This window comes from Azospirillum sp. Marseille-Q6669, from assembly GCF_965111635.1.
Genome location: NZ_CBCOOP010000001.1, coordinates 2187419 through 2297897, shown reverse-complemented (window position 1 = coordinate 2297897; position 110479 = coordinate 2187419). Strand labels below are relative to the sequence as shown.

The window sequence follows — 110479 nt, the reverse complement described above, 5'->3', positions numbered from 1 at the left end:
AGGCGCAATCATGGCCGGTCGGGTCGGTTCGTGCCCCTTCTGCCGGTGTGGCCGCCGGAGTGTGCCGATGGTGGAGCGCCTGGGACCGCCCAGCATGACCATCCCTCCCCGGGTCGAATCCGCTGAGCCGTCCGGCATCCCCAGCAGTCTGGAGTGCACGGCGCCAATTACGATGACCGCCTAACGACGATTGGAATGGCCGGGAGACGGCGCTGCCATCAGCCTCTCCCCCGTGATCACGGGGGAGAGGCTGATGGCGGGAGCGCGGCTCACCGACCGGCAGGTCAGGCGGTACATGGACGAGCGCAGGCAAGGACACGGTCAAGCGACGGCGGCGGTGAAAGCCGGGTTCAGCGAGCGGACGGCGCGGCGGATCGACGCCAATCCGATCCTGCCGAGCCAACGGCCGGGGGAACGGACCTGGCGCACCCGCGAGGACCCGTTCGCCGGGGTCTGGGATGAGGAGCTGGTACCGGTCCTGCGCTCGGCTCCGCACATTCGGGCGACCACCCTGTTGGAAGAGCTCCAGCGCCGCCATCCCGGCGACTATCCCGACCGCCTGCTGCGCTCGCTCCAGCGCCGGGTCGCGCTGTGGCGAGCCACGGAAGGCCCCGAGCAGGATCTGATCTTCCGCCAGGACCATCCCCCTGGCCATTAGGCGCTGTCCGACTTCACCGAGACCGCCAGCCTCGGCATCACCATCGACGGCGCTCCCTTCGGCCATCTCCTCTACCATTTCTGGCTGGCCTACAGCGGCTGGGAGTCGATCAAGCTCGTCCAAGGCGGCGAGAGCTTCACCGCGCTGACCGAGGGCCTTCAGGAAGCGCTGTGGCAACTCGGCGGTGTTCCTCACACCCATCGCACCGACCGCCTGTCCGCCGCCTACCGCAACCTGACGGCCGAGGACGACGAAGCCGCCGGATACGCCGCCTTCTGCCGCCACTACGGTATGACCCCGACCCGCAACAACGCCGGCGTCGCCCATGAGAACGGCAGCGTGGAAGCTTCCCACGGCCATCTGAAAGCAGCCCTGCGCGATGCGCTCGACCTGCGGGGATCGCGCGATTTCCCGAACATCCCCGCTTACCAAGCTTTCCTGCAGGACACCGTCGCCCGCAAGAACGCCCGTCGCCGAAAGGCGCTGGAGGTGGAATTGCCCGAGCTCAAGCCGCTGCCCCGGCACCGCACCACCGATTTCTCGACCACCACCGTCACCGTGACCCGCAGCGGCACCATCTCCGTGCGCAAGGTGCTCTACACCGTGCCCTCCCGCCTCGTGGGCTGCCGGCTCAAGGTGCATCTCTACGATGACCGGCTGCTCTGCTGGCTGGGCACGACCCAGGTGTTGACGCTCACCCGCAAGCATCCCAAGGGCAAGCAGCGCGACCGGGTCATCGATTACCGTCACCTCGCCACGTCCCTGGTGCGCAAACCGCAGGCGTTCCGCCGCTCCGTCTTCCGCGACGAACTCTTTCCCCGCCCGGCCTTCCGCCGGGCCTGGGAGGTGCTGGACGAACGTCTCGACGATCGCAGGGCCTGTCGCGTCTACGTCGGCCTGCTGCATCTGGCCGCCACCGGCGCCTGCGAGGCGGCCCTGGCCGAGCATCTCGACGCCGTGCTCGACCGCGGCGACCTGCCCGATCTCGAGGTTGCCCGGACGGCCGTGGCGCCTCCGCAGCCTGCCGCCGTGCCGCTGATCACCGTGGCGCCACCCGATCTCGCCGGATACGACAGCCTTCTGCGGCCGGCCCCTTCCATCCCCGATCCGGATCCAGCATGAGCGATATCGACGCCGCCAAACTGCCCGTGATGCTGTCCGCCCTGCGCCTGCCGACCATCGGCCGGCTGTGGCCGGGCTTTGCCGAACGGGCCGACCGCGAAGGTTGGGGAGCCGCACGCTTCCTGGCCACCCTGTGCGAGCACGAACTGGCCGAACGCAGCGAACGCCGCATCGCCCGCCACATGGCCGAGTCGGAGCTGCCCGCCGGCAAGACGCTGGCCACCTTCGACTTCGCCGCCGTGCCGACCATCCGCAAGCCCCACATCGAGGCGCTGGGCCGGGGCGACGGCTGGATCGAGCGCGGCGCCAACCTGCTGATCTTCGGCCCCAGCGGCGTCGGCAAGACCCATGTCGCCTCCGCCATCGGCACGGCGCTCATCGAAGGCGGCCGGCGCGTCCTGTTCACCCGGACCACCGACCTCATGCAGAAGCTTCAGGCGGCACGGCGCGATCTGGCCCTGCCAAGCCTGCTGGCCCGGCTCGACCGCTTCGATGGCCTGATCCTCGACGACCTCGGTTATGTCCGCAAGGACCAAGCCGAAACCGCCGTTCTGTTCGAGCTGATCGCCGAGCGCTACGAGCGTCGAAGCTTGATCTTGACCTGCAATCAACCCTTCAGTGAATGGAACGCGATCTTTCCCGATCCCGCGATGACCGTCGCCGCCATCGACCGGCTGGTTCACCATGCCACCATCCTGGAGTTGAACACGCAAAGCTATCGCCGCCGCTCCGCCCTGGCCGCGGCCCGGGACCCGAGGGCCATCGAAGGGTAATCGACGCCACAACGGCGTAATTGTCGCCGGGCGTGCGCGGCGGCATCATGGCGGGCATGTACGAGCTTCCGACCATCGCCCAGCTGAAGATCACGATCCTGGACATCAACCCGCCGATCTGGCGGCGCCTGCTGGTGCCACGCAAGACGACGCTGGCCGAGTTGCACCACATCATCCAGGCCGCCTTCGGCTGGCTCGACTATCACCTGCATCAGTTCGAGATCGGCGGCTTGCGCTTGGGCGACCCCGACACGCTCAACGCCGATGCCTTCGACGACGACGGCTTGGCCCTGCCGGAGGACGACGTCCGCCTGTTCGACTTCCTGCCCAACCCGCCACCGTTCCTCTATCTCTACGATTTCGGCGACGATTGGCATCATCGCATCGAGGCCGAAACGTTGCTGTTGCCCGAGGCCGATCGCAAGTACCCCGCCTGCATCGATGGCGCACGCTCCCGGCCGCCGGAGGACGTCGGCGGCGTTCATGGCTACGCCAACTTTCTTGATGCCTTCCATGACCCAAGCCACCCCGAACATGCCGACATGAAGCGATGGGCTGGACGCGCCTTCCACCCGGAAAAGTTCGACCTCATCAAAACCGATCGGGCCGTCCGATCCGCCGTCCGATCCGCAAAACGTCGAGCCGCACTCTTACGCTACGACTGACCGCTACACCTGCGGCAGGACGAGGTAATTGACGTCCGACGGACAACGAAATTGTCGTTGCACAGAAGGAGCACGACAAATCTCCCGACCTGCGCGCCCTGTGCGGGCCGATCGAGATCGGCGCCGGCTGGCGGAAGGCCGCCAAGGACACCGGCCGGCCCTACCACTCGGTCAAGCTCGACGATCCCAGCTTTCCGGCCCCGATCCACGCCAGCCTGGTCGAAGTCGATGGCGGTTACGCGCTGATCTGGTCCCGCTGAGGTGAGACGCCGGTTGCAGCGCTCCGTCCGGGGGCTGCAACCGGCAGGTCTGTCCGTCCGGTCCATCACGGCGGCGGCGGTCCGGCTTGCCGCGTCCCCGTTTTCCCGAACGTTCTATCTGCCTTTTCAGACCTCCCAGCCTACCATGCCGGATCGCCCCGCATCGAGGACGAGCGGTCCCCCCAAAATGCTGCGCATTTCGGCTCCCCCGCTCGCCGACCGGCCGGTCGCCTGCGGCGATCCTCGACCCGGACCGCTCCGGCACCATGCGAGCCCTCCTGTCTTCAAACACAGGAGGGACCGATGCTCACCATCGACCGGCAAATCCAGGAACTCCGCGTGGAACTGGCTGCTTGCTTCCTGACCCGTCGCGAGCGTGTCCAGGCCCGGCGGGAGCTGGACACCCTCCTCGCCCGGCAAGCGGACAGTGAAGGCGCTTTCGAGACCCTGGTCGCCGACGACCCGGCGCTCGACTGAGGCGCTGTTTCTCTGGATAACCGAATGTGTGCGATGGTTTCGGGGTGTCCCCATCGACGGCCCGCCACCGCGTTGAACGTGCACGGTGCCGGCCAATCCCTCCCTGTCCTCAGGAGGACGATCAACCGGCCCCTTCGGCAGCCGGGGCAGCATCCGGCTCCAGCAACGTGCTTGGCGGCACACCCAGCGCGTCCGCCAGTTCCTTCAGCACCGTGATGGTCGGGTTGCGGGCGCCGCGTTCGATGCCGCTGATGTAGGTGCGGTGCAGCCCCGACTCGAAGGCAAGCTCCTCCTGCGACCAGCCGCGTGTGCGCCTGATCCGCTGAACGTTGAGCCCGACCTGCCTGCGGATATCCATCCGGGCAGCTAGCCCGCGTGTAGCCTATTGGTCTACAGACTATGAGTAACATTTTCTTGAGGGCATGCGCACGACGGTCCATGCTGCACAGCCGGCACGCGAGAAAGGGCATGGTCGCATCCCGCAGCCGAAGGCGTGATGCAGGAGGGGGGCTTCGTGGACGTCGTACCAGAGGTGAAGAGCAAGAGGCGTGGTCGCGCACAGAAGGCCGGGACCGGTCTGGACACGGTGGACACCCACGTGGGTGGCCGGCTGCGGCTGCGCCGCACGCTGCTCGGCCTGTCGCAGACCGAGCTGGGCCGGCGAGTCGGCCTGACCTTCCAGCAAATCCAGAAGTACGAGCACGGCGCCAACGGCATCGCCGCGTCACGGCTCTGGCAGTTGGCGGACATACTCGACATTCCGGTCAGCTTCTTCTTCGACGACATGCCGGACGCGGCGCCCCGCGCCTCCGAGCCCCCCGATCCCGAAACGCCGCCGATGGGGCGGCGGGAGACGCTGGAACTGGTGAAATGCTACTACCGGATCAAGGACCCGCGCGTGCGCCGGGGGATCTTCGATTTGGTCAAGGCGACCGTGGGCGCGGTCGAGAGCGTGATCAAATGACGTCCGTCTCCTGCGGCCGGTCCTTTTTGAACCGAACCCCTTCGCCACCGCCGTTCTCTGGGATGAATTCCACACCGGCAGCCTCCAGCGCTGCGCGGAGGGCGCGAAGGGTGCGGATATGGAGCCGTCGTTCAGACTCGCGCTCAAAATCCGCGACGGTCTTCTCGCCGACCTCTGCGGCTTCCGCAAGCTGCTCCTGGCTCATTCGAACCAAGCCGCGCCCCGCCCTGCATTGCGCGGGTGTTATGACGTCTTTTCTGTCGTTAAGCATCTTTTCTGTTGACCTGATTGCAGTCAAACGGCAGAATATCAGTTACTCTGCTTCACGCAAAGGAGGTGGGCGTGTCTCCAAAGGCGCGAGCACCAAAGGCACGCCCTGTGCCTCGCCGGACGAGCTTAGCTGCGGCCGCTCGCCTTTTGACGGTTGCCGTATCCGAGCAACAGGACGCCGACCCGCTCATCCTGATCTGGCAGGATTGGCGCGAGATCTTCGCCTCCTCGCAGCGGCTGTGCCGCGAGGCTCAGCGCCTGGAACGGGAACTGGCCGAGACGATCGGCTTTCCCCGTGTCGAAATCCCTCTCGGCGATCCAGGACGTCCTTCGGTTGTCGCCACGGACGCTCGTCAGATCGACCGGGTGCTGGGGACGACGCCGGCCACACGGTCGTTGCGCCGACGCCTGAAGCGCGATCTTGCCACCGCACAGGCGCGCTGGGACGCCGAGGCGGCGGCGGTCGGCCTCACCAGCGCCGTGGAGCGGGAGGCCGCAGCGGACCGGCGGGTGGACGAGTTGCTCAAGGCCGCGTCCCGCACGCCGGCACAGTCGCTCCCCGGCGTCATCGCCAAGCTCGCCATCGCGACCGAATGGAGCGAGTTGGAGCCGGACGCCGACGGCTATCCCTGGGACTTCATCCGCGGTGTTCTCGCCGACCTGACCGCGCTGACCGTAAAGGAAGCCTAGCGTGGCTCGTGCCTCTTTCCATGCTTTGGGTGGGTGACTGCAAAGAGAGCACCGCCAAGCTCCGCAAACACAGGAATCATGTCCGAGCGCACAAGTTGGGATCATTTGACGGTGAACAGAGGAAGCCTCGTCGCCGCGCTGGTCGGATCGGCGGTTGCCGTCACCATGATCGCGCAAAGGCGCAGCCCGAACTGGGCAATCAAGATAACGCACGGAACGCAAAGAACATTTTTCGTGTGCGATGCCACTGCGTCAAAATGACCACCCGCTGCCGATTGGCAGTAAAATGTATATTAAGGGTTGTTGATGCTCAATGTTTGCAAATGGATCTGGCAACTCGCGACGAGGGAGGGCGGAAGGATCTTTATAGAGAAAATTAAATTCCCAATGAAATCGTCAGCGCCCTTGATGGTTTTTGTTCGGATAGAAAGTGAACATCATTTTTCTTTCTGTCAAAGGCGGGCGATGTCCGCTTTGACGGAAATAAGCGGATGAGTAACTTGCCCATCCCGAGCGAAAGCCTGTGCCCTCTGGCGAGTGCGAAAGAGGAGCCTTGTGCGTATGCGACGTCACTTTGAAGCAATCTCACCGATCCTGGAACAAATCTTATACGGAGGTTCCAGCGTATCGCTGAACCTGCTGTCCATTACCCAAAGCCTGCCGGAAGAGGCCCATCTCTTCCGGACGCATGCTCTGAACCATGTCATCCTGTTCAAGTACCCGAATTTCGACGAAAGCCAGGGCGACGGGCACGATTTCCTGAATTGCGACGCTGGGAACGCGCTCAGCAAGCGTCCGGTCGAAACCGGCATTTACATCCCCCATGACGGCTGTCAATGGGAGACCGGTGGAGTTGCCATCTATCTAAGGTCCCGCAACAGCACCGTTCTGTTGGAAGAGCACTTCGGTCCTGAAGCGGTGGAGCAGGAAAGTGTCCATAACGACCTTAGCCTTCTGTCCCTGATCGACAACATTCCATCTCTGGATGCCTTTCTGCTGAAGACTTACTTCGAAGCGAAGAAAATTCGGCTCGATCAACGTTATTGGCAAATCGCCGCAGAGGAGGAGGCTCAGTTGCGTCGGCTGATCAGCCGGCGAGTGGAGCCAATCGTGCGCAAGGCCGTCAACGATGGTATCGGCAGCGAGGCGATCGTTGGTCGGTTTCTCGACGCCATCTGGAATCCCGACATGGAAGAGGCCGGGCATTTCGTATCGGCCTTCGGCATCGATCACTCCGAAGCCGACGCAATCTTCAGCGCCTGGAAGGGGATCACCTTCTATGAATACCAACTCCGCCGTATCGCCCCGCGGGTCCGCACCATCATCACGTGGTTGAGATCCCGGGAATGCGTGCCGGCCGACTTGAAAATGCACCGTCCCTACGATGAGCATTTGCTGATGCACATCGACCGGGTGGGTCATATGCTCAACGCCACTCTGCTGGATATCCGCCACATTCTGGGCGAGTACGAGAAGAGCTTCAGGGCGCTGATGGATGGTTCCCCGTCACTGTTCCGCGAGTTCCTGCGCACGATCCATGCACACTACTGGCTTCTGGGCTATTGCGTGTCGGCGCTGATCAGCGTGGTGCATCTGGACAACCGGTGCATGAAGAATTTGCCGTCCCGCCACGTCGATTTCGAGACGTTGAGCCGCTTGCTGCGCCAGTTCGATGTCGCTCTGGACCGGCGTCGGGAACAGAAATCAGCATTTTGAGTGTTCAGCGCCATGACGACGTCGAGCGATCACCGACAACTCTTCCTGGGGCAAGGAGATGCCCGATGGGGCTGTGCTGATCAGAGCGGCATCCGAGACGGAGGTCTGACAAGCGGGCGCAGCCCTTTATGGTGCGTTCCGTAATCTCCGTTCGGTTCGACCGAGTCCCCGCGCCTTGGCGAGCGCGGAGCAGGACGCCACGTGGTTTGGAGCGGTCATCGGGTAATTGTCCGGCAGGTTCCAGCGCGCCCGGTACTCCTCCGGCGTCATGCCGTAGGCGGTCCGCAGATGGCGCTTCAGCATCTTCAGCTTCTGGCCGTCCTCCAGACAGACGATGTGGTCGGGCGTCACCGAGCGGCGGATCGGCACGGCTGGCTTGCGTTCGGTGTGCCGCAGTTCCGCGGGCATGCCCAGGGCTTCCAAAGCCCGGCGCACGGTGGCGATCAGAGATGGTCTGTCCTCGACACCGACACGGTGGTTGCGGACGTAGGCAGCCACGATCCTGCTGGCCTGTTCGAGAACGTCGGTCATGGTCCGGAGCACTTCGCGTTGGCGTTGCATACTATCGTATGAAGCTGTCCTTGGTCCGTCAAAGCCCATATTTCCAGGATGGCTTCTCGCCCTTCAGGCGGCCTCGCCGGGATGCCGAGTCCATCCCCATCCAAGCGCTTGACGCGGTCATGAAGACCCGAGCACGGTTTGGATGGCCGCGATGACCGGCCAGGAACTCACCGTTTTGGTCATGATGGTGGTGCCGGCCGCCGTTGCGCTCCGCAGTTCGTCAAGAGCGCTGGCATCCGGGGCGCCGGTCATCACGACCACCGGCAACGTGGGACACGCCGCCCGCAACTGCCGGATCCGGGCCAAGCCGTCGAGGTGGGGCATCTGGAGATCGGTCAGCAGCACGTCGGCGGGAGTCTGGGCCTGGAGGGCGAGCGCCTGCACCCCATCGTGGGCGAGCGTGACCTGATAGCCCGCCTCCTCCAGGATGGCGCGCAGCGCCCAGGCGACCAGCACCTCGTCCTCGGCGACGAGGACATGAACCGGCGTGTCTTCGGCCATGACTGTCATCCTCAATCCCCTCAGGATGCGCCGTCCCGCAGCGGCCGCGCCCCGACGATCACCGCCCCTCAATCCAGGCCGACCGTGGGGTGCAGTGCGGCTATGGTCGAACGCAGCCGGTGCACCTCGGCCACGTACGGCCGCAGGTGTCAGGCGACACGTCAAACTGCCCCCCTGGCGACAGGAGGACCTGCCCCCCTTGAGAGAAGGGGATTTGAGGGATGGGGAGCTTGAACGAGGCTATTCCGCGGGGCATTGAACCGCGGAGGGACGTGATGAAGGCGCCGGATGACGTGTCGGCGATGCTGAAGTTGAAGGCGCTGGGCTGGGGAGCGAAGCGGATCGCGGCGGAGCTTGGCTGCTCGAAGCACACGGTGAAGCGGTGGCTCGGTCTGGGCGGCTGGCGGCCGTGCGCTGCGCCCTCGCGTTCGAAGCGGTTGGATGAACACAGCGCTTGGCTGGCCGAGCGTTTCCACCGGCATGCCGGGAACGCCGACGTGATCCGTCAGGAGTTGGCGCGGGAGAAGGGGATCGCGGTCAGCCTGCGCACGGTGGAGCGGGCGTTGGCGCCGCTGCGCCGGGAACTGGTTGCCCAGGCGCGGGCGACGGTGCGCTTCGAGACGCGGCCGGGCGAGCAGATGCAGATCGACTTCGGCGTCCGGCGCATCGAGATCGGCGGGGTGGCGACGGTGGTGTTCCTGTTCGTGGCGACGCTGGGCTTTTCCCGCCGGCTGCATGTGCGGGCCTACGGACATGAGAAGCAGGACAGCTGGTTCGACGGCCTGGAAAGCGCCTTCCGGGCCTTCGGCGGGGTTCCCGAGGAGGTTCTGCTCGACAACGCGCGGGCGCTGGTCCTGCATCACGACCCGGCCAGCCGGGAGGTGGTGCTGCACCCGCGCCTGCACGCCTTTGCCCGGCACTGGGGCTTCCGGGTGCGGGCCTGCGCGCCGTACCGGGCGCGCACCAAGGGTAAGGACGAGCGCGGCGTCGGCTACGTCAAACGCAACGCCATCGCCGGCCGCTCCTTCGCGACCTGGGCGGAACTGGAAGCGCACCTGGAGGCCTGGACGCGGGACATCGCCGATCAGCGGTGTCACGGCACGACCGGCGAAGCGCCGATCGAGCGGTTCCGGCGGGAGGAAGCCCAGGCGCTGAAGCCGCTGGCCGGCATCCCGCCCTTCACCACGGCGCGCGACCTGGTTCGCCGGGTCGGTACGGACTGCGCGGTGGAGGTGGACGGCAACGCCTACTCGGTGCCCTGGCGGCTGATCGGCGAGCGGGTCCGGGTGATGGTGGAGGCCGGCACGCTGCGGGTTCTCCATGCCGGCCGCGAGGTGGCGGTGCATGCCGAATTGAAGGGGCGGCATGGGCGCTCGATGCAGGATGCCCATCTGGCCGGCGTCGCCGGAGCGGATGGCCGGCCGGTCCGCGTCGCCCGCCCCGAGGACGGCGGCGCGGTGGCGGCGGTGCCGGCGCTGTTGCGTCCGCTGGCCGAATACGAGGCCGTGGCCGGAGGAGGCTTCTGATGAGCGAGCACGACCATCTGATCGCCATGCTGAACCGGCTGAAGCTGACGGCCTTGCGCGACCAGCTCGACAGCCTGATCGACGAGGCCGGGCGGCGGGAGCTGACGATCCGCGAGTCCCTGGCGCTGTTCTGCGAACGGGAGATCGCCCGGCGCGATCAGCGCCGCATCGACATGGGCTTCGGGCTGGCCCGCTTCCCCTTCGTGCGCGAGTTGGCCGGCTTCGATTTCGCCGCCCAGCCGTCGCTCGACAAGACGCAGATCCGGGAAATCGCGACTGGGCGCTTCATCGCCAACGGCGAGGCGGTGCTGTTCCTCGGTCCGCCGGGCGTGGGCAAGACGCATCTGGCGGTGGCCATCGGCCGGGAGGCGATCGTGGCCGGCTATTCGGTGCTGTTCAGCCCGGCGACGACCCTGGTGGCCCAACTCGCCAAGGCCCATGCCGACGGCCGGCTGGAGGAACGGCTGCTGCACTACACCAAGCCCAAGCTGCTGATCGTCGATGAGCTGGGCTACCTGCCCTTCGAGCCGGACGCCGCCCACCTGTTCTTCCAGCTCGTCAGCCGGCGCTACGAGAAGGGGGCGATGCTGGTGACCTCCAACCGTGCCGTGGGGGAATGGGGCAGCGTCTTCGGCGATCCCGTCGTGGCCACCGCGATCCTCGACCGGCTGCTCCACCACAGCCACGTCGTCACCATCCGAGGCGACAGCTACCGGCTTCGCGAAAAGCGCCGCAGCGGGCTTCTGCAGAAGCCCGCTGCGGCGCTTCAACCGACCACCGCTTGAGCGGTGCAACCGGGGGGCAGATCCTCGTGTCGCCAGGGGGGCAGTTCGGGATGTCGGTTGACAGCAGGACCTCCGTGAGGTGGCTCGACGGGTGTCTGCCGGTGGACAGCACGGTGCGGGACAGGGCGGCCAGAGTGGCGAAGCCGAAGCCGGCGGCCAGCGACAGCATTGCCTGGGTGTCGTTACGGATGCCCGGCCAGTCCCACGGCTCTTGCTGAAGCGAACGCAGCCGCCGCTCCATTTCCTCGTCGAGCGCGGCCAGGACGTCGCGGAACGCCGCCTCGCCGAGATCGCGCCGGAGGACGGTGAACAGCGCACCATCGTTTCGAGTGGACGCACCCGGCAGCGTGGCCGAATCAACCGGCCCGTTGTCGGCCCGCTGCGAGTCGCCGGGAAACCGAGTCGCGGAACAGGTCTTGATCATCTATTGCCAGCCGCCCCCGGCAATGAACGCCTGCACGCTTCGTAGATCGTCCTGCCAGCAGCCGGTGCACGGCATGGGGACGCGGAAGCGTAGGGCTTCGTGGTAGATCAGCTCCTTGATGTCCACCGCCTGCCAATAGCTTTCCACCGCTGCGGGCAGGTCGACGGGCGTCAAGACATCGCCGTCGGTCATGCACTGCTCGTAGCGTGTTACCAAGGCGGCCAGTTCCCAGACGCGCGGCATCACCCTTGTCCTCCATACCGTTGCCGGTCCTTTCCCAGGTGTTCGTCGCTGCTCGTGTGGCTGGACAACACCGGTGGCGAGGCAGGACGGGAACGCGGCTCCTCCCTCACCCCACGACCGGGAAAAGACAGCGGATATTTGCAGCCTGAGAGTGTAGCGCCTTCAGGCCTTAAAAGCGACTAAAATAGTCGTTTCTGTGGCGCTGGGCATGCGCATCGGGAATGTGGTCGTCGATGATCACACCCAGGCAAATACGGGCAGCGCGGGCGCTTCTCGGCTGGACCCAGGAGACGCTGGCGGACACGGCCCTGGTCGCCTTGACCGCCCTGAAGCGGCTGGAGTCGGACCGCCTCGATGTGCGGGACACGACGCGCGACGCCGTGCGCAAGGCGCTGGAGGATCACGGCGTCATCTTCCTGTCGTCGGCCCGCGGCCTCGGCGTCATGCTGGTCGATCAGCCGGACGACGCGCCGGTAGTGCTGCAAGACGCCGGCGGGCCGCAGCAGCAGAGGCGCGGTTAGGGCGCGTCCTCCGCCGGGGTGGAGAAATGCGCTTGGGCGAACCACCTCAGGAGACGGCCGATGGGGATATCGGGCCGGACTCCGGCCTCACAGCGAAAGGACACGCCATGGCAAAGAACACGATTTGCCTCTGGTACGACAAGGACGCCGAGGCGGCTGCCCGTTTCTACGCCGAGACCTTTCCTGACAGCGCGGTGAGCTCCGTCCACCGTGCGCCCAGCGACTACCCGTCCGGCAAGGCGGGCGACGTGCTGACGGTCGAGTTCACCGTGGCCGGCGTCCCGTGTCTCGGCCTCAACGGTGGTCCCACCTTCAAGCACAACGAAGCCTTCTCGTTCCAGATCGCCACCGACGATCAGGAGGAGACTGACCGTTACTGGAACGCCATCGTCGGCAACGGCGGCCAGGAGAGCGCGTGCGGCTGGTGCAAGGACCGGTGGGGTGTTTCCTGGCAGATCACGCCGCGCGTGCTGACCGAGGCGCTGGCGGTCGGCGGCGCTGAAGCGAAGCGCGCGTTCGAGGCGATGATGGGCATGACGAAGATCGACATCGCCGCGATCGAGGCGGCGCGGCGCGGCTGACACTCCCACGCACGACCGCACCGACCCCACCCCCCCATCACCAATCGCATTCTTGCCGACCGGGAACGGGGCCTGCGCCCCCCGGTGTAGGCTACGAAACGCTGACCACGCCGCCGGTCGAGCGCCAGCGGGTGCGGATGGCACGCCGGTCCCCGGTCCGGGACCGGTCCTGTCCATCACGCATCTCTAAAGAATAGACTGAAAGTTTAGCTAAACCCCGCCAGATGCGCCGTTGGCAACCACCCATTATAAGGCATCTAAAGACACGGCGGCGCTGTGATATCCGATGCGCAGCGCCGCCGTTCCGGACCTACGGATGTCCGGCAAGCCGCGCGAGGTAGGGGTGGTTGGGGGGAAGTTCCAGGAGATTACGGGGAAGCACCGAGAGGGCCGCCGCCAGACGGCCGACGGTGACGACCGTCGCCTTGTGCTCGGCCCGCTCGATGGTGCCGAGGTAGCTGCGGTCCATGCCGGCGCGGTGCGCCAGCTCCTCCTGCGTGATGCCCTTGGCGAGGCGCAGGCGGCGGATGTTCAGGGCCAGGATGTCGGGCATGTCCTCCATCGGCAGGATGGAGCAGGATTGCGGGACAGGTCTCCACGGGATACATCTCCCATTCGGAGCGGGCCGGGCAAACCGACGGTGTTTCGGTGCCGATCCGCGACCCCGCTCCGGATCGTCCCTACATACGATGATATGAAAACACCCATCGCTTCGGTGCGGGGCCACACACAAAGGGGAGAGATCAGCCGATGACGACGCCGCAACTCGAACCGCCGATTGCCGACGCGCCGCCCTGTTCGGACGCCCTGACCGATTACGACCGCCTGCACCTCGTCACCTACCTGCGCCTGCTCGACGCCGAGGCGGATGGCGCCGACCCGGACGAAGTCGCCCGCATCGTGCTGCGCATCGACCCCGCCCGCGAGCCCGACCGCGCCCGGCACGCCCACGCCACCCATCTGGCGCGGGCGCAATGGATGACGCGGGTCGGATACCGCGACCTGCTCCGCCAGGGCATGCACTGACTTCCGCATCGCCGGATTTCCGGAAATCCGTCGTTCCGGATGGCCGGATCGGCGGAGTCCGCCGAAGTACGCCGTTCCCGCCGGGCTCTACGCCGTCGGCGCTGTCGCAATTTCAGGGTAGCGGCTCACTTTTTCGATTCGGGCGCAACCTGACGCTGCGCGCGAGCGAAGACATCATGACCGCTATGAATGATTGGCGAGCATCGGCCGCCTACCAGTATGCCCTGACCGTCCCTGCTTCCTGTTGGGCGTGGGAATTCCTGCGCCGCAACGGGGATTATCAAGCGGATGCGGCTGGACAGCGCGGCGAGTCGGCATCCTCCGACGGCACCGGCCATTGGGGGTTGCACTGTCCTGGAGGACCCGGGCAAAAGCGGCGCTGAGACGCTGGTGTTCTGGAGGCCCGAGGTGCTGCCGGCCCTGGTCCGGCTGTCGCCGGCTCCCAGGCCCTACACCGGGCTGGGCGCCTGCCTCGATCCCTGGTGGGGAGCGTCGCGCCGAGCCGTCCTCGACACCGGAGACGGCTTCCACGTCGCGCTGGCCGACGGGCCGCGCGAGCGGCGCTTCTGGATCGAGGGCAAGCGTCTTCCCAGACGCGGCACGCCGCTGCGGGCGCTGATCGCGCTGGACGATGACCTGGACGCCCAGGTCGCGGCGCTCCGCCGGTTCCACGATGCGGTGACCAACCCGGCCGCTCCCCCGGACTTGACGCCATACCAGACCCGCATGCTGATGCGCATCCTCCAGGCGCTCGACGCCAACCTTGATGGCGCCAGCGCGCGGAAGACAGCCGAGGCGCTGTTCGGCACCGAGCGCGTCAAGGCCGACTGGTACCGGGACACCCCCTTGCGCGACCAAGTGCGCTACCTGATCCGCCGCGGTCGCCAACTGATGGACGGCGGGTATCGCGATCTGCTGCGACGGATGCCGCTGTAGACCTGTTTCCAAGTTTAGACGAATAAAAATATAGCCGCTGGTTGTTGGCGTACCCGTTTAGCGCCAAGGGCCGACATTGGCGAAGTGCCCGGAAGTGGAGCTTCGGTTCCGCGTCCATCTCCGCCACCCAGGACTTTCCGACCGCATTGTGAGGTAGACCGATCAGCCGGCAGACGTGGCAAAGTCGGTTGCTAAGTTCTTCAGCGGATTTAGCTTCTGTGGAAAGGAGCGAGAGAGCACGCTCAAGCACCCCAATTAGCCCCAATTAACCCATATTACCCTTTCCTCGATCTGCCAAACCATCTTCCTCAAGCGGCGCGATTATCGTAACGATTAGATTTCGATTTCAGCACCGGCACTCTTCGGCTAAGAACAAGATATGAACATGCGCGACGCAGGAATGGATGCTCCGATATATCTCGATGGCTTCGCGACGCTGCCGCTCGCGCCGGAGGCGCGCGCCGCGATGCTCGCGGCATGGGAACTTCCCGGTAACGCCGGTTCACCGAACGGGTCGGGCGAGCGCGCTGCACGGATTATTGCGCACGGCCGTGCTGCGGTTGCGGACCTCATCGGCGCGGCGCCGGCTGAGATCGTTTTCACTTCAGGGGCCACCGAAGCAAACAATCTCGCTCTCCTTGGCGTAGCGGCCGCGTATGGCAAGAACCAACGCGACCGGCGCCGGATCGTCATCTCCGCGATCGAGCACAAGGCGGTCATTGAGCCTGCGCGCCGGTTGGAAGCCGAGGGCTTCACCGTCACCGTCGCGCCTGTCCATGACAATGGGCGCCTCGACCTCAATGCTCTGTCGCGGCTTATCGGCGACGATATACTGCTCGCGTCGGTGATGCTCGTGAACAACGAGATTGGCGTGGTTCAGCCCGTCCGCGAGGTCGCACAGATCGTCCATGCCGCCGGCGCCCTTTTCCACTGCGACGCCGCACAAGCTGCCGGCAAAATCCCGATCGATGTCCTTGAACTCGACGTCGATTACCTCAGTGTGTCCGGCCATAAATGCTATGGTCCAATGGGCATCGGAGCGTTGTATGTGTCAGCCGGCGCGCCGCGACCCGCACCGCAAATCTTTGGCGGCGGCCAGCAAGGTGGCGCTCGGCCAGGCACCGAGCCCGTCGCTCTGATCGCTGGCTTTGCGGCCGCCGCGAGGGTCGCGCGGTCACGTCTGCCCAAGGATCAGACGCACGGGTTTAGACTAATTGCCCTCCTGCTCGACGAGCTTGCTCGCCACCAGTTGCGTTTCACATGGATGGGCGAAAACGCCGAAACCGTACCGGGAAGTGCCGCGATCTTGATGCCGGGGGTCGATGCGGACATGCTGTGCGCGACAGCCGCGCGGGAGGTCTCGCTCTCCACAGGATCGGCCTGCACGTCTGGCCAGATCAGAGTGTCTCATGTTCTTGAAGCAATTGGTTTTTCTGATCGCGATGCACGCTCCGTGGTCCGAATTTTCTGCAATCGGTACACGACCGAGGCGGAAGTTGTCACCGCAGCTCAGCTTATAGCAGATGCCGCCAAGCGTTGTTGGCTTGCAACTGGAGAGGTTCACCAGTAGCATGCCCGCATGATGCAAGGCAGCTTCACATTCGAATCGAGGGGGCAGTTTGCGGGGCACGAGACGTTCCCTCTTCGCCTGCTTTGGCTGAAGAAGGCGTTTGACGCCATCGGCGACGGCGTGCATACTGGGATATTCCAGGAACAAAAAGCCATCGCGCGTTTCGGAGTCGGCCGCAACATGGCTGTTTCGATGCGCTATTGGGCGCTCGCGTCGGGCTTCTTTGAGGAGCAGGGCCGTATCATTCGCCCAACCGTCCTCGGCCATGCAGTGTTGGCTGATGGCGCGCTCGACCCTTATCTCGAGCAGGCAGCGACTATCTGGCTCGTGCATTGGCACATCGCCAGCACACCTTCCAAGGCGACAACCGCCTTCTACGCGTTCAATCTCCTGAGCACGATTGAGTTTGACCCGGCAACGCTGCTCGACGAGCTGTTCAGCCTTGTCAACGCGCAAGGTTGGCGCGCCACCCGCGGCACCTTGAAGCGCGACATCGAGGTCTTCCTGCGCAGCTATGTCAGGAAGGGCAATACATTCAGCGAAGACGCGGCCGAACCCCTTCTTGCCGAGCTCGCGTTGGTTCGCGAAGCGCGGCTTGGCGGCTGGCACGAGTTCATCCGCGGCCCCAAGCCGACGCTGCACGATGCCGTCTTTGCCTATGCGCTCGGTGCCTTCTGGGAGCGGAGCGGCGGAGCCACGACCCTCACTGCTGAGCAGATCTGCTACTCGCCAGGCTCGCCGGGACGGGTCTTCAAGTTGGACGAGGACAGCGTCGTGACGCGGTTGATGCGAATCGATGACGTGACAGATGGGGCTTGGCAGTGGGTCGACACCGCCGGGCTTCGGCAGGTGCAACGGAAGAGCGACATCGATTTGGCAGCCCTGATCCAAGCTGCATACCCCAAGCGCGTCTCGTGGAATGCGGCAGCATGACAACGCTCGCATCTAAGGTGGCAATCGACCGCCGCTTTGCACGCTCCGCACGGCTGGATGCCGATCTCAATGGGACCCCTCCGCTTGTCGGCTATGTGCTGCAAGCGACCATTGCCAAGGCACTCATAGTCCTAGCGGAGAGCCAGATCGACAGCCACCAGGGAGCGTTCACCTGGACCGGTCCGTATGGCGGCGGAAAGTCGAGCGCCGCCCTACTGTTAGCCAACCTAGTGGCCGGAACACGCTCCAACCGCGCGATCGCCAGAAACATTGTGGGCCCAGCGCTCACGGACCTCTATGCCAAGGCATTTCCCAGAACCAACGGTGACTGGAAGGTTGTCGCGGTAACCGGGAGCCGTGTGCGGCTGCGCGACGCGATTGCCGCCGCCGCCGCCACCACGTTCGGCTGGGACTCTGATGCGCGCGAGCAGTTCGCGGCGAGCGACGAGCAATTGATCGCGGCTCTGCTACGGTCTGGAACAACGGACGGCAGCGGCACCCTCGTCATTCTCGACGAGCTCGGAAAAATGCTAGAGCATGAGGCCCTAGAAGGCGGCGACGTCCATCTTCTACAGGATATCGCAGAGTATGCGTCCCGCAGCAAGGGACGGCTGGTTGTCATAGGCATCCTGCACCAGTCCTTCGAGCAATATGCCGCGCGTGCGGCACGCAACGCCCGACAGGAATGGGCCAAGGTACAGGGCCGCTATCAGGACATCGCCTTCCTTAGCGGCGCTGACGAGACTGTCGCGCTGCTCGGCCGCGCTATCGCAAGCGAGCCGCCCGCCAAAGCACACACCCAAGCCGCTGTCGTAGCGGCAGCAATCGCGAAGCGACGCCCGACGGAGACCGCGGCGCTCACGAAGGCGCTGGCTGAAACCTGGCCGCTCAATCCGGTGACCGCGCTGTTGCTTGGTCCGGTCTCCCGTGCGCGATTTGCCCAGAACGAGCGCAGCGTTTTCGGCTTCTTGAGTTCAGCGGAGCCGGCAGGTTTCCAACAGTTCCTCGCCGGCACCGAAAGCGGCGCGAGCACCTATGATCCCTCGATGCTGTGGGACTATCTCGCGGCCAACTTCGGGATGGCGCTGGCGAGTAATGCGGACGGTAGTCGATTCAGCTTGGCGTTCGAAGCCATCGAGCGAGCGGGAGCCAAGGGCAAGCCTTTGCACGTTGCCCTGACCAAGTCGGCGGCGATGATCGAGTTCTTTCGCAACGGCTCGGGGTTAGCCCTCGCGGACGACATTCTGGCTGCCTCCCTACCCGGCGTCGACGATGAGGAGCGATCCGCAGCGATCAAGGATCTTCTCGATTGGGCGGTGCTGATCCGTCAGCCTCGGCTTGGCGGCTACGCGCTGTTCGCCGGCAGCGACTTCGACCTTGAGGACGCGATCGGCCGCGCGATCGCGCCCGTCGACAACCGACAACTTGAGGAGATCCCGCAGAGGGTCGGATTTGGGTTCGCGACTGCAAAGCGCCACTATTTCACGACCGGCGCGCTGCGGACATTCGAGATTGCGCTGCACATTGTCAGCGCCGAGGACACCGCTGAGACCCTCGCGGCGGCGCTGCTCGGTCGCGTTCAGCGTGGAAACGGTTTGCTGGTTCTCACGCTTGGTGACGGATCGATGCAGCCCGCAGACCTCGATGCGCTTACGAAGGCAACGGCCAAGCAGCTGAAGCGCGAGGGACGGATTATCGCGATCGGCGCCGCGGCCGGCAGCTTCGCGCTTCGCTCAACGGCCGCCGAGCTGTTGGCCGTTGAGCGGGTGATCCGCGGCCATCCACAGTTGGAGGGCGACCGGATCGCGCGCCGGGAGATCGCCGCTCGACAATCGCTGTGCATCGATCAACTTCACCGCACGCTCGAATCCGCGTTAGAATCCGCTCGGTGGTATTTGGCTCCGTCTCCGACGCACGGGCTGCGCGAGCCGCTTGCGATCATCGCAAGCGCGCTTGCCGATGCCGGCTATCCTTGCGCGCCGATCCTCAAGAGCGAGCTGCTCCAGCGCGATAGGCCGTCCTCGAACGCGATGGCAGCGCTCCGCGATCTGGCGCACGCGATGGTCAACCGCTTCGCGGAGCCCGATCTCGGAATTACCGGGTATCCCGCCGAGCTTGGTCTCTACCTGACGGTTCTCAAGCCGTTCGGCCTTCACCGTGAGACGACGTCTGGATCCTTCGCGTTCAGCGACCCCGATGGAAGCCCCGAAGGCAGGTCGCTGCAACCCGCCTGGGATCTGATCGACCGCGCCGGCGCTGAGGGGCTGGACGCGATCTTCAAGCAATGGGCGGCGGCGCCATTCGGGCTCAAGGCCGGCGTGATGCCGGTCCTGGCCCTGGCCTATATGCTCGCTAGGAGGGAGAGCGTCGCGGTCTATATCGGTGGCGTCTACCAGACTGCCATCAACGATGTGGTCGTGGACAAGCTGCTCCAGAAACCGGCAGACTTCCGGCTTCGTCGCATCGACCGTTCGGTGCGTGAGACAGCGTTCTTGAGTGGGCTGGCCGAACGGCTCGGCATCGAGGCTGGGAATGGCTCGCTTCCCGTGGCGGCCGCGCTCTTCCGACGTTTCGAAGCCCTTCCGGACTACGCCAAGCGAACCCACCGGGTCGAGCAGGATGCCCTCACCGTCAGGACGGTCGTGATGAAGGCGGATGATCCTGAGGCACTGCTTTTCGACTCTTTGCCCAAGGCATTCGGGGAGCGCCTATCTCCTGACTTGGTATATCAGGGTCTACTTGCATGCGAGGAGAGCTATCCGGCACTTCTCGACGAGCTACGGTGGGCGCTGGCCCGTACGCTCGGCGTTGATGCGGAGACCTTCGGTGGAATCAGTGAGCGGGTCGTCTCGATCAAAGGCCTCACCAACGATTATGCGTTCGACGCCCTTGCGGACCGTGCCGCCGCGATCGAGCAAGGTCGCGGTGACCTTGAAAGCCTCGTCAGCGTGCTTCTCCATCGTCCAGCTCGGAGCTGGTCGGACCGCGATCGTGAGGAGGCGCTGACCGAGACCGCGCGGTTCGGCCGGCGTTTTCGCGAGCTCGAGGCGCTCGCGGTCGTGCGCGATCGCAAATCGCACACGGAGGCTCTCGCGCTCGTGGTCGGGCTCGATCCCAAGACACCGCCGCTGATGCGGAGCTTCGTGCTAAACGAGAAGGAGAAGAAGGCCGCGGCGATCCTAGCCGACCGAGTGGTTGCTGGGTTGCGAGCGGACGATACAGGGGGCCGTTTGCGGCTTGCTGCGCTAGCCCGCGCAGTCGCGATGTTGGCCGCTGAAGCTGATGAAGAAGGCGAATTGGCATGACACGGGAGCGGCATATCCTAGGTCTGTCGGGTGGCCGCGACAGTGCGGCCTTGGCGGTTTATATGCGGCAGCATCACCCCGAGCTGCCCATCGAGTATTTTTTTACTGACACCGGGAAAGAACTCCCCGAGGTCTACAAGTTCTTGGACAAATTGGAAGGTTTTCTCGGCCGCCATATCCAGAAATTGAACCCAGATCGTGATTTTGACTTCTGGCTTGAGGAATATGGGAACTTCCTCCCCTCTCCGCGCACCCGGTGGTGCACGCGCCAGCTAAAACTTCGGCCACTCGAGCACTGGCTCAGGCAGGATCTTGAAAGCGGGACGATCATTCACTCTTATGTCGCCATTCGCGCCGACGAGCCTGGTCGCGAGGGCTACCAAGCCACCCATCGGAATATGCGGGTTCATCTGCCGCTCCGAGACGCTGGCATTGATCGGCCCGGTGTGCTCGAGATCCTCGGCCAGTCGGACGTTGGCGAACCCGAATATTATCAATGGCGCTCGCGCTCAGGCTGCACGTTCTGCTTTTTTCAGCAGAAGATCGAGTGGGTTCGCCTTGCCGAGGAGCATCCGGACCGATTTGCTGAAGCGATCAATTACGAGAAGACGGCGCTCCGTGACGGTTCTCCTTTCACTTGGAGCCAAGGTGAGAGCCTAACCGAGTTGATCGCACCGAAGCGCGTTGAGCAGATCAAGGCGGACTATGAGAAGCGGCGCGAGCGGCTGCGCCGCAACCGGCGGGTCAATCCGCTCTCGGCGAACACCGTCGAGACGATCGACGATGTCTATGGCATCGACGAAGGATCGAGCAGCTGCGTCATCTGCCACAAGTGAAATAGATCACATTGACGCCTTCCCATGGTTGTGTGCAGCAGCGCATGCTACCTAATCGTCGCGATAGCCGACTGCGGCATCAATTTGTTCAGCGAATGCTCGCCCATCGGTTGGCCGGACCGCCGCGCTATGGTGTAGTGCGCGAAAAATCGGGTCGAACAGTGCCTCTGGACCGCGCCAATCATCGCGGGAAAGCACGCCTGTCGGATGACTGCGGTTGATCACAAACCAAAACACCGAAGCGAGTTGGAACACGTCGGAGGCAGCATTGATTGCGTCGTCGCGACCAATGCTACGGTTGTTCGCCTCGGGTGACATCCAAAAACGTGGCCCAACCACCTCCCAATCGGGTGTCATACGTTCTTCCAGCGGCAGCGCATGCATATCGCACAGCCCATAGTCGCTCAGCACCCATCGATCACCGATAACGAGAATGTTCTCCGGCTTGATGTCGCGATGGACAGCGCGAGTGTGGAGCTCAGCGAGACCTTGGGTGAGCCCCCGAAACTGCGCAAAAAAGATCTCTGGCGGAACCTCTGATCGTTTGACGAGTTCGAACAGCGTTTCGGTCGCCAGCATCATGACGATAAATGGAACTGTCTTCGGCATCCGGCTGTGACGTGAGCGCCGCAGTTCTCCGATGACTTCGCCCGAGTCATGATAGCTTATGAGGTGATCATGGCGCAGATCGCGAAGCAGAGCCTTCTCCCGCTCGAAGCGCGTGCGACGAACCGCGCGCAGGTCGAGCTGAAACTTTACTGCATAGTCGCGACCGTCGCTCTGATCGATGCATCGATGGACGACGCCATTGCCGCCCGCCGCGATGCGATCGCCCACCTCATATCGGCGGCCGGACGTACCGAGTATCTTGTCCGGTATGGCGATGATCTCTCGTGGCGGCGCGTCTCCCCGCCCGGAAAATAAATCCGCCATGGATCACCCGCCTGCGCCGCAGCTGGTGGCACGCCAACAGGCATTGGACAGCTGGAAGACGCTCGCGTCCGCGGGCCACGTCAGCACGCGCTCGCTTGTCTCATGATCGTGGAATGGCCGACCACATTCAGCGCAGTCGTCAAACAGCTTGCCGCGAGGGCTAAGGTCCAATTGCAGCGCCATGGCTTCAAATTTGGAGCGCACCGCCTCTTCGGGGCGTCTTGCGCGATATGTACCTGATAGAATATCCATAAGAAAATTCTTGCGCCATGATCGGCTTGCGATAGTGTTGGCCTGAGAGACACACTTGATTGCGTACTCGCTCAGGATATCCACTTCGGACTCTGGAGCGATATACTCATCGAGCAGGCGCAAGTCGTTTCTTATAAACTCAAGATCGCGGCCTTTAAGATTGCAGCCAAATTTGTGAAACTCAAATATGGAAAAGAAAAGAGAATAAAAATCTGACTTTTGCCTGAATCGCGTTTTGGCAAGCGGAAACCGATCAGTAGCGAAGATCTGCTGAAAGTCTGCGAGCACCGACAAAAACTGCGCTCTAATGGCCTCCTCCTCCTCCCGCTTCCAATCGGCATACCGCGCATAGAAATAGTCAAGATCGCCCTTCTTGTCCTGGAGCCCCTCGAGCATACCTGCTAGTATTTCTGAGATAAACTCGACGTCACCCATCCGACGTCTCTGGGCAACAGAAAATATTCGAGCTTCCTCAAGGTAATCATCAGCGGACAAATCCGTCGATAGCTCCAGAAACCTCCCAGGAAAGTCCGCCCTCCGCAGCTCTTGCTTGTTTAATGGCAATGAATACTTGTTAACTCGCGAGTACACCTCACGCACTTCTTCTTCGCTAAAGCCCAGCGCCTCATTATAATCGATCTTATACTGCAGAACGCGGTCCCGAATACCTTTGGGGAGTTCACTGAACTTCTTGCCAGCAAACTCTCCCCGGTACGGTTCGTCGAGGGCGAACTCGTCACGAAGAAAGGACAGGATGGCGGTTATCCGTTGCTGACCATCAATAACTTGTCGATGCGTGTGATCGTCTCGAATCTCGGTCCAGAGGAACATCTTAGGCATAGGAACCTGACGCAAGATCGTATCGATCAGCATAATTTTGGCGGCAGGGCTCCATACCTCCTTGCGCTGAAAGGATGGGCGCACTTCGAGCCTTCCCGCAGCATTCCAGTCACGAAGATCGGATATCGGATGGGGACTCGAGTTCCAGCTTCCCACGCTCAGCTCCTATATGTTCTGCGGCAGTGCTAGGACATTAACTTGGCCAGAAGGCATCACCCACTACTCGCGCGAATTGCATCGACCGCCACATCAATGTCCTCGTCCGAGAGGAACGGTGCCTGTGCGTAGATGATCGCTGGCTCGCCGCTTAGACGTGCTGCCAAATGGCCGAGGCCAAGCAGCTGTTCGGCACCCTTCACCCCAAGCGCGATCTCAGATGTGCCGACGCTCGCCACCTTGAGAATGAGTCGGTTTCCGAGATTGTCGCGCAACTGCATCGGCATGACATTCGCGTCGGGCCGCTGCGCGGCAAAGAGGAGATGCATGCCGGCGGCGCGCGCCTTCACGCCAAGCCGCGACACGTTCGCCGTCACCGCCGCCTTATAGTCCTCCGTGAGCATCCATTCAGCGAACTCGTCATGGACCAGGAAGACGTATGGAAGCCGTTCGGTCGGTTGCACCTTGGTGTTGTAGGCGCGGATGTCGCGAGCGCCAGTTGTGCGGAAAAGCTCGTACCGGCGCTCCATCTCGGCAACGAGGGTTTCCATGACCTCGACAGCACGCGTCTGGTCGATGATCACACCTCCTTGGAGATGCGGTAGCCTTTCGATCGCGGCGTAGTCGACGCCCATTTTCGGATCGATCAAGTAGATGTGTGCAAGCTCGCTCGGGTTGGTAGCAGCGATGTCGAGCAGCAATGCCTGGATCAGCACCGACTTGCCCGAGCCGGTCGCACCAGCCACCAGCGTGTGGGGTTCGTGCTGCTGACCGCCGGCAAACGGTCCCCCCAGATTGAGATAGAGTATGTCCCCGTCAAGCTCCTTCAGGCCGAGGACGAAAGACGTGTTCACGCCGGCAGCGTTGCGATTTAGAGTTCGACGGCCCCAGACGTCCCAGAGCGACACGACTTGGCGCTGCGGCCGGGCGACGCCGACCGCGATCTCGCCCGGGAGGGGCGATACGGAGATCAGTCTGAGCCCATGGGTCGTGAGAAGTGCTGATTGCCGCGCCTCGATGTCCTCGACCCGCAAGCGGTCGCTGCCCATGAAGCGGATGAGCGCGGCATTGGGGGTTAGCCGCGTACCGAGGATTTTGGCCTGCAGGTTGTACCCCATCAGCGCAGACCGCAGCTTTTGCGCCGTGGTTTCCAGCCACACCTGTTCGTCGGACGAGTCCTCGTGCGCCTTTTGGGCGCGCGTTTCGATCAGCGCGTCGATGGTCGTTGCGCCAGCAGGCACCGTCGAACCTGCTTCGGCTGGAGCGAGCGCTAGGGGCTCGTGCGTCGCCGACGGGCTTCCGAGCGGCTGACCAGACTCGGCCGGCGGAACAGGAACAGCCTTGCTTGGAACAGGTTCAGAAGGAACGGGCTCGAATGGAACCCTAGCGTTGGCTGCAGGCGCGACCGAGGCCGCTGGTGGCAGGGTAGCGAGGGCGGCGGTTGCGCCCTCGTCACTCTCATCGTCGTCGTCATCGTAATCGTGTTCGATCAGCTTGGCCGGCATTGCCGCCTTGGGCTCGATCCCGACCTCTTTGGTCCAATCGACGCGTGGTGCCGGGTCCCGATACGCGGGATGGTTCCAGCTGTCCGTCTCGCCTAGGCTGGCCCGAACAGCCTTCAACGACTGACCGGCGTCATATGCCTTGATCAGCTGACGAAGCCCATCACGCGTGAATGTCTCCTGGAGGCCGCCACAGACGTCCGAGATCGGCTCCTGCTCGCCAAGTACGCTGCCGTCGGAGGTTGGCCCCGAGATGAAGATGTGCGAGTAACCCCGCAGATCGATCGGCACAGCACCCCGGCGAATGCCGTCGCGAACCTGCTCCAGCAAGGAGGTCTGACCGAGAGCGGCGGTGCCATCGAGCAGCAGGTCGGCGATCCTCGACAGCCACAGGTCGCGATCGAGCCGTCCGGGGTCGCCGAACAGTGCATCGTCGATCCGTGCGACGGTCTGCCGAAGCTGTTGGCGCGATTTTCGGCTGGCTTCCGCCGAGCCACTTTGATCGACGTACTTTGCCTCGGTGACGATTGCGCGCAAACGGGGGGCTCCATCCTCGCCGGTCGCGATGCACAGCGCGAGAATGTCGGCGATCCCCTCCTCACGCTGACCGAGCCATTCGGCATAGTCGTCGAGCAGGAACCACGCGAGGGTCGCCTGTCCGCCCAGTTCTTCGGCGACGAGCGCGCGGCTCAGCACCAATCCGATCAGCTCTCCCGCCGAGACGCCGCGCTTGGCCGCTCGAAGCACGATGTCGCCCGAGATCGAGTTCGCATCCTCGATCATGCGACGGGCAAGCTGTGAAAGGCGATCGTCGTCGAGGCCGAGCGAAAGCTCGGTCAATCGGCGGCGGACGAGAACGTGGAGAATGCGCAGCTCCGAGGTGGAGGACACGACCATGTTCCGGCCATGCGTGCGCTGCCGGCGGTAGCGGATGACGTTGATGCCCTGCGCGGCAAGCTGCCGTTTGTCGAGCAGATCGTCATAAGTCGCGACCCACTCGGCGAGGTCATGGACCTCATCGAACATCGTCTTGAGGCCGGAATCCTGGAAGGAGATTTGTCGTGCGGGCAGATAGTGCTCGCTGGCGCCGTGTGACTGGCGCCGAATGACATTCGCGACGGCATCGACATATGCCCAGCCTGCATCCGGCTGACGCGGGCAGGTCAGGTAAACGGTCGCCTTGAGTTCGTCTTCGGCAGTAACGCGCCGATAGGACCAGCGCGCTGGGACATGCTCCAGCAGCTCGGGATTTTGCCCGGTGTCAGCAACCGGAAACCATTGCTCGCGGGCTTGGCGGGAGACGACATCGTGCAGGAAGGCGACGTCGATTTCTCGAGCCGCATTGCTTGGTCGTATCGTGCCGCTGTCGAGCATGACGCCGATGCGGAGCTTCGACATGAAGTTGCGAGACGTCTCACTGACGACGACAGCATCGGGATCGCCCTCGGAACGCTCGAGAAGTTCGCCGTAGACGCGCGAAAGACGAGAGCGATCACGATGACGCACTAAGACATTGCAGTGCACTTCCTCCTGATCCTGCACCGAGCTCAAGGCGTTCACTGTCGCAAGTGGCAGGCCAGCGGCATCGCAGTTGAAGAGCATAATGCTGAGGTTTGACCGTTCGTGCGGCTGCAACTCGAGATAGCGTTCCAGCAGGCCTCGAATCTGCCGAGCAGCCTCAGCCGGATCGACATCGGTCGTCGCTTCCGAGGGATCGCGTACCGGCCGCTCAAGCAGGCTATAATCGTTGACGGTCCCGGTCTCAGCCAGCAGAATCGCTTCACTGCCGTCGTAGCCGACCGCGATCTCGGGGTAGAGCGGGTGGGCTAGTTCATCGCGCAGGTCAGAGAAGAACAGTCGCGAATCGCCGAAATTCACCTCGATATTGGACAGGAGGTAGTCGGCGAGCCCGGCAACCGAGCGCATCTTGATCGCTCCGGCAGCAAGGCGCAGCGGGTGCCAAGGGGCGACGATCGCCGACGGCGCGCTACCGGTCACAGGGATCACGCCAAGGCTCAGTACCGGCTCCCAGAGGTCTCGCCGATTGAGGTCACCGGGGGCGTGAGCAGCAAGCTCCCGCAGAAGAGCGCCATACGCCTCGGCCTGTGCGAGGAGCGCCGGAGAGGCACAGCCCGACGACTGCAGCGCACCGATCGCCTTGACATACAGAGCTTCGAACCCCGACCACGCCGCGCTAATCGCCTCGACACCGCCCGCATTGACGCGGCCGCCTTGGGCGGCTTGTTTGAGCGCTTTTGGGAACGCCTTCCCGATATCCTCGCCTACGGTCGTCCGAGGCACGAGCGTGCCAGCGTCTTGTCCGAACGCGGGGTGCAGCGTGCCCACGTCTGCAAGCGAAACCGACTGGAGCGCACCCTTGCGGCTCACCGGCAGACGCGCGACGCTGCTGCGCGTGAACGGGCGCTTGAGCAGGCGACCGAGATCCTTCGGCAATTCGAGCCCGATCGCGTTCGGCTGCGCTGTCCAGATCAGTTGGGCAGTCGCACGCTCGGACCCGGAGACGAGCACGATATCGAACTTGATCTGCAGCGCGGCGCGCGAGGTGGATTCGTTGCGCCGATACTTTTTCTGCCGCTTCTTGGCGCGATCAAGCAGTTCTTCGTACTCGAAAAGATGGGGCACATCCCACTCGACCGACGCACCCATCAAAGCCGGCAGCCCGCGATAGCGCAGACCAAAGGCCAGCCCGACATCGGCGTTGATGTCGAGCCATTGTTTGCGGTTGCGGCGCGCCGATCGGATGATCAGCTTGCGCTGGCCGCCCGCGAGATTGACCTGCCCGAACAGGCGCTCGATCGCCCGGAGGAATCCTTCGAGGAAGTCGCTGCACTCGATCGCCCGACCGAAGATGAAGCGCTCCCATTTGACCCGCAGAGATTTGTCCTGGCCGAGGTCATCGCGGTGCCCCTCGAAGAAGTCGCGATCATCGTCACGCGTCTCTTTGAGCGACCGTCCTTTCAGCGCCTCAAGATACTCGACATCCGACGCGCTCAGCCGATCGGGAAGCGAGAACTCAAAGAAGTTGATCGTCTCCTGGGGGAGAGTCGTCTTCTTGAGCTTGATCCCGGAGAATAGCTGAAGGACGCTCTGCGCCTCCCACTCGAATTTCGAGAGGGCCTCCGCAGCCTGGCCCCAGCCCGGCGTGCCCGCGATGAAGCCTTCGATCGCCGGATGCACCTCAGGAGGGATATCCTCCTGGACCGTCTCGAATTGGGCCCGAAGCTCGTCGTTCTCGATGATCTGCCGGTTCGGGCGCTGTTTGGCGAGCAGGGGCTTCCGATCCGCGACGAGCTTCTCATACAGTCGCTTCCAACGCCGAGACTGTTCAAGCTCCTTGTCCCGAATGCTGAGGAAGAAACCGCTATCGCGGGGCAGGTGAAGCGCTGGCAGCGCCCAGCCGAGAGCATCTGGGACCGTCGTCGATTCCGCTTCGATTCGCTCGCGGGTGAGCGCGACATAGTTCGAGATCTGATGCAGCGTGCAATCATCCGCCGCATTGAGGCCTTTAAGTGCCGCCTTCCAAGCGGCGATCTGGTTATCCGGCAGGCCGAGGCCGAATGACGCTGCGTCTACCCAAGGTTCTGGATCCTCGGTGAGCTGCTTGGCGCCGATCAGCGTCACATCGCCGAGGGACGCGCCTTGGTCGTCGTCGGTGTTGGCGATCAGCAGCGCCGGGCGGTCGCAGTCGGCGTGCCGGATTGCGACCGTCCGCTCGTCGGTAACGACATGCTCGGGAAGCCCGAACTCGCCGATCAGCGAGCGCGGAAGGGCGATCTTCAGCTGGGTCTCAGTCTGCTGATCCTTGAGCAGGGCACTGGTAATGGCCGCAACCTGCTCTCCGGTCAACCGGTCAAGCAGATAGCGCGCCACCCCTTCGGCATCGGTGAGAGCGGTAAGCCGTTGGCGAATCGAGGCAGCGCCGGCAGCGCCAATCAGGTTGGATGGAGTCACGCGGCTTGAGCTCGCTGGAAGGGGTTTTCGACATAGGCGCAAGAGTCCGAGAGCCGCTTCAGCAGCCCCAGGCTCGCGAGGCGCTCCTCGAGACGCCGGGCATTATCTGAGAAGTCCTCTTGATCCGCGTCACCGGTCACGATGAAGTTGCGGGCCTGAGCGTCCCCGATAACAATACCGTATCGATCATAGAGCAGCGCAAGGAAGTCCCTGAATTCCAGCCGTTTGTCGACGCAGCAGACCACCAAAGTCTTCAGCAGCCGGTCGGTCGGCGCGTAGCGCACGCGACGGCTTGATCGTCGCGACGATAGTCCGATGGCGCGGGCCCACGCCATGTGGATCTTGCCGAAATGCTGCTTGTGGCGGCTGATCGCACGATCCGTGAGCCGGTCGATCAAGGCACACGCCTCGGGCGCAAGCTCATCATCCTCGTTGTCGGGCCAGCCAAACGTCTTTCTGAGGATGTCCCCGGCGTTAAGGACGGGATCTTCCGAACCGATCGCGGCCTGCCATTCCGGCGTTTCCTCGATCCGCCGAACGAAGCGCTCCACTGCTTGCTGAGGCAACACGTTGTTGCGCTGATAGGAATCGGCCGAAAGGTCGCGCACCACCGACTTCTTCGGCGATACGATTTCGCAGACGAGCCGAACCGGTTCGTGGTCGAGAACCTCGCGTGCGCGCTCGAGCTGGTAGAGGATGAGGTTCAAGCCGGTCATCGTGACCAAGTGCGGAATGGCGTCGTAGGCCGGGATTGGCAGGCTCAAAATCGCCAGCCAGTCTTCCGCGAGCCGGTCGAACAACGGATGGGAGGAGCATGGCAAATAGGCGCCTGCGCGCTCCGCCTTGGCGGATTGCGGCTCGCCCTGGAGCGCCCGCGCCATGCTGTCGTATGGCGCGGGGTTCTCAAGGAAGCGACTGATGAGAAGACCGCGTAGCGCATCCGCGTCGCGGCTGCGGCATAGCATAAGATACAGTAACTCGCCGGTGCGGGCGAAGAAACGGCGGTCATTAGACACGCTACCCTGCGGTTTAACGTTGGCATCCTCGTAAAGAGCGTTAGGTCCAAACGGAAAAACGAATTTCGAACTCCAGCGCTTATTGCTCGATCCCTCGATTGCTGAGCCTTGCAGGAAGCTGATGACCGCTGCGAAATCTTGGAAGCTCTCGAAGTGATTGCGAAGATAGGTGAAATCTGGCTTCTCGAGACCGCCCGCGGTCTCGGCCATCTTCTCCAGCCAGATGCTCCATGCGGCATCGTCCGCGCGATCTTCCGCCAGTACTGTCATGATATGCGGATTGTTGAAGACCAGATTCCGGAGACGGAGCTGTAGTTGTGGCCGATAGGACAGGCTGTTCAAGCCCGCCTCGCGGAACGCCCTGCCGGCCCGGTGCTCAGCAAGGAGTACGGTCAAGAATTCGAGAAAGGTCAGCCAGGGCGTTTGCTCGTCGTAAAGACGATGCCCCCAGATCGCCTCATCGATCCAGAAATCAGGGCCGGTTCGGTCGTCGAAACTTGTGGGGCGTGCCAGGATCTCCATAGTCACACTCGAACAATCACGCGGCGAGCAAGCGCTCGGCCATCGCTGCTTAGATCGATGAAGCGGAGCATCAGCTCTCCGTCGTTGATCTCGTCGTCACCATCCAGCTTGCGCCGGTTCTCGGTTTCCCGGAGCAGCCTCGCCTTGAAGGCGAGTAGATCCTCATGACACTCCAGCGAAAAGCTGCTCGGCAGCGCCCCCTCCGCCACCCGACCGAGAAATTCGAATCGAGTCGGTGAGAGCGATAAGGTGACCGGGGCGATCTCGGCGCCCCGCACAAGCTTTACCGATACGCAGAAGCCGCCCGCCCCATCGGAAATGACGGCCACCTCCTCCCCGCCCTGGCGCGGCACCGAGATGAGCTCGTCGAGCAGTGGGCTTCGTTTCGATTGGGAGTAGCTGCCGGAGGTCGCTAGAACCAACTCGTCTTGGTTCTGGACCAGCATACCGGTGAAAATGCGGTTCAGTCCGCGGACAATCATCGTGACCGCTTGGCGCGGCACGGCGTGCCTTGCCGCGATCTTGGCCGCGACGTCGAGATAGAGACCGGCGTACCGGAAAACCGTTAGATCCCAGAGGTCGTAGGTTGAGGCGAGCTCTTCGGGCATGGTGAAGAAGAGACGCTGCCTTTGGGAGCGCAGGACGGTCAGGAATGCAGTTCGATCAGTGCTCTCGGCGCCCTCGAGATAGGCGCGTTGGGCGGTCACGTAGGATGGCGTGGCACCGTAGACGGGATCGGAAAGGATCAGTCGCGCGTAATCGTCGCCATAGGCCGGGTCGTCAGCGCCATAGACGAGGAGGTTGTCGACGCGGTTGCTGGTTCCGGCACCGATGCCGAAAGCGTTTAGCTTGCGGAAAAGTTCGGTCTTCTCCGCCTTGCTCGGCCGGAGGTTCTCTCCGAAGATGTTTCGGTAGATGCTCGCCAGTTCCGCCCGTCCGCTCTGAACAATCGTCGGCACCTCTGCACAGCTCATCAGCCCGTCTCGCGCGTCGGGATGGCCCAGGATGCTATTCGCCACCAGTGCGAGCAGCTGCCTGACTGGAAAATGGCTGCCGTTCCGCTCGCTCAGCTCGATTAATGCAGTGATCCGCCGTTTGAACGGATCGTTGGGGCCTTCGCCGATGAGGCGCCGCCGGTTCTCGAGGATGGGACAACCGCTGTCGCTGGCGCTCGCGGCGCAACTGCCGCAACCTTCCCACCCCTCGTGCTTGGAGACCTCCTCGATGATCCGCATCGCCATTTCGGCGGCAGGGGAGCGACTGAGGTCGCTCAGCGCAAGGGCGATTCCGCTGTCGGGGTTAGTGCCCGTGACGAGCAGTTCCTCGACGACCGCGGTCACCCGTTTCACCTCGGAGCTTGGCGGCGGTGATTTCAGCTTCTCCAGCAGCTGCCCATGATTGGCGGCGAGTAGGTAGCTGGTGGACGCCTGCGGGTTGGCTACGTCTTGCGCGAAATCGGAGATGAGAGTCGCGGCCTCGTCGTCGCGCAGTTCACTGAGGTCCTTAACGATGACGAGCGATTGCGAACCGATCGAAAGGCTCTGCACCTTGGCGCCCTCAATCCAAGTCGCAGGATCACCTCCAAGCGCGGTCCAGACCTCACGGCAATGATAAGTCTTTCCATCGCCAGCGGTACCGGTGATGATGTGCGATGTTGGGCTGGGTCCGCTGAAATTCTCGACTAAGCGATCGACGAGCGGCGCCGGCAGCGTGATGGGGACGATTTTGCGACGCTTCAGCGCGCGCTGAATCAGCTCATCATACATGTTGTCGTTGGTTGGGATCGGGCCATAGTTGCGGAGAAAGCGCACCCAAGCCGCTGCTGTCGAATGTGCTGACAAGCCTTCCCCCTTATTCCCTTGCCTTTATTTCTAACCGATGGATAGCACTGATCAACCAAAATCAACCACAGTGGCGCATTGCCGTTTTCCATTCGCCAATCCAGCCATGCGGCATGAGGTTTTTACGGAACGGTGGCGATCCACTCCTGGCGCGAAGCCGTCGATCTCAGAGTTCGATAAGGGTCCGATCCGGAAATCCGGATTGCCGCTGATCCGTCGGCACCACGCTGTTCGTCAGGCAAGATTATTATCCATTGCGCCTTGCGCCAGCGCTTGAGGGGCGCCGACACCAAGCGTTTTCAATGTGTTCGTCGAGCCCCGCCGGGGGACTCGCCCCCGTAAGGTCTTTCCCCTCCCTGACCACGCATCCCCTCCGCCACCGTGCTCTACGACGCGCCCCTCTGTCCCAGAGGCGCCCGCAGCACACGGAGACGGATGAATGGACGACAAGACTGGCGGCCTTCCGCCGCGCTTCCTGCGCACGCCCGAGGCGGCTCGTTTCCTCGGCCTGTCCGGCCGGACGATGGAGAAGCACCGCCTCTACGGCACCGGCCCGCGCTACCACAAAATCGGCGGCCGGGTGGTCTACGCCGTCGAAGACCTGAAGACCTGGGCCGACCAGGGCCTGCGCACCTCCACCTCCGATCCCGGCATCGGCACCGTGCGGCCCGCCCGCCCGTCGAGCCGCTGAGCCGCGCCATGGACGGGGTCTTCCGCACCGGTGACCGACAGATGCAGCTCGACCTGTTCTTGGCGCTGCCCGGCGACATGGCGGTGCGCGACCAGCAGGACCTGATGGCGCACCCGTTCTTCTCGCTCGCCAAGTCGAAGCGCATCGAGCCCATCGAGTACGCCGCGGGCGACACGCGCATCCGCGTCGAGGGCACAGCCGAGCACGGCATCGCCACCATCTGGGACGCCGACGTGCTGATCTGGGCCGCCAGCCAGCTCGTCGAGGCGCGCGACGCCGGCCTGCGCACCGCGCGCCTGCTCAGCGCGACGCCGCACCAGATCCTCACCTTCACCGGCCGCGGCACCTCGCTGCGCGACTACCAGCGCCTGCGCGCCGCCCTCGACCGGCTCCAGGCGACCACGGTGGTCACCAACCTCCGCCAGCCCGACCTGCGGCGCCGGCACCGCTTTTCCTGGATCAACGAGTGGAAGGAGCGCACCGACGCCGCCGGCCGCCCGCTGGGGCTGGAGCTGATCCTGCCGGACTGGTTCTACCAGGGCGTCCTCGCCGACGCCTTCGTGCTGACCATCGGGCGGGAGTACTTCGGCCTCACCGGCGGCATCGAGCGCTGGCTGTACCGGCTGGTCCGCAAGCACGCCGGCCGTCAGGCCGAGGGCTGGGCCTTCGATTTCCGCCACCTCCACGCCAAGTCGGGCAGCCTCGCCCGTTTCGCCAACTTCGCCATCGACCTGCGCACCGTCGTCCGGCGCCAGCGGCTGCCGGGCTACCGGCTGGCCGTCGAGCGCCGCGCTGACGGGGCTGAGACGCTGCGCTTCGCGCCGCGCGGCCCGGCCGAGGCGCCGCTGACCGCCGCCAAACTTATCCACAGACACGGGGGATAAACCGGTGACACCGCTCGTGCTATCGGGTGTGCAAACGCTCGTGCCATCGGGTGCACGGCACTCGTGCTATCGGGTGCACGGACACCCTCCAAGCTCCTGGTTCATAAGGCCGATTCGCGCCCTTAACGTTTCTAACGGAGAGTCTAACGACTCTTTGTTGATGGGCTGCGGGCAGGACGGAGAGAACCAGCCCGTCACCCTGGTCCGGGGAGCGGTGTCATGATCGTGGCGCTGCTCAACCAGAAGGGCGGCGTCGGCAAGACGACGCTTGCCACCCACCTCGCCGCCGAGCTGGCGCGTCCGGGCCATCGGGTTCTGCTGATCGACGCCGATCCCCAGGGCTCCGCCCTCGACTGGTCGGTGCAGCGCGACCGTGAGGGGCTGCCCCGGCTGTTCGCCATGACCGGGCTGGCGCGCGAGACGCTGCACCGCGAGGTGCCGGAGCTGGCGCGCGGCTACCAGCACGTCGTCATCGACGGACCACCGCGCGTCACCGCTCTCGTCCGGTCGGCGCTGCTGGCCGCCGACCTCGTCCTCATCCCGGTGCAGCCGAGCCCCTACGACGCCTGGGCCTCGGCCGAGCTGCTGCGTCTGCTCGACGATGCCCGCGGCTGGAAACCCGGCCTGGAGGCGCGCTTCATCCTCAACCGCTGCATTCCCCGCACCCTGCTGCTGCGCGACGCCCGCCGGGAACTCGCCGGCACGCTGCCGCCGGCCCTGGCGACGACGGTGGGGCAGCGCGTCGTCTTCGCCCGCTGTGCCCGCACTGGCCGGCTGGCGGGCGAGGAGGCGCCCCGGTCACAGGCCGCCCGCGAGATGGCGGCTCTGGCTGCCGAAGTGCTGGGGACGGCCCGGTGAGCGGCGGGCGGATCGGCTTCGGGGCGCGTCCCGGCACCCCCGACACCTGGGTGCGGGGCGGCGACGGAGCGGCCACCCCCAAGGCGGACCTCTACACCGCCCGGCTGACGGTGGACGTCACACCGGAGCTGCGCGGGCGGATCCGGATCGCCGCCTTCCGCCAAGGCGTGACCATGGCCGAGCTGCTGCGCGGGCTGCTGGACGGTGCTTTTCCCGAGGAGGGCGGTTCCTCATGATCGTCGCGCTTGTGAATCAGACCCGTGGGGCCGGGCGGACGACGCTGGCCGTCCATCTCGCCGGCGAGCTGGCGCTCCAGGGCAAACGGGTGGCGCTGCTCGACGCCGACGGCTGCTCTGGGGCCTTGGAGTGGGCCGAGTGCCGGCGGCGCAACGCCCTGCCGGCGCTGTTCGACACCATCGGCATCGCCAACCCGGACCTGCGCTGCGGTGTCTGGGGCCTGCACGCCCGTTTCGACCACGTGATCGTCGACACCCCGGCGGCGTCCACGGCGGCTCTGCGCGCGGCGTTGCTGGCGGCGGACAGCGTGCTGGTGCCGACCCACCCCGAACGGGCCGCCGTGGGACGCTGCGCCGCCACCATGCAACTGGTGGTCGAGGCGCTGGCGGTCGAACCCGCCTTGGCGGCGTCGATGGTCCTGACGCATGTCCCGGCCGGTCTGACGGTCGATCCGGGCGATGCGATGACCGTCTGCGGCCTGTGCTTGCCGGTGGCCACCGCGGTGGTGGGCGAGCGGATGAGCTTCGCCATGAGCCGGAGCACCGGGTTGCTGGTGCAGGAGATCGACTTCGTCGGAGCGGCCGAGGTCGATGTCCGGCGGCTGGTCGATGAGGTGTTCGGCCGCGCCCCGACGGGGAAAACGGCCTGAGCGGGGCTGTGCCGAGGGCTGGGCGTGGTAGAGCGCAGGAGCGGCGGTAAAGACAGGTGATCGGCGGTCACCGGGAAGAATAGGCGGTGTCTGTTTGGGGCGTAAGAAGGGTCATTCAGCAAGATAAAAGAGCGTCTACGCCATCGTTTCGTCTCGTTTAAAATCAGCACCTTGTCTGTATTCCAGAGTCTCCGGGGAATGCCGATGCATTCAAGGAGCCAGACCTCTTAACTCTTCCGGGATGTTGAGAAGGTTGGCGCAAAGGCCAACGATCACCGGGCCGGCACTGTGTCCGGCCGGCGTGAAGGGGAGAGGCATGGGACAGGGTCTCGGTCCGTTCAGTGGCATCCTTGATGACGACGGCTTCAAGGCCCGGATGACGGCGCTGGCCGACCGTGGCCGCCGCCTCGCCCGCGCCTACACCCGCCGCCCGATGCAGAAGGTCCGCGTCAAGGGCGCGCCGCCGCAGGCCGGCCCCCACGCCCGCCCGGTGATGGTCAAGGTGCTCTACCACGACCGTGCCCGCGGCGCCTACCCGAACACCGTCTCGGCGCTGGCCAACTACCTCGCCAAGGAGGGGCCGCTGTTCGACCGCGAGCGGCTGGGCATTGACACCACTGGGATCGTGGACGCCTGGTCGGCCGACCGCCGGGTGTTCCACCTGATCGTCAGCCCGAACGACGGCCACCGCATCGACGACATGGTGTCCTACGGCCGCGACGTCGCCGCCGCCTGGGAGCGCCGGGTCGGTCCGCTGGAGTGGGTGGCCTCGGTCGAGCGCAAACCCGACATGGCCCACCCGGAGGGCAACCAGCACCTGCACATCATGGTGCGCGGCGTCCAGAACGACCGTGACCTCCACCTTGACCCGGACGTTGTCTCGCGCTGGCTGCGCCATGACGCCGTCGAGGTGACCACCGACCGCCTCGGCTGCATGACCGAGCGCGAGCGCCGCGACTTCGAGCGTCAGCTTGTCGAGATGCAGCGGCTGCGCGAGCAGCAGCGCGGCCGCGAGACCGGGCGCGACGACCTCCACGACCTGGGAGGGCACGCGCTATGACCGCTCTCATCCGACGCATCGCCCCCCTGCTGCTGGTCTGGCTCGCCGCCGTCTTCGCCATCACCGAGTTGACCGGCTGGCTGTTCGTCTGGCCGGCTGTCTTCGGCGGGTGGCGCGTCGGTTCCATCGCCCTGTACGGACCCGGTCAATTCCTCGGCTGGCGCGGGCTGCTGGCCCCCGGCCACCGCTGGATCGTTGATGGCGCCGCCGCGGTGTCGGGCCTTTGCGCGCTGGCGCTGGCCGCCCGGGTCGTTCTCGACGTTCGAGGGGTCAGCCGTCCGACGTTTGGCGCCGGCCGCTGGGCCGACCGCGCCGCCGTGCGCCGCAGCGGCCTGCTGGGAGGGGGACGGCGATGACCGACCGCGCTTCCGTCATCCTCGGCGCCTACGGCCGCGACCTGCTGTGCGAGCGCACCATGCAGCCGGTGCTGGTGATCGGCCCGACCGGCTCGGGCAAGACCACCACCGCCGTGCACCCGACGCTGCTGGCGGCCTGGGACGAGAGCGCGGTGGTCTGGGACTTCAAGGGCTCGGTCACCGAGGACACCAGCCGCGCCCGCACCCGCTTCGGCGACGTCATCGTCCTCGATCTCGCCCGGTCCGGCGGCCCCCGCTACAACCCGCTGATGGCGGTGCGACCGGAACCGTACCTCGTCCCTGACTGCCAGCACGCCGCTCGCGTCCTCACCGAGGGCGAGCAGGAGGGGCATTGGCGCAACGCCGCCTTCTCCTACCTCACCGGCGTCTTCGTCTTCCTGTTGACCGCCGCGGCCGATTCCGAGAAGTCGCTGGCCGGCGCCCGCCGGCACATCCTGCTCGGCGACGGCGGGCTCACGCTGATGCTGGCCGAGGGCATCCACCCGACCGCCCAACGCGCCGCCCAGGAGCTGTGGGACAAGAGTCTGGCGCTGGCCGAGGAACGCGGCGAGGGCGAGGGGAAGGGACGCCCAGGCGGCGGCTCCGCCCCGCCCGACAAGAGCCTGCACTACCGCAAGTCGGTCTACGTCACCGCCTCGGTGCTGCTGGCCGAGTTCGAGGACTCCGTCCTGGAGGCACAGACCGCCGTCAGCGACTTCTCGATATCTGATCTTGTGGCCGGCGAGCGGCTGGTCACCCTTTACATCGTCGCCCGCCCGCTCGACGCCCGCCGCCTGCGCCGGGTCTTCAAGCTGATCCTGACGCAGATGGTCGATTTCCTCACCATCGACCGCGACTTGGCCGACGACGGCCGGGCGCGGCGCTGGCGGCTGCTGGTGGTGCTCGACGAGTTCCTCCAGTTCCACCTCCACGAGGCGGCGGAGTGGATCAAGTACGTCCGCGAGTATGGCATCCGCCTGCTCCTCCTGGCCCAGAGCCTGTGGGAGGTCGAGGAGGAGTACGGCCGCGGCCTCACCGCCAACTGCCGGCTGGTGGTCTTCCGCCCCAACTCGTCCGACGAGGCCGAACGGATCAGCCGCATGGTCGGCGAGGCCATCGAGGAGGTGCCGACCCGCTCGACCTCCAAGGGGCTGCTCGACCTCTTCCCCACCGTCAGCCGGGGCGTGCGGGTCGACCGCCGGCCGGTGCTGCCGATGCACGAGGCGCTGGAGATGGGCGGGGACGACCTGATCGTCTTCGGCTACGGCAAGCCGATCCGCGCCACCCGCCTGCACCCCTACGCCGATCCGCGCTGGCGCCCGCTCTACGGCCGCGCCACGGCGGCCTGGACTCCCAACCCCGACGCCAACCGCTGGTTCGGCGCCACCGGCCCGGCTGCCGAGGCCGGCGTGCCCGACACGCCGGCAGCTCCCCGGCGGCCCGGCAAACCCCCGAAGGTCTGGACATGACGGTCACCCCCGATCCCACCACCACCCGCCCGGTGTCCGCCCGCGTGCCGGTGCCGCTGGCCGACCAGATCGCCCTGGTCCAGGCCCGTCAGGGATTGCGCACGCTGAGCGACGCGGTGATCCACGTGCTCGACAAGGGGCTCGACGCCATCGCCAACGAGCGGGCGAAGACCGAGCGGCTGGAAGCCACCGTCGCCCGCATCGACGATTTGCTGATCACCGTGGTCGCCGTGCTCAACCTCGTGCACGACCTCGACCCGGCGGCGGTGGCCGAGACCAAGGCGGCCGTTCAGCAGCAGCTCGGCCACCCCCGGCGCACCGTGCCCAGCGTGCGTGACGGCTTCCACCCGAAGGAGGCCGGCGCATGACCGAGCCGGTGGTGATCGACGAGCCGGGGCGGCGGGAGATGCTGCTGCTGGCACTGCGCCGGCTGATGGACGGGCTGTTCGGCGACCTGCTGTCCCGTGAGGACGTCGCCAACGTCCTGGTGCTGCCGCCGCTGCGCGGGCAGGGCACCTGCCGGGTGCTGGTCAAGAACGGCCCCTCGCCGGAGTTCGTCCGCGAGGCCGACCCCGATCAGGTCCGCCGCTTCCTCGCCTACGTCGCCGGCTTCCAGCGCAAGGAGCTGCGCCGCGACCGCCCGACCCTCGACGTCACCCTGCCGGAGACCGGCGAGCGCATCCACGCCGACATCGAGCCGGTCACCACCGGCCCGGCCTGCTCGATCCGCAAGCCCTATCGTGGCCGCATCACCCTCGACGACTGGGTGGCTTCGGGGGCCGCGACAACACTCCAGGTGCGGCTGATCCGCCGCCTGATCGCGGAGCGCCGCACCGTGGTGATCGCCGGCGACGTCGACACCGGCAAGACCACGCTGCTGCGCGCCTGCCTGGAGGAACCGGCCTTTCGGGAGGGCCTGCCGGCGGTGCTCCAGGATCCCTACGAGTTCGAGCCACCATGCCCCTTTGCCTACGCCATGGTCGCCGACCCGTGGGCCGAGCCGCCGGTCACCCTGGAGACGCTGGTCGCCAACGCCCTGCGCGTGCCGATGACGCATCTGGTGCTCGGCGAGGTGCGCCGGGCCGAGGCGCGGCAGATGGTGGTCGGCTGGACCACCGGGCATCCGGGGCTGTGCACCGTGCACGCCGGCTCGGCCTGGGACGCGCTCGACCGCATCGCCCAGATGGTCGGCCTCGGTGGCGTCGCCATGGACGCCTTGCAGATGCGCTGGATCGCCAAGGCGGTCGATGCGGTGGTGCACCTTGCCCGCCGCCCCGACGGGCGCCGCTTCGTGAACGAGATCGTTCGGGTCGAGCGCTTCGACTCGGACCACGGCTTCGTCCTCCGTCCGCTGGGGGCGGGGGAGCTTGACGGTGGAGGTGACGATGCGACGCAACGTTAACGCGCACCGGGGATTGGCCCTGGCGCTGGTGCTGGCGTGGACGGCGATGCCGGCGCACGCCCAGGTGATCGCCAACCTGGGCGCCGAACTGCTGTCCTGGCAGGCGGTGTTCGACACCAACTTCGTGCCGATCGCCGTCACCGCCGGGCTGCTGCTGGCGCTGGTCGCGGCGATGTTCTCCCGCATCGCCGGGGTGGTGGTCTTCGTCTTCACCGTGGCCGGCGCCGCCGCCTATGGCGCGCGCGACGCCATCATCGCGCTGGCGGGGGGCTGAGCGATGGACGCCCCGCTGCCGCCGCCGTCCGTTCCCGACGGCTGGGAGAAGCCGGTGCGCCGCACCTCGGTGCGGCCGACCAAGATGCCGCTCGGCGTGCCGATGGAGCTGCTGGCCATTGCCGTCTGGCTGGCCGCCGAGTTGTGGCTGGCGCTCGGCGCCATTCCTCAGGCGGTGGCGGGGTTCCTGCTCGTCTTCCTGACGGCGCGCTATCTCACCCGCCGCGATCCCTGGTGGCTGGAGATCGTCCGCCAGGGCAGCTCGGCTTGGCTGCTGCGGGGGCTGCGCACCGGCGGCCGGTCTCTGTCCCTGTCCTCCTACCGCGCCCCGAGGTGAGGCATGCTCGACCTGACCGCCTTCGACGACGGTTTCGATTCCCTGTCCCGGCATCTGCCCTGGGACTGCTTCGTCTGGCCCGGCGTGGTGCTGCTGGAGGAGGACGGCGCCCTGATGGCCGTCGTCGAGTACGGCGGCCGCGACCAGGACGGCCAGGATCCGGCCGAGCGGATGCAGACGGCGCTGGCCGCCGGCAACGTCCTGTTCCCCTTCACCGGCGGCTGGACCTTCCATTTCGAGATGCAGCGGCGCGAGGCCGGCGGCTACCCGCGCTCCACCGGGGCGAACCCGGTGTCCGAATTGATCGACCAGGAGCGGCGTGACCGTCTCGACGACGCCGGCCGGCAGCTCCGCACCCGCACCTTCGTGGCGATCACGTACACGCCGTCGCGACTGACCACCCGCACGGTGGCCTCCTGGTTCACCCGCAACCCGCCTGAACGCGCCAAGCCGGACGTGATGCGCGACCACGTCGAGCCCTTCCGCCAACTGGTGCTCCAGTTCGCCAGCCTGCTCGGCCGCGCGGTCGGCTGGGCCAGGATGCTGGACGACGACGGGGTGCAGACCCTGCTGCACAACTGCGTCTCGCCGCTCTACCAGCGTCACGTCATCGCCCCCGACCTTCCCGGTTTCCCGATCAAGGCCAACCTCGTGGACGTCGGCTTCAAGCCCGGCTCGTTCCCGGCCTGGAGCAACGGTGGGACCGAATGGCCGGTCCGCCTGATCGGCATCGGCGGCTATCCCAAGGTCAGCCACCCCGGCCTGCTCAACCTTCTCGACAAGCTGCCGTTCGCGTTCCGCTGGTCGGTGCGCTTCGAGGCGATGGACCACGTCCAGGCGCGTGGCGTCTTCGCCGCCCTCTGGCGCAAGCACGACGACACCTCCTACGACTGGCGCTCGGTGCTGCTGCGCGCCGTCGGCGGCTACGCCGCGCTGCGCCACGACCCGGTCGGCGTCATGGAGGCGCTGGAGGCCGAGGCCGCCCGGCTGGAGGCCGAGCAGGCCGGCACCAGCTCGGGCTGGATGACGCCCACCGCCGTGCTGTGGGGCCGTTCGGTCGAGGAGGTGGAGGAGCGCCGCGACGAGCTGGTCAAGGCGCTGCGCACGCTGGGCTTCACCGTCATCGAGGAAACCTGGGGCGCCGAGCGGGCGTGGTACGGCACGCTGCCCGGCCATGTCCGCCCGAATCCCCGCAAGGTGCCGCTGACCCAGGTCCAGCTCGCCGACTTCCTCATCCTCTCCTCGGCCTGGGGCGGGCCGGAGCGCAACCCGCATCTTAAATGCGATCCCCTCATGCAGTTGGAGGCCGAGGGTGGCACGCCCCTGATGCTCGACATCCACCAGGGGCAGGACGGGGCGGCGCTGGTGATCGGCCCGCCGCGCACCGGCAAGTCCACCGTGCTCGCCTTCATGGGCCACCAGTTCCTCGCTCGGGTGCCGAATGGGCGCGTGGTGTGGATCGACGTCGATGCCACCGAGAGCACGTCGCTGGTGGCGACCTGGACGGCCGGCGGCGAATTCCTGTCCATGGGCTCCGGTGACGGGGCGCTGGGCGATCTCGCCTTGCAGCCGCTGGCCGACGTCGACACCCCCAACGGTTTCGCCTGGGGGCATGGCTTCGTCATGGACCTGCTGCGCCTCCAGGGGGTGCTGGCGCCGGGCAACCTCTCGGCGGCCGAGGCCGGCGACGCGGTGGACGCCGCCCTCCACCTGCTGGCCGTCTCGCCGCCGGCCGAACGCACGCTGTCGCACCTCGCCCATCTGGTGCAGGACAACACCGTCCGCATCGCGCTGGAGCCCTATTGCCGCGGCGGTCCCTACGGCGACCTCGTCGACGCCGCCGAGGACCGCTTCCTCGGCTCGGCCTGGACCACGGTGGACATCGGCGCGCTGATCGACCGCGGCCCCGGCGCCGCCCCGGTGATCAGGGCGCTGTTCCGCCGCTTCTACCGGCTGTTCGAGGACGGCCGGCCCACCCTGTTCCTGGTGGACGAGGCGTTCAAGGCGCTCAAGCACCAGCCGGCCGAACTGGACGAACTGCGCCGGCGCGGCCCGAAGAAGAACGTCGCCCTGGTGCTGGCTACCCACCAGCTCGACGACATCGAGGGCTCGGCCATCGCGGCGATGCTGAAGACCATCCAGGTCCTGGTGCTGCTCGCCGACCCCAACGCCGCCAAGCGTGCCATCCTGCGCGACTGGGGGCTGAACGCCACCCAGGCCGCTCAGGTCGCCCGCGCCATGCCGCGCCGCGACCTCTTCTTCAAGACCCCCGAGGGCAGCCGGCTCGGCCAGCTCACCCTCGATCCGGCGGCGCTCGCCGTCTGCGGCTGCGGCGGGGCGGCCCACAAGCGCCGGGCCTTCGAGCTGATGGTTGACGCCGGGCCGCAGCGCTTCGCCGCGGAATGGCTGCGCCGCAACGGCTTGGCCGAGGCCGCCGACTCTCTTGATGCCGTTTCCAGCCCATCCAATCCAGGAGCTTCCCCATGACTCGACGCATTCCAGCCTTGGTGGTCGCTGCTCTGTTGGCGTCAACCGCGATCTCCATTCCTCCATTGCCGGCCACGGCCCAGATGTTCGGCGGCGGTGGCGGGCTCGGTGGCCTGTTCGGCGGCAGCGGTGGCTGCGGCGGGGACAGCGAGGGGCTGTTCGGCCTCATCGTCTCGGCGGCGGTCGGCTATTTCACCGGCGGTGTCGGGGGTGCGGCGATGGGGGCCGGTTCCAGCCTCGCCGGCGGTGGCCAGGGGCAAAGTCAGGGCTGCCCGATCGTCGAGAGCGAGCCGCTGATGGTCGAGGGCATGGTCCAGCGCCAGGAGGTGGAGATCATCGCCCAGACCGCGCACATGCTGACCCAGATCGACAACATGATCCGCATGCGCCGGCTGGCCGACCTCGACACCCGCGTCGACGTCGCCGCCCGTCTCGGCGCCGCCCGCCGCACCGCCGGCTTGGTGGACCGGGTGCTGTGGAGTCTGGACGGGGTCGGGCGGCAATTCTCCGACCTCTACCCCGACGCCCTGCCGGAGGGGATGACCGCCGCGACGCTCGCCGGGCACCAAGCCGAACAGGCCCGGCTCGCCCGCGACGCCAGCCGGGCCAGCAAACTGGTTTCGGCCGACGTGATGACCGGCATCGAGGGCTACCCGGCGCGCGCCCAGGCGCTGATGACGGCGCTGAAGGATTGCGACGGTCAGACCTGCGCCATCGACGCCGGCACCCAGGCGACGCTGCTCAACGCCGAGGTCGCCGGCCAGCTCCTGATGATGCAAGCCGCCCACCACCGGGCGGCGGAGGCCCAGCTCGACTACGAGCAGGCCGCCGTCGAGCGCGCCCGCCAGCACACCCGCATCAACTGGCAGGGCCTCGACACTTACGGCGCACCGGGGAGCTGAATCATGACGACCCGTTCGATTCTGATCGCGCTGGCCGTGATGCTGCTGCTCAGCATCGCCGGCGCCGTGGCCCTGACCCTCTACGCCCGCTCCGACGACGGAGCGTCCGCCCTGGAGCGACTGGAGCGCAGCAACCCGGCCTGGGAGGGCATCGGCCGCTACCAGACGCCGGTGCCGGCCGATCCTGTGCGGGAGTGAGCGGCCATGGACGTCAGCGGCCTGTCGACCGCCCTGCACCAGCTCACCGCCGCCGTCATCACCGGCCTCGGCCTGCTCGGGCCGGACGTGCAGACGGCGCTGCGCCTGCTGATGATGCTGTCCTACACCCTGGCGCTGCTGCTCTGGCTGTTCGAGGGCAAGGCGGCGGTGCACGGCCCCTTCCTGCGCATGCTGCTGAAGTTCGCCGCCATTGGCGCCCTGGTCGAGTGGTTCCCCGCCGGTTCGGCCGCGCTGATGCAGGCCGCCGCCCAGCAGGGGCTCAACCTCGTGCCGGGTGGCGGCTTCGCCCTCGACGACCCCGGTTACATCGCCCACCTCGGCATCCAGGCGGTGATCCCGCTGATGCTGCGGGTCAAGGAGATGCTGGGGCCGGTCGATTTCTTCCTCAACTTCGTCGAGATCGTCATCTTCCTGCTCGCCGCGCTGGTGGTGATCGTCAGCTTCTGCATCCTGGCCATCCAGGTGTTCCTCGCCTTCCTGGAATACCGGCTGTTGTCGCTGGCCGCCTATCTCGCCATCCCCTTCGCCGTGCTCGGGCCGACCAGCTTCGTGGCCGAGCGCGCCATCGGCTACATCGCGGCCTCCGCGCTCAAGCTGCTGGTGCTCGGCTGCGTCATCGCCATGTGCAGCGCCACGCTGCTGGCGCTGACCTTTCAGGGAACGCCGACGCTGGCCCAGGCCTTCGGGGTGGCGGTGCTGGCCGCCGCCATCTTCGTGCTCGCCATCAAGGCGCCGCGCGCCGCCGCCGGCCTGGTCAACGGCGGTCCGGTGATGGACGGCGTGACGGCGCTGGCCGCGCTGTGGACCGCCGGCTGGCTCGGCATGCGCAGCATGGCCGGGGCGGCGGCTGCCACCTCCGGATCGCCCGGCAGCCTCGCCGGCGGCGCCTTGGCGGCGTGGGGCGGTCTGCGCCACATCGCGGGCGGCGCGACCGCGTCGGTCGGCAGCACCGGTGGAGCCGGTGGTGGCGCGGGCGCCGGCCGGGGGGGGGGGGGCGGGCCCGGCGGGGGGGCCGCCGGCGCCGGGGCGGGGCGCCGCTCCCCGGCGGGCCGCTTCGGGGGCTCCCAGGCATGGGCCCCGGGGGGCAGTGGTTGGGACAAGCCGATGACCGACGCCCAGCGCGGCGAACTCGACCGCCTCGCCGCCGGCCGCCCCGTCGATCCGACCCTCACCCGCGGGCAGGCCAGCCGGCTCATCGAGCGCTGGGGCGGCGAGGACTCGTGGTTGCGCCGCACCGCCTCCACCGCCACCGAACGGCCGCAGGAGCCGCCGGGCCAGACGCCCGGAACGGATCGCCGCGCCGACGACAAGGAGACCGACCCGTCATGAAGGAGCGTGTCGTCAACGTCTACGATCCGCCGCCGGCGGCCGTGCCCGACAGCGCCAAGTACCTCGCCGCCATGACCTACCGCGCCAGCCGCGAGGCCAAGGCGCTGCGGCTGAAGCGCTGGACCTTCGCCCTGGCGGCACTTGGCCTGTCCTGGGGCTCGCTGATGACCTGGGACAACCTGCGCATCGCCGGCCAGCTGGTGGAGATCGCCAAGTACAAGCCGGTCTACCGGGTGGAGCAGGCGATGGACGGCCACCAGCGCCTCGTGCTGCTGGACAACACCATCACCGTGACCAAGGGCGCCCGGCTCAACGCCGTCCAGTGGTTCATCCGCTGGCAGCGCCAGATCGGCACCGACCCGGTGATGCTGGCCAGGGACCGCGCCGCCGCCCGCGCCCGGTTGACCGGCGGGGCCGAGCGCAAATGGGACGCCCTGCTGGCGGCCGACCTCGCCCCGGCCGAGGGCTGGACCCGCGACGTCGCCGACGTTCGCGTCCAGGAGCGCGAGGCCGACCCCAGGACCGGCACCTCCGCCTTCTACGTCGTGTGGACCGAGACGGTGTACCGGGACTTCAAGCCGCGCTCGAAGGCGCTGATGAGCGCCGCCGTGGTCACCGTCGATGGTCCCTCGCGCGACGGCGCGCTCGACGGTGTCTCGATCTCCGGCTTCTCCGAGCCCAGCGGCACGCCGCTGAAGGCCGAGACCAAGGAGCCGGCCAAAGCCCACCCCGTTCCCCCATCCGAAACGATGGAGCCCCAGCCATGAGACTTCCGGTTTCCCTGCTGGCGCTGCCGCTGCTGGCCGCTTGCGCCACCGAGTCGCCTTCGGCGCCAGCCGCCGGTCCCGTCCCCCCGCAGCGCCCCTACACCCTGGCCGACCTGCACATCCCGCTGACCGCGATGGAGCGGGAGCCGAAGGAGAAGGCCGGAGCGCGGCCATCGCGGGCACAGACCCGCAGTTGGGTCGGGCAGGCCAACGAGGCCGCCCTCGACCTGCCGAACCTCACCTGCTTCAAGGGCAAGAGCTGCGAATACTGGTACCAGCCCGACCTGCAATACCTCGTCTATATGGCCGAGGGGAACCAGACGCTGGTCTGCCTGAAGCCTGGAGAGGTGGTGCGCGACATCGTGGCGCCCGGCGCCCAGGTGTGGATCCCGCACCAGCCCTACAGCTTCGGCAAGGGCGCCCGGCGCACCGAATGCATCGCCTTCATGCCGCGCCGGGCCGGCCTCAACCAGCAGATCTCCGTCTTCACCAGCGAGCGGAAATACGACCTCAACGTCGAGACCCACCGCCGTGTCCACCACGTCGAGGTGCGCTGGCGCTACCCCGAGGACTACCTCGCCACCCTGAACGGGCAAACCGGGGCTGTTTCAGGCACGGCCGGCGACCGGCGCGACCGCACCACCGAGCTGGCCACCCGGGACCGGCGCTGCACCTACACGCTGGACGGCGACACGCCGGAGTGGCGGCCGGTGCCGACCCCCGATGGCCAGCCGCCGGTGTGCGACGACGGCGAGGTGACGATCATCAACTTCACCCCCGGCGCGCTCGGCGCCTACGGGGCGCCGATCCTCTGGCGCATCGGCGCCGACGGCACCCGCATCCCCATCCAGTACGGCCGGATGAACGCCACCTACCGCGTCGCCGGCATCCACGACCACCTGCTGCTGGCGATCGGCGCGCAGGAGGTGCACATCCGGAGGATCCGCCCGTGACCGCGACCAACGACACGCCGCCGCCGCTGCCGCCCGACCCGCTCGCCCGCCACCGGGTGATTACTTCCGGTCCGCACGTCGTCCGCATCCTGCTGGTGGCGGCCGTCGTGATCGGCCTGGGGCTGATCGCCTACATGCTGGGCCGCAGCCAGGGGGCCGGGGGCCTGCCGAAACTGTCCACCGCCCTCGGCCCCACCCAACCGGAGCCACGGCTGCCCAGCTACGAGGACATGGCGCCCAAACCGGCCCCACCACCGGCGCCCCGCATCGAAAAGAAGGAACCGTCGCCTCCGCCGGCACGGTCGCAGGCCAAGGCGCCCCCAAAGGAGGACGAGCTGCGCAAGAAGGCGATGGAGGCCGGCGTTGGCGGCTGGAGCAGCAAGGAAGAGGACAAGGGTACTGTGCTCGCGGCCCAGGCCGGAACGTCGGACTTCGCCGCCGCCGGGTCCGACTGCCTCGTGCCACCGGGCACGCCGATCCCCCTGCTGACGGTGAACCGGGTGGTGACCGAGCGCGGCGGCATCGTCACCGCGCGGGTAACGCAGGACGTCTGGGACGCCGGCTTCTCCTGCCTGGCGGTGCCCGCCGGCTCGGTGGTGACGCTGGACGTGGGCAGCGGCGTCAGCAAGGGGCAGAAGCGCATCGAGGTGGCCAACCCGGTGATCACCCGGCCCTGGCCGCGCAACGACACGGTGCGTGTCGCCGCCATCGGAGCGGACATCACCGGTGCGGCGGGGCTGGCCGGGTCGGTGCAGGTGCCGTGGCTCCAGACCGGGCTGCTGATCGCCGCCAGCACCGCGGTGGACGTCGCGGCCGCAGCGCTGACCGGGGGCGGCAGCCTGATCGGTGGCATCCTCGGGCACAGCATCGATCGCCCCCTCGACAAGGCGGCCAAGGACCTGCTCGACCGGGTGCCCGTCATCACGCTCGACGCCGGGGAGCCCGTGCTGCTGCTGTTGCGCGGTGGGCTGCGGGCCGACGATTTCGGCCGTGACGACTGACCTTGGCGCAATCCGCACGACCGGGTGTCGGCCCAGCCCGGTCGTTGTTGTCGCCCTGCTTCCGTGAATTCAAGGCCAGCGTCAAGGTGGTGAAGGGATCGTTCAGCGGGCCTCGTACCAGCCACGGGTCGCGGTGACGATCCTGACCACGGACAGCATCACCGGCACCTCCACCAGCACGCCGACGACGGTGGCCAGGGCCGCGCCCGAGTGCAGGCCGAACAGGCTGATCGCGGCCGCCACCGCCAGCTCGAAGAAGTTCGAGGCACCGATCAGCGCCGCCGGCGCCGCCACGCACCACGCAACCCCGAAGCGGCGCGCCAGCCAGTAAGCCAGCCCGGCGTTCAGGTAGACCTGGATCAGGATCGGCACGGCCAGGAGCAGGATGACCAGGGGCTGGGCCAGCACCTGTTCGCCCTGGAAGCCGAACAGCAGCACCAGCGTGGCGAGCAGCGCCACCAGGGACACCGGATGAAGGCGGTCGAGCACCCGCTTCAGCGCCGTCTCGCCGCCGCCGGCCAGCAGGCTGCGCCGCCACGTCTGGGCCGCGATGACCGGGACGACGATGTAGAGCACCACCGACAGCAGGAGGGTGTTCCAGGGCACGGTGATCGACGCCACGCCCAGCAGCAGCCCGACGATCGGTGCGAAGGCGACCACCATGATCAGGTCGTTCAGGGCAACCTGGCTCAGCGTGTAGTGCGGCTCGCCGCCGCACAGGTTCGACCAGACGAACACCATTGCCGTGCAGGGGGCGGCGGCCAGCAGGATCAGCCCGGCGATGTAGCTGTCGATCTGGTCGGCGGGCAGCAGGCCGCGGAACAGGGTGGCGACGAACAGCCACCCCAGCAGCGCCATGGAGAACGGCTTGACCGCCCAGTTGATGAACAGCGTGACGCCGATGCCCCGCCAGTGTTCACGGACCTGCCCGAGGGCGCCGAAATCGATCTTCAGCAGCATCGGCACGATCATCAGCCAGATCAGCACCGCCACCGGCAGGTTGACCTGGGCGATCTCGGTGGCGGCGACGATGGAAAAGGCACCGGGCAGCGCGTGCCCCAGCGCGATCCCGGCGACGATGCACAGCGCCACCCAGACGCTCAGGTAACGTTCGAAGGTCCCCATCGTGGGGCGGGCCGCCGGAGCGGCGTGGACGTCGGCTGTCATGTCGGTGTGTCCCGGTTCAAAGGATGCGGCGTCCGGCCTCGTCCACGACGCGCTCCCCATCCTCCTTGGTGAAGGCGCCGCGCTGCGGGTCGGGGAGGATGTCGAGCACGGCCTCGGACGGGCGGCACAGGCGGACGCCGAGCGGCGTCTCGACGATGGGCCGGTTGATCAGGATCGGGTGGGCCATCATCGCGTCGAGCAGTTGATCGTCGCTCAGCGACGGATCATCCAGGCCAAGCTCGGCATAGGGCGTGCCCTTCTGGCGCAGCACGTCGCGCACCGGCACGCCCATGCGGCGGATGAGGTCGGCCAGCCGCCCACGGTCGGGCGGCGTCTTCAGATACTCGACCACAGCCGGTTCGACGCCGGAGTTGCGGATCAGCGCCAGCGTGTTGCGCGACGTTCCGCACGCCGGGTTGTGGTGGATGGTGATGTCCGTCATCGGGGCCTGGCCGCCGTTTCGGTGGGTTGATCGGGAGGGGCGAGGTCACGGCGCATGCACACGGCGCTGGCCGGGCACAGGCGTGCAAACTGGGCGCTGGCGGCGATGCCCGGCGGCGCGGACGCGCGATCCGCGCGCTCGAAGCCCAAGGCGTTCGAAGAAGCCGGCGGCGCCGGTGGTCAGCAGCCACAGCCGCTCGACGCCCAGCCGGCGCGCCTCGTCGCTCAACGCCGCGACCACGGCCTTGCCGGCTACGCTCCGGCGTCGGGCGGGCGGGACGACGACGGAGCGCAGCAGCCCGTCGGGGCCGTCGGCCTCCAGCCCGCCGTAGCCGAGCAGATCGTCTCCGTCCGCGACTCGCCAGAAACGCCGTCCCGGCGCAGCCAGATCGTCGATGGGAAGACCGTTCGCGGCCAGCAGTTCGGCCAGCGTCGGCACATCGCCGTCGGTCAGGGGGATGGTCGTCGGCGTCATGCCGGGGTGCCGCCCGTGTTCACGGCCGTGGCATCGTCGCCGGTGTCCCGCGCCATGTCGTCCAGCGTCCGCTTGAGGGAGAGCCGGTCGAGCGAGGCGATGGGCAGGCTGGCGAACGCCTGGATGCGGCGCTGAATCTGGCGGAACACCTCGGCGGTGAAGGCCGCCTTCTCGGCGTCCGTTCCCTGGGCGCCGGACGGGTCGGGGAACCCCCAGTGCGCCGTGACCGGCTGGCCGGGCCACACCGGGCAGACCTCGCCCGCGGCCTGGTCACAGACCGTGAACACGAAATCCATGTACGGGGCGGCGGCAGCGGCGAATTCGTCCCAGGACTTGGACCGCAGAGGCGTGGTCGGGAATCCCAACCGTTGCAGCAGATCGCGAACGTGAGGGTTGATGCCTCCCGAAGGATGGCTTCCTGCACTGAAGGCGCGGAAGCGGCCCTTGCCCTCGCGGTTCAGGATGCATTCCGCCATCACGCTGCGCGCGCTGTTGTGGGTGCATAGGAACAGCACGTTGTACACGCGGCTCTCGACCATGGGCCTCTCCGTGGGCTTGGCGACGGTGTGGCACGGTGAAGGGCCGGCGCCGTTCACCCCGCCGGGATCAGGATCGGGTCAGCAATCGCGGCATGGCGCCACCGCCCCATCACAGGCATCGTCCTGGCATCCGGCGTTGGCCGCAGCCGGGAGCGGCGCGCAGATCGGTGTGCAGGAGGCCGCGTTGACCGGGCGGCCACAGCAGTTTTCCGACAGGAAGCCGAGAAGGCCGTTCATGCGCTCAAAGTCGGCCGAATAGATCAGCGACCGGCTCTCGCGCCGCTGCACGATCAGCCCGGCGTGGCTGAGGTTGGACAGGTGGAAGGACAGGGTGGCCGGAGCGACGCCGAGCGCTTCGGCGATGGCGCCGGCCGACCGGCCGGCGGGGCCGGCCTCGACCAGCAGGCGGAAGATGTCCAGCCGCGTTTCCTGCGACAGGGCCGTCAACGCGGCCAGAGCGCTCTTCTTCTCCATGAAGGCCACCCGTCCTCAGAGCCGTTGTGCCCCGGCCTCGTCAGGTGTGGCCGCGGTTGGATTTGATGCTTCGATAATCGTCAAAATGACCGCCGCCTGATGGCTCGTCAATGATATTTTTGGAATCGTCGAAATATGAAGGCGCCGCTTGTCTTCCCGGCGACCCGTGCGGGCTGCATGAACTTTTCCCCTTGATGCATCGATCATCAAGGTATAGAGGGGAGGCATGAGCCCACCCACCGCCCGCCCTCGCCCCGTTTCCAAGCCGGCCCCCGACCTGACCAGCCGGGCCTATTGGAACGGCACGATCAAGATGAGCCTGTCGAAGTTCTTCATCCTCAGCGTCCTGCACCAGCGGCCGATGCACGGCTACGACATCGCCCGCGCCGTCGAGCGGACCACCAACGGCTGCTGCTCGCCGACGGAAGGCACCATCTACCCGGCCCTGCGGGACTTCGAGGAGGGCGGCTACGTCACCTCGGAGGCCGAGGTGGTGTCCGGGCGCGAACGCAAGGTCTACACCCTCACCGAGCGGGGACGGGAGGCGTTCCGGGTGGCGGTCGCGTCCTGGATGGAGATCACCCAGGTTCTGCTCGACAGCGGCCGCGACGTTGCGGGCAAGCCGGGGGCCTGCTGCCCCTGATTTTTTTTGGCCTTATACATCGCCCTTCGAGGCATCGACAACCAAGGCATAGGGAGAAACCAGCGATGTCATGTGCGTCCAATCTTTCCCATCCCGTCGCCGTCATCGGCGCCGGACCCGTCGGTCTCGCGGCCGCCGCGCACGCCGTGCTGCGGGGGCTGACCCCCATCCTGTTCGAGCGGGGAACGGCGGTTGGCGCTTCGCTGCGGGATTGGGCGCACGTCCGCGTCTTCACCCCCTGGAGCCTGAACATCGACCATGCCGCCCGGACCCTGCTGGAGGACACCGGCTGGGCCGCCCCCGACGACGCGGCGGTGCCGACCGGCGGGGAGATCGTGCGCGACTACCTGGAGCCGCTGGCGGCCCATCCGCGTCTCGCGCCGCACCTCCGGCTCGGCGCCGAGGTGCTGGCCGTCACCCGCAGGGGCACCGACAAGCTGACGACCTCCGGCCGGGCCGACGCGCCGTTCGTCGTGAGCTGGCGTGACGGCGACGGCACCGAGCGCCGGACCCCGGCGCAGGCGGTGCTCGACGCGTCCGGCACATGGTTCACGCCGAACCCGATGGGCGCGGATGGTCTGGCGGTCCCCGGCGAACGCGCCGCGGCCGACCGGATTGCCTATGGCATTCCGGACGCACTGGGGGCTGCCCGCGCCTCCTACGCCGGCGTCACGACGATGGTGGTCGGGTCCGGGCATTCGGCGATGAACGTCGTCCTCGATCTGCTCACGCTCCGGGAACAGGCGCCGGGCACCCGCATTCTGTGGGCGCTGCGCCGGAACCGTCTGGCAAGGCTTCTCGGCGGGGGACTCAACGACCAACTGCCGGCGCGCGGGGCGCTGGGCATCGCCGCCACCCGCGCCATCGAGGACGGGCGGCTGGAGTTGCTGAGCCCCTACGCGGCGGAACGGGTGGAGCGTGCCGCGGACGGCCTGCGCATCACCGGCCTCCTCGGCGATCAGCCGCACGAGGCACGGGTGCAGCGCGTGGTCGTCGCCACCGGCCTGCGCCCGGACCTGTCGATCCTGCGCGAGCTGCGCGTGGACCTGGACCCGCTGATGGAAGCGCCGCCGAAGCTGGCGCCGCTGATCGACCCGAACCTGCATTCCTGCGGCACCGTGCCGCCGCACGGCGTGGAGGAGCTGACGCATCCCGAACCCGGCTTCTACGTCGTCGGCGGCAAGAGCTATGGCCGTGCGCCGACCTTCCTGATGGTCACCGGCTATGAGCAGGTCCGTTCGGTGGTGGCGGAGATCGCCGGAGACCATGCGGCGGCGCGCGACGTCCATCTGGTGCTGCCGGAAACCGGCGTGTGCAGCAGCGACCCCGTGTTCGGAGACGAGCGGGAGACCGCGGACCGTTGCTGCGGTGTTCCGGCGCCGGCCGAGACGTCGGCACCCGCCGGCTGCTGCGCGGGGAGCGCGTGACCGACACCGTTGCCGACGCGGCGCCGCCCCCCGGGCGGCACCGCGGCCGGCGGGCGTTCATCGCCGCGCTTGGCATCGGCCAGATCGTTTCCTGGGGGTCGCTCTATTATAGCTTCCCGCTGCTGGCCGGGCCGATGGCGCAGGAGTTCGGCCTGACCAAGCCCGAGGTCTATGGAGCGGCGACGGTGGGGCTGGCCGCGGCCAGCCTCGCCGCCTATCCGGTCGGGGCGGCCATCGACCGCGGCCACGGACGCCTGGTGATGACGCTCGGCTCCGCCCTGGCCGCCCTTCTCCTGTTCGCATGGTCGCTGCTGCCCGCGGGGTGGGTGCTCTATCCCGTGTTCGTTGGAATCGGGCTGGCCCAGGCAATGACGCTGTACGAACCGGCTTTCGCGGTCGTCGCCCGGCGCTACGGGCCGGAGGCCCGGTCGGGCATCACGGCGCTGACGCTGTGGGGCGGGTTCGCCAGCACCGTCTTCGTGCCGTTCATCCAACTGTTGCTGGACGGCGTCGGCTGGCGTCAGACGCTGCTGGTGCTGGCGGCCGTCAACGTGGTGTTGGGGGTGGCGGATCACATCGTCGCCATGGAGAGCGGGCGGGTGCTGGCCGCCGGCCCCTTGGCCGAGACGCTCACCCGGCTCGACCTGCCCATCCGACTCGGCGAAGATGCCGGTGCTGTGCTCGACGCCGTGGTGGGGGCCATCGACGAAACGTGACACCTGATGCGCGTGGACTTCTCCGGCGGAAGCGCGTGGACCCGGAATCACGGAATTCCGGTCGGCCGCCCGGTGAGGGTGCGGGTGCTGGCCCGGGACGTGAGCCTGGCGCGAGATCACCAGGGGCAAAGCAGCATCCAGAACGTGCTCAGGGGACGTGTCGATGCTGTCGCGGAGGACGATCACCCTGGTCTGGTGCTGGTGCGCGTCCTGGTCGGCGAATCAGCGCTGATCGCCCGCCTGACGAAGCGTGCGGCGGCGGCCATTGGCGTGACTGCGGGCGAAGAGCTGTGGGTTCAGGTCAAGTCAGTCGCGCTTTTGGAATAGCTGTGTCCGGTTTGGAAATAAGAACGGCGCGATTTGGTCGGATATGGAATTTACGGGAACGGGTTTCTCGCAAGGCGGACTGGTCAAGGGCGCTAGCAATGGCTGCGGAAATTTGGTTGGCGGCGGTTAAGACGGGGTCATTGGCCAGATGGGCATAGCGCTGAGTGGTCGTTGGCTGAGTATGTCCAAGAATTTTTCCAATAACTAACAAACTGCTCCCATTAGCTGCCCCCACGCTGGCGAAGCTATGCCGAAGATCATGTAAACGAAGATCTGGAAGCTTGGCCATGGTACGGATTTTTTCCCAGGTTCGATCAATATTGACGAGATTCCCGTTCTTTCCTTTCCCGGAAATGACGTATGTATTGTTAGGCACGTGTTGGAGCTTAATCAGGATATCCAGGGCAGCACGCCCCAATGGTACGACCTTCGCACCTGTTTTGCTGTCCGGTAAGCGCAAGCAGGAGTGGGTGGTATCCACACAGTTCCAAGTCAATCCTAAGATTTCGGATTTCCGGCATCCTGTCAGCAGCAGGAGGCGGATGGCGGCGATGAGATATGGATTAGCACCCTTCTCTTCAAACTCGCTTAGTGTTTTGCCGAGACGAGCCATCTCCTCCCCAGTGAGAAATCGTTCGAGCTTTCTGACCCGGAATGTTTTGACACCAGCCGCAGGGTTGTCGGACCGGAGCTTCCGGGTCAGGGCGAAGGTGAATATTGTACGCAGCAGGATCACGGTCTGCGACGCAACGCCTTCTCCGCCGGTCGCCTTACTGCCTCCCTTGCTGGAGCGTCGAGGACTGGCTGTCTTCCCGGCCGCTACGTCCCGCAACAGGCGCTCGACATCGGCGCGGGTAATGTCGCCCACTTTCTTTTTCCCAAGGAGCGGCTTGATATGCCACGTGATCCGCCCCAGGTCGGCGCGGATGGTCGAGTGCTTCTTTGTGGTGCATCCTTCGGCGATATATAGATCGCACAGGTCGGAGACGTTTAGATCCCGGCGCTTGTCCGCCTTCCGGGCGGCGGGGTCATCACCGAGTTCCACCGTGGCCAGCACGCGGCGGGCTTCCTGACGGGCCTGCTCTGGAGTCCAAGGCGACCCGTGCCGCCCAATCGTGACGCGTCGGGTCGGTGTTTCTCGCCCGCCGGTGCGGTACTGGACGAGGTAGGTCTTCGTGCCTGAAGGCGTGACCTTCAGCCCGAAGCCAATGAGTTCGCTGTCCCAAAAATAGCAGTCCCGCGCTCCCACCACGGCATCGTCGACGACTCTTTTGGTGATCCGTGTCGATGGCATGCCCACTTCTCCTTGACGTAAATCCTAGATCAAGGCCTCTCCAGCAATCACCCAGTAAGCACTTCCGGAGTAAAAGATGGGCTATTCTAGCGTGTAATAGGGCGCGTTTGCAATTGAGAAATTGAGTTATATCATGGTCTTATCGTATGTTATCGTAGATTGGCGTAGCATGGCGTAAGATGTTCTTGCGGACTCTGACTCCGCCAGCCTAGGTTCGAATCCTAGTCCCCCAACCAACTCCCTGATAAATCAGCATTTTTGGCGACGGACACCGGTCGGTGGCCCGTTTACTCCACCGGCCTACTCCACAGGTCCGGAATGTTGACACGACAGGGCGCCACCTTCCATTTCCGCCGACGCGTTCCCGGTTCGATCCGTCCGCTCTTGCAGAAGGGCGAGATTTGGACTTCCCTGCGCACGACCGACCGCCGCACCGCCCGGGCGACAGCGGCCGGGCTTTACGCGCTGACGGAGGACGCGTTCGCGACCATGGCCGAGAAACCCGCACAAGACCCGCTCGCCGCTGCGGAAGAGTTGAAGGCGATGCTGGACGAATACGTTCAGTTGCGCCGCGAGAATGTCGCGGCGACGATCATGCTGATCGGCCAGCACAGCGAGGCTCGAGCGAACGCCGAGACGATGAGGGAACTTGCCTTGGCCGCTATTTCCGGCGGCGCTCGGGTCGATCCCCCACCCCAGCCACCTCCGCCGCCCGCCGCGCCACCGTCGCCGCTCTTCTCGTCGCTCGAAGAAGAGTTCCTCGCCGACCGGTCACGCCCCTCCGGCGATCATCCCGGCTACACGGCGCAGACGGTTTCTCAGGCCCGCGCAACGTTTCGGTTGTGGCTGGAGTTGGTCGGGGACCTTCCCGTACGTGAATACACGCGCGAGCAAGCGGGCGAGTTCCGCAAGCTGCTGCTGCGCCTCCCGGCGACGTTTGGGAAGACCGGCGGGGGAGCGCGCAAGCCCGCCATGGATGAGATCAAGCGCATCGAAGGCACCGGTGCCGAGTGTCTCAGCATGAAGACCGTCAAGCGTCACTTTTCGGCGCTGAATCAGTATTTTGGCTGGCTCAAGGAACGTGGTCACGTCTCCGAGATCGTCACGACGGGGTTCAAATTCCCTCTTGGGAAGCGCGGCCGGTCTGCGCGTGATGACTGGTCGGCGGAGGACCTGCGCATCCTGTTTCACTCTTCGCGCTACGCCCCCAACGCCGACCGGACGACGGCGGAGTGGTGGCTCCCGCTCATCGCCCTGCACTCCGGCCTGCGCCTGGAAGAGATCTGTCGTCTCCGCCCCGGCCCCGAGCAGGACCTCCAAGTTCTTCACGGCGTGCCGTGTTTCGTGATTCAGCCCCATCCGGACGGGTGGGACCCGAAGACCGAAGCGGGTGAACGCCTCGTGCCCGTTCATTCGACCCTCGTCGAACTTGGGCTCCTTGATCTCGTGGAACGCCGTCGCCGTGAGGGTGCAGCCCGTCTGTTTCCCGAGCTTCGCCCCTACGGCGAGGACGGCAAGCTCGGGCATGAGTACAGCCGTCAGTTCAGCCGCTTCAAAATCGGCCTGGGCGTCCGCGAGAAGACCGTCTTCCACAGCTTCCGGCACACGGTGCGGACGCTGATCGACGGCGCCGACCTTCAGGAGCGATGGCTCGACGCGCTCATGGGCCACGAAGGAGCGGGCGCAGGCGTGGGCCGCCGGGTCTACAACAAGCGGACCGACGTCGAGCGACTCCGGCAACTCGTCGAGGCGATCCGTCCCGAAGTAGACCTGTCGCACCTACGCCGGGCCTGATCCCGCTGGCCTGCCCTGGCGCTCGCATTCTCCTCGTCCGACGTGGCCGCCGGCCGCGTCGGACCTTGACGCAAGCAACGCACTAAGCATAGATAAATGAAAACCCGGCCATCATCGCGGTTGGCGCCGCTCCGGTCGGGTCATCATGTGCTCGTAGGAAGAAAATGATCTCTCCCGAACGCATTGTCAACAAGAGCGGCGCCCTGTCCCGGGGCGCTTGAGCGGATGGCTACATAGCCAACTTGCCAACACCCTCCTCACAGACACCGCTTCCAACAAGTTTACATTTGATCACGGTCGCGAAGCCTACGACGCTTCACCCCGTCTCCAACGCGCCGACGACCAGCGCCTCGCCGCGCTGTTGCTCGAAGCCGGTCTCACCGAAGTCGAGGTCTTCGCCGCCCCCCGGGACAGCGAAGACCAGATCCTCAGCCGGGACGGCGAGTGGACGGAGTCCCTGGGCCGTGCCCTCCGGCGGAGCCAGATGTTCGCGTCGCAGGCATTTGCCGCCAAGATCCGGCATGGCCTGCGCTACACGGCCTACACGGCCAAGCACGGCATCGACGAAGTTCGGCAGATCCGCGTCGCCGCCCCGGCGTGCAGTGTCCCGTTGGACGCCTTGCGCCACGCGCACGCGGACACGAGCCGCCGCGTGGCCGACCGCCTGCGCTACGGCATCAAGCGGCACGCACCGGGCATCGCCGTCGATATGATCGCTGCTCACATCAAACGGGACGGCGACGGCAGGGTGTACGTGCATTTCCACATCGTTGCCCGGGGCGGCACGTCCGCAGAGTGGGCAGCCCTGGAGCGGTATTGGGTCGGCGCCTGGGACCGGCCCACGGGTTGGCTGTGGTGGCACACCGACGACGAGGACGAGCGCCTCGTCCGCCACCCGGCCGCACTCGTGCAGTACGCCGCCGCCGGGCTGGCCGAGGAGCTCGATGAGGAGTGGAATCCCGAAGAGCTCGCCGAACTGTGGCGTCAGACGCGCGGCCTCGCCTTGGTCCGTGCTGTCGGCGAGTACCGCCGCTGGCTTGGCGACCTCGACCGCGACGGCCTGACCGTCCGGCGGGGCGAATACGGCGTCGCAGAGGTCGTCCCCCGACGGGCGGCCGTCCGCGTTCAGCGGCTCAAGGAAAGTTTGTTCACCAACACGGGTTTCACGGTGCTACGGGTGGTCATGCACGACTACGGCGACGGCATCCTGCGCGAGTCGTGGCACGTTCGCGGCCGTCCCGGCGTGTCCGCCGCCGACGTGCGCGCCGTCTACGCCGATGCATATACGGATACAACGGCTAACCTGGAATCCTCTTCCTCCCCCGCCCCAGCACCCTTGGAATCCAACAACGCAGCGCCGGTTTCCCGCCCCGGGACACTCGTCTGGCCTCCTCCCGGCGCCAGAACTTGGGGTCCGCCACCCCGACCGGACCCCACCACCCTCGACCAAGCACCGTTCTGATCGGACATCAAGAGCCGGGGCGCCCCCGCTGGCCCCCGGCTGCCCTGAGGCATCAGCCTTCACCGGCGAGAAAGTAACCAAGCGAGGTCTAGTCGCTGGATTGCAGAGTCTTAGGAAGCGCGCCTTCGATGAGGACCCTACGAAAGCAGACACGTCCGAACTGGAAGGACTGAATCACGTCGTTGACGTCCAGCTTCCCGCCAGCGTGTACCACCCTACCGCGCTTGGCATAGAGGTCTCGGACCACTTGGTAGGCACGATCACGATCGCTCCGATCCGTCCCAACATAGCCCGATACCGCCCGGGACAGTGCCTTCGTCTTCTCTCGCTCTCCACCGAGGTCAAACAAGGTTTCCAGGGCGGACCACATGAGCACAACGCCCATCTCCAGGGTGGGGCTCCATTGTGCTTGGTTGTAGACAGACATTGCCCTGAAGAAACGTTCATCGTGGTAGAGGAGGGCGGCAATGGGGAGCATGTCGACGAGCCATGCAAGGTCATCTGCCGTCGCCACTTCGCGCCACGCGGTGAACGGGCCGATCTGCTGGGGCGCCCCCTCGAACGGGTATGGTGAAGCGTCCCGCCATTCGGAACCCATCCTGTCGAAGGGCATGTTCCCGATGACTGCCAATCGTACTGGCGTCCTCATCTGAAGCCGGAGCACCGCAGCCACCAGCCAAGCAACGACGGCAGGCGATAAGCCCTCAAAAGTGGAGATCTCCGTGATGGCAAGCTCGGCCCGGCTCTCAAACGAGAATCCTCCCTTAACAGCAACCCAGGGGCCTGGATGCGCCGCCCCCTTGCTCAAGGGTGGAGAGAAGGCGAGCTTCGACATGCCGAACATGTCGACGAACACTTTCCGGAGCACGATGCCTGGCGCCACCTCCAGTCGCTCCACAGGCAGGTCAATGCCCGTCAGGCAGCCATACAGGGGAAGTGAGCTTTCGTCCCAGGCTATCACGTGTCCGGCATGTCCCATTCGTCGTGTCGGATCCATCTCAAGGCATTGAGCATCCAAACGCTAGAAGATCAGACGCGCACTGTCGAGCACGACGAGAAATGTCAGGTGTCGCGGCCTCCGCTCGAGGCGGGCGCATCGGTACAACCAGCGCCCCGGGCCGCGAGGAACCCGCGCCGAAGGTGTCCACCCCCGTCCCACCCTCGAAACGCTGCTGTACGGCCTTCCCTGGCCCTCCATTTGTTGACGGCCCCGGCTCAGGACGCAGAAAACCCCCGCCGGGACCAGCCTGGCAGGGGTTTTCAGAGGGGCGAGCCTACAGCAGCAGCCCGGCCCGGTAGTCCGTCACCATGTCCGACCACGCGCGGTCGAGGTAGTCGTCGGCGGGATCAACGCGGGGATCGTACTCGACGGCAGGATACTGCCAGTCCTCGCCGAGCGGGTCGAGCACCGTCCCGTCTGGCAGCACGAGCCACCAGTGCGGCCCGGTGTCGCCGTCCGCATCTCGCACCCGCCCCCAGACAGCGCGCACCGCGTCGTCGCCATGCGCGGCCCGGATGGCTGTCCGCGCCAGCCACGCGACGGACATGCACTCGCCGTAGAGGGGGCGCTCGTTGTAGCGGCGGCACAGTTCGTCGTAAACGGTCTCCGCGATATCCCCCGGTGTCATCCCGACCAGTTCGGCGCCGGTCAACGACAGCAGGCTCATCGCGCGACCTCCTCACCGAGCACCCGGTACACGGACGCCCGCCCGATACCCAGGCGCCGGGCAATCTCCGCCGGGCCGACGCCATCGGCATGCAGCCGGTGGACCTCCGGCGCTTGCGACCGGGCTGTCGGCTTCCGCCCTTTGTATTTCCCGTCCGCCTTCGCCCGGGCGATGCCCTCGCGTTGGCGCTCGAGCATGATGGCCCGTTCGAACTCGGCGATGCCTCCCATCACCGTCAGCAGCAGCTTTCCCGTCGGAGTACCGGTGTCGATGCCAAGGCCCAGGATGCGCAGGGCGACACCCTTGCGCTCCAGCACGGCGACGATTTCCAACAGATGGGCAACCGACCGGGCCAGCCGATCCAACTTCGTGACCACCAGCACGTCGCCCTCCCGGACGAAGTCCAAAGCCGCCGCCAGTTCGGCGCGTGCGGCGACATCGACAGACGACACCTGTTCGCGGAAGATGCGTTCGCACCCGGCCGCTTCGAGGTCGCGCACCTGCGCCTCGAAACCAGCCTCCTGTTCAACCGTGCTGGTCCGTGCGTACCCGACGAGCATCTCAGCCCCCCTTTGTCTCACACACATCTAAAAGGCCAAGAGACATTCGTCTCAAAAGCCCGATACCGACATCATTGGGACGGAATCTTGCAAGGCACCAGAGCGCCCCAATAGGGCGGCCCCAGCGCGACAACAGGACGGGTTCCGTCCCCCTCCCCGCCGGAGGGAATCCTCTCTGCCCCCCTCCCCCAGGGGGAGAGGGGCGCCGAGGGCGCCGGGCGCGGCGCGGCTGCGGGAATCCTCGGCTCCGGACGCCGCCCCCGCTTACGCACATGCCCACAAGCCAGCCAAGTTGCGCTTTGGAAGGCGCTTTGGCTGGCCTGTGGACATGCTCCGCTTCGCTCCGGCCCGGCGGAAGCCGCCGGGCTGGAAAGCGGGGACGGCGAGCGCGCTACCCAGCATCGGCCGCGTCGAATGGATCGACGGCCGCTTCGACGCGGCCATCGACGAACGACACGTCGGCTGAAAAGCGGCCGAACCGGACAGCCAAGTCGTCCTCGACCTCGCCAAGCAGGAGGCCGTACGCCAGACCGGCCGCGACTATTTCGGCAGCGTCGTCGCGGGCATCAGACCCACCAGCGCACGAGTAGACCATGACGTCGGCGTCCCGGCGCGCCAGGCCGGACGCGACGAGTCTGGCGGCGTCCGGGAAGTGGTCGCAGGCCCGAACAATCTTTTCCCAGTCCACAAGAGTTACTCCGTTATTGTCTGCGCAAGCGGAGTAAGATAGGTGGGTTCCCGTGTCAACATGATAACAAAATCCGACTGATTGCCCGGATTTGCAAGGGAAAGCATAGTAATGTTGACAATTAGCTTTCGGATGATACTGTCCTTGTTCTGGGCTTCGTCTTTCCTTGCCCTCCAAGGAAAGACGGCCTCGCCACCCCGGCGCCCTGCGGCGGCATGCCGCACCCGCTACGCCAAGGCGGCCCCGGCGCCGCCGCTGTAGACGCTCCAGAGCACCGCCTCGACTGGACACTCGGACGCTCGCGACGGCAGCCCGTGGAGCCATGCCCCGGTCCACGCCGCATAGAGTCTGGCGGCACGCTCCTCCTCGTCGTCGGCGTAGGCGTTGCCAAGCGGCAACGCCTGCCGTGCCGCGCCGTGGACTAACTCTCGGTCGGCGGCGGGCAAGCGCCGAGAAATCATGTGCCAGAGCTCGTGATGCGTGTACTCCGCGACACGGTATGGACGCGACAGCGAGAGCGCGAGGACGCCATCGGCGTGCCACGCTTGCCCTCCGAGTCCGACCCACGTCCGCCCCCGTCGGTCGCGGCGTTGGTCGCCCGGCGGGAGGACGTCAGAGAGTGCGTCGTCGGCCGGGCGCAAGGACCACAGTTGTGGGGCGCAGTAGCACCGCGCCCAAGGGGCGACCCGCGCGACCTCGGCGGCGACCCACCCGACCAGCCCGGCGGCCGCGTCGCTTACCCGGCCGGGCGCGGCGACGAGCGACCCGTCGAGCCCAGGAATGGCCTCCGGCCTCGTCAGCGGCCGGGCGCGCACCTGACCATCCCCCAGCACGTAGAGCCGACTCACCGGAGCGCCCTCTCGACGACCCCAGCCAACCACGCCGCTTGCCGTGGGAGCTCTGCCGGGTCGGCAACAACCCCAGCCCCAAGGACGACGCTCGCAACGACGGCACGGTAGGCGGCCGGAGCCATCGAGGGCAGCGCCCCGCGCCAGCAGCCGACTGCCGACACCGCCGCCGCGACGACGAGCGCAGCCGACGCCGAGGGCGCCAGTTCAGCGACCGCCGCAACGACCCCCGCGAGCCCGGCGGACCCGGACTCAGCCAGCGTGCCCGCTCTCAACCCAGCCTCCTCCACACGCGGCTTCCGTCGTCTCCGGGACGGCGCCCTCAGCCCCGGGCAGGACGAGATCCCCGGCGGCTCCGTCACCCGAAGCGAACAGCGCCCGGTCGCGCTCGTTGAGCACCCGACCGAGCGTTTCCGCGAGCAGTTTCCGCAGCCCGGGATCCTGCCGGGCCGCGCTGAGGAGGGCCGCGCCGACGACCACTTTCCGGCGTGTGTCCGCCCTCCGTGCCGCGTCGGACTCCGCCCGCTTCGCGGCGGCTATCTGCGCGTCCAATCGCGCGCGTCGCTGTAGTAGCGCGGTCAATTTTTCCGTCGCCAAGTTGCTCTCCGCCAAGTCCTCGATGTCGCCTAAGAAGAAATAGGTTGAGATCAGAAGAACAAGAAGCAATGTAGAACTCAGAAACCCGAATTTATGAAGGGCGCGGTTAAGCAACTCCGAAGTAGTTGCCGCGGACCTCGCCGGTCAGGCAAGGAAAAGGAGTCCATGACATGGCCGAGTACGGCACAAACGAAGAAGTCATGCGGCGCCTCGCCGAAGACGACTTCGGCGACGACGACTTCGACCTCGACAGCTTCCCCGCCGCCGACTCCGACAGCCTCCTCCCCGTCGAGCAAGCTCACGTCCTCGCCCGTCTCGAGGACGAGCTTGTCGAACTCGGCCGCATTGGTGGCCGCCTTCAGCGTGCCAACGGTACGCCGGAGGCGGAGGCACTCTGGAACATCGCCCCGGAAGGCTGCGTCGTCGGCGGCGCTGTGTGGGACCGGCTGTGGCGCGGCATCCAAGCCGCCTACGCGGAGGGGTGACCCGCCATGTCGAGCAGCGAATGGGAAGAGGGCACGGGCTACGACGGCCTGCCGGTGTTTTGGACGCCCCGCGGTGTCTATCGACTGTCTGTCTGGCCGCGCTCGAACGAGCCTGACGACGGCTGGGATTGGCTCATACACCACATCGACTGTGGCGAGGACGTCTACAGCGGCCACTCAGATGACGAATGGTCGGCGTATGCGGACGTGGAGGCGGCCTACCGCGAGTACGTCGACGAGTTCGGGGAGGACTGATGTGCTTCCGCGGCCCCGCACCCGCCCCACCAGCGAGGCCCTGTACAGGGTCGAGGTCAAGGTCGGCCAGCGGAGCCAAGGCCGTTCTGCCGTCGCGGCAGCGGCCTACCGAGCGGGCACCAAGTTGACGGACGCCAGGACTGGCCGGACGTTCGATTACAGCCGCAAGGACGGGATCACAGCGACCTTCATCGCCGCGCCCGCCAACGCCCCGGCATGGGTCTACGACCGGGCCGAGCTCTGGTCGCGCGTCGAACTGGCCGAGAAGCACCCCCGGGCGGTGACCTTCCGCGAGGTACTTGTCAGCGTTCCGCGAGAAATCCCGCCGGAGGAGCGCGAAGCGTTCATTCGGCGCGCCGTAGAGCCCTACGTCGCCGCCGGGGCCGTGGCCGACGTCGCTCTCCATGCTCCGTCCGCCGCGGACGGCGACGAGCAGCCGCACGCGCATGTCCTTTTGACGCCCCGCGCTCTCGACGCGAGCCGAGAGACGGGGCTCGCCAAGAACAAAAACACGACCCTGGAGGCGATGTTCGAAAGCGGCGGCCGTCACGGGGGCGCCCCGGGCGATGCCCTCCGGCGCGAGCGCCAGCGGTGGGCCGAGGAGATCAATAGCGCCCTTCGCGCTGTCGGCAGTGTCGCCCGTGCCGACCACCGCAGCCGCCGCGAACGCGGCCTCGACGACGCGCCGGAGCCGACCGTCGGCGAGCGCGACACCGCTCGTTGGCGCCGACAGCGGGACGCTGGAGAGCCGCCTCAGCCGTCGCGCCGACAGCAACACGTTGGGGCGGTTCGCGCCCGGCGCCGACTGGAAACCTTTGCTCTCGAAACGGAGGTCGAAATGGCCAAAACTGCCAAGGTCCCGTACAAGGCGAACAAGCAAGAGGTGAAAACCGAGCTCTTGCGTCGCAGGCTCCCCGGCCTGCCTGCCGAGGCGGCCGCAGGCGCGTACATGGTCGATGTGCAGAAGCCCGACGTGACCCGCGTGCAATTTCGCGACGACTCTTGGGTTGAGATCGACCACAAGGGCGGGGCCGTCCGGCACTGGGGCGGCCCCAAGGGCGAGGGTGCCGCCAAGGGCTTCGCGGGGGCTGCCGCCGACTCGCTGGGCTGGGAGCGGGACACCGTCGAATGGCTGCCGCCCGCCCTGCGTTCGGGGCGTGGCCCTGCCCAAGCTCCGACGCCCGAGCAGACGCATAGCCTTGCCGAACGCTGGCGCGAGCGCGGCTACACCGACGTCGTCGAGGGCCATGATGGCGCGTGGGTGTCGCTCGGGCGGAGTCGTCTGCACGATACCGGCAACCGCGTTACGATACACGGCCCGGCCAGTGAGGACGCCCTAAGGGCGCTCTGTCACAAGGCGCGCGATGAGTGGCGCGGCCACATGGAGATCCGGGGGCCGGAGGATTTCCTCCAGCGTGCTTGGCTGGAGGCGCAGCGCCAAGGCGTCGTCGTTACCAACTACGAGCCCCCGGAGCGCGTCCGGCGGGCGTGGGAGCGCGAGCAAGCCAAAACCGCCACCGTCCGCGCCGCCGTCGAGCGCGTTGAGGACAAGGCCGCCACCGCCCGAGCCGCGCTGGCGTACCTGCGTGGCGAGTCCGAAGACCCGCCGAGTCCTGAGATCGGCGCGTATATCGACTCCCTCCCCAAAGCCGACCAGAGCAGGTTTGCGGGACGGGAGCCGTACGAACTTGTCCCGGAGGTGCAGGAGTGGCAGCGCCGGGGCGCCACACTCGCGGCCGAGGACCAGCCAGCAGCCGGTCCGGCCGCGCCGAAACCGTCGGGTCCTCGTCGTCCTCAGGACGCCGAGGAGGACGACGGCCCCCAGCCGCCGGACGGCCCGCCGCCTCCGGCCCCGGGGTCGCCGTGATGCGCGGCGGCCCGGCGCTGTCCGTCTGCCGTCACATCGCCGGTCCTGATCGGGATGCGATCCGGGCCGCGCGGGACGAGGCGGACGGCGTGCCCGACGCCCTTGTCGCCGCAGCGTGCGCTCACGCCCGGGCGCGGGCGCGGGGACTGGAGCGGTCCCCGTGGCCCGCGCACGAGGAGGTACTCGACGCGGCGCCGGACCTCAGGGCGCTGTTCGCAGCCGTCGACAACTGGACCGTTCTGCGCCGGGAGGCTGCGGCCAACCGGCGCAAGGCGGTCAGGCGGTGGCGCGCTCTTGGAGCCGCGCTGCTGGCTGGGTAGCTTCAGCTTGAGCACTCCCGCATACTACTCCACAGTCCGGCTAACATCGTTGCCAACATGTTGACTTCCAAGGATAGTTCGGGCGGCTATTCCGTATCCTAGTCCCCCAACCAACTTTCTCCTTCATCTTTTCTGTTTTTGGCCGAACCAGAGGCCGGTTGGCATCGCCGTCCGTAACACCTCGTCATTTTAAAATGGCCAACCCGCGCTTTTGAAGCGTTGTTGTCGTGGCGCCATGGCGGCGCGGTTGGATTTGCCGCCTCCAGGACTTACTTATGCGGTCCACCTTCCACGGCACGAATTCCCTTGAACGACACGCCCCGCCGCTCCGGCAGCTTTCCCGATAAGGACACGGTCCTTTCCTTCATCCGCTCCAGCACGACGCCGGTCGGCAAACGCGAGATCGCGCGTGCCTTCAAGCTGTCGGGCAGCGACGACCGCGAAAGACTGAAGGAGCTTCTCAAGGAGCTGGAGGCCGACGGTGCCGTGGAACGTGGGCGCAACAAGCGCGTCGCCCCACCGCAGTCGCTGCCGGAAGTCGCCGTGCTGGAGGTGACCGGCGTCGATCCGGACGGTGAGGTCAGCGCCCGCCCGATCACCTGGACGGGCGAGGGAAACCCACCGCGCATCTTCATGATGCCCGAGAAGAAGGGCCATCCCACCCTGGGAACCGGCGACCGGGTGCTGGCGAAGCTGAGCCGCATCAACGACCGGCTCTACGAGGCGCGCACCATCCGGCGGCTGGACGGCACGGTGGGGCGCGTTCTCGGCGTCTATTACCCCGCGGCGGACGGCGGGCGCATCGTCCCCACGGACAAGCGCAACAAGACCGAACTGCTCGTCCTGCCGGCCAACCGCAACGACGCCGAGCCGGGCGAGCTGGTGCTGGCCGATCTGCTGCCCGCGGCCCGGATGGGCTTGCCGCAGGCCCGCGTCGCGGAGCGGCTGGGCCACACGGCAGAGCCGCGCGCGGTCAGCCTGATCGCCGTCCACACCCACGGGCTGCCCACCGACTTTCCGCCCGCCGCCCTGCGCGAGGCGTCGCACGCCGCAGTGCCCGCCCTGACCGGGCGCACCGACTTGCGCAACCTGCCGCTGGTGACCATCGACGGCGCCGACGCCCGCGATTTCGACGACGCGGTGTGGGCCGAGCCGGACCCCGACCCGGCGAACGAAGGCGGCTGGCACATGGTGGTCGCCATTGCCGACGTGGCCTTCTACGTGCGTCCCAATTCGGCGCTGGACCGGGCGGCCTTCGAGCGCGGCAACTCCGTCTATTTCCCCGACCGCGTCGTGCCAATGCTGCCGGAGGCGCTGTCCAACGACCTCTGCTCGCTGCGCCCGCAGGAGGACCGCGCCTGCCTTGCGGCGCATCTGTGGATCGACCGCCATGGCGCGCTCCGGCGGCACCGCTTCGTGCGCGGTCTGATGCGCTCCGCCGGCCGCCTGACCTACGAGCAGGTGCAGGCGGCCCGCGACGGGGCGCCGGACGAGGCGACAGAGCCGCTCATGGAGACGGTCATTGCCCCGCTCTACGGCGCCTATGCTAGGCTTTGGGCGGCCCGGCAGCGGCGCGGCACGCTGGAGCTGGACCTGCCGGAACGCCGCGTCCGGCTGGACGAGCGCGGGCGGGTGGCGGAGATCGCGCCGCGCAAGCGCCTCGACAGCCATCGGTTGATCGAGGAATTCATGATCTGCGCCAACGTCGCGGCGGCGGACAGCCTGGAGCGGGCGGGCATGCCCGGCCTGTTCCGCGTGCACGACCAGCCGTCGCTCGACAAGCAGGAGACGCTGCGGGAGTTCCTGACCGGCATCGGCTACACGCTGCCGCGGGTGCCCCGGCTGACCCCGGCGCATTTCACCGCGATCCTCGACCGCGCCGCCGGAACGGCGGACTCGCAACTGGTCAGCGAGGTCATCCTGCGCAGCCAGTCGCAGGCGGAATACAGCCCGGAGAACATCGGCCATTTCGGCCTGTCGCTCGACCGCTACGCCCATTTCACCTCGCCGATCCGCCGCTACGCCGACCTGATCGTCCATCGGGCGCTGATCCGCGCCCACGGGCTGGGACCGGGCGGGCTGGACGACGCGGCCATGGCCGGGCTGACCGACATCGGTGAGCACATCTCGATGACCGAGCGCCGCGCCGCCACGGCGGAACGCGACGCCATCGACCGCTTCACCGCCGCTTTCCTGGCCGACCGCGTGGGCGCCCTGTTCACCGGGCGGATTTCCGGAGTCACCCGCTTCGGCCTGTTCATCCGGCTCGACGAGAACGGAGCCGACGGCCTGATCCCCGCCAGCACCCTGCCCGACGACCAGTACGAGCACGACGAGCGCGCCCACGCCCTGGTCGGCCAGCGCACCGGCCGCAGCTACCGGCTGGGCGCCGCGGTGAGGGTGGTGCTGATGGAGGCCGACCCGCTGACCGGCAGCACCCTGTTCGCCCTGGCCCGCGCCGAGGGCGAACTGGCCGGAAGCTTGGTTGGCGGCACCGATCATCCGTTGCAATCCGGCCACCCGGATCGCCCCCCGCGAAATGCCCGTTTCGCGGGACGCGCAACCCAAAAGCAACGGAAGCGTGGCCGCTGAGTCACAGTGGTGGACATTCCACGACAAAGAGTCTTGCCCCCGTCTTTTGTCCCGCCAGCCCTCATTTCTGAAGTGCTATCCCTTATCCATTCGAATCCGGCGGGCAACCGTCCGGGTCCGCCTGTGGGAAAGGAGGCCGCGTACGGCGCGCCATGGGCATACGGAAACGAGGATTTTCTCCGCGAGGGCGTCTGTCGGTCCCACTCGCGGCTGCCATGTTCGCCGTTGGCCTCGGAAGCCTCGGCGGAACGCTGCCCCTTCCGGTCGCCGCCGCGACCGAGCCCGCCTTCATCAGCGAGCAGGTCTTCGCCGTCGCGTACGGCAAGATCGCCGAAGTCTATCTTCAACAGGTCGATTTCGGTCGGCTTGGCCTGGACGGGCTGAAGGGGCTCGCGACCATCGATCCAACCGCTCGCGCCGAGCGCCAGGGCAACACCGTACGCCTGTACGTCTCCGGGAGCCTGATCGGGGAGTATGGCGCCCCGTCACTGTCCGACGCCGCCGGCTGGGCCGCCCTGACCACAAAGGCGGTGGAGCGCGCCCGCCTCTATTCCCCCACCCTCTATCAGGCGGTGCCGGAGCGGGTTTATCAGGTGGTCCTGGATTCCGTGATGACGGATCTGGACGGCTACTCCCGCTACACCGGCACCCAGCGCGCCACCAGCGAGCGCGCCCAACGTGAGGGCTATGGCGGGATCGGCCTGTCCCTGGAAACCGCAAACGGGCGCACCCTGATCCGCAACGTGCTGCCGCGCAGCCCGGCCGACCGCGCCGGCATCCGCAGCGGCGACCAGCTTCTGGCCATCGACGGGGATCTGACCGCGCGCCTGAGCGAGGCGGACATGCGCGACCGGCTGCGCGGTCCGACCGGGACGATGGTCCTGCTGACCGTGGCGCGCGACAACACCCCGCCGCGCCGCGCCCCCCTCCGGCGGGAGCGCGTGGTTCCCAACACCGTAAACGCCAGCGTGTCCGAGCAGGTCGGCGTGCTGAAGGTGGACCGCTTCAACGCCGCCACCGCGTCCAATCTGCGCGAGGCCGTGCTGTCGACGCGGCAGAGCATGGGCAAGGGCCTGCGCGGTTTCGTGCTCGACCTGCGCGGCAACCCCGGCGGCCTGCTCGACCAGGCGGTCGCCGTGGCCGACCTGTTCATCGCCCAGGGCAAGATCATCACGACCGAGGGCCGTCACCCCGACAGCCGCCAGCGCTTCGAGGCCGGCCCCGACGACATCGCCGAAGGCATGCCGCTGGTGGTTCTGGTGGACGGGCGTTCCGCCTCCTCCGCCGAGGTGGTGGCGGCGGCGCTCCAGGATTCGGGCCGCGCGGTGGTGGTGGGTGCCTCCTCCTACGGCAAGGGCAGCGTCCAGACGGTGACACGCCTGCCCAACGACGGCGAACTGTTCCTGACCTGGAGCCGCATCTACACGCCCGCCGGCTACACCCTGCACCGCCAGGGCGTGCAGCCGACGGTCTGCACCAGCCGCACCGGCCAGGACGACCCCATCGCCCTGCTGTCCGACCTGCGCGACGGGCGGGCGCGTCCGATGACCCAGTTCGCCGGCTGGCGCGCCCGCGCCGCCGACGATGAGGAGGCGCTGGCCCGCCTGCGCGAAGCCTGCCCCTGGAAGGAGCATGAGCCGGAACTGGACCTGAAGGTGGCGCTGCGCCTCCTCGCCGAACCGGCGCTCTACCAGCGCGCGGTCGCCCTGTCCTCCACCAACACGGTGGCGGAGCGCTAAGTCGTTTTCCGTCCAGAATTGCGGTAAAAAAAAGGACTCGGATCGGCCCTTCCAGCCACTTTACAAAGGCTTGACATCGCGGCTGTAGCGGGTATCTTCCCCCGCTACGACGCCGCCCCGCCGGGCTGGCGGGTCACGGATTTTTAGTCGGGATTGAGATCATGGCGAAGCAGAACACCGTCCTCATCAAGCTGGTGAGCACGGCTGACACCGGCTTCTTCTACGTGAAGAAGAAGAACCCGAAGAAGACCACCGAGAAGCTGTCGTTCCGCAAGTACGACCCGGTGGCGCGCAAGCACGTCGAGTTCAAGGAAGCCAAGATCAAGTAAGGTTTCCCGGACTTCCGGAATCAGAAAGGCCGCCTTCCGGCGGCCTTTTGCTTGTCTGTATGCTGCCTTGCCTCCCCTGCCGGGCCCGGTTCCGTCAGGGTGACATCCGTTAGGGCGGCATCCGTCAGGGCGACAGCAGGGCTTTGGCGGGAGGATCGGCGATGGTGCAGTTGCGCCCGGCGCGCTTGGCCTCGTACAGCGCCTCGTCGGCCCGGCGGATCAGCCCCTCGGCGGTGTCGCCCAGCCGGCCGCCCACCGTCACGCCGATCGACACCGTGACCGGGATCTCGCCCACGTCGGCGGACACCTTGAACAGCGTGTCGGCGATCCGTCCGCGCAGCCGCTCCGCCACCGTCAGCGCCGCTTCGGCATCGGTGTCCGGCAGGACGACCACGAACTCCTCGCCGCCCAGCCGCGCCACCAGATCGAAGGTGCGCAGGTTGCGGCTGGCGCGGTTGGACACCTCCTTCAGCACCTCGTCGCCCACGGTGTGGCCGTAGCTGTCGTTGACGACCTTGAAATGGTCGATGTCGAACAGCAGGATCGCCACCGGCTTGTGGTTGTCGATCGCCCGCTCCAGCAGCCGCGGCAAATGCGCGTTGATGTAACGGCGGTTGAAGACGCCCGTCAGACTGTCGGTCAGCGCCATGGACAGGCTCTGCTCGTAGTTCGCGCGCAGACGCTCCTGATAGCGCTTGCGCCGGATCTGGGTGCGGGCGCGGGCCAGCAGCTCGTTCCGGTCGATGGGCTTGCTGATGTAGTCGTTGGCGCCGAGTTCCAGACCCTTGGCGGCGCGGGTCAGGTCGCCCTCCTCCACCATCAGCAAGATCGGTAGCTGCCGGGTCCGCTCGTGCGAGCGGAGCTGGGAGCACAGCCGCAGGCCATCCTCGTTCATCAGCGTCAGGCTGATCACCACGAGGTCGAGATCGTCGCCCTGCGCGCGCTCCAGCGCCGCGGCGCAGGTGTCGGCGGCCATCACGTGGGCGTGGTCGCGCCTCAGCGTCTCGGTGACCTTGTCCAGATCGAGACGCGAATCCTCCAGCACCAGAACGCGGGCGCTCTCGAAGGACTCGCTGTTCAACGTGCCCGTCGGCTCGAGAACCCCCAGCTGGCCGGAGGTCGTCTCGCGCAGCCGCCATTCGTCCATCATCATTTTCAGGCGGACGAGCGACCGCACCCGCGCGAACAGCGCGACATCATTGACCGGTTTGGTCAGGAAATCGTCGGCTCCGGCCTCCAGCCCGCGCACGCGGTCGGCGCCGTCGGACAGGGCGGTGACCATCACCACCGGGATGTGCATGGTCGTGGGATCGGAGCGGATCTTCTCGCACACCTCGAACCCGTCCATGCCGGGCATCATGACGTCGAGCAGGACGATGTCCGGCGACTCCCGCCGCACCATCTCCAGCGCCTCGGGACCATTGCTGGCGGTGATGACGTTGAAATACTCGCGCGTCAGCTTCGCCGCGAGCAGCTTCACGTTCGGAAGGACATCGTCGACGACGAGGACGCGAGCGGACATGGAACGTGCGACCGATCCCGTAACAGGTTAGCGGAGGAACTTCTGAACGGCTTCCAGGAACTTCGTCACCGAGATCGGCTTGGCGATGTAGTCCTCGCAACCGCCTTCCCGGATCTTCTCCTCGTCCCCCTTCATGGCGAAGGCGGTCACCGCGATGATCGGAATGGACTTGAGCGCCGGATCGTCCTTGATCCAACGCGTGACCTCCAACCCTGACACCTCGGGCAGTTGGATGTCCATGAGGATCAGATCCGGACGGTGCTCCCGCGCCATGGCCAGGGCGTCCATCCCACTGCGGGTCTGAAGCGTCGCGTAGCCGTGCGCTTCCAGCAGATCGTGGAAGAGCTTCATGTTCAGCTCGTTGTCCTCGACGATCAGGACACGCTTCACGGTTCGGTCGTCCATCGGCGCCTTCTTGGGGCTGTTCGGTTCCGCGAGCATCGTGCCACCCGCGCTCCTGCTTGCAGCGACCACACCCGGAGAGACCGGTATAGCCCGTTCACTGTCCCGCCGCGACGGTTAAATTGTCGTTAGCGATACCGCCCGCGATCCGCCGCCGGCCGCGAAGTCCCCATGATTCCACAGATTCCCTCATGCGATCACCCGCTCCGGCGGGAAGTGCAGGTCGATGCGCGTTCCCTGCCCCGGTGTGCTGGACAATGCCAGCCACCCGCCATGGGCCTCCACCAGGGAGCGCACGATGGACAGGCCCAAACCGGTTCCGGCGCCGTTGCGGATGCGTTCGCCCGGCACCTGACGGAAGGGCTCCAGCACGGTGAGGCGGTGCTCCTCAGGGATGCCGATTCCCGTATCGATCACGGCGATGCGCAGGCCGGTTCCAGTCAGATCCTCCGCGCGCGTCACGTCGATGGCGATGCGCCCGCCGGCCGGGGTGAACTTGACCGCGTTGGACAGCAGGTTCAGCAGGATCTGCCGCAGCGATCGCCGATCCGCGCGCAAGCGCGGCAGCGGCCGGGGAAACGAAGCGTCGAAGGTCAGCCCCGCAGACGTCAGCGACAGTTCCTGAAGGGCGTAGACCTCGCCCACCACGACCGCGACGTCCACATCCTCCTCGTGCAACGCGACATGCCCCGCTTCGATCTTCGACAGGTCCAGCACGTCGTTGATGAGTTCCAGAAGATGGGCGCCCGAGGCGCGGATGTTGCCGATGCAATCGCGCTGCCGGTCGGTCAGCGGGCCGATTCCCGGATGAAGCAGGAAGTCGGCGTAGCCGATGATGGCGTTCAGCGGGGTGCGAAGCTCATGACTCATCCCGGTCAGGAAGTCCGACTTGGCCCGGTTCACCTCGGCTTGCCGCGCCGCCTGCGCGATGCGGCGCTCGCGCTCCACGGCGCGTTCGGCGGTGTCCAGCATCAGGCTGAGCGCGTCGGCGGCCATAGCCGCCAGCATCCGCGTGGCCAGCGGCACCCCATGAGGGCGCCGGTGATGACCGGAGATCACCCCCCACGGCTTTCCGCCATGGACGACCGGCACGGTCAGGGCCGCCCCCGCCCCCATCCGCCGCAGGAAATCCAGCCGGGCCGGCGCCGGGCTGCGCAACTGCGCGTGGGCCAGATCGGGCGGCGGAACCGTGGCGTCGGCGTGCAGCAGGGGAACCGGCTCCGCCGCATGATCGGGGATCACGCGCACCCGTGGGCTCGCGTCCGGGGCGCCATCGAGGGCGGCCGCCGGCAGGGCCGCTCCGGGATGGAGGTCCGGGGCGGCCTGGTTCCAATCCGGCGCCTGATCCTTCGCCACCACCTCGCCGTTGCCCGAGGCGTCGAAGCGGCAAACGATCACTCGGTCCAGCCCGGTGAGACGGCGGACGGTGTGGGCGGTGTGGGCGGCGATCGCCTCCAGCCCCGCGGCGTCGCGGAGGGTGGCAAGCCCCGGCATCGGGCCGGGCGGCGGTGCCGCGGCGCCGCGGCTCTCCGGTCCGGCGGACGGCCGCTCCACCTCCAGGATCACCCGCCCGCCATGCTCGTGAAGAAACGCCGGAAGCGATTCCCCACCCGGCGGCGTCACGACCGCATGCAGCCCCAGAGCCCGCAGGCCCGGCGGCAAGGCGGCCAATCCCTCCAGCAGCGCCGCAAGCTCCGGCAGTTCCAGCACGTCGACGCTGCGGCCCAACAGCCGCTCCGGAGCCAAGCCGAGGAATTCCGCCGTGTTGGCGCTGCAGGCCAGGATCGTCGCGCCATCGCTGCGCAACGCCACCAGGGCGCCGTGCGGCTGTATCGCGTCGGCGGCAGCGTGGATGGAAGATTGCTCGGCCGGGGGGTGGGGCGACGGGGGATTCGGGCGATCCGAAGACGTGTTCAGAGCGGGCACCTTTGCGACGGAAAGGTGCAGATGCTGCGGTGGGATCACCGTCCGGTCAAGCGCGGCCTGGGGGGTGCGACAGGCTGACCGATCCGGGGGTCGCGCGCCGGCCCGGCTCAGGCGGTGGCCCGCCGGTTCGCCGTGGAACGCGCGACGGGCTGTCCGGCCTTACGCCCCGGCGAGCGTGGGCGACGTCCGGCCTTGTTGCGGTACATGTGGGAGTCGGCAAGGCGGACCACCTCCTCCTCACGGTCGTCGGCCCCATAGGACTGCACCCCGAAGGAGAAACGGATCGGCAGTTCGGCGTTGCTCCACTGGACGCCGCGCCGGCACGCCGTCGTGGCGATCTGCCGGGCACGGGCGGCGCCGCAGGCCGCGTCGGTGTTCGTCAGCAGCAGGGCGAACTCGTCCCCGCCCAGGCGGGCCACCACGTCCTCCTCACGGACCGCACCGACGAGCAACCGGGCGATCTGGCGCAGATAAGCGTCACCGGCCATATGGCCATGGGTGTCGTTGATCCGTTTGAAGCCGTCCAGATCGATGATGACCAGCACCCCGCCGCCCTTGCCGTTTCCTTTGGCCCGCTGCCGCCGCGCGGCGGCGATCTCGCGCCGGAAATGGCTGAAGAAGCCGCGGCGGTTCAGCAGCCCCGTCAGCTCGTCCGTCATGGACAGGCTTTCCAGATAGGCGATCCGTTCACGCTGCTCGGCGATGGTGGCGCGGGCTTCGGCAAGCTGGCTTTCCAGGGCCGAAGCGTCCACGGTCACGGGCACCGCCGAATGGGCGATGCGGGAGCCACGCAAAGGGGGCATTCGCAGCAGACGGTCGTGGGTCCCACGGTCGAAAGGCAGTCCGTCGTGATGATCGGCGGCAATGACGTCCGGGTCCTGGGTGGTCACGACGGCGCTCATGGGCTTTCTCCACATGATCGGCACTGGCTGCGCCGAATTCACAGCAATCGCCGTGCCATATGAGGATTTCCAGGAGCCTAGGCCTTTCGTCCCGGCAACTTCTGCCGGGCAAGGCCGCCCCCTGGGCAGATTCTGCCCGGAGAACGGCCCATTACGGAAAATTTTATCTATTTTTGATTTATTTTCTCTTTTGAACGGCTTTCGAACAAATGGCCTGTCCGGGATCGGACGGCCCCCCTCGTGACACCCTCACACCACACGGTCCGGCGCCGCCGCCCCGGCGAAGAAGGCGTCCAGATTGTCCAGCGCCTTGAAGCCCATGGCGTTGCGGGTTTCCACCGTGGCGCTGCCCAGATGCGGCAGCAGAAAGGCGTTCTCCAGCCCGCGGTACCCGGCGTGCAGGTTCGGCTCGTTCTCGAACACGTCCAGCCCGGCGGCGGCCAGCCGCCCACTGGCCAGAGCGGCGATCAGGGCCTCGTCATCGACGACGGAGCCCCGGGCGGTGTTGACCACAATGGCCCCCGGCGGCAGGCGCTCGATCCGCTCCGCGTTCAGCCAGTGGGTGGTTTCCGGAGTCGCCGGGAAATGCAGCGACAGCACGTCGCAGACCGCCAGCATCGCCTCGGGGTCGGCATGGTAAACCGCGCCGGCCTCCTGCTCCGCGGGCAGACGGCGCCGGTTGGAGTAGTGGATGTTCATGCCGAAGGCCCGCGCCCGCTGCGCCACCGCCTGCCCGATTCGGCCCATGCCGATGATGCCCAGCCGTTTTCCGCCCAGATGGGTGCCGAGAAGCTGGGTCGGCGTCCAGCCGGTCCAAGCGCCGGCACGGATCATCCGCTCGCCCTCCGACGCACGCCGCGCCGCGCCCAGCATCAGCAGCAGCGCGATGTCGGCGGTCGCATCGGTCAGCACGTCCGGGGTGTTGGTGACGATCAGGCCGCGGGCCTTGGCCGCTTTCAGGTCGATATGGTCGGTGCCGACGGAGAAGGTGGCGACGATCCGCACGCCCTCGGGCAAGGCCGCGATGGCCGCGGCGTCCAGCCGGTCCCCGGCGGTGCACAGGATGCCCTCGGCGCCGGTCTCCCCCGCCAGGGCGGCGATGTCGGCACCGGACAGCGCGCGGTCCTGCGGGTTCAGCCGGGCGTCGAAATCGCGCGTGGCGCGGGCCTCCACCGCGTCGGGCAGGCGCCGGGTCACCAGGAGTGCGGGCCGTGATGCGGGAGAGTCGCTGCGCATGTTTCTGTCCTCAGCCTTCCGTTTATTCGGGGGGTCGGGCCTTCCGCTCCGACGCCGAAACACCCATAATCCATCCGACGCTGCCAATCACCTGTGGATGTCGCTTTGCAGAACCGCCGCTCCGCCGCCCGCCTCGCCCTTTGCGCGACCTTCGGCGCGTTCCTGGTGTCCCTGACTGCCCTTCCCGTCACCGGCGCGGCCCAAGCGGCCCCCGCCAATGCGGCCGGCGCGGCGGTGGGAGCGGCGGCGAACATCCTGCCTCATCGTGCCGTCTACAAGATGTCGCTGCTGTCCGCCCGCAACAGCTCCAAGGTCAGTGACGTGCGGGGCCGCATGCTGTTCGAATGGGCCGACGCCTGCGACGGCTGGACGACGGAGCAGCGCTTCCAGCTCCGCTTCGTCTACGCCGAGGGCGATGAGATGGCGATGACCACCAACTACACGACGTGGGAGGCCAAGGACGGGCAGCGTTACCGCTTCAACGTCCGCAAGCTGATCAACGGGGAGGAGGACGAGGAGGTGCGCGGCGACGCCCGGCTGGCCAAGGACGGCAGCGGCACCGCCGCCTTCTCCAAGCCGGAGCCCCAGGACATGGAACTGCCCCCCAACACCATGTTCCCGACGGCCCACACCCTGGCGGTGCTCGACCACGCCAGCGCGGGTGACACCTTCTTCAACCGGGTCGTCTTCGACGGAGCCGATTCGGAAGGGGCGACCGAGGTGTCCACGGTCATCGGCGCGGCCATCCAGGCCAAGGAGGACGGCGCCGACCCGCTGTTGAAGGGCAAGAAGGCGTGGCCGGTGCGCATGGCCTTCTTCCCGCTGAAAAGCGATTCGGCCCAGCCGGAGTATGAGATGAGCCTGCGGCTGCTGCAGAACGGCGTCGCCGAATCCATGCAGATCGACTACGGCGATTTCACCGTGAACGCCATCCTGGAGAAGGTGGAGGCCCTGCCGAAATCGGGCTGCTGACCGCCGAACGCAAAGGCGCGAATGCAAAGGTCACAGCCCATGGCGCATTTCGTTACAATTCATTTTGCCATCTTTTGAGGAAACTGGCCTAAACTGTGCATGGTGCGTGACCACACCGCCGCGGATTCGTGTCGCGCATCGACAGCAGGATGAGGGTTTTCCTATGGCCAAGAAGCAGGTTTTGGTGGGACAGGTGTTCCAGACCGTTGGCGCGACCAACGGGCGGTCCTGGCGTGTGCGGGAGACCGTGACCCTGTTCGGCATCCCGCATGCTCGCGTGGTCAGCACGGAGGACGAAGGCGACGCGAAGACGCTGAGCTGCCTCGTCCTGGTCGACTCCAACTATTACCGCATGATCGGCTCCGGCACCGTCGCGGCCTGACGTCCTCCCGGTGCCCTGAACAAGAAAGCCCCCCGGCCTCACGGACGGGGGGCTTTTCTGTTGGCCGCCCCCCTCCCCGCCGAAGCGGGAAGGGAGGGAAAATCCCGGACCGTCAGGTGGCGGCCTTCGGCGCCTCGGCGGCGACCTTCGGCTTCGGCAGGTCCAGCTTCAGGTGCAGTTCGCGCAGGCGCGCCTGATCCACCGGGGCCGGGGCCTGCATCAGCAGGTCTTCCGCGCGCTGGTTCAGCGGGAAGGCGATGACCTCGCGGATGTTCGGCTCGTCGGCCAGCAGCATCACGATGCGGTCAATGCCCGGGGCCGAGCCGCCGTGCGGCGGGGCGCCCAGCTTGAAGGCGCTGAGCATGCCGCCGAAGCGGGCTTCCAGTTCCTCCGGCGGGTAGCCCGCGATCTCGAACGCCTTGTACATCAGCTCCGGCAGATGGTTCCGGATGGCGCCCGACGACAGCTCCACGCCGTTGCAGACGATGTCGTACTGGTACGCCTTGATGTCCAGCGGGTTCATCGTGTTCAGCGCCTCCAGGCCGCCCTGCGGCATGGAGAAGGGGTTGTGGCTGAAGATGACCTTGTTGGTCTCCTCGTCCAGCTCGTACATCGGGAAGTCGACGATCCAGCAGAAGCGGAAGGCGTTCTTCTCGATCAGGTCCAGCTCCTCGCCGATCTTCGTGCGGGCGAAGCCGGCCAGCTTGGCCGCCGGACCGGGCTGGTCGCAGACGAAGAAGACCGCGTCGCCGTCCTCCACGCCCGCCGCCGTGCGCAGTTCCGCCTGGGCTGCCTCCGGCACGAACTTGGCGATCGGCCCCTTGCCGCCCGCCGCCTCGAAGATGATGTAGCCAAGGCCCGGAGCGCCGAGACCGCGCGCCCAGTCGTTCAGCTTGTCGAAGAAGCTGCGGGGCTTGTCGGACACCTTCGGAGCGCGGATGGCGCGGACCACGCCGCCCTTCTCCAGCGTCTGCTTGAAGGCGCGGAATTCCACGTCGTCGCGCTTGAAGACGGCGGTGACGTCGGTGATCTCAAGCGGGTTGCGCAGGTCCGGCTTGTCGTTGCCGTACTTCAGCATCGATTCCGCGAAGGAGATGCGGCGGAAGGGCGGCTTGTCGATGGCCGGCGGCGTCTCGCGGCGGAAGCCGCCGAACTCGTCGAAGATGCCGTGCAGCACCGGCTCGATGGCCTCGAAGACATCGTCCTGGGTGACGAAGGACATCTCGAAGTCGAGCTGGTAGAACTCGCCCGGGCTGCGGTCGGCGCGGGCGTCCTCGTCGCGGAAGCAGGGGGCGATCTGGAAGTAGCGGTCGAACCCGGCGACCATCAGCAGCTGCTTGAACTGCTGCGGCGCCTGGGGCAGCGCGTAGAACTTGCCCGGATGGTTGCGGCTCGGCACCAGATAGTCGCGGGCACCCTCCGGCGAGGAGGCGGTCAGGATCGGCGTCTGGAACTCGGTGAAGCCCTGGTCGATCATGCGGCGGCGCGCCGACGCGATGACGCGCGAGCGCAGCAGGATGTTCTCATGGATGCGCTCGCGGCGCAGGTCGAGGAAGCGGTAACGCAGGCGCACGTCCTCGCCGGCGTCGGTGTCCTGGTTGACCTGCAGCGGGATCTGCTCCGCCTCGCCCTGCACCGACAGCTCGGCGATCTGCACCTCGATGCGGCCGGTCGGCAGGCGGTCGTTGATGGTCTCCGCCGTGCGCTTGACCACCTTGCCGGTCACGGTGATGACCGATTCCAGCTTCAGCCGTTCCGCCGCCTGGAAGGCCGGGTTGGAGGTGTCGACCACGCACTGCGTCAGGCCGTAATGGTCGCGCAGGTCGATGAACAGGAGCTGTCCATGGTCGCGCTTGCGGTTGATCCAGCCCGACAGGCGGACAATCTGACCGGCGTTCTCTTCGCGAAGCTGGCCGCAGGTGTGCGTGCGGTAGGGGTGCATGGGTCGAAACACCTTGGAAAAGGTCGGAATCCTGCGCGGAAAGGCGGCCCGACACACCACACCGACAGCGCGGGAATGTCAAGCCGCCATCCGCGTCCGCTGCACGCTGGGAGAGTTGCCGAAGGGCGAGCTTTCGCGCGGACGCGCGCTCGTGTATGAAGCGGCCATGACACTCATCACGACCACCGAAGACCTTGACGCCTTCTGCCGCTCGCTGGCCGGGGTGGACTACATCACCGTCGACACCGAATTCCTGCGCGAGAAGACCTATTGGCCGCAGCTCTGCCTCGTGCAGGTCGGCGGGCCGAACGGCGCGGTCGCCATCGATCCGCTTGCCGAGGGCATCGATCTGGCGCCGCTGTTCCGCGTGATGGTGGACCCGGCGATCCTCAAGGTGTTCCACGCCGCCCGGCAGGACGTGGAAATCTTCTGGCACCTGTCCGGCCAGATTCCCCACCCGCTGTTCGACACCCAGGTCGCGGCCATGGTCTGCGGCTTCGGCGAGAGCGTGGGGTACGAGACGCTGGTCACCAAGCTGGCCGGGGCGCGCATCGACAAGTCCAGCCGCTTCACCGACTGGTCGCACCGCCCTCTGACCGAGCGGCAACTGACCTACGCCCTGTCCGACGTGATCCACCTGCGCCCGGCCTACGAGAAGCTGAAGCGCCGCCTTGTCCGCTCCGGCCGCGCCCACTGGCTGGAGGAGGAGATGGCCGTCCTGACCGACCCGGCCACCTATCAGACGGACCCGGACAGCTCCTGGCTGCGACTGAAGGTGCGGACCAACAAGCCACGCTTCATGGCCGTCCTCAAGGAACTGGCGGCGTGGCGGGAGCGCGAGGCGCAGCGCCGCGACCTGCCCCGTTCCCGCGTGCTGCGGGACGAGGCGCTGCTGGAAATTGCCGCCCACGCCCCGACCAGCGTGGACGACCTCGCCCGCACGCGCGGCATGGGCCGCGGCTTCGCGGAAGGCCGGCAGGGCGCCGACGTGCTGGCCTGCGTCCAGAAGGGGCTGAACCTGCCGGACTCCGAGCTGCCACGCGTCGAGCCGCGCGAGGAGCCCCCGCCGGGCCTGCAACCGATCGTTGAGTTGCTGCGCGTGCTTCTGAAGATGAAGTGCGAAGAGAACAACGTGGCGTCCAAGCTGATCGCTTCCGCCGCCGATCTGGAGGCGATCGCCGCGGACGACGAGGCCCAGGTGCCCGCGATGCAGGGCTGGCGCCGGGAATTGTTCGGCGAGGATGCGCTGGCGCTGAAGCGCGGACGCATCGGATTGGCGGTCCTCGACCGCCGTGTCCGCGTCGTTCCGGCCGGCAATGGAGAGGGGTCGTAGACGGCCCCTTCCAGAATCGTTCCAGAATGGCGCAAGAGTCGGATTGGCCGGTTACAGGTTCGGTCAGCGTCGCGACGTTTAGCCAAAATTATGAAACAATTCATCGCAATTAACAGCGCTTTAAGGCATTGTTAAAAAAGGTCAGGGCTAATAAGTCACGGGCTCCGTATCCATGCCGTGTATCGGTGCGTTGTGGTTCGCGGATGGAATTCTCGCCTATAAGGTGCGCACACGCCCTATGCGCCCACCCGGGGGATTTCGCGTATGAGCAGGTTCGGCGGCAAACCACCCATGGGACGCGACCGCGTCCGCCTCTCCACGACGGAGAAGCAGGCTGCCGTCGCCGCCGCGAAGGACCAGAAACCCGAATTTGACAACGACAAGCTGCTGAATCTTCTCCGCTCTGCGAAATCCGAACTGCAGGGTATGCGACTGATCCACATGCACCTGTCGCTGCTGCGGGACAAGGACCCGTCCAGCCAGATGATCGTCCGCACGATCATCCAGGAACTGGCGAGCAAGGCCTCCTATCTGCAATCCTTCAACATTTCCAACGGCGACGTCATCATCCTCTACAAGGGGCTGAAGCTGACCGGCGTCACCGACGTCTGCCAGAAGGTGGAGCAGATCTTCCTGGCCAAGACGACCCTGACCGGGGCGAACCCCTACAAGGAATTCTCTCTCTATTCGATCATGGAACTGGCGTTGAACTTCATCAACGTCATCCGTTTCATTGAGGAATTGCAGGCCAACGAGACCGGCGATCATTCCAACGAGACGAAGCCGCCGATCACGCTTGAGGAGATGGCGAAGCTCGAACGCTCCATGCAGATGTTCGACCTGTCGCCCTTCCTGTTCAACCAGGCCATCGCCAACATCGGCCGCAACGCCGAAGAGGACATGGCCTATTTCGAGCTCTACATCTCCATCAAGCTGCTTCAGGAACGGCTCTGCCCGGACTACGACATCACGGCCAACAAGTGGCTGTTCAACTATTTCACGGCCAATCTCGACCAGTCGGTGCTGCGCGCACTGAACCACGGCCTCAGCTTCATGCGGGGCCGGCGCATCGGCATCAACATCAACCTGTCCACGGTCATCTCCACCGGCTTCGTGAAGTTTGACGAGCGGCTTCCCCTCGATTTCCGCGGGCAGGTGGTGCTGGAGATCTCCAAGGGCGACCTGATCGAGAATCTGTCGCTGTTCAACGAGGTCGTGGAGTTCGCCCAGGACCGCCGCTATCAGATCGCGGTGGACGGGCTGAATCCTTTCTGGGTGACGAACTTCGATCTGGAATATTTGAACGCCGACTACGCGAAGATCTTCTGGTCCAACGACATGCTGGAGATGGACCCGACCTTCGAGAAGTACTTCATGGAGCGCATCCAGGAGCAGGACCGCTGCAAGTTCATCCTGGCGCGCTGCGACAGCGTGTCGAGCCTCGTCTACGCCCACAAGGTCGGCATCACGATGGTGCAGGGCCGCGCCGTGGACAACATCCTGCGCAAGGGTGTGAGCGTCCGCGAAGCCATCGCCCACGCCAAGGTGGCGTGAGGGCCTTTGCAGTTTGATCCCCTCTCCCGCCCCGGGAGAGGGTGCCTGCGAAGCAGGCGGGTGAGGGCCGTGTGAGGATATCAAGGCACTGATCCTTGAAGGCACCCTCACCCTCCCACCGCTTCGCGGCAGGTCCATCCCTCTCCCGGGAAGGGAGAGAGTTAAAAACCTTTACTCCGCCGCTTGCGGCCTAGCCGGCGGCACGATCTCACCCTTGCGGTTCAGCGCCTTCGCCAACGCGTCCAGGCGCCGCTGCACCGTCTCGCCGGCCGGCACGCTGAAATCGTCCGGCAGGGACAGCACCAGCCGCTCCCCCGACACCTTCAGCGCCGTGCGCTGCAGCAGCGCCGTGGCGCCACCGGTCAGTGTGTGCGCGAGACGCAGCGCCAGTCCCAGAACCAGAGCCTTGCGCGCCTGGGCGTCGCTGAGCAGCGCCCGCGGCCCTGCGGTGACCGAGTTGGGCGTGCCCGGCCCATCGATGGACCCGGCGTAGCGGGCGTAGACGGCCAGCGCCAGGAAGGCCCGCTCGTCATGGTCGATGCCGGGGAAGGGGTAGCGCAGGATGCGCAGGCAGGCGTGCTCCGCCCGGTAGTCGGGATGCTCGGCCCAGCCCACGTCGCTGAGCAGACAGGAGGCCTGCCGCAGCCTCAGAGCCGCGTCATCCTCCCCGGCGAAGAGGTTGCCGGTCCAGGACACCAGAAGAGCCGGATCGCCGATGCGGACGAAGCGCTGCGCCCAATCCTCCACCGCGGCGAGCAGCGGGTCCTGCCGCTGCCCCTCCGGATCGAGCAGCGCGTACAGATGCCCTTCCCGCAACCCGTAAGCCGAAAACACCACGCTGGACGGCTGGACCATCCGCAGCAACCGTTCGAACACCAGCGCTGCGTAGGGCAGCGTGTCGATCCTGCGGCGCGAGCCGGACATCTTCTCCAGCGAGGAGCGGCTCTGCTTGGCGATCAGAGCGGCGAAGTCCCGCGCCTCGGCGAAGGGCACCGTGTAGTGGTGAATGATGTGCAGCGGGTGCTTCACATGCTCCATGTGCAGCTTGGCCAGTGCCCGCCAGCCGCCGCCCACCGGGAAGAAGGGCTTGCCGCGCATCTGGGCCAGCCAGTCCAGCTTCTCCAGATGCTGGTCGATGGCGCGGACCAGCCCGTTCGGCTTGGCGGGGTTCAGCTCCATCAGGCGTAGCGGGCCCAGCGGCATCGTCAGATGCTCGCCAATCACGCCGCGCTCCAGCCGGACCAGTTCCAGGCTGCCGCCGCCGAGGTCGCCGACCAGCCCGTCGGCGGCGGGGGTGCCGGACAGCACACCCATGGCGGACAGCCGCGCCTCCTCCTCACCGCTGATGACGCTGACGTCGAGGCCGGTGCGGTCCTTCACCCGCTGGATGAAGGCCGCCCCGTCCGTGGCGTCGCGCACCGCCGCCGTGGCGATGACGTCCAGCCGCCCGACGCGCATGCCCGCGACCAGCAGGGCGAAGCGTTCCAGGGCCTCCAGGCCCTGGGTCACGCCCTCCGGGTTCAGGCAACCGGTCTTCTCCACCCCGCGGCCGAGCCCGCACAGGACCTTTTCGTTGAAGACCGGCAGGGGCGATCGCTTCAGGGCGTCATAGACGACGAGCCGGATCGAGTTGGACCCGATGTCGATCACGGCGATCCGCTCGCCCTTGTCGACCACCCTCTCGACGGCCTTGGTAGCGACCGTGTGTTCCTGCGCCGGCGTCATAGGCAACCGATGTCCTCAATCAAATGACCGTACGCAGCTTCAACCGCGGCGGCGTCTTTTTGCTGCTGAGCGCGCTGCCGCGCCCCGACAGGCTGGGGTTCGTCATGAAATAGTTATGGGCGCTGAACGCGTCCGGACCAGCCTCCACCCGATGATAAACGCCGTCGGGGCCGAGTTTCCAGGTGTTCGCCTCGTCCTTCAGGTTGGCGACCATGATCTGGTCCAGCACCTGCTCGTGCACCGTCGGGTTCTCGATGGGCACCAGCGTCTCGATGCGGCGGTCCAGGTTGCGCGTCATCCAGTCGGCGGAGGAGATGAAGACCTTGGCTTGCGGGCTGGGCAGCGCGTGGCCGTTGGCGAAACAGATGACGCGCCCATGCTCCAGGAAGCGCCCGACGATGCTGCGCACCCGGATGTTCTCCGACAGGCCCTTGACGCCGGGACGCAGGCAGCAGATGCCGCGGATCACCATGTCGATCTGCACGCCCTTCTGCGACGCCTTGTAGAGCTGGTCGATGATCTCCGAATCGACCAGCGAGTTCAGCTTCACCCAGATGTGAGCGGGCTTGCCGGCGGCGGCGTTGGCGACCTCCGCGTCGATCAGCTGGCCGAGCTTCTGGCGCAGCGTGATCGGGGCGATGGCGATCTTCTCCAGCAGCTTCGGCGTGGCGTAGCCGGTCATGTAGTTGAACATCACCGCCGCGTCGTGGCAAAGCGCCGGGTCGCAGGTGAAGAAGGACAGGTCGGTGTAGACCTTCGCCGTGATCGGGTGGTAGTTGCCCGTCCCAAAATGGACGTAGCTGCGCAGCGCCTTGTTCTCGCGCCGCACCACCAGCGACACCTTGGCGTGCGTCTTCAGATCGACGAAGCCGTAGACGACCTGGGCGCCCGCGCGCTCAAGATCGCGCGCCCAGCGGATGTTGGCCTCCTCGTCGAAGCGGGCCTTCAGCTCGACCAGAGCGGTCACCGACTTGCCGGCCTCCGCCGCCTCGATCAGCGCGGCGACGATCGGACTGTCCTTGCTGGTGCGGTAGAGCGTCTGCTTGATGGCGACCACCTGCGGGTCGCGCGCCGCCTGCCGGATGAACTGCACCACCACATCGAAGCTCTCGTACGGGTGGTGGACGACGATGTCCTTGTCGCGGATGGCCGCGAAGCAGTCGCCGCCGAAGTCGCGGATGCGCTCCGGGAAGCGGGCGTTGAAGGGGCGGAAGACCAGATCGGGCCGCTCGTCGACGATGAGCTGGCGGGTGTCCGACAGGCCGATCAGCCCGTCCAGGACGAACACGTCGTCGTTCGACACGCGCAGCTCGTGGCGTAGGAACTCGCGCAGGTCGGCCGCCATGCCGGCGTCGGTGGCCAGCCGGATGACGCTGCCGCGGCGGCGGCGCTTCAGCGCGCTTTCGAAGGTGCGGACCAGATCCTCCGCCTCCTCCTCGATCTCCATCTCGCTGTCGCGCAGGACGCGGAAGACGCCGTGGGCCTTCACCTGGAACGGCGGGAAGAGCCGGTCGATGAACAGCATCACCAGCTTCTCAAGCTGGATGAAGCGGATTTCCGACCCCGGCAGGCGGATGAAGCGGTCGAGCTGCGCCGGCAGCGGGACCAGCGCGTCGAGATGCCGCCCCTTCACCGGCTCGTGCAGTTGCAGCGCCAGCGAGAAGCCCAGGTTGGGCAGGAAGGGGAACGGGTGCGCCGGGTCCACGGCGATGGGCGTCAGGATGGGGAAGATGTCGTCGAGGAACTTGGCCTCCAGCCAGTCCTTCTCCCCCTCGGTCAGGTCCTCGGCGCCGGCCACCATGATGCCGGCCTCGCGCAGGTCCTGCTTCAGGCTGCGCCACATGGTCTGCTGCGCGTTCATCAGCTCGACGATGCGCTGGTTCACCGCGGTGAGCTGCTGGGCCGGGGTCAGGTTTTCGGCGCTGGGTGTCTTCACCCCCGCAGCCACCTGCCCCTTCAGGCCGGCGACGCGGACCATGTAGAATTCGTCGAGGTTGCTGGACGAAATCGACAGGAACCTCAGCCGCTCAAGCAGCGGATGGTTCGGGTTGGACGCCTCATCCAGGACGCGCTGGTTGAAGGCCAGCCACGACAGTTCGCGGTTGATGAAGCGCTCCGGCGCGTCCGCTTCGATGCAGGTCGCTTCCAAGTCCTGAAGTTCGGTCACAGCAGCCTCGGGCTTTTGCGTGATGGGTGGTGCCGCTACAGTCCGGTCGGGCCGAACCGCCCCGCCGCGGTCGGCGGGCCAAGCAACCTACCCCAACTACGTTACGGTTTTGGGTCAGACAGCATAATACTGCCGCCACGATAATACCGCTGCGAAAACAGTCGCACCCCCGGCGCATCCCGCCGGACCGCGATCCGGACAGGAAGGACCGCCTCGATGAAGACCCTGTATCTCATGCGCCACGGCAAGTCCGCGTGGGACAATCCCTCCCTGGACGACCATGACCGCCCGCTGGCGCCGCGGGGCAGGAAGGCGGCCCGGCTGGTCGGGCACGAGTTGAAGGACCGCGGGGCGCGCATCGGGCTGGTTCTGTGCTCCACCGCCCGGCGCGCGGCGGACACCGCGGACCGCCTGCTGGAGGTGATGGACGCCCCGGGCATCCCGGTGGAGCGCGAGCGCGGCCTCTACCTGTGCGGCGCCGGGGTCCTTCTGGAACGGCTGCGCGACGCGCCCGAGTCTGTGTCGTCGCTGATGCTGGTCGCTCACAACCCGGACCTCCACGACCTCGCCCGCGAGTTGACCGGCAGCGGCGAGGAGCGGCACCGCGCGGCGTTGGCGGAGAAGTTTCCAACCGGTGCCTGCGCCGTCATTCTGTTCGAAGCGGCCCGCTGGGCCGACCTCGACAGCGGGGCGGGACGGCTGGCCGATTTCATCCTGCCGCGGAAACTCTCTTAACGCCCTTTTGCCAAATGGGGTATTTCAACTCCGAACCGAGCAGGCCCGGAACCGAGCAGGAGTCGCCCCCCGTGTCTTCCGCGCCCCAGAACAACGCGCCCCCAGGCGCACCCGCCGCGGTGTCCGCCACGGTGTCCGCCACGCGCGAGGTGGAAATGAAGCTCCATCTCGATCCGCGCGATCTGTCCCGCGTTGCCGACCTGCCCGCGCTGAAGGAGAAGGCGGAGGGCGCGCCGGCCGTCCGCGACCTGCGCACCGTCTATTACGACACGCCGGACCGGCGCCTGTTCCTGGGGGGCGTGGCCCTGCGGGTGCGCCAGGACGGCGACCGCTTCGTGCAGACGCTGAAGACCATCAACGCCGCCACCCCCGGCGATTCGGCCGCGGTGGCCATCCGCAAGAAATGGGACTGGGCCATCCCCACGGCCGCCCCCGACATGACACCCCTCGACGCCGAGGGTGTCGCCGCCCTGGTGCCGGAGGACGCGCGGGCGGCACTGGTTCCGCAGTTCACGACGGAGTTCCGGCGCACCACCCTGCTCGTCCGCCCGGACGCCCTGACCTCCATCGAGGTGGCGGTGGACGAGGGCCAGATCACCGCCGGCAACGCCTGCGCCCGCATCAGCGAGGTCGAGCTTGAGCTGAAGTCGGGCCGCATCGGCCGCCTGTTCGACCTCGCGCTGGCGCTCCAGCGCCGCGTGCCGGTTCGCATCGGGACGGAGAGCAAGGCGGAAATCGGCGACCGCCTCGTCACCGGGCGCCTGCCCGCCCCCGTCCTGCCGGAGCCGCTGGGCCTGACCCCGGTCACCACGGTGGCCGAGGCCTACCGCCACATCGTGCGGCACGGCCTGCGCCTTCTGCTCGCCAACGAGGCCTGCGCCCTGGCCGGCGGCGATGTGGAGGGGCTGCACCAGATGCGCGTCGCGCTGCGCCGCCTGCGCACCGCCATCCGCCTGTTCCGCCCCCTGGCCGGAGTGCCGGATGCCTGCCACACCGGGAACGACATCCGCTGGTTCTCCCGCCAGCTCGGCCCGGCGCGCGACTGGGACGTGCTGCTGTCCCATGGGATCGCGCCCTTCGCGGCGACGGGGAAGGCCCCCGCCGATGGAATCGCCGCGCTGACCGCCGCGGTGCGGGAAACCCGGCGGGCGCCCGCGCTGGCGGCGGTGGAGGCGATCCAATCCCCACGTTGCACCGGGCTGATCCTGGCGCTCGGCGCCTGGCTGGAGGACGGGGCGTGGCAGTCCGGCGCCGCTCCGGAGGTCCGCGCCCAGCTCGACCGCCCGATGGCCGAGCTGTCCGGCCCCTGGTTGGCCGCCCAGCACGCCAAGGCGCTGAAGGCCGGAGCGTTGAAGGCGGGGCGCGACCTGGACGGTGCCGACGCCGCGGCGCGCGACCGGCTGCGCCGCCGCCTGCGCAAGCTGCGCCACACGGCTGAGTTCTTCCGCGGCCTCTACGCCGAAACCGCAACGGTGCCCTTCATCGCCGCGCTGGACACCCTGTTGGGCGCTTTGGACGCCGAGCACGACGCCGCGGTGGCCGGCGATCGTCTGCGCCGTCTGTCGGCGGACCGGCCCGAGCAGCGGCCCGCCGCCGACGCGACCGCCCGCTGGCTAACCAAACAAGCCGACAAGCGCCGCAAGGCGCTGCCGGGGCTGTGGAAAACCTTCCGCGACGGGCCGGTGTTCTGGTGATGGCAAGTTTCCGGGATTCTGTCTGACGGTTCCGGGATGACGGTCATGTCCGTCTGCTTGCTGGCAATCGGCAAACGGGAGGGCGCGTAAGGACAGATCGACCCGGAGCTTTGGTGCGTAGACGGCACCCATGTCGGATGGCAACCAACTACACGGCCATCGAGACGCCCGCGACCGCGTTGCGCAGCCACAGGTGCCCGGGATCGCCGCCGCGCCGTTCATGCCAAACCTGAACGAAGGGAAATGGCGGTATCGGAAATGGCGGCTCGAAGACGATGACGGCCGGGTCATGCTCATAGAGCGCAAGGGCTTTCCGGGCCACGGTCAGAACGAGATCTGTCCCTTGGATCAACCGTGGCGCATTTCCCCAATGCGGCAGCGTGACAGCGATGCGGCGCGTGTGGCCGACGGCGCGCAAGGCCGTGTCGATCTCGGTGTTTGCTTCGTCCTTCATCGCGACGAGCACGTGTGGCCGGGCAAGATAGGCTCCAATATCCAGGCGGTCATGGCTTCCCAGCCCGTCCCGATCCGCAAGGCAAGCGAAGCGCTCGACGAAAAGCTGCTCTGCTTCGATCCGTTCTGGAAGATCGGGAAACACGCCGACCGCCAGATCACAGTCCCCGTCCAACACCTGCCGAAGCATCGCTTCCCGGCTCGATTGGGTTATCACCAAGTCGATCCCCGGCGCTTCGAGGCGCAGCGTTTTCAGCAGACCGGGAAGGACGACAGCAGAGCCATAATCCGACATCGCAAGGCGAAACGTCCGTTTTTCCTTGGCTGGGTCGAAGCCTCCCGGTCCTAGAACCTCCCGCACCTGTCGCAGGGCTTCGGTCAGCACCGGAGCAATTTCAAGCGCCCTTGCGCTCAGCACGAGCTGCCCGTCGCGGCGTATCAACAGGGGGTCATCGAACAGATGCCGCAGACGCCCGAGCGCGTGGCTGACCGCTGGCTGGCTCATGTTCAATCGGGATGCCGTGCGCGACACATGCCGCTCGGTCAGCAGAGCATCGAGGACCACCAGCAGGTTGAGGTCGATGCCACGAAGGGTATTCGTGCTGTGCATGTGAAGGATATTACATCAGAATTTCCATCCACAAAGCGAATGCATCATCTGGTGATGCATGGAGGCTCAACCATGCAAACCAATTCGCTGTTTCTCATCCTGGCCGCGATCATCACTGGTGCGGTTGTTCCGTTTCAAGCCGGGGCCAACGCCGTCCTGGGACGGTCGCTCGGCCATCCGCTGTGGGGGACGGTCGTATCCCTGTGCGTCAGCTTCGCCTGCATCCTGCCCGTCATGGCTTTGGCAAGGGTGGAAGCGCCGACCCTCTCGAATCTGGTACAAGCCCCTCGCTGGATATGGATCGGCGGTGTTGTCGGCGTCGTCTATATCACCGGCGCGCTCATGCTTGCGCCGAAACTCGGCGCCGCCGGATTCATCATGGCGGCCATCGCCGGGCAAATGCTGGCGTCGATCATCATCGACCAATGGGGTCTTGTCGGCCTCCCTCGAAAGCCCGTCTCGCTGTCCCGTCTTGCCGGTCTTGGCCTGATTTTTCTCGGGCTGATCGTGATGCAGTTGCAGACGCTCGGCGTGAAGCCGCCGGCCGGTTCGTGACAGCACGCCGCTCTCGCCAGCCTTTCAAGAAAGATCACCCATGAAACTGCTTCACATCGACTCCAGCATTCTCGGTGAACAATCCGTAAGCCGCATGCTGTCCGGAGCCATCGTCAAAAGATTGAAGGAACACAATCCGGCGATCGACATCATCCATCGTGATCTGGCCGCGGCTCCCGTTCCGCATCTGACCGGCGACCATCTGGCGGCGTCTCCGGCCGTGATGGACGACATCGCGTTTGGCAAAGAACTTCTGGACGAGTTCATCAATGCCGATGTCATCGTCATCGGCGTCGCGCTCTACAACCTGACCATTTCCAGCCAGTTTAAGGCGTGGATCGACCGGATCGTGATCGCGGGGAAGACGTTCCGCTACACGGAAAACGGCTCGGAAGGATTGGCGCAGGACAAGCGGGTGATCCTTGCCGTGGCGCGGGGCGGCCAGTATCGACAGAGCACGGCCCTGGCGTCGTCCGAACACGCCGAAACCTACCTTCGGTCGATGTTCGCGTTCATCGGCGTGACGAGGCTCGATGTGATCGCCGCGGAAGGTCTCGCCATCAGCGAAGCACACCGGGAAAGCGGCATGCAGGCCGCGTTCGAGGCCATATCGGTCCTCGATCCACGTTGCGATTTCTAGCGGGCACTCCGCCAGGTTCTGTCCGACGGCTCTTGGAATGGCGGTCGGACAGGACCCGGCTCAAATCTCACCCAGCCGCCTACAGCGTCCCGGCGTAGGCACCACCGTCCAGCAGCACGTTCTGCCCGGTCATGAAACCGGCGTGGGCGGAGCAGAGGAAGGCGCAGGCCGCACCGAACTCCGCCGGATCGCCGAACCGGCCCGACGGGTTGCCGGCGCGACGGACGTCCATCTCCTCGTCCAGGCTGCGGTTGTTGGCCTTGGCCCCGCCTTCCATGGTGGCGCGCAGGCGGTCGGTCTCGAAGGGGCCGGGCAACAGGTTGTTGATCGTGACGTTGTGGCGCACGGTCTGCCGCGACAGCCCGGCGACGAAGCCGGTCAGCCCCGCCCGCGCCCCGTTGGACAGGCCGAGGATCGGAATCGGCGCCTTGACCGCCGCCGAGGTGACGTTGACGATCCGCCCGAAGCGGCGGCCGATCATGCCGTCCACCGTCGCCTTGATGAGGAAGATCGGGGCCAGCATGTTGGCCTCGACGGCGCGGACCCAGTCGTCGCGCTCCCAGTCGCGGAAATCGCCCGGCGGCGGGCCGCCCGCGTTGTTGACCAGGATGTCCGGCTCCGGGCAGGCGGCCAGAGCGGCGGCGCGCCCCTCCTCCGTCGCGATGTCGCCGACGGCGGTGGTCACGGTGGCGCCGGTTTCCTTGCGGATCTCCTCCGCGGCGGCCTCCAGCAGGTCGCGGCCGCGCGCGGTGATGGTGACCGCCACCCCTTCGCGCGCCAGCGCCAGGGCGCAGGCCTTACCCAGTCCCTTGCTGGCTGCGCACACGATGGCGCGGCGTCCGGCGATTCCCAGATCCATCCTCGTCTCCTCCCTTCCCGGCCTCCAGACCGGCCAGCACCTCGCGGGCCAGCGGCACGGTCACGGGACGGTGCGCGGCCAGCGACGCGCGGTCAAGCGCCGCGACCACCCGCCCCGCCGCCTCCAGCGACCGCTCCATCCGGGCCAGCAGGTAGGTGATGAGGTCCATGCCCGGCCGCAACTGGCGGTCGGCGAACAGCTTGACCAGCACGGCGGCGAGCAGGGCGTCGTCCGGCGCCTCCACGCCCACCGCGGGGGCCGCCTTGATGCGGGAGCGCAGGTCGGCCAGCTTCATCCGCCAGCGCGACGGCGGGCGGTGCGACAGCAGGAGCAGATGCCCGCCCGAGTCGCGGGAAAGGTTGTAGAGGTGGAACAGCGCCTCCTCCCGTGCCGGCGCGCCGGCCACCCGGTCGGCGTCCTCCACCACCACGGCGTTGGCGCGGGCCAGCAGGGCGTGCGGGTCGATCTGGTCCAGCACCTCGCCCATGGCGATGGGCGCGTGGCTGCGCGCCCGCCAGACATGGCCCAGATGCGTCTTGCCGCAACCGTCCGGCCCGTACAGCGTCAGGGCCGGCGCCGGCCAGGACGGCCAACGGTCGAGCCACGCCACCGCCTCGGCGTTGCTGGGCGCGACGAGGAAATCCTCGCAGCCCATGGCGGCGCGGTGTCCGAGGTCGAGCGGTATCTGGGCCGCCAGTGTCATGAAGAGGGAGTACCGCGGTAGTAGGGGCTCTCAAGATAGCGCCCCAACGCGAAGCGTGTCAGCACCCCGATCACCGCCGCCACCGGAACCGCCAGCAGGACGCCGACGAAACCGAACAGCGACCCGCCGGCCAGCAGGGCGAAGATCACCCAGACCGCGTGCAGCCCGACCTTCTCGCCCACCAGCTTCGGCGTCAGAACATTGCCCTCCACCGCCTGCCCGAACAGGAAGATCGCGATGACGATGGCGATTCGCCACGGATCGTCGAACTGCAGCAGGGCCAGCCCGGTGCTCGACACGAATCCGAACAGCGAACCGACATAGGGGATGAAGGAGAGCAGCCCCGCCATCAGCCCGATCACCAGCCCGAAATCCAGGCCGGCCAGCGACAGCGCCACCGCGTAGAACACTCCAAGGACAAGACAGACCAGCGCCTGCCCGCGGACGAATCCGGCCAGCGTCTCGTCAACCTCGCGCGCCTGCTCCCGGATGGTCGCGGCATGGTGCAGGGGCAGCCAACCGTTCACCTTGGCGACCAGGATGTCCCAGTCGCGCATCAGGTAGAAGGCCACGATGGGCGTGATGAACATCACCGACAGCACGTCGAACAGCGCCAGACCGCTGGACAGGATATGCTTCAGCACCCGCCCGACCCAGCCGACCACGTCACCGGCGTAGTTGCCGGCGGCGCCGCGCAGCCGCTCCACATCCTCCGGCGACAGGCGGTGGATCAGCCGGTCCAGCATCGGCAGCAGCCGGTCCCGCGCGGCGTTGGCGTAGTTGGGAAGCACCTCGATCAGGTGGGACACCTGCGACTGCACCAGCGGCAGCAGCAGCAGGACCATCAGCACCAGAACCAGGACGAAGGACAGCAGCACCAGAGTCGTCGCCAGCCAACGCGGCAGGCGCCAGCGCTCCACCCGGTCGACCACCGGGTCCAGCAGATAGGCGACCGCCAGCCCGACCACGAAGGGCAGCAGCATGCCGGACAGAAGCCACAGCACCAGAACGAACAGGCCAAGGCCGATCAGCCAGAAGCGGATCTGCTTGGCCGCCGTCACGGCACCCCTCCGTGCCGGCTGAACAGAAGCCCGCCGCGGTAGACGTAGGCCAGCCCCGACAGCACCGTCGTCGCCGCGCAGACCCAAATCAACAGGGGAACCAGCTCCTGCCCGAACAGGTGGAAGTCGGGCAGGCCCAGCCCCGCCGGGGCCAGCACCGCCGCCGCCAGGGCAAGCTGCACCGCCGTGTTGATCTTGCTGACGTAGAGCGGCTGCATCGCCAGCGACTCCTTCAGCGTGTAGAGCAGCATCACCCCGCCGACGATCATCAGGTCGCGGAACACCACCAGGATGACCAGCCACAGCGGCAGCACGCCGATGTGGCCCAGCGAGACGTAGACGCTGACCAGCAGCGCCTTGTCGGCGATCGGGTCGAGATAGGCGCCGAGCACCGTGCGGGCGCGGAACATACGGGCAACGGCGCCGTCCACGGCGTCGGACACCCCCGCCCCGACGAACAGCCAGAAGGCAACCCCCAGCTCCCCGGCCAGGATGAAGTAGACGGCGACCGGCACCACCAGGATGCGGCCGAAGGTGATGATGTTCGGGATGCTCACCGCGGTGCCTTCTGCCGTTGTCCCTTGCGCCGGCGCCCCGTCAAGGGCCGGTACCGGCCCGTCTGTAACGCTGCCAGACCCTCTGCCGTCACGCCCTTTGCCGTCACGGGCGCGCCGTGCCTGCCGGCAGCGTGCCCAGAATGCGCGGCGGCGCCCCCGGAGCGGCCTGCGGCGCGCCGACCGGCGCCGGCGTCACGCCGGGATAGGCCGACGGCGCGGTGGTGGCCGGAGAAAAAGTGGATGGGGTGGCGGCCGGGACGGACGCCGGCGAAACGGCGGCGGGCTGCGCCAGGGACGACGCCCCGGCGCCCTTCGCCAGCACCTGGAGCTGCCATTCCGGCGTGGGCGCGACCGGCGGAAGCGGCTGGCCCGGAACAGGAGCCGGCATCGGTGCTGCGACCGCCCCGGTGCGGGCGAGGCCGAGGTCGCGGCGGGCCAGCGCCTGGCGCAGCCGCTCGACATCGCCGCGGTGGGTCAGCGCGACCAGCGCCTCGTAGCGGCTGATCGACAGAACGTCGGTGCGGGTCACGGCGTTGACCATGCCCAGCCGCTTGCGCGTCTCCACCCAGTCGTTGAGGCTGGCCAGCGGCACGCGCACCAGCGTCGATTGCTCCGGCCCGCTCGCCACGGTGTTGTCGCGGCGGTAGGATTCGTCGATGGCGGCCGACACGAAGGTCGTCGCGCGGGTCAGGAAGTCGCCGGCCCGGTCGGCCATGTCGGCCTTCACGTTGACCGTCTGCTGGTCCCTAGTGCCGTCGGGGGTGTAGTGGGTCACCTCGACCGTCAGCGGACGGCCGAGATCCAGACCGCCCGCCGGCAGGTCGGTCTTGGCGACGATAATGCCCCCGGCGTTGTAGCGCTGGGCGATGCGGGCCAGTGCCTCGGGATCGCCGGACAGCGCTTCGTTCACGCCGATGGCGGAAATGTCGGCCAACTCGCCGTCCGGAACGACGAGGGGCACCAGCGAGGCGCCGGCCGGACGGCCCTCCCAGGCCTCGCGCCAGTCGGTGCGGTCCTCCCACAGGACGGGGCGCCCATCCACGACGGTGACCGGCAGGATCACGTAGGGCCGGGCCGGCGGCTCGACATACTGCTGGCCGCCGCCGGCCAGCGTCTCGCGCACCGGGTTGGGACGGAAGCGCACGGTGATGCTGCCCACATAGCGGGTGGCCGAAACCTTCTCGTCGTCGATCTCGAAGCCCTGGACCAGCCGGGCGAGTTCGATGTCCGACACCCGCGGCACGCTGGTGGCGGTGGGGACGAGGCGCTTGTACAGCTCCGCCCAGGCTTTCACCTGCGCGTCGCGGATCGCCTGATCGCGGGCGGCGTTGGCGTTGGCGGCGCTGACGTCCACCTTCACTCCGGAGACGGTGAAGGGATCCGCCGCCGGAACCGCCGCGGAAGCCGTCCCAGGCGCTGCCGGGGCCGCCACCGCGGGTGGAGCGGCGCCGGTCACCTGCGCGTCCACGGGGCCGGCCGGAACGGCCAGGGCCACGGTGATGGCGGCGAAGCCCGCAAACAGCGGCGCATGGCGGCGGTGGAGCATTGCAAAGCCTTCCGATTCGAGTATGTTCGGCCCGTTCCCTTATGACCCGGCCCAAAATGACCCGGTTCAGGTGGCCCAGGTATATAGCTCAGCCCAAGCGAGGATACCATCAGCACCCAGTCTAATAACACGTCCGACGCCTACAAGCAGGCCGGCGTGGACATTGATGCGGGCAACGCGCTCGTTGACGCGATCAAGCCGCTCGCCCGTTCCACCGCGCGCCCGGGCTCCGACGCCGGGCTGGGCGGGTTCGGCGCCCTGTTCGACCTGCGCGCGGCCGGGTATCACGACCCGCTGCTGGTCGCCACCACGGACGGCGTGGGCACCAAGCTGAAGGTCGCCATCCTGGCGAACCGGCACGACACGGTGGGTATAGACCTCGTGGCGATGTGCGTGAACGACCTCGTCGTTCAGGGCGCGGAGCCGCTGCTGTTCCTCGATTACTACGCCACGGGCAAGCTGGACGTCGCCGCGGGCCGCGCCATCGTCGCCGGCATCGCGGAAGGCTGCCGTCAGGCCGGCTGCGCGCTGGTCGGCGGCGAGACGGCGGAGATGCCGGGCATGTACGCCGAGGGCGACTACGACCTCGCCGGCTTCTCGGTCGGTGCGGTGGAGCGCAAGGACGCGCTGACCGGCGCCACCGTGCGGGACGGCGACGTCGTGCTCGGCCTCGCCTCCTCCGGCGTGCATTCCAACGGCTATTCGCTGGTCCGCAAGCTGGTGGAGACGTCCGGCCTCGGCTACGACTCGCCTTGCCCCTGGGACGCCGGGAAGACGCTGGGCGAGGCCCTGCTGACCCCGACCCGCATCTATGTGAAGAGCACGCTGGCCGCGGTGCGTGCCGGCACGGTGCGGGCGATGGCCCACATCACCGGCGGCGGCCTGATCGAGAACATCCCGCGCGTCCTGCCGGACGGGCTGGGCGTCACGCTCGACGCGGCCACATGGCCGCTGCCGCCGGTCTTCAACTGGCTGATGAAGACGGGCGGGCTGACCCCGCTGGACATGGCGCGCACCTTCAACACCGGTCTCGGCATGGTCGTCGTGGTCCCGGCGGACAAGGCGCAGCAGGCGACCGAGATCCTGGCCAAGGGCGGCGAGACGGTCTTCACCGTCGGCACCGTGCATGCGGTCAAGGACGGCGATGCCCGCGTCACCGTCACCGGCATGGACACGGCATGGTCGGCCTGACGCCCAACTCTTTGAAAGTTGGCGTCCTGATCTCCGGGCGCGGCAGCAATCTGCAGGCGTTGGTCGACGCCTGCGCCGCCCCGGGCTTTCCGGCGGGCATCGCTCTGGTGCTCTCCAACAAGGCCGACGCCTACGGGTTGGAGCGCGCCACCGCCGCCGGAGTCCCGGTCGCCGTGGTCAGCCACCGCGACTTCCCCGGCGACAAGCGCGCCTTCGAAGAGGCCATGGACGCGCGCCTGCGCGAGGCGGGGGTCGAACTGGTCTGTCTGGCCGGCTTCATGCGGCTGCTGTCGCCCTGGTTCGTCGAGCGCTGGCACGACCGGATGATCAACATCCACCCGTCGCTGCTGCCTTCCTTCAAGGGATTGGACACCCACCAGCGGGCGCTGGACGCCGGGGTGCGCTTCCACGGCTGCACCGTCCATTACGTGCGCCCGGAGATGGACGAGGGGCCGATCATCGCCCAGGCCGCGGTGCCGGTCCTGCCCGGCGACGACGCCGACCGGCTGTCCGCCCGCGTGCTGGAGGCCGAACACCGGCTCTATCCCCAGGCGCTGCGCCTGATCGCCGAGGGCCGCGCCCGTGTCGAGGATGGCCGGGTGACCCTGTCAGGCCCGGCGGCGGACCTGCCGACGCTCATCAACCCGCCGGCCTGAGTCGCCCCAAAGGCGCCCCTCGGGCAAGCGGGACCCTTGCCGCAACCGTCCGCACTCCCCACATTCTCCGCCGGAACCATAACAGGGGAGGCAGAGGGCGATGGCGGTTACGGAACACGGCCACAATCCGGTCAGCGAGGATGTCGTCCGCCGCCACGAGGCGGGCTGGCACGCCTTCACCCGCTTCTTGACGCTGGCGACCGCGGGCGTAATCGCCGTGCTGGTCTTCATGGCGATCTTCCTGGTCTGATACCGATGGCGCATGAAGGCTTCCATTGCTTGGAATTCATGCGAATTGCGGCCACCAGTGGAACCATGTGGCGGCGCGGATACGGTCGGGATCATCGGCGAGACCGCAGCAGCGATCGGCGAGTGCTTGATCGAGGGCATCGAGATCCTCGAAGTAGGTGTTGGCGATCGTCTCGTTGGTCAGTGGCCAGAGATGCTCGGCGGGCTGCAATTCGGGGGAATACGGGGGTAAGAACTCCAGCGTGATGCTCTCCGGGATGTCCAGCGAGCCGGCGACATGCCAGCCCGCGCCATCGAGGACGATGAGCACCTGCTTGGTGGGCCCGGCCCCGACCTCGCGGGCAAAGGCGTCCAGGATAGCACCGAACATGGGCGCATCGAGGCCATCGACGAGAAACCAGATCACCTGTCCGGTGCTCGGCCGTACGAAGCCCGCGAGATACATCCACTCGAAGCGCTGGTGGCCGCGCGCCACCGGCCGGCGGCCGCGCGGCGCCCACACTCGGCGGAGCACCGGCTTCAGCCCGACGCGATGCTCATCCATCGCCCACACCTCCAAGGGTGTGTCCGGGTCTTCCTGCTGGAGGGCCTGCACACGGCGGCGGAACCGGGCCTTGAAGACCTCCTGGGCCAAGGGATCGGCTTCGGCATGGCGGGGGCGCGGTATTTGGCGGGTGAAGCCGAGCCGGCCCAGATAATCGGTGCCGCGCCGGGGTGAGACGAGCCGGCCAAGCATGCCGGCGATCCACTGGGCGACCGAGTGGCCCGTCCACAAACCGCGGCCGGGCGGCGGATCGGCCAGGCTAGTCCTCAGGCTTTGTCGCTGGTTTTCGTCGAGCAGCGGTCTGGCGCCGGGGTTGAACTGGCGCTGGTCACCCAGCCCCGCAACCCCGGCCTCGTTATAGCGTCCCACGATGACGCTGACCCAGCGCGGCGTGTACCCCGTCACCTCGGCCACGAACTGGGCCGAGCGCCCACTGGTCAGCAGCCAGATGATTTGCAGATGCGTCCGCTCCGTCGCATCCGTCGCGGCCTTGTACAGCCGATGCAGCTCATCGGCGTCAAGGTGATGAACCAGGTGAACCTTGCTGCCCATGCCAAATCAGGTGGATCGGGCTCGCCTCAAAGGAAGCCTTCACACGCCGTCGGTATGACAGCCCGTTCAGGCGGCCAACCGGAATGCTGTGGCGGGGCGCTTACGCCCCGTCCGGCAGACGGCCGAGCAGCAGGTCGCGCATTTCGCCGACCAGCGCGTCCACCTGCTCCTCCCACGTCTCGGTGCCGCCCTGGATGGCGTGCATGACGTGGGTCGCGAGGTGGATCAGCGCGGCGCGCACGCAATCCTCCGCCGGGAAATCCAGCCCCACCGTGTCCTGAAGGAACTGGCCGAGCTGATCGGCGGAATTCCAGGGGTGGACGATCACCGTGTCGAAGCCGCTGGTCCCCAGGAACACGGCGTTCAGGGCCGTGGCCTGCGCGTTGATGGCGTCGATGGCCGCGTCCTGCTCGATGTTGCCGCGCAGCACCTCTTGGAAGGCCGCCAGGCACTGGTCGACGTAGCCCCGCACCAGCAGTTCCACCACGCCCGGATCGCTCAGGTCGTTCCTGCCCTTCACGAGGGGCGGCAGCGGTTCCAGCAGGGCCGCGACGATCGGCTTGACGTGCGGATTTTCCATGGCGGGGGTACTCCTAGCGGTAGAATCCCCGAATACTCGACTTCGCCACGCCTGTCCACGATGCCGTGACCCGGCGCGGGCGACAAGTTGCGGGCGGAAGGTCCTGATTCGCGCTTGAATCGACCCTGAATCGAAAAGGGCCGCCCCGGTCGGGACGGCCCTTCGCACAAGGCTGCGAAGCGGACGAGCCGCGATCAGCCAACCAGCTCGATGCCGGCGAAGAAGAAGGCGATCTCCTGCGCGGCGGTCTCCGGAGCATCCGAGCCGTGCACCGAGTTGGCCTCAATCGACTCGGCGAACTCCTTGCGGATGGTGCCCTCGGCGGCGTTGGCCGGGTTGGTGGCGCCCATGATCTCGCGGTTGCGGGCGATGGCGTTCTCGCCTTCCAGAACCTGGAGCACGACCGGGCCGGAGATCATGAAGGAGACGAGGTCGTTGAAGAACGGACGCTCGCGATGCACGCCGTAGAACTGCTCGGCCTGGGCCTTGGACAGCTGGACGCGCTTCTGCGCGACGATGCGCAGGCCGCCGTCCTCGAACTTGGCGTTGATCTTGCCGGTCAGGTTGCGGCGGGTGGCATCGGGCTTGATGATCGAGAGGGTGCGTTCGACGGCCATGGCGGTGGGCTCCTGCTGGAAATGCGTTATGGGCGCCGCTGGTTTGGCCGGGGCGCCGATTGCGCGGGGTTATATAGGCGCTTTTCGGCCACGGCAACCGGTTCGTGAGGCCGCACCACGTCGCTTCGCGCGGCTGCCATGAAGGGTTGGCCCGCGGGTCCCGCTTCAAATTGCGGTTTCTCCATGGTAAACCGGCGCCGATATGCTGCACATCAACGACCTGACGTTCCGCTACGGCGGACGTGTGCTGTTCGACCGCGCCACCGCGGTCGTGTCGAAGGGCCACCGCGTGGCGCTGGTCGGCCGCAACGGCACCGGAAAATCCACCCTCCTCAAGCTCATCGCCGGCCAGCTCCAGACGGACGCCGGAGCCATCGGCGTGCCCACCGGCACCAAGATCGGCATGGTGGCGCAGGAGGCCCCGAGCGGCGCCACCACGCTGATCGACGCCGTCCTGGCCGCCGACACGGAGCGCACCGCCCTGCTGGCCGAGGCAGAGACGGCCACCGACCCCATGCGCATCGGCGAGATCCACGCCCGGCTGGCCGACATCGAGGCGCATTCGGCGCCGTCGCGCGCCGCCCAGGTGCTCTCCGGCCTGGGCTTCGACGCCGACGCGCAGACCCGCCCCTGCTCCGACTTCTCGGGCGGCTGGCGGATGCGCGTGGCGCTGGCCGGCGTGCTGTTCGCCCGCCCCGACCTGCTGCTGCTCGACGAGCCGACCAACCACCTCGATCTGGAGGCGACCATCTGGCTTGAGGGGTACCTCAAGAACTACCCCCACACGATCCTGCTGGTCAGCCACGACCGCGACCTCTTGAACTCGGTCCCCACGACGACCATCCATGTGGACCAGGGCAAGCTGGTGACCTACGCCGGCAACTACGACCAGTTTCTCAAGCAGCGCCGCGCCAACATGGAGCGGCTGCAGGCCATGGCGACCAAGCAGGAGGCCAAGCGCAAGCACATGATGGCCTTCGTCGAACGCTTCCGCTACAAGGCGACCAAGGCCCGCCAGGCGCAGAGCCGCCTGAAGGCCCTGGAGAAGCTGGAGACCATCACGCTGATGGAGGACGACGCCGAGGTCGTCTTCAACTTCCCCCAGCCGGACGAGATGGCCCCGCCGCTGATTGCGCTCGACGGGGTGACCATCGGCTACGGCGACCGCGCCATCCTGCGCCGAGTCAACCTGCGCATCGACATGGACGACCGCATCGCCCTGCTCGGCGCCAACGGCAACGGCAAGTCCACGCTGGTGAAGCTGCTGGCCGGTCGGCTGGAGGCGATGGCCGGCGAGGTGAAGCGCCCGACCAAGCTGCGCGTCGGCTATTTCGCCCAGCACCAGCAGGACGAGCTGGACCTGTCGCTGACCCCCATCCAGCAGACCCAGCGCATCATGCCGCTGGCGCCGGAGGAGAAGGTCCGCGCCCATCTCGGCCGCTTCGGCTTCCAGCAGAGCAAGGCGGAAACCCGCATCGCCGACCTGTCCGGCGGCGAGAAGGCCCGGCTGCTGCTGGCACTGATGAGCCGCGAGACGCCGCACATCCTGATGCTCGACGAGCCGACCAACCATCTCGACGTGGACAGCCGCGAGGCGCTGATCGAGGCGATCAACGGATTCGAGGGCGCCGTCATCCTCATCAGCCACGACCCGCACCTGATCGAGCTGACCGCTGACCGGCTTCTGCTGGTCGCCGACGGCACGGTGCAGCCCTACGACGGCGACCTCGACGACTACCGCCGCTTCCTGCTCGACCGAGCGCGGGCCGAGCGCGCCGCCGCCAAGGGCGGCGAGACGACGGACGCCGGGGCCAGCCGCAAGGATCAGCGCCGCGCTGCGGCGGAGGCCCGCGCCACGCTCGCCCCGCTGAAGAAGAAAGCCACCGACGCGGAGTCGCAGGTCAACAAGCTGACCGAGGAGAAACGCAAGATCGAGGCGAAGCTGGCCGATCCCGCCCTCTACAGCGGTCCCAGCGACAAGCTGCAGAAGCTCCAGATCGACCTCGGCGTGGTGGACAAGAAGCTGTCCGCCGCCGAGGAGGCATGGCTTGAGCATCTCGAAGCCTATGAGTCGGCGGCGGCGGAGGCCGGCGTATGAGCGTGCCGCGCAACGTGGCCTTCACCGGAGGCGCCTCGCTCCCCGCGACCGTCGCCCGCCGTGGGCGGCAGGACCATGGGGAGGAGCGGACCTCCGACGTTCTGGCGGCCTTCCGCGCCAACCTGCCGGACGGGCGGGTGTCGCTGGGCGACCTGATCCAGGCGCTGGGCGACCGCTCGCTGGGCACCATCCTGCTGGCCCTGTCGCTGCCCACCATCGCGCCGGTTCCGCTGGGCGTGTCCTGCCTGTTCGACCTGCCGATCCTTCTCTTCTCCGCCCAGATGGCCTTCGGCAAGCGCGGCGCCGCCCTGCCCGGCTGGATTCTGCGCCGCTCGGTCAGCCGCTCCCTCGCGGCGCGGATGATCGACAAGGCGATGCCGCGGCTGACCGCCATCGAGAAGATGCTGAAGCCGCGCCACAGCCGCTTCGCCAGCATCGACGGGGAACGCTGGTTCGGCGTGCTGGTGCTGCTCCTGTCGCTGACCTGCGTGGTGCCGCTGCCGCTGACCGGCTGGTTGCCCGGCTTCGCCCTCGTCCTGCTGTCGCTGGGCCTGATCGAACGCGACGGGGCCGCCGTTGCGGTCAGCCTCGCCCTCACCGTGGCCGCCCTGGTCTTCTTCGCGCTGGTCGCCAGCAGCCTGTCCTACGCCGGCCAGACCCTGCTGGCCGCCACGTCATATCCCGCGTTTATGGCATAGCTCCCGCCGCTTCGGCCGGTTGCGGGGGAACCCGGGATGCGACATAAGTGCGCTCTGGGATTGTTAGGTTCGGGACCCCCTGAGGCTCCAGCTTGTTTAGCCCCGGGGTAAAACGCTCAACAGCCAACGGCGAAAGGCCGATCATGACACCAACGGAAATCACCGTCGCGGAGAAGCAGAAAAGCGGCAAGACGCCGCCGGCCGCGTGGCTTTTCTTCCAGCGTTGGTTGGCAAATCCCCTTTCCATGGGTTCCGTTACACCATCCTCGGGCGCGCTCTGCCGGCTGATCGGCGAACAGGTTCTGTGCGGGCCGGATCAGGTCGTCGTGGAGTTCGGCGGCGGCACCGGCGCGATCACCAAGGCCCTGCTCCAGCGCGGCATTCCGGGCAACCGCATCTTCACCTTCGAGATCGACGACCATCTGTCGCGCTTCCTGCGCGGCCATTATCCAGACGTCAACGTCGTCCATGACGACTGCCGCAAGGCCGCCGACATCCTCGGCCCTGAGCTGGTCGGCAAGGTCGGCACGGTGGTCATCGGCATCCCCATGCTGAACCTGCCGATGCGCGCCCAGAAGGAGGTCGTCGAGGCCTGCTTCCGCATCCTGCCCGAGGGCGGGCGCTTCGTTCTCTACACCTACGGCCTCGTGTCGCCGCTGAACCAGCGCGCGCTGGGCGTCAAGGGCAAGCGGCTGGGCTTCACCCCGCTGAACGTCCCGCCGGCCTCCGTCTGGGGCTATTGGAAAGCCAAGCCCTAATCCCCCCGATTATTCCTTGCGCGGCGCCTGCCGCAACAGGACATCCGTCAATCCCACCGGCAGAGCCGCCAGCAGCCACACGGTGGCGGCCATCGGCCAGGGAAAGGCGATGCGCGCCCTGTTGCGGGCAAGCCCGCTCTTGATGACCTGGGCGGCGCGGTCCGTCTCCATCAGAAAGGGCATGGGGAAGCGGTTCACCGCGGTCATCCGGCTTTTCACGAAGCCCGGACAGATCACCGTCACGCCGATCCCCTGCCCCGCCAGATCGCCGCGCAGCGACTCGCCGTAGACCCGCACCGCCGCCTTGCTGGCGCAATAGGCGGGCGCGCCGGGCATGCCGCGGAAGCCGGCCAGCGAGGCCATCAGGGCGATCTGCCCGCGCCGCCGCGCCCGCATGCCGGGCAGCAGCGGGTGGACGCTGTTCAACACACCGTCCACATTCACCTGGAAGATGCGCCGCGCCTGCTCGGCGCTTTCGACCCCGCCCCCGGTGCCGGCGGAGATTCCGGCGTTGGCGATGACCAGATCGACCGGCGCGCGGGTGTCCAGCGCCGTCAGCCACGCCGCCATCGCCTCGCGGTCCGCCGCGTCGACGAGCGCGGTTTCCACCGCCGCCCCGGCGGCGCGGCAGCGCTCCGCCACCGCCTCCAGCCGCGCGGAGTCGCGCCCGCTCAGGGCAAGCATGACTCCGGGGGCGGCGTAGGCGCGGGCCAGTTCCTCCCCGATGCCGCTGGACGCCCCGGTGATGACGATCGAGCGCGGATCGCGCATGCCCCTTTCCCCCTTGTCCCTGACGCTTGTTGCCTTGGCCGCCCGACGCTATAACGTGAGCCTCCCGATCCCACAAATACTCGTCGAGGCCGCTTTGCCCGCCCAACGCTCCGCCGTATCCAGCATGACCGGTTTCGCACGCGTGGACGGGCATGCCGACGGCTACAGTTGGACCTTCGAGGTGAAGAGCGTCAACGGGCGCAACCTCGACATCCGCTGCCGCCAGCCCGCCGGCTTCGACACGCTGGAGGCCGCCGCCCGCGCCGAGATCCCCAAGCGGCTGGCCCGCGGCAGCGTCAACGTGAACCTGACCGTCACCCGCAGCCAGTCGGTGTCGCAGCTCCGCATCAACCGCGAGCTTCTGGCCCAGGTGCTGGAGCTGGCGCGCGAGATCGAGGGCGCCGGGGCCGCCGCGCCGCGGCTCGATTCGCTGCTCGCCGTCCGCGGCATCATCGAGCCGGTGGAGGAGGACGAGGGCGACGCGCGGGAGCGGGTGGAAGCCGCGCTGAAGGCCGACCTCGGCCGGCTGATCGGCGCGCTGGTGACCGCCCGCCTGTCGGAGGGGGCGCGTCTGGTCACCGTCCTGAACGGCCATCTCGACGAGATCGAGCGGCTGATCACCGCCGCCGCCGCCTGCGCCAGCACCCAGCCCGAGGCTTTGCGCGAACGGCTGCGCAGTCAGGTCGCCGCCCTGCTCGACGCCGCGCCGGCCCTGCCGGAGGAGCGGCTCGCCCAGGAGGCGGCCATCCTGATCGCCAAGGCCGACGTGTGCGAGGAGATGGACCGCCTGCGCGCCCACATCCAGGCCGCCCGCGACATGCTGGCGGAGGGGGGCGCCATCGGCCGCCGCTTCGATTTCCTGTGCCAGGAATTCAACCGCGAAGCCAACACCCTGTGCTCCAAGTCCGCCGACGTGGAGCTGACCCGCATCGGCCTGTCGCTGAAAGCCTCCATCGAGCAGCTTCGCGAGCAGGTCCAGAACATCGAGTGATACCCGCCCCATGCCCGAGACCATGAACACGAAGATCGCCCGGCGCGGCCTGATGCTCGTGCTGTCCTCCCCCTCCGGGGCGGGCAAGACCACCATTTCGCGCCGTCTGCTGGACCGCGATCCCGGCATCACCCTGTCCGTGTCCGTCACCACCCGGCCGATGCGCCCCGGCGAGCAGCCGGGCGTCCATTACTACTTCGTCGACATGCCGGAGTTCGACCGCATGGCCGGCCAAGGCGAGCTGCTGGAGCACGCTCGTGTGTTCGGCAACTGCTACGGCACGCCGCGCCACGCCGTGGAGACCGCGCTGAGCGCCGGGCGCGACGTGCTGTTCGACATCGACTGGCAGGGCATGCAGCAGCTGGCGGCCAACGCCCGCGCCGATCTGGTCAGCATTTTCGTCCTGCCGCCCTCGGGCACCGAATTGGAGCGCCGCCTGCACTCCCGCGGCCAGGACTCGGCGGAGGTGATCGCCCAGCGCATGGCCAAGGCGTCGGACGAGATCAGCCACTGGGGCGAATACGATTACGTGATCGTCAACAACGACGTGGACGAGAGCGTGCAGGCGGTTCAGGCCATCCTGCGCGCCGAGCGGCTGCGCCGGACGCGGCAGGTCGGGATGCCGGCCTTCGTGCAGAGCGTGCAGGCGGCGTTGTAGGGGCGTACTGCCCCCACCCTTCCCACGGCTTCGCCGCGGGCCCCTTCCCTCCCCGCTTCGCAAGGGAGGAGATTTGTCCCCTCCCTGCGAAGCGGGGAGGGTTAGGGAGGGGGCAAGGACCTACCTCCCCCGAAACGCCCGCGCCAGCGCCGCGAACCCCGCCACATCCACTTCCTCCGCCCGCGCGGTCGGCTCGATGCCGGCGGCGGCCAGCAGCGCCTCCGCGTTCCCCAAGCTCTTCAGGCTCTGGCGCAGCATCTTGCGGCGCTGGCCGAAGGCGGCGGCGGTCACCTGCTCCAGCGCCTTCCACTCCGCCGGCTCCGGGTTGGCGCGCGGGGTCAGGTGGACGATGGTGGACTCCACCTTGGGCGGCGGGGTGAAGGCCTTGGCCGGCAGGTTGAACAGCACCCGCGCGTCCGACCGCCACTGCGTGATGACCGACAGGCGGCCGTAGGCTTTGCTGCCCGGCTTTGCGACCAGACGATCCGCGACCTCCTTCTGGAACATCAGCGTCAGGCTGACGAACTCCTCGATCCGCCCCAGCCAGCCGATCAGCAGCGGCGTCGCCACGTTGTAGGGCAGGTTCGCCACGATGGCCCGCGGGGCCGGGGCGATGTGAATGGGGTCGACCTCCAGCGCGTCGCCCTCGACGATGGACAGCCGCCCGTCCGCCGCCTGGATCACGTCCTGCAACGCCTCGATGAAACGGTGGTCGCGCTCGATGGCGATGACCTGCTTCGCCTTGGTCGCCAGAAGGGCGCGGGTCAGCCCGCCCGGACCGGGACCGATCTCCACGACCGTCACGCCGGTCATGTCACCCGCCGAGCGCGCGATGCGGCCCGTCAGGTTGAGGTCGAGCAGGAAGTTCTGCCCCAGCGCCTTGCGGGCATCCAGCCCGAAGCGGGCGATCACCTCGCGCAGCGGCGGCAGGGCCTGCGGGTCGAAAGCGGTGGGCATGGGGGCGGAGTCGGGCATGGCGTCGGTCATGGCCGCACTTATAGGACGGCGCGGGCCCGCCGTCATCTGCCGCGCGTCGTTCCTACCCTTCGCTCTTGAGCGCGATGTTCTCCGGCGTGGCGTCGAGGCGGCCCGTGCAGGTGATGCGGCGCCCGTCGTCGAAGGCCTGGGACGGCTTCGGCCCGATGGTCACCTGCAACACTACCTTGTCGGCCAGCTGGTCGCCCAGGTCCTGGGGCCGGTCGCCGCCTTGCGAGTCATGGCTGAACACGCTCTCCAGATACCAGGCCGCCCCGCCCGCCCCCTGCGGCCCGCCGCGGACCAGCGCGCCGGCAAGCCGGGTATAGACGTCCTTGCACACCTCCTCGGTGCGGTTGCGCGGCAGATCGACGAAGTTGGCGTAGGCGACGATCCGCCGATCCTGGAAGCGGTAGAAGACGCCGCTGCGCGACACCTCGGTCCGCAGATCACGGGACAGCCCGTCCACCGTGTCGTGCAGGTCACCGCGCAGCCGGGTCATGCCCCAGTCGAGCAGGGTCACCGGCTCCCGCGACAGCCAGTCCAGCGCGTCGCGGGCCTGAACCGGCCCCGGGATGAAGGGCAGAAACATGAAGGACGGCAACAGGACGAGCGCGGCGAAACACCTCATGGCGTCGGGCCTCCGGACCATCGTTGCGGTGCGACCGTGGCAGCGATGCTATGCCAGGAGCGCGGCCATAGCCAGCCGGATTCCGGGCCGCATGCCGCGCCCAAGCGGAGGTACCCCCGTCAGTCCTCCAGCAGGAAGTCGCGCACCACGGCGATCTGGTCCCCGGTCATCAGCGCCGGGGCGTGGCCGGTGTGGGCGAACTCCACCAGACGGGCCTTGGGGCCGCGGCGGGTCATCTCCTCCGCCGTCTCCGCCGGAAGAATGTCCGAGGTGGCGCCCCGCAGCACCAGCACCGGACAGCGGATGCGGTCCCAGACGGCCCACAGGTCCACGTCCTCCATCGGCTGCGCCTTGAACGCCTCGGCGATGGCCGGGTCGTAGGCGAGGCCGTAGCAGCCGTCCGGACGCAGACGGGCGCTGTGCTCCGCCATGTGGCGCCACGCCTCGTCGGAAAGCCGCCCGAACCCCATCAGGACGAAGCGCAGATAGGATTCGACCGCCGCCAGGTCCTCGAACACCGGGTCCTTGCCGACGTAATCGGCGATGCGCTGCAAGCCCGCCTTCGGGATGAAGGGGCCGATGTCGTTGACGACCAGACGGCGGATCGGACTGTCGGGCTGGGCGGCCAGCAGCATGCCGATCAGCCCGCCCATGGAGGTGCCGACCCAATCCACCGCCTCCACCCCCAGCCGGGCGATCAGCGCCGCCATGTCGGCGCAGTATTGCGGGTAGCCGTAGAGCGTCGGGTTGGCCAGCCGGCCGCTCTTGCCGCGCCCCACCACATCCGGGCAGGCGACGCGGTAGCGGTCGGCCAGATCGAGCGCCAGCGCGTCGAAATCGCGGCCGTTGCGGGTCAGGCCATGCACGCAGACGGCGGTGCGGGCCGCGTCCTCGCGCCCCCATTGGGTGTAGGCGACGCGGTGGAACCCCGCCGCGCTGAGGCCGAGAAAGCTGCGTTCGGACATCGGCACGGGTGGCCCCTCCCCTGTTGGTTCACTCTCAGCCCTTGCCGGGCTTCGCCAGTTCCGCCGCCTGCCGGACGACCATGGGCGACGGGTCCGCCACCGCGGCGTCGAAGGGATGCCGCGGCGCATCGTACAAGCGGCGGATGGAGCGCACGTAGTTCCGCGTCTCCTCGTAGGGCGGAACGCCCCGGTAGCGGTCCACGGCCCGCTCCCCCGCGTTGTAGCCGGCAAGGGCCAGCGTAACGTCCCCCTGGAAATAGGCCAAGAGCCAGCGCAGGTAGCGCACGCCGCCACGTATGTTCTGGGCGGGGTCGAAGACGTCGGACACGCCGAACCGCTCCGCCGTGTCGGGGATGAGCTGCATCAGCCCCGCCGCCTCCTTCGGCGACACCGCGTCGGAGCGGAAGGCGCTCTCCACCCGGATCACCGCCATGACCAGCGCCGGGTCGAGGCCGTACTGGGGCGCGGTCTTGTGGACCAGCGCGATGATCTCCGGCGGCGGGGGCGACGCCTCGCGCAGCGGGGCGGCGCCGGGGCGGCACCAGGGGCGGACATGGCCCATGCGCCCCGGCACATAGGCGACCAGCCGCCGCGCCTCCTTGTGGCCGCGCGACGCCGCGGCGCGCAGCCACGCCGTGCCGACCCGCTGGTCACGCTTCACCCCGACGCCGAACAGGAAGCGCCGCGCCATGCGGTAGGACGCCTCCGGATCGCCCTTCTCCGCCGCCTCGCAGTCGGCCATGCGCGACTCGCGCGAGGAGACGGAGCCGGACTTGCCCGCGGCGAGGGCGGCGGGGGCCGCCAAGGCGACGAAAAGGGCGAAGGTCAGGGGGAGAAAACGCACGGGTTGGCCTTGGAACGGTCTGCAAAACCGCATTGATATGAGGCTGTCCGCAGGACACGGCAAGCGCAGGGCAGGGTTACCCTCTTTTCGACACAGCGCGCAGACGGCTGCGCAGCGACCGCACCCAGCCGCGGACCACCGCCAGCGCCGGACGAATCGCCTCGCGCACCCGTCCCACCATCCGCTTGGCGGCCTGCCAGGGCGGCAAAGCGGTCAGCCAGGCCAGCCAGCACACCACCCGGACGTAGCACCAGGCGAAGGCCGGGAT

The 110479-nt window shown here is 67.2% G+C and carries 113 protein-coding genes and 1 pseudogene (1 of these 114 only partly in view); 66 read left to right on the top strand and 48 right to left on the bottom strand.

The window, feature by feature from the left end; translation table 11 throughout:
• Window positions 1-253 precede the first annotated feature (253 nt).
• From istA (ACWPXE_RS10225) to ACWPXE_RS10205, 5 genes and pseudogenes are all read left to right on the top strand, one after another.
• Window positions 254-1780 (top strand): annotated as a pseudogene (istA, locus tag ACWPXE_RS10225) (IS21 family transposase).
• Window positions 1777-2553: an IS21-like element helper ATPase IstB gene (istB, locus tag ACWPXE_RS10220; RefSeq protein ID WP_454017725.1), complete on the top strand. Its 777-nt coding sequence runs from the start codon at window positions 1777-1779 to the stop codon at window positions 2551-2553. The pseudogene istA (ACWPXE_RS10225) and the gene istB (ACWPXE_RS10220) overlap by 4 nt, the downstream one beginning before the upstream one ends.
• 32 nt (window positions 2554-2585) lie before the next feature.
• The gene (locus tag ACWPXE_RS10215; protein WP_454017724.1) at window positions 2586-3218 is read left to right on the top strand and encodes a plasmid pRiA4b ORF-3 family protein; all 633 of its coding nucleotides are present in this window, start codon (window positions 2586-2588) and stop codon (window positions 3216-3218) included.
• Window positions 3219-3268: 50 nt separating this feature from the next.
• The gene (locus ACWPXE_RS10210; protein ID WP_454017925.1) at window positions 3269-3478 is read left to right on the top strand and encodes a DUF736 domain-containing protein; all 210 of its coding nucleotides are present in this window, start codon (window positions 3269-3271) and stop codon (window positions 3476-3478) included.
• Window positions 3479-3781: 303 nt separating this feature from the next.
• Window positions 3782-3955: a hypothetical protein gene (locus ACWPXE_RS10205; protein WP_454017723.1), complete on the top strand. Its 174-nt coding sequence runs from the start codon at window positions 3782-3784 to the stop codon at window positions 3953-3955.
• 121 nt (window positions 3956-4076) lie between these two features.
• Here the strand turns inward: ACWPXE_RS10205 and ACWPXE_RS10200 are convergent, their stop codons facing one another.
• The gene (locus ACWPXE_RS10200; RefSeq protein ID WP_454017722.1) at window positions 4077-4313 is read right to left on the bottom strand and encodes a helix-turn-helix domain-containing protein; all 237 of its coding nucleotides are present in this window, start codon (window positions 4311-4313) and stop codon (window positions 4077-4079) included.
• A gap of 156 nt (window positions 4314-4469) precedes the next feature.
• Here ACWPXE_RS10200 and ACWPXE_RS10195 point away from each other — a divergent pair, with 156 nt between their 5' ends.
• Window positions 4470-4919 carry a helix-turn-helix domain-containing protein gene (locus ACWPXE_RS10195; protein WP_454017721.1) on the top strand — a complete coding sequence of 150 codons (450 nt, stop codon included), beginning with the start codon at window positions 4470-4472 and terminating at the stop codon, window positions 4917-4919.
• On the opposite strand, the gene ACWPXE_RS10190 is transcribed toward ACWPXE_RS10195, so the two are convergent.
• A complete protein-coding gene (locus tag ACWPXE_RS10190) occupies window positions 4912-5124 on the bottom strand; it encodes an XRE family transcriptional regulator (protein WP_233474968.1) in 213 nt (70 codons plus the stop codon). The genes ACWPXE_RS10195 and ACWPXE_RS10190 overlap by 8 nt on opposite strands.
• Before the next feature lie 212 nt (window positions 5125-5336).
• On the opposite strand from ACWPXE_RS10190, the gene ACWPXE_RS10185 reads away from it, so the two are divergent.
• On the top strand, window positions 5337-5879 hold the full coding sequence (locus ACWPXE_RS10185) for a hypothetical protein (protein WP_454017720.1): 543 nt from the start codon (window positions 5337-5339) through the stop codon (window positions 5877-5879).
• A 561-nt stretch (window positions 5880-6440) separates the two neighbouring features.
• On the top strand, window positions 6441-7595 hold the full coding sequence (locus ACWPXE_RS10180) for a hypothetical protein (RefSeq protein ID WP_454017719.1): 1155 nt from the start codon (window positions 6441-6443) through the stop codon (window positions 7593-7595).
• Window positions 7596-7721: 126 nt separating this feature from the next.
• Here the strand turns inward: ACWPXE_RS10180 and ACWPXE_RS10175 are convergent, their stop codons facing one another.
• On the bottom strand, window positions 7722-8126 hold the full coding sequence (locus ACWPXE_RS10175) for a MucR family transcriptional regulator (RefSeq protein ID WP_454017718.1): 405 nt from the start codon (window positions 8124-8126) through the stop codon (window positions 7722-7724).
• Between the two features lie 147 nt (window positions 8127-8273).
• Window positions 8274-8657 (bottom strand): response regulator, encoded by a 384-nt coding sequence (locus ACWPXE_RS10170; RefSeq protein ID WP_454017717.1) that lies wholly within the window; start codon window positions 8655-8657, stop codon window positions 8274-8276.
• Window positions 8658-8878: 221 nt separating this feature from the next.
• Between ACWPXE_RS10170 and istA (ACWPXE_RS10165) the strand changes: the two genes are divergently transcribed.
• Together istA (ACWPXE_RS10165) and istB (ACWPXE_RS10160) are read left to right on the top strand one after the other, a co-directional pair.
• Entirely contained in the window at window positions 8879-10183 is a 1305-nt protein-coding gene (gene istA, locus ACWPXE_RS10165) for an IS21 family transposase (protein WP_454017716.1), read from the top strand.
• The gene (gene istB, locus ACWPXE_RS10160) at window positions 10183-10968 is read left to right on the top strand and encodes an IS21-like element helper ATPase IstB (protein ID WP_454017715.1); all 786 of its coding nucleotides are present in this window, start codon (window positions 10183-10185) and stop codon (window positions 10966-10968) included. The genes istA (ACWPXE_RS10165) and istB (ACWPXE_RS10160) overlap by 1 nt, the downstream gene beginning before the upstream one ends.
• On the opposite strand, the gene ACWPXE_RS10155 is transcribed toward istB (ACWPXE_RS10160), so the two are convergent.
• Window positions 10874-11392, bottom strand: coding sequence for a hypothetical protein (locus ACWPXE_RS10155; protein WP_454017714.1), 519 nt, complete (start codon window positions 11390-11392; stop codon window positions 10874-10876). The two genes, istB (ACWPXE_RS10160) and ACWPXE_RS10155, sit on opposite strands and share 95 nt — an antisense overlap.
• The gene (locus ACWPXE_RS10150; RefSeq protein WP_454017713.1) at window positions 11393-11635 is read right to left on the bottom strand and encodes a hypothetical protein; all 243 of its coding nucleotides are present in this window, start codon (window positions 11633-11635) and stop codon (window positions 11393-11395) included. It lies immediately after the preceding gene.
• Window positions 11636-11868: 233 nt separating this feature from the next.
• Here ACWPXE_RS10150 and ACWPXE_RS10145 point away from each other — a divergent pair, with 233 nt between their 5' ends.
• Window positions 11869-12156, top strand: a complete 288-nt coding sequence (locus ACWPXE_RS10145) for a helix-turn-helix domain-containing protein (RefSeq protein ID WP_454017712.1) — start codon at window positions 11869-11871, stop codon at window positions 12154-12156.
• Between the two features lie 107 nt (window positions 12157-12263).
• Window positions 12264-12737 (top strand): VOC family protein, encoded by a 474-nt coding sequence (locus ACWPXE_RS10140; protein WP_454017711.1) that lies wholly within the window; start codon window positions 12264-12266, stop codon window positions 12735-12737.
• Between the two features lie 310 nt (window positions 12738-13047).
• On the opposite strand, the gene ACWPXE_RS10135 is transcribed toward ACWPXE_RS10140, so the two are convergent.
• A complete protein-coding gene (locus ACWPXE_RS10135; protein ID WP_454017710.1) occupies window positions 13048-13290 on the bottom strand; it encodes a helix-turn-helix transcriptional regulator in 243 nt (80 codons plus the stop codon).
• Window positions 13291-13487: 197 nt separating this feature from the next.
• On the opposite strand from ACWPXE_RS10135, the gene ACWPXE_RS10130 reads away from it, so the two are divergent.
• The 7 genes from ACWPXE_RS10130 (at window position 13488) to ACWPXE_RS10100 (ending at window position 21343) form a co-directional block, all read left to right on the top strand.
• Window positions 13488-13763 (top strand): DNA -binding domain-containing protein, encoded by a 276-nt coding sequence (locus tag ACWPXE_RS10130; RefSeq protein ID WP_454017709.1) that lies wholly within the window; start codon window positions 13488-13490, stop codon window positions 13761-13763.
• The gene (locus ACWPXE_RS10125; RefSeq protein WP_454017708.1) at window positions 13712-14146 is read left to right on the top strand and encodes a transcriptional regulator domain-containing protein; all 435 of its coding nucleotides are present in this window, start codon (window positions 13712-13714) and stop codon (window positions 14144-14146) included. Before ACWPXE_RS10130 ends, ACWPXE_RS10125 begins: the two co-directional genes overlap by 52 nt.
• A 25-nt stretch (window positions 14147-14171) precedes the next feature.
• Window positions 14172-14699 carry a DUF2285 domain-containing protein gene (locus tag ACWPXE_RS10120; RefSeq protein ID WP_454017707.1) on the top strand — a complete coding sequence of 176 codons (528 nt, stop codon included), beginning with the start codon at window positions 14172-14174 and terminating at the stop codon, window positions 14697-14699.
• A 379-nt stretch (window positions 14700-15078) separates the two neighbouring features.
• On the top strand, window positions 15079-16269 hold the full coding sequence (locus tag ACWPXE_RS10115) for a cysteine desulfurase family protein (RefSeq protein ID WP_454017706.1): 1191 nt from the start codon (window positions 15079-15081) through the stop codon (window positions 16267-16269).
• A 9-nt stretch (window positions 16270-16278) separates the two neighbouring features.
• Entirely contained in the window at window positions 16279-17202 is a 924-nt protein-coding gene (locus ACWPXE_RS10110) for a DUF4007 family protein (protein ID WP_454017705.1), read from the top strand.
• The gene (locus ACWPXE_RS10105) at window positions 17199-20507 is read left to right on the top strand and encodes a hypothetical protein (protein ID WP_454017704.1); all 3309 of its coding nucleotides are present in this window, start codon (window positions 17199-17201) and stop codon (window positions 20505-20507) included. The genes ACWPXE_RS10110 and ACWPXE_RS10105 overlap by 4 nt, the downstream gene beginning before the upstream one ends.
• Window positions 20504-21343, top strand: coding sequence for a phosphoadenosine phosphosulfate reductase family protein (locus ACWPXE_RS10100; protein ID WP_454017703.1), 840 nt, complete (start codon window positions 20504-20506; stop codon window positions 21341-21343). Before ACWPXE_RS10105 ends, ACWPXE_RS10100 begins: the two co-directional genes overlap by 4 nt.
• Window positions 21344-21394: 51 nt before the next feature.
• Here the strand turns inward: ACWPXE_RS10100 and ACWPXE_RS10095 are convergent, their stop codons facing one another.
• From ACWPXE_RS10095 to ACWPXE_RS10075, 5 genes are read right to left on the bottom strand one after another with little or no spacing between them, the layout of a single operon-like run.
• Window positions 21395-22276, bottom strand: a complete 882-nt coding sequence (locus ACWPXE_RS10095) for a protein kinase domain-containing protein (RefSeq protein ID WP_454017702.1) — start codon at window positions 22274-22276, stop codon at window positions 21395-21397.
• Between the two features lie 3 nt (window positions 22277-22279).
• Window positions 22280-23524: a DUF262 domain-containing protein gene (locus ACWPXE_RS10090; RefSeq protein WP_454017701.1), complete on the bottom strand. Its 1245-nt coding sequence runs from the start codon at window positions 23522-23524 to the stop codon at window positions 22280-22282.
• A 56-nt stretch (window positions 23525-23580) separates the two neighbouring features.
• Window positions 23581-28998, bottom strand: coding sequence for an FtsK/SpoIIIE domain-containing protein (locus tag ACWPXE_RS10085; RefSeq protein ID WP_454017700.1), 5418 nt, complete (start codon window positions 28996-28998; stop codon window positions 23581-23583).
• On the bottom strand, window positions 28995-30536 hold the full coding sequence (locus ACWPXE_RS10080; protein WP_454017699.1) for a hypothetical protein: 1542 nt from the start codon (window positions 30534-30536) through the stop codon (window positions 28995-28997). Before ACWPXE_RS10080 ends, ACWPXE_RS10085 begins: the two co-directional genes overlap by 4 nt.
• Window positions 30537-30538: 2 nt before the next feature.
• Window positions 30539-32347: a hypothetical protein gene (locus tag ACWPXE_RS10075; protein WP_454017698.1), complete on the bottom strand. Its 1809-nt coding sequence runs from the start codon at window positions 32345-32347 to the stop codon at window positions 30539-30541.
• Window positions 32348-32816: 469 nt separating this feature from the next.
• On the opposite strand from ACWPXE_RS10075, the gene ACWPXE_RS10070 reads away from it, so the two are divergent.
• From ACWPXE_RS10070 to ACWPXE_RS09980, 19 genes are all read left to right on the top strand, one after another.
• Window positions 32817-33068, top strand: coding sequence for a helix-turn-helix transcriptional regulator (locus ACWPXE_RS10070; RefSeq protein ID WP_454017697.1), 252 nt, complete (start codon window positions 32817-32819; stop codon window positions 33066-33068).
• Window positions 33069-33076: 8 nt separating this feature from the next.
• Window positions 33077-33952 carry a replication initiator protein A gene (locus ACWPXE_RS10065; RefSeq protein WP_454017696.1) on the top strand — a complete coding sequence of 292 codons (876 nt, stop codon included), beginning with the start codon at window positions 33077-33079 and terminating at the stop codon, window positions 33950-33952.
• Window positions 33953-34171: 219 nt separating this feature from the next.
• Window positions 34172-34810 (top strand): ParA family partition ATPase, encoded by a 639-nt coding sequence (parA, locus tag ACWPXE_RS10060; RefSeq protein ID WP_454017695.1) that lies wholly within the window; start codon window positions 34172-34174, stop codon window positions 34808-34810.
• Window positions 34807-35046, top strand: a complete 240-nt coding sequence (locus tag ACWPXE_RS10055) for a chromosome partitioning protein ParB (RefSeq protein WP_454017694.1) — start codon at window positions 34807-34809, stop codon at window positions 35044-35046. Before parA ends, ACWPXE_RS10055 begins: the two co-directional genes overlap by 4 nt.
• The gene (locus ACWPXE_RS10050) at window positions 35043-35696 is read left to right on the top strand and encodes a nucleotide-binding protein (RefSeq protein WP_454017693.1); all 654 of its coding nucleotides are present in this window, start codon (window positions 35043-35045) and stop codon (window positions 35694-35696) included. Before ACWPXE_RS10055 ends, ACWPXE_RS10050 begins: the two co-directional genes overlap by 4 nt.
• A gap of 316 nt (window positions 35697-36012) precedes the next feature.
• Window positions 36013-36756 carry a hypothetical protein gene (locus tag ACWPXE_RS10045; protein WP_454017692.1) on the top strand — a complete coding sequence of 248 codons (744 nt, stop codon included), beginning with the start codon at window positions 36013-36015 and terminating at the stop codon, window positions 36754-36756.
• A complete protein-coding gene (locus tag ACWPXE_RS10040; protein ID WP_454017691.1) occupies window positions 36753-37112 on the top strand; it encodes a hypothetical protein in 360 nt (119 codons plus the stop codon). Before ACWPXE_RS10045 ends, ACWPXE_RS10040 begins: the two co-directional genes overlap by 4 nt.
• Complete coding sequence (locus ACWPXE_RS10035) at window positions 37109-38581, top strand: type IV secretory system conjugative DNA transfer family protein (protein ID WP_454017690.1); 1473 nt, start codon at window positions 37109-37111, stop codon at window positions 38579-38581. The genes ACWPXE_RS10040 and ACWPXE_RS10035 overlap by 4 nt, the downstream gene beginning before the upstream one ends.
• A complete protein-coding gene (locus ACWPXE_RS10030; protein WP_454017689.1) occupies window positions 38578-38949 on the top strand; it encodes a hypothetical protein in 372 nt (123 codons plus the stop codon). Before ACWPXE_RS10035 ends, ACWPXE_RS10030 begins: the two co-directional genes overlap by 4 nt.
• A complete protein-coding gene (locus ACWPXE_RS10025) occupies window positions 38946-39983 on the top strand; it encodes an ATPase, T2SS/T4P/T4SS family (protein WP_454017688.1) in 1038 nt (345 codons plus the stop codon). Before ACWPXE_RS10030 ends, ACWPXE_RS10025 begins: the two co-directional genes overlap by 4 nt.
• Window positions 39967-40257 (top strand): hypothetical protein, encoded by a 291-nt coding sequence (locus ACWPXE_RS10020; RefSeq protein ID WP_454017687.1) that lies wholly within the window; start codon window positions 39967-39969, stop codon window positions 40255-40257. The genes ACWPXE_RS10025 and ACWPXE_RS10020 overlap by 17 nt, the downstream gene beginning before the upstream one ends.
• A gap of 3 nt (window positions 40258-40260) precedes the next feature.
• Entirely contained in the window at window positions 40261-40593 is a 333-nt protein-coding gene (locus tag ACWPXE_RS10015; RefSeq protein ID WP_454017686.1) for a hypothetical protein, read from the top strand.
• A 3-nt stretch (window positions 40594-40596) separates the two neighbouring features.
• A complete protein-coding gene (locus ACWPXE_RS10010; RefSeq protein WP_454017685.1) occupies window positions 40597-43080 on the top strand; it encodes a conjugal transfer protein TrbE in 2484 nt (827 codons plus the stop codon).
• On the top strand, window positions 43077-43982 hold the full coding sequence (locus ACWPXE_RS10005) for a hypothetical protein (protein ID WP_454017684.1): 906 nt from the start codon (window positions 43077-43079) through the stop codon (window positions 43980-43982). The genes ACWPXE_RS10010 and ACWPXE_RS10005 overlap by 4 nt, the downstream gene beginning before the upstream one ends.
• 3 nt (window positions 43983-43985) lie before the next feature.
• Window positions 43986-44180: a hypothetical protein gene (locus ACWPXE_RS10000; protein ID WP_454017683.1), complete on the top strand. Its 195-nt coding sequence runs from the start codon at window positions 43986-43988 to the stop codon at window positions 44178-44180.
• A gap of 6 nt (window positions 44181-44186) precedes the next feature.
• Window positions 44187-45530, top strand: a complete 1344-nt coding sequence (locus tag ACWPXE_RS09995; protein WP_454017682.1) for a type IV secretion system protein — start codon at window positions 44187-44189, stop codon at window positions 45528-45530.
• Complete coding sequence (locus ACWPXE_RS09990; protein ID WP_454017681.1) at window positions 45527-46297, top strand: hypothetical protein; 771 nt, start codon at window positions 45527-45529, stop codon at window positions 46295-46297. Before ACWPXE_RS09995 ends, ACWPXE_RS09990 begins: the two co-directional genes overlap by 4 nt.
• Window positions 46294-47250: a TrbG/VirB9 family P-type conjugative transfer protein gene (locus ACWPXE_RS09985; protein WP_454017680.1), complete on the top strand. Its 957-nt coding sequence runs from the start codon at window positions 46294-46296 to the stop codon at window positions 47248-47250. Before ACWPXE_RS09990 ends, ACWPXE_RS09985 begins: the two co-directional genes overlap by 4 nt.
• A complete protein-coding gene (locus ACWPXE_RS09980; RefSeq protein WP_454017679.1) occupies window positions 47247-48251 on the top strand; it encodes a TrbI/VirB10 family protein in 1005 nt (334 codons plus the stop codon). Before ACWPXE_RS09985 ends, ACWPXE_RS09980 begins: the two co-directional genes overlap by 4 nt.
• A gap of 102 nt (window positions 48252-48353) precedes the next feature.
• Here the strand turns inward: ACWPXE_RS09980 and arsB are convergent, their stop codons facing one another.
• The 6 genes from arsB to ACWPXE_RS09950 form a co-directional block, all read right to left on the bottom strand.
• The gene (arsB, locus tag ACWPXE_RS09975) at window positions 48354-49376 is read right to left on the bottom strand and encodes an ACR3 family arsenite efflux transporter (RefSeq protein WP_454017924.1); all 1023 of its coding nucleotides are present in this window, start codon (window positions 49374-49376) and stop codon (window positions 48354-48356) included.
• A gap of 58 nt (window positions 49377-49434) precedes the next feature.
• The gene (arsC, locus tag ACWPXE_RS09970) at window positions 49435-49860 is read right to left on the bottom strand and encodes an arsenate reductase (glutaredoxin) (protein ID WP_454017678.1); all 426 of its coding nucleotides are present in this window, start codon (window positions 49858-49860) and stop codon (window positions 49435-49437) included.
• 45 nt (window positions 49861-49905) lie between these two features.
• On the bottom strand, window positions 49906-50334 hold the full coding sequence (locus tag ACWPXE_RS09965; RefSeq protein ID WP_454017677.1) for a GNAT family N-acetyltransferase: 429 nt from the start codon (window positions 50332-50334) through the stop codon (window positions 49906-49908).
• Complete coding sequence (locus tag ACWPXE_RS09960) at window positions 50331-50873, bottom strand: arsenate reductase ArsC (protein ID WP_454017676.1); 543 nt, start codon at window positions 50871-50873, stop codon at window positions 50331-50333. Before ACWPXE_RS09960 ends, ACWPXE_RS09965 begins: the two co-directional genes overlap by 4 nt.
• Before the next feature lie 78 nt (window positions 50874-50951).
• On the bottom strand, window positions 50952-51347 hold the full coding sequence (locus ACWPXE_RS09955; RefSeq protein WP_454017675.1) for an ArsR/SmtB family transcription factor: 396 nt from the start codon (window positions 51345-51347) through the stop codon (window positions 50952-50954).
• Between the two features lie 15 nt (window positions 51348-51362).
• Window positions 51363-51575 (bottom strand): hypothetical protein, encoded by a 213-nt coding sequence (locus tag ACWPXE_RS09950; RefSeq protein WP_454017674.1) that lies wholly within the window; start codon window positions 51573-51575, stop codon window positions 51363-51365.
• On the opposite strand from ACWPXE_RS09950, the gene ACWPXE_RS09945 reads away from it, so the two are divergent.
• The 4 genes from ACWPXE_RS09945 to ACWPXE_RS09930 all read left to right on the top strand — a co-directional run bounded on the left by ACWPXE_RS09945 (window position 51574) and on the right by ACWPXE_RS09930 (window position 54460).
• Window positions 51574-51990, top strand: a complete 417-nt coding sequence (locus ACWPXE_RS09945; protein WP_454017673.1) for a PadR family transcriptional regulator — start codon at window positions 51574-51576, stop codon at window positions 51988-51990. The two genes, ACWPXE_RS09950 and ACWPXE_RS09945, sit on opposite strands and share 2 nt — an antisense overlap.
• 65 nt (window positions 51991-52055) lie before the next feature.
• The gene (locus ACWPXE_RS09940; RefSeq protein WP_454017672.1) at window positions 52056-53417 is read left to right on the top strand and encodes an FAD-dependent oxidoreductase; all 1362 of its coding nucleotides are present in this window, start codon (window positions 52056-52058) and stop codon (window positions 53415-53417) included.
• Entirely contained in the window at window positions 53414-54133 is a 720-nt protein-coding gene (locus ACWPXE_RS09935) for an MFS transporter (RefSeq protein ID WP_454017671.1), read from the top strand. Before ACWPXE_RS09940 ends, ACWPXE_RS09935 begins: the two co-directional genes overlap by 4 nt.
• Window positions 54134-54139: 6 nt before the next feature.
• Complete coding sequence (locus tag ACWPXE_RS09930) at window positions 54140-54460, top strand: TOBE domain-containing protein (RefSeq protein ID WP_454017670.1); 321 nt, start codon at window positions 54140-54142, stop codon at window positions 54458-54460.
• Here the strand turns inward: ACWPXE_RS09930 and ACWPXE_RS09925 are convergent.
• A complete protein-coding gene (locus ACWPXE_RS09925) occupies window positions 54435-55754 on the bottom strand; it encodes a tyrosine-type recombinase/integrase (RefSeq protein ID WP_454017669.1) in 1320 nt (439 codons plus the stop codon). The genes ACWPXE_RS09930 and ACWPXE_RS09925 overlap by 26 nt on opposite strands.
• Before the next feature lie 318 nt (window positions 55755-56072).
• On the opposite strand from ACWPXE_RS09925, the gene ACWPXE_RS09920 reads away from it, so the two are divergent.
• Window positions 56073-57548 (top strand): DUF6538 domain-containing protein, encoded by a 1476-nt coding sequence (locus ACWPXE_RS09920; RefSeq protein WP_454017668.1) that lies wholly within the window; start codon window positions 56073-56075, stop codon window positions 57546-57548.
• A 217-nt stretch (window positions 57549-57765) separates the two neighbouring features.
• Complete coding sequence (locus ACWPXE_RS09915) at window positions 57766-59010, top strand: hypothetical protein (protein WP_454017667.1); 1245 nt, start codon at window positions 57766-57768, stop codon at window positions 59008-59010.
• Between the two features lie 88 nt (window positions 59011-59098).
• Here the strand turns inward: ACWPXE_RS09915 and ACWPXE_RS09910 are convergent, their stop codons facing one another.
• The 6 genes from ACWPXE_RS09910 to ACWPXE_RS09885 all read right to left on the bottom strand — a co-directional run bounded on the left by ACWPXE_RS09910 (window position 59099) and on the right by ACWPXE_RS09885 (window position 63439).
• Window positions 59099-59971, bottom strand: a complete 873-nt coding sequence (locus ACWPXE_RS09910; RefSeq protein WP_454017666.1) for a hypothetical protein — start codon at window positions 59969-59971, stop codon at window positions 59099-59101.
• Between the two features lie 313 nt (window positions 59972-60284).
• Window positions 60285-60677 carry a hypothetical protein gene (locus tag ACWPXE_RS09905; protein WP_454017665.1) on the bottom strand — a complete coding sequence of 131 codons (393 nt, stop codon included), beginning with the start codon at window positions 60675-60677 and terminating at the stop codon, window positions 60285-60287.
• On the bottom strand, window positions 60674-61237 hold the full coding sequence (locus ACWPXE_RS09900) for a recombinase family protein (protein WP_454017664.1): 564 nt from the start codon (window positions 61235-61237) through the stop codon (window positions 60674-60676). The genes ACWPXE_RS09905 and ACWPXE_RS09900 overlap by 4 nt, the downstream gene beginning before the upstream one ends.
• Window positions 61238-61628: 391 nt before the next feature.
• On the bottom strand, window positions 61629-61925 hold the full coding sequence (locus tag ACWPXE_RS09895; RefSeq protein ID WP_454017663.1) for a hypothetical protein: 297 nt from the start codon (window positions 61923-61925) through the stop codon (window positions 61629-61631).
• A gap of 227 nt (window positions 61926-62152) precedes the next feature.
• Window positions 62153-62323 (bottom strand): hypothetical protein, encoded by a 171-nt coding sequence (locus tag ACWPXE_RS09890; RefSeq protein ID WP_454017662.1) that lies wholly within the window; start codon window positions 62321-62323, stop codon window positions 62153-62155.
• 702 nt (window positions 62324-63025) lie between these two features.
• On the bottom strand, window positions 63026-63439 hold the full coding sequence (locus tag ACWPXE_RS09885) for a hypothetical protein (protein WP_454017661.1): 414 nt from the start codon (window positions 63437-63439) through the stop codon (window positions 63026-63028).
• A 101-nt stretch (window positions 63440-63540) separates the two neighbouring features.
• Here ACWPXE_RS09885 and ACWPXE_RS09880 point away from each other — a divergent pair, with 101 nt between their 5' ends.
• The 6 genes from ACWPXE_RS09880 (at window position 63541) to rpmG (ending at window position 70957) form a co-directional block, all read left to right on the top strand.
• Window positions 63541-63855, top strand: coding sequence for a hypothetical protein (locus ACWPXE_RS09880; RefSeq protein WP_454017660.1), 315 nt, complete (start codon window positions 63541-63543; stop codon window positions 63853-63855).
• 6 nt (window positions 63856-63861) lie between these two features.
• Window positions 63862-64110, top strand: a complete 249-nt coding sequence (locus tag ACWPXE_RS09875; RefSeq protein ID WP_454017659.1) for a hypothetical protein — start codon at window positions 63862-63864, stop codon at window positions 64108-64110.
• Window positions 64037-65977, top strand: a complete 1941-nt coding sequence (locus tag ACWPXE_RS09870; protein ID WP_454017658.1) for a MobA/MobL family protein — start codon at window positions 64037-64039, stop codon at window positions 65975-65977. The genes ACWPXE_RS09875 and ACWPXE_RS09870 overlap by 74 nt, the downstream gene beginning before the upstream one ends.
• 626 nt (window positions 65978-66603) lie before the next feature.
• Window positions 66604-68889 carry a ribonuclease R gene (rnr, locus tag ACWPXE_RS09865; protein WP_454017657.1) on the top strand — a complete coding sequence of 762 codons (2286 nt, stop codon included), beginning with the start codon at window positions 66604-66606 and terminating at the stop codon, window positions 68887-68889.
• Window positions 68890-69104: 215 nt separating this feature from the next.
• On the top strand, window positions 69105-70628 hold the full coding sequence (locus ACWPXE_RS09860) for a S41 family peptidase (protein ID WP_454017656.1): 1524 nt from the start codon (window positions 69105-69107) through the stop codon (window positions 70626-70628).
• 161 nt (window positions 70629-70789) lie between these two features.
• Window positions 70790-70957 (top strand): 50S ribosomal protein L33, encoded by a 168-nt coding sequence (gene rpmG, locus ACWPXE_RS09855; RefSeq protein WP_012974790.1) that lies wholly within the window; start codon window positions 70790-70792, stop codon window positions 70955-70957.
• Window positions 70958-71081: 124 nt separating this feature from the next.
• On the opposite strand, the gene ACWPXE_RS09850 is transcribed toward rpmG, so the two are convergent.
• The 5 genes from ACWPXE_RS09850 to ACWPXE_RS09830 form a co-directional block, all read right to left on the bottom strand.
• Window positions 71082-72479: a PleD family two-component system response regulator gene (locus ACWPXE_RS09850; protein ID WP_454017655.1), complete on the bottom strand. Its 1398-nt coding sequence runs from the start codon at window positions 72477-72479 to the stop codon at window positions 71082-71084.
• 27 nt (window positions 72480-72506) lie between these two features.
• A complete protein-coding gene (locus tag ACWPXE_RS09845) occupies window positions 72507-72884 on the bottom strand; it encodes a response regulator (RefSeq protein ID WP_041812620.1) in 378 nt (125 codons plus the stop codon).
• A 186-nt stretch (window positions 72885-73070) separates the two neighbouring features.
• Window positions 73071-74807, bottom strand: coding sequence for an ATP-binding protein (locus ACWPXE_RS09840; protein ID WP_454017654.1), 1737 nt, complete (start codon window positions 74805-74807; stop codon window positions 73071-73073).
• Window positions 74808-74914: 107 nt separating this feature from the next.
• Window positions 74915-75709 carry a GGDEF domain-containing protein gene (locus ACWPXE_RS09835; RefSeq protein WP_454017653.1) on the bottom strand — a complete coding sequence of 265 codons (795 nt, stop codon included), beginning with the start codon at window positions 75707-75709 and terminating at the stop codon, window positions 74915-74917.
• A gap of 249 nt (window positions 75710-75958) precedes the next feature.
• On the bottom strand, window positions 75959-76945 hold the full coding sequence (locus tag ACWPXE_RS09830) for a 2-hydroxyacid dehydrogenase (RefSeq protein WP_454017652.1): 987 nt from the start codon (window positions 76943-76945) through the stop codon (window positions 75959-75961).
• Between the two features lie 105 nt (window positions 76946-77050).
• Between ACWPXE_RS09830 and ACWPXE_RS09825 the strand changes: the two genes are divergently transcribed.
• Both ACWPXE_RS09825 and ACWPXE_RS09820 read left to right on the top strand, forming a co-directional pair.
• Window positions 77051-77917: a cell envelope integrity EipB family protein gene (locus ACWPXE_RS09825; protein ID WP_454017651.1), complete on the top strand. Its 867-nt coding sequence runs from the start codon at window positions 77051-77053 to the stop codon at window positions 77915-77917.
• Between the two features lie 163 nt (window positions 77918-78080).
• Window positions 78081-78299: a hypothetical protein gene (locus tag ACWPXE_RS09820; RefSeq protein ID WP_014197454.1), complete on the top strand. Its 219-nt coding sequence runs from the start codon at window positions 78081-78083 to the stop codon at window positions 78297-78299.
• Window positions 78300-78411: 112 nt separating this feature from the next.
• Here ACWPXE_RS09820 and aspS read toward each other — a convergent pair whose 3' ends face one another.
• Window positions 78412-80241: an aspartate--tRNA ligase gene (gene aspS, locus ACWPXE_RS09815; protein WP_237905803.1), complete on the bottom strand. Its 1830-nt coding sequence runs from the start codon at window positions 80239-80241 to the stop codon at window positions 78412-78414.
• 166 nt (window positions 80242-80407) lie between these two features.
• On the opposite strand from aspS, the gene rnd reads away from it, so the two are divergent.
• Both rnd and ACWPXE_RS09805 read left to right on the top strand, forming a co-directional pair.
• Complete coding sequence (rnd, locus tag ACWPXE_RS09810) at window positions 80408-81574, top strand: ribonuclease D (RefSeq protein WP_454017650.1); 1167 nt, start codon at window positions 80408-80410, stop codon at window positions 81572-81574.
• A gap of 264 nt (window positions 81575-81838) precedes the next feature.
• The gene (locus ACWPXE_RS09805; RefSeq protein WP_040134396.1) at window positions 81839-83128 is read left to right on the top strand and encodes a hypothetical protein; all 1290 of its coding nucleotides are present in this window, start codon (window positions 81839-81841) and stop codon (window positions 83126-83128) included.
• 171 nt (window positions 83129-83299) lie between these two features.
• On the opposite strand, the gene ppx is transcribed toward ACWPXE_RS09805, so the two are convergent.
• Together ppx and ACWPXE_RS09795 are read right to left on the bottom strand one after the other, a co-directional pair.
• On the bottom strand, window positions 83300-84853 hold the full coding sequence (ppx, locus tag ACWPXE_RS09800; protein WP_454017649.1) for an exopolyphosphatase: 1554 nt from the start codon (window positions 84851-84853) through the stop codon (window positions 83300-83302).
• 19 nt (window positions 84854-84872) lie between these two features.
• Complete coding sequence (locus tag ACWPXE_RS09795) at window positions 84873-87020, bottom strand: RNA degradosome polyphosphate kinase (RefSeq protein ID WP_237905800.1); 2148 nt, start codon at window positions 87018-87020, stop codon at window positions 84873-84875.
• A gap of 216 nt (window positions 87021-87236) precedes the next feature.
• On the opposite strand from ACWPXE_RS09795, the gene ACWPXE_RS09790 reads away from it, so the two are divergent.
• A complete protein-coding gene (locus tag ACWPXE_RS09790) occupies window positions 87237-87755 on the top strand; it encodes a SixA phosphatase family protein (RefSeq protein ID WP_454017648.1) in 519 nt (172 codons plus the stop codon).
• Window positions 87756-87826: 71 nt separating this feature from the next.
• Window positions 87827-89449 (top strand): CYTH and CHAD domain-containing protein, encoded by a 1623-nt coding sequence (locus ACWPXE_RS09785; RefSeq protein ID WP_454017647.1) that lies wholly within the window; start codon window positions 87827-87829, stop codon window positions 89447-89449.
• A 148-nt stretch (window positions 89450-89597) separates the two neighbouring features.
• Here ACWPXE_RS09785 and ACWPXE_RS09780 read toward each other — a convergent pair whose 3' ends face one another.
• Entirely contained in the window at window positions 89598-90512 is a 915-nt protein-coding gene (locus tag ACWPXE_RS09780) for a LysR substrate-binding domain-containing protein (protein WP_454017646.1), read from the bottom strand.
• 72 nt (window positions 90513-90584) lie between these two features.
• Between ACWPXE_RS09780 and ACWPXE_RS09775 the strand changes: the two genes are divergently transcribed.
• Together ACWPXE_RS09775 and ACWPXE_RS09770 are read left to right on the top strand one after the other, a co-directional pair.
• Window positions 90585-91067, top strand: a complete 483-nt coding sequence (locus ACWPXE_RS09775) for a DMT family transporter (RefSeq protein WP_454017645.1) — start codon at window positions 90585-90587, stop codon at window positions 91065-91067.
• A 40-nt stretch (window positions 91068-91107) separates the two neighbouring features.
• A complete protein-coding gene (locus ACWPXE_RS09770) occupies window positions 91108-91707 on the top strand; it encodes an FMN-dependent NADH-azoreductase (protein WP_454017644.1) in 600 nt (199 codons plus the stop codon).
• A gap of 79 nt (window positions 91708-91786) precedes the next feature.
• Here ACWPXE_RS09770 and ACWPXE_RS09765 read toward each other — a convergent pair whose 3' ends face one another.
• The 5 genes from ACWPXE_RS09765 to ACWPXE_RS09745 all read right to left on the bottom strand — a co-directional run bounded on the left by ACWPXE_RS09765 (window position 91787) and on the right by ACWPXE_RS09745 (window position 96433).
• Complete coding sequence (locus ACWPXE_RS09765) at window positions 91787-92566, bottom strand: SDR family oxidoreductase (RefSeq protein ID WP_454017643.1); 780 nt, start codon at window positions 92564-92566, stop codon at window positions 91787-91789.
• The gene (locus ACWPXE_RS09760) at window positions 92505-93269 is read right to left on the bottom strand and encodes an HdaA/DnaA family protein (RefSeq protein WP_454017642.1); all 765 of its coding nucleotides are present in this window, start codon (window positions 93267-93269) and stop codon (window positions 92505-92507) included. Before ACWPXE_RS09760 ends, ACWPXE_RS09765 begins: the two co-directional genes overlap by 62 nt.
• The gene (locus ACWPXE_RS09755) at window positions 93266-94330 is read right to left on the bottom strand and encodes an AI-2E family transporter (protein WP_454017641.1); all 1065 of its coding nucleotides are present in this window, start codon (window positions 94328-94330) and stop codon (window positions 93266-93268) included. The genes ACWPXE_RS09760 and ACWPXE_RS09755 overlap by 4 nt, the downstream gene beginning before the upstream one ends.
• On the bottom strand, window positions 94327-94887 hold the full coding sequence (locus tag ACWPXE_RS09750; protein WP_094303303.1) for a CDP-alcohol phosphatidyltransferase family protein: 561 nt from the start codon (window positions 94885-94887) through the stop codon (window positions 94327-94329). The genes ACWPXE_RS09755 and ACWPXE_RS09750 overlap by 4 nt, the downstream gene beginning before the upstream one ends.
• A 103-nt stretch (window positions 94888-94990) precedes the next feature.
• The gene (locus tag ACWPXE_RS09745) at window positions 94991-96433 is read right to left on the bottom strand and encodes a DUF2066 domain-containing protein (protein WP_454017640.1); all 1443 of its coding nucleotides are present in this window, start codon (window positions 96431-96433) and stop codon (window positions 94991-94993) included.
• A 156-nt stretch (window positions 96434-96589) separates the two neighbouring features.
• Here ACWPXE_RS09745 and purM point away from each other — a divergent pair, with 156 nt between their 5' ends.
• The 3 genes from purM (at window position 96590) to ACWPXE_RS09730 (ending at window position 98530) form a co-directional block, all read left to right on the top strand.
• Entirely contained in the window at window positions 96590-97624 is a 1035-nt protein-coding gene (gene purM / locus ACWPXE_RS09740; RefSeq protein ID WP_454017639.1) for a phosphoribosylformylglycinamidine cyclo-ligase, read from the top strand.
• Window positions 97612-98280 (top strand): phosphoribosylglycinamide formyltransferase, encoded by a 669-nt coding sequence (gene purN / locus ACWPXE_RS09735; RefSeq protein ID WP_454017638.1) that lies wholly within the window; start codon window positions 97612-97614, stop codon window positions 98278-98280. The genes purM and purN overlap by 13 nt, the downstream gene beginning before the upstream one ends.
• 100 nt (window positions 98281-98380) lie before the next feature.
• Complete coding sequence (locus ACWPXE_RS09730; protein ID WP_014197471.1) at window positions 98381-98530, top strand: aa3-type cytochrome c oxidase subunit IV; 150 nt, start codon at window positions 98381-98383, stop codon at window positions 98528-98530.
• Window positions 98531-98566: 36 nt separating this feature from the next.
• Here ACWPXE_RS09730 and ACWPXE_RS09725 read toward each other — a convergent pair whose 3' ends face one another.
• The 3 genes from ACWPXE_RS09725 to ndk form a co-directional block, all read right to left on the bottom strand.
• Window positions 98567-99625, bottom strand: a complete 1059-nt coding sequence (locus tag ACWPXE_RS09725; protein ID WP_454017415.1) for an IS630 family transposase — start codon at window positions 99623-99625, stop codon at window positions 98567-98569.
• 100 nt (window positions 99626-99725) lie between these two features.
• Window positions 99726-100205 carry a hypothetical protein gene (locus ACWPXE_RS09720; RefSeq protein ID WP_454017637.1) on the bottom strand — a complete coding sequence of 160 codons (480 nt, stop codon included), beginning with the start codon at window positions 100203-100205 and terminating at the stop codon, window positions 99726-99728.
• A 194-nt stretch (window positions 100206-100399) separates the two neighbouring features.
• Window positions 100400-100822: a nucleoside-diphosphate kinase gene (gene ndk, locus ACWPXE_RS09715; RefSeq protein WP_014197473.1), complete on the bottom strand. Its 423-nt coding sequence runs from the start codon at window positions 100820-100822 to the stop codon at window positions 100400-100402.
• 202 nt (window positions 100823-101024) lie between these two features.
• On the opposite strand from ndk, the gene ACWPXE_RS09710 reads away from it, so the two are divergent.
• The 3 genes from ACWPXE_RS09710 to ACWPXE_RS09700 all read left to right on the top strand — a co-directional run bounded on the left by ACWPXE_RS09710 (window position 101025) and on the right by ACWPXE_RS09700 (window position 104376).
• Window positions 101025-102920 carry an ABC-F family ATP-binding cassette domain-containing protein gene (locus ACWPXE_RS09710; RefSeq protein WP_454017636.1) on the top strand — a complete coding sequence of 632 codons (1896 nt, stop codon included), beginning with the start codon at window positions 101025-101027 and terminating at the stop codon, window positions 102918-102920.
• A complete protein-coding gene (locus tag ACWPXE_RS09705) occupies window positions 102917-103618 on the top strand; it encodes an exopolysaccharide biosynthesis protein (RefSeq protein ID WP_059399172.1) in 702 nt (233 codons plus the stop codon). The genes ACWPXE_RS09710 and ACWPXE_RS09705 overlap by 4 nt, the downstream gene beginning before the upstream one ends.
• A 143-nt stretch (window positions 103619-103761) precedes the next feature.
• Complete coding sequence (locus tag ACWPXE_RS09700; protein ID WP_014197477.1) at window positions 103762-104376, top strand: class I SAM-dependent methyltransferase; 615 nt, start codon at window positions 103762-103764, stop codon at window positions 104374-104376.
• Window positions 104377-104385: 9 nt separating this feature from the next.
• On the opposite strand, the gene ACWPXE_RS09695 is transcribed toward ACWPXE_RS09700, so the two are convergent.
• On the bottom strand, window positions 104386-105147 hold the full coding sequence (locus tag ACWPXE_RS09695) for an SDR family NAD(P)-dependent oxidoreductase (protein ID WP_454017635.1): 762 nt from the start codon (window positions 105145-105147) through the stop codon (window positions 104386-104388).
• 124 nt (window positions 105148-105271) lie between these two features.
• Here ACWPXE_RS09695 and ACWPXE_RS09690 point away from each other — a divergent pair, with 124 nt between their 5' ends.
• Together ACWPXE_RS09690 and gmk are read left to right on the top strand one after the other, a co-directional pair.
• Window positions 105272-106138, top strand: coding sequence for a YicC/YloC family endoribonuclease (locus ACWPXE_RS09690; RefSeq protein WP_454017634.1), 867 nt, complete (start codon window positions 105272-105274; stop codon window positions 106136-106138).
• A gap of 10 nt (window positions 106139-106148) precedes the next feature.
• Window positions 106149-106796 carry a guanylate kinase gene (gene gmk, locus ACWPXE_RS09685; RefSeq protein ID WP_454017633.1) on the top strand — a complete coding sequence of 216 codons (648 nt, stop codon included), beginning with the start codon at window positions 106149-106151 and terminating at the stop codon, window positions 106794-106796.
• 120 nt (window positions 106797-106916) lie between these two features.
• On the opposite strand, the gene rsmA is transcribed toward gmk, so the two are convergent.
• The 5 genes from rsmA to ACWPXE_RS09660 all read right to left on the bottom strand — a co-directional run.
• A complete protein-coding gene (gene rsmA, locus ACWPXE_RS09680) occupies window positions 106917-107771 on the bottom strand; it encodes a 16S rRNA (adenine(1518)-N(6)/adenine(1519)-N(6))-dimethyltransferase RsmA (protein WP_454017923.1) in 855 nt (284 codons plus the stop codon).
• A 64-nt stretch (window positions 107772-107835) separates the two neighbouring features.
• Window positions 107836-108402, bottom strand: coding sequence for a hypothetical protein (locus ACWPXE_RS09675; protein ID WP_454017632.1), 567 nt, complete (start codon window positions 108400-108402; stop codon window positions 107836-107838).
• 119 nt (window positions 108403-108521) lie between these two features.
• Window positions 108522-109373 carry an alpha/beta fold hydrolase gene (locus ACWPXE_RS09670; RefSeq protein ID WP_454017631.1) on the bottom strand — a complete coding sequence of 284 codons (852 nt, stop codon included), beginning with the start codon at window positions 109371-109373 and terminating at the stop codon, window positions 108522-108524.
• Between the two features lie 28 nt (window positions 109374-109401).
• Window positions 109402-110211: a lytic transglycosylase domain-containing protein gene (locus ACWPXE_RS09665; protein WP_059399171.1), complete on the bottom strand. Its 810-nt coding sequence runs from the start codon at window positions 110209-110211 to the stop codon at window positions 109402-109404.
• 76 nt (window positions 110212-110287) lie between these two features.
• A protein-coding gene (locus tag ACWPXE_RS09660) for a hypothetical protein (RefSeq protein WP_454017630.1) crosses the window boundary here: on the bottom strand, window positions 110288-110479 show its 3' portion. The gene runs 402 nt beyond the window's last position; 192 of the gene's 594 nt are visible here — the last part of the coding sequence; its start codon lies beyond the right edge, outside the window; it ends in the stop codon at window positions 110288-110290.

Coding starts and splice junctions, on each gene's coding strand:
- istB (WP_454017725.1), top strand. CDS start 1,777: ATGAGCGATATCGACGCCGCCAAACTGCCCGTGATGCTGTCCGCCCTG.
- ACWPXE_RS10205 (WP_454017723.1), top strand. CDS start 3,782: ATGCTCACCATCGACCGGCAAATCCAGGAACTCCGCGTGGAACTGGCT.
- ACWPXE_RS10200 (WP_454017722.1), bottom strand. CDS start 4,313: ATGGATATCCGCAGGCAGGTCGGGCTCAACGTTCAGCGGATCAGGCGC.
- ACWPXE_RS10190 (WP_233474968.1), bottom strand. CDS start 5,124: ATGAGCCAGGAGCAGCTTGCGGAAGCCGCAGAGGTCGGCGAGAAGACC.
- ACWPXE_RS10180 (WP_454017719.1), top strand. CDS start 6,441: ATGCGACGTCACTTTGAAGCAATCTCACCGATCCTGGAACAAATCTTA.
- ACWPXE_RS10175 (WP_454017718.1), bottom strand. CDS start 8,126: ATGACCGACGTTCTCGAACAGGCCAGCAGGATCGTGGCTGCCTACGTC.
- ACWPXE_RS10170 (WP_454017717.1), bottom strand. CDS start 8,657: ATGGCCGAAGACACGCCGGTTCATGTCCTCGTCGCCGAGGACGAGGTG.
- istA (WP_454017716.1), top strand. CDS start 8,879: ATGGGGAGCTTGAACGAGGCTATTCCGCGGGGCATTGAACCGCGGAGG.
- istB (WP_454017715.1), top strand. CDS start 10,183: ATGAGCGAGCACGACCATCTGATCGCCATGCTGAACCGGCTGAAGCTG.
- ACWPXE_RS10155 (WP_454017714.1), bottom strand. CDS start 11,392: ATGATCAAGACCTGTTCCGCGACTCGGTTTCCCGGCGACTCGCAGCGG.
- ACWPXE_RS10150 (WP_454017713.1), bottom strand. CDS start 11,635: ATGCCGCGCGTCTGGGAACTGGCCGCCTTGGTAACACGCTACGAGCAG.
- ACWPXE_RS10145 (WP_454017712.1), top strand. CDS start 11,869: ATGATCACACCCAGGCAAATACGGGCAGCGCGGGCGCTTCTCGGCTGG.
- ACWPXE_RS10140 (WP_454017711.1), top strand. CDS start 12,264: ATGGCAAAGAACACGATTTGCCTCTGGTACGACAAGGACGCCGAGGCG.
- ACWPXE_RS10135 (WP_454017710.1), bottom strand. CDS start 13,290: ATGCCCGACATCCTGGCCCTGAACATCCGCCGCCTGCGCCTCGCCAAG.
- ACWPXE_RS10130 (WP_454017709.1), top strand. CDS start 13,488: ATGACGACGCCGCAACTCGAACCGCCGATTGCCGACGCGCCGCCCTGT.
- ACWPXE_RS10125 (WP_454017708.1), top strand. CDS start 13,712: ATGGATGACGCGGGTCGGATACCGCGACCTGCTCCGCCAGGGCATGCA.
- ACWPXE_RS10115 (WP_454017706.1), top strand. CDS start 15,079: ATGAACATGCGCGACGCAGGAATGGATGCTCCGATATATCTCGATGGC.
- ACWPXE_RS10110 (WP_454017705.1), top strand. CDS start 16,279: ATGATGCAAGGCAGCTTCACATTCGAATCGAGGGGGCAGTTTGCGGGG.
- ACWPXE_RS10105 (WP_454017704.1), top strand. CDS start 17,199: ATGACAACGCTCGCATCTAAGGTGGCAATCGACCGCCGCTTTGCACGC.
- ACWPXE_RS10100 (WP_454017703.1), top strand. CDS start 20,504: ATGACACGGGAGCGGCATATCCTAGGTCTGTCGGGTGGCCGCGACAGT.
- ACWPXE_RS10095 (WP_454017702.1), bottom strand. CDS start 22,276: ATGGCGGATTTATTTTCCGGGCGGGGAGACGCGCCGCCACGAGAGATC.
- ACWPXE_RS10080 (WP_454017699.1), bottom strand. CDS start 30,536: ATGGAGATCCTGGCACGCCCCACAAGTTTCGACGACCGAACCGGCCCT.
- ACWPXE_RS10070 (WP_454017697.1), top strand. CDS start 32,817: ATGGACGACAAGACTGGCGGCCTTCCGCCGCGCTTCCTGCGCACGCCC.
- ACWPXE_RS10065 (WP_454017696.1), top strand. CDS start 33,077: ATGGACGGGGTCTTCCGCACCGGTGACCGACAGATGCAGCTCGACCTG.
- parA (WP_454017695.1), top strand. CDS start 34,172: ATGATCGTGGCGCTGCTCAACCAGAAGGGCGGCGTCGGCAAGACGACG.
- ACWPXE_RS10050 (WP_454017693.1), top strand. CDS start 35,043: ATGATCGTCGCGCTTGTGAATCAGACCCGTGGGGCCGGGCGGACGACG.
- ACWPXE_RS10045 (WP_454017692.1), top strand. CDS start 36,013: ATGGGACAGGGTCTCGGTCCGTTCAGTGGCATCCTTGATGACGACGGC.
- ACWPXE_RS10040 (WP_454017691.1), top strand. CDS start 36,753: ATGACCGCTCTCATCCGACGCATCGCCCCCCTGCTGCTGGTCTGGCTC.
- ACWPXE_RS10035 (WP_454017690.1), top strand. CDS start 37,109: ATGACCGACCGCGCTTCCGTCATCCTCGGCGCCTACGGCCGCGACCTG.
- ACWPXE_RS10030 (WP_454017689.1), top strand. CDS start 38,578: ATGACGGTCACCCCCGATCCCACCACCACCCGCCCGGTGTCCGCCCGC.
- ACWPXE_RS10025 (WP_454017688.1), top strand. CDS start 38,946: ATGACCGAGCCGGTGGTGATCGACGAGCCGGGGCGGCGGGAGATGCTG.
- ACWPXE_RS10020 (WP_454017687.1), top strand. CDS start 39,967: ATGCGACGCAACGTTAACGCGCACCGGGGATTGGCCCTGGCGCTGGTG.
- ACWPXE_RS10015 (WP_454017686.1), top strand. CDS start 40,261: ATGGACGCCCCGCTGCCGCCGCCGTCCGTTCCCGACGGCTGGGAGAAG.
- ACWPXE_RS10010 (WP_454017685.1), top strand. CDS start 40,597: ATGCTCGACCTGACCGCCTTCGACGACGGTTTCGATTCCCTGTCCCGG.
- ACWPXE_RS10005 (WP_454017684.1), top strand. CDS start 43,077: ATGACTCGACGCATTCCAGCCTTGGTGGTCGCTGCTCTGTTGGCGTCA.
- ACWPXE_RS10000 (WP_454017683.1), top strand. CDS start 43,986: ATGACGACCCGTTCGATTCTGATCGCGCTGGCCGTGATGCTGCTGCTC.
- ACWPXE_RS09995 (WP_454017682.1), top strand. CDS start 44,187: ATGGACGTCAGCGGCCTGTCGACCGCCCTGCACCAGCTCACCGCCGCC.
- ACWPXE_RS09990 (WP_454017681.1), top strand. CDS start 45,527: ATGAAGGAGCGTGTCGTCAACGTCTACGATCCGCCGCCGGCGGCCGTG.
- ACWPXE_RS09985 (WP_454017680.1), top strand. CDS start 46,294: ATGAGACTTCCGGTTTCCCTGCTGGCGCTGCCGCTGCTGGCCGCTTGC.
- arsB (WP_454017924.1), bottom strand. CDS start 49,376: ATGGGGACCTTCGAACGTTACCTGAGCGTCTGGGTGGCGCTGTGCATC.
- arsC (WP_454017678.1), bottom strand. CDS start 49,860: ATGACGGACATCACCATCCACCACAACCCGGCGTGCGGAACGTCGCGC.
- ACWPXE_RS09965 (WP_454017677.1), bottom strand. CDS start 50,334: ATGACGCCGACGACCATCCCCCTGACCGACGGCGATGTGCCGACGCTG.
- ACWPXE_RS09960 (WP_454017676.1), bottom strand. CDS start 50,873: ATGGTCGAGAGCCGCGTGTACAACGTGCTGTTCCTATGCACCCACAAC.
- ACWPXE_RS09955 (WP_454017675.1), bottom strand. CDS start 51,347: ATGGAGAAGAAGAGCGCTCTGGCCGCGTTGACGGCCCTGTCGCAGGAA.
- ACWPXE_RS09945 (WP_454017673.1), top strand. CDS start 51,574: ATGAGCCCACCCACCGCCCGCCCTCGCCCCGTTTCCAAGCCGGCCCCC.
- ACWPXE_RS09950 (WP_454017674.1), bottom strand. CDS start 51,575: ATGCCTCCCCTCTATACCTTGATGATCGATGCATCAAGGGGAAAAGTT.
- ACWPXE_RS09940 (WP_454017672.1), top strand. CDS start 52,056: ATGTCATGTGCGTCCAATCTTTCCCATCCCGTCGCCGTCATCGGCGCC.
- ACWPXE_RS09930 (WP_454017670.1), top strand. CDS start 54,140: ATGCGCGTGGACTTCTCCGGCGGAAGCGCGTGGACCCGGAATCACGGA.
- ACWPXE_RS09925 (WP_454017669.1), bottom strand. CDS start 55,754: ATGCCATCGACACGGATCACCAAAAGAGTCGTCGACGATGCCGTGGTG.
- ACWPXE_RS09920 (WP_454017668.1), top strand. CDS start 56,073: ATGTTGACACGACAGGGCGCCACCTTCCATTTCCGCCGACGCGTTCCC.
- ACWPXE_RS09905 (WP_454017665.1), bottom strand. CDS start 60,677: ATGAGCCTGCTGTCGTTGACCGGCGCCGAACTGGTCGGGATGACACCG.
- ACWPXE_RS09900 (WP_454017664.1), bottom strand. CDS start 61,237: ATGCTCGTCGGGTACGCACGGACCAGCACGGTTGAACAGGAGGCTGGT.
- ACWPXE_RS09880 (WP_454017660.1), top strand. CDS start 63,541: ATGGCCGAGTACGGCACAAACGAAGAAGTCATGCGGCGCCTCGCCGAA.
- ACWPXE_RS09875 (WP_454017659.1), top strand. CDS start 63,862: ATGTCGAGCAGCGAATGGGAAGAGGGCACGGGCTACGACGGCCTGCCG.
- ACWPXE_RS09870 (WP_454017658.1), top strand. CDS start 64,037: ATGACGAATGGTCGGCGTATGCGGACGTGGAGGCGGCCTACCGCGAGT.
- ACWPXE_RS09860 (WP_454017656.1), top strand. CDS start 69,105: ATGTTCGCCGTTGGCCTCGGAAGCCTCGGCGGAACGCTGCCCCTTCCG.
- rpmG (WP_012974790.1), top strand. CDS start 70,790: ATGGCGAAGCAGAACACCGTCCTCATCAAGCTGGTGAGCACGGCTGAC.
- ACWPXE_RS09850 (WP_454017655.1), bottom strand. CDS start 72,479: ATGTCCGCTCGCGTCCTCGTCGTCGACGATGTCCTTCCGAACGTGAAG.
- ACWPXE_RS09845 (WP_041812620.1), bottom strand. CDS start 72,884: ATGGACGACCGAACCGTGAAGCGTGTCCTGATCGTCGAGGACAACGAG.
- ACWPXE_RS09835 (WP_454017653.1), bottom strand. CDS start 75,709: ATGAGCGCCGTCGTGACCACCCAGGACCCGGACGTCATTGCCGCCGAT.
- ACWPXE_RS09830 (WP_454017652.1), bottom strand. CDS start 76,945: ATGCGCAGCGACTCTCCCGCATCACGGCCCGCACTCCTGGTGACCCGG.
- ACWPXE_RS09820 (WP_014197454.1), top strand. CDS start 78,081: ATGGCCAAGAAGCAGGTTTTGGTGGGACAGGTGTTCCAGACCGTTGGC.
- aspS (WP_237905803.1), bottom strand. CDS start 80,241: ATGCACCCCTACCGCACGCACACCTGCGGCCAGCTTCGCGAAGAGAAC.
- rnd (WP_454017650.1), top strand. CDS start 80,408: ATGACACTCATCACGACCACCGAAGACCTTGACGCCTTCTGCCGCTCG.
- ACWPXE_RS09805 (WP_040134396.1), top strand. CDS start 81,839: ATGAGCAGGTTCGGCGGCAAACCACCCATGGGACGCGACCGCGTCCGC.
- ppx (WP_454017649.1), bottom strand. CDS start 84,853: ATGACGCCGGCGCAGGAACACACGGTCGCTACCAAGGCCGTCGAGAGG.
- ACWPXE_RS09790 (WP_454017648.1), top strand. CDS start 87,237: ATGAAGACCCTGTATCTCATGCGCCACGGCAAGTCCGCGTGGGACAAT.
- ACWPXE_RS09780 (WP_454017646.1), bottom strand. CDS start 90,512: ATGCACAGCACGAATACCCTTCGTGGCATCGACCTCAACCTGCTGGTG.
- ACWPXE_RS09775 (WP_454017645.1), top strand. CDS start 90,585: ATGCAAACCAATTCGCTGTTTCTCATCCTGGCCGCGATCATCACTGGT.
- ACWPXE_RS09770 (WP_454017644.1), top strand. CDS start 91,108: ATGAAACTGCTTCACATCGACTCCAGCATTCTCGGTGAACAATCCGTA.
- ACWPXE_RS09765 (WP_454017643.1), bottom strand. CDS start 92,566: ATGGATCTGGGAATCGCCGGACGCCGCGCCATCGTGTGCGCAGCCAGC.
- ACWPXE_RS09760 (WP_454017642.1), bottom strand. CDS start 93,269: ATGACACTGGCGGCCCAGATACCGCTCGACCTCGGACACCGCGCCGCC.
- ACWPXE_RS09745 (WP_454017640.1), bottom strand. CDS start 96,433: ATGCTCCACCGCCGCCATGCGCCGCTGTTTGCGGGCTTCGCCGCCATC.
- purN (WP_454017638.1), top strand. CDS start 97,612: ATGGTCGGCCTGACGCCCAACTCTTTGAAAGTTGGCGTCCTGATCTCC.
- ACWPXE_RS09730 (WP_014197471.1), top strand. CDS start 98,381: ATGGCGGTTACGGAACACGGCCACAATCCGGTCAGCGAGGATGTCGTC.
- ACWPXE_RS09725 (WP_454017415.1), bottom strand. CDS start 99,625: ATGGGCAGCAAGGTTCACCTGGTTCATCACCTTGACGCCGATGAGCTG.
- ACWPXE_RS09720 (WP_454017637.1), bottom strand. CDS start 100,205: ATGGAAAATCCGCACGTCAAGCCGATCGTCGCGGCCCTGCTGGAACCG.
- ndk (WP_014197473.1), bottom strand. CDS start 100,822: ATGGCCGTCGAACGCACCCTCTCGATCATCAAGCCCGATGCCACCCGC.
- ACWPXE_RS09710 (WP_454017636.1), top strand. CDS start 101,025: ATGCTGCACATCAACGACCTGACGTTCCGCTACGGCGGACGTGTGCTG.
- ACWPXE_RS09705 (WP_059399172.1), top strand. CDS start 102,917: ATGAGCGTGCCGCGCAACGTGGCCTTCACCGGAGGCGCCTCGCTCCCC.
- ACWPXE_RS09700 (WP_014197477.1), top strand. CDS start 103,762: ATGACACCAACGGAAATCACCGTCGCGGAGAAGCAGAAAAGCGGCAAG.
- ACWPXE_RS09695 (WP_454017635.1), bottom strand. CDS start 105,147: ATGCGCGATCCGCGCTCGATCGTCATCACCGGGGCGTCCAGCGGCATC.
- ACWPXE_RS09690 (WP_454017634.1), top strand. CDS start 105,272: ATGACCGGTTTCGCACGCGTGGACGGGCATGCCGACGGCTACAGTTGG.
- gmk (WP_454017633.1), top strand. CDS start 106,149: ATGCCCGAGACCATGAACACGAAGATCGCCCGGCGCGGCCTGATGCTC.
- rsmA (WP_454017923.1), bottom strand. CDS start 107,771: ATGCCCGACTCCGCCCCCATGCCCACCGCTTTCGACCCGCAGGCCCTG.
- ACWPXE_RS09675 (WP_454017632.1), bottom strand. CDS start 108,402: ATGAGGTGTTTCGCCGCGCTCGTCCTGTTGCCGTCCTTCATGTTTCTG.